This is a genomic window from Limobrevibacterium gyesilva (assembly GCF_025989185.1).
In the GTDB taxonomy this organism is placed as follows: domain Bacteria; phylum Pseudomonadota; class Alphaproteobacteria; order Acetobacterales; family Acetobacteraceae; genus Limobrevibacterium; species Limobrevibacterium gyesilva.
Genome location: NZ_JAPDNT010000002.1, coordinates 115,344 through 230,686, shown reverse-complemented (window position 1 = coordinate 230,686; position 115,343 = coordinate 115,344). Strand labels below are relative to the sequence as shown.

The 115,343-nt window shown below is 68.8% G+C and carries 91 protein-coding genes, 1 tRNA gene and 1 pseudogene (2 of these 93 cut by a window edge); 50 read left to right on the top strand and 43 right to left on the bottom strand.

Annotated elements, in window-relative coordinates; translation table 11 throughout:
• Together OL599_RS04980 and OL599_RS04975 are read left to right on the top strand one after the other, a co-directional pair.
• On the top strand, positions 1-138 hold the final stretch of the coding sequence (locus OL599_RS04980) for an ABC transporter permease (protein WP_264712543.1). The gene continues 678 nt to the left of window position 1, outside the view; the window shows 138 of its 816 coding nt (coding positions 679-816); its start codon lies beyond the left edge, outside the window; its stop codon occupies positions 136-138.
• A gap of 32 nt (positions 139-170) precedes the next feature.
• On the top strand, positions 171-1,544 hold the full coding sequence (locus OL599_RS04975) for an ABC transporter ATP-binding protein (protein WP_347403188.1): 1,374 nt from the start codon (positions 171-173) through the stop codon (positions 1,542-1,544).
• 35 nt (positions 1,545-1,579) lie between these two features.
• Here OL599_RS04975 and OL599_RS04970 read toward each other — a convergent pair whose 3' ends face one another.
• A complete protein-coding gene (locus OL599_RS04970; protein ID WP_264712542.1) occupies positions 1,580-1,975 on the bottom strand; it encodes a PaaI family thioesterase in 396 nt (131 codons plus the stop codon).
• 177 nt (positions 1,976-2,152) lie between these two features.
• Between OL599_RS04970 and OL599_RS04965 the strand changes: the two genes are divergently transcribed.
• From OL599_RS04965 to soxA, 8 genes are all read left to right on the top strand, one after another.
• Complete coding sequence (locus tag OL599_RS04965; RefSeq protein WP_264712541.1) at positions 2,153-2,608, top strand: (2Fe-2S)-binding protein; 456 nt, start codon at positions 2,153-2,155, stop codon at positions 2,606-2,608.
• A 9-nt stretch (positions 2,609-2,617) separates the two neighbouring features.
• Complete coding sequence (locus OL599_RS04960) at positions 2,618-4,813, top strand: xanthine dehydrogenase family protein molybdopterin-binding subunit (RefSeq protein ID WP_264712540.1); 2,196 nt, start codon at positions 2,618-2,620, stop codon at positions 4,811-4,813.
• Positions 4,810-5,106, top strand: a complete 297-nt coding sequence (locus OL599_RS04955) for a c-type cytochrome (protein ID WP_264712539.1) — start codon at positions 4,810-4,812, stop codon at positions 5,104-5,106. The genes OL599_RS04960 and OL599_RS04955 overlap by 4 nt, the downstream gene beginning before the upstream one ends.
• A gap of 29 nt (positions 5,107-5,135) precedes the next feature.
• Positions 5,136-6,383 carry an NAD(P)/FAD-dependent oxidoreductase gene (locus OL599_RS04950; RefSeq protein ID WP_264712538.1) on the top strand — a complete coding sequence of 416 codons (1,248 nt, stop codon included), beginning with the start codon at positions 5,136-5,138 and terminating at the stop codon, positions 6,381-6,383.
• 109 nt (positions 6,384-6,492) lie between these two features.
• Positions 6,493-6,927 (top strand): sulfur oxidation c-type cytochrome SoxX, encoded by a 435-nt coding sequence (gene soxX / locus OL599_RS04945; protein ID WP_264712537.1) that lies wholly within the window; start codon positions 6,493-6,495, stop codon positions 6,925-6,927.
• Positions 6,924-7,394: a thiosulfate oxidation carrier protein SoxY gene (locus OL599_RS04940; RefSeq protein ID WP_264712536.1), complete on the top strand. Its 471-nt coding sequence runs from the start codon at positions 6,924-6,926 to the stop codon at positions 7,392-7,394. Before soxX ends, OL599_RS04940 begins: the two co-directional genes overlap by 4 nt.
• A 10-nt stretch (positions 7,395-7,404) precedes the next feature.
• On the top strand, positions 7,405-7,725 hold the full coding sequence (soxZ, locus tag OL599_RS04935; protein WP_264712534.1) for a thiosulfate oxidation carrier complex protein SoxZ: 321 nt from the start codon (positions 7,405-7,407) through the stop codon (positions 7,723-7,725).
• Complete coding sequence (gene soxA / locus OL599_RS04930; protein WP_264712533.1) at positions 7,722-8,480, top strand: sulfur oxidation c-type cytochrome SoxA; 759 nt, start codon at positions 7,722-7,724, stop codon at positions 8,478-8,480. The genes soxZ and soxA overlap by 4 nt, the downstream gene beginning before the upstream one ends.
• A 1-nt stretch (position 8,481) precedes the next feature.
• Here the strand turns inward: soxA and OL599_RS04925 are convergent, their stop codons facing one another.
• The 14 genes from OL599_RS04925 to tssH all read right to left on the bottom strand — a co-directional run bounded on the left by OL599_RS04925 (position 8,482) and on the right by tssH (position 26,620).
• Positions 8,482-9,585 carry an acyltransferase family protein gene (locus OL599_RS04925; RefSeq protein ID WP_264712532.1) on the bottom strand — a complete coding sequence of 368 codons (1,104 nt, stop codon included), beginning with the start codon at positions 9,583-9,585 and terminating at the stop codon, positions 8,482-8,484.
• Positions 9,586-9,667: 82 nt separating this feature from the next.
• The gene (locus tag OL599_RS04920) at positions 9,668-10,402 is read right to left on the bottom strand and encodes a PP2C family protein-serine/threonine phosphatase (RefSeq protein ID WP_264712531.1); all 735 of its coding nucleotides are present in this window, start codon (positions 10,400-10,402) and stop codon (positions 9,668-9,670) included.
• The gene (gene tagF, locus OL599_RS04915; RefSeq protein ID WP_264712530.1) at positions 10,399-11,025 is read right to left on the bottom strand and encodes a type VI secretion system-associated protein TagF; all 627 of its coding nucleotides are present in this window, start codon (positions 11,023-11,025) and stop codon (positions 10,399-10,401) included. The genes OL599_RS04920 and tagF overlap by 4 nt, the downstream gene beginning before the upstream one ends.
• On the bottom strand, positions 11,010-14,558 hold the full coding sequence (gene tssM, locus OL599_RS04910; protein ID WP_264712529.1) for a type VI secretion system membrane subunit TssM: 3,549 nt from the start codon (positions 14,556-14,558) through the stop codon (positions 11,010-11,012). Before tssM ends, tagF begins: the two co-directional genes overlap by 16 nt.
• A 15-nt stretch (positions 14,559-14,573) precedes the next feature.
• Positions 14,574-15,914: a type VI secretion system protein TssL, long form gene (gene tssL / locus OL599_RS04905; protein ID WP_264712528.1), complete on the bottom strand. Its 1,341-nt coding sequence runs from the start codon at positions 15,912-15,914 to the stop codon at positions 14,574-14,576.
• Between the two features lie 36 nt (positions 15,915-15,950).
• On the bottom strand, positions 15,951-17,279 hold the full coding sequence (tssK, locus tag OL599_RS04900; RefSeq protein ID WP_264712527.1) for a type VI secretion system baseplate subunit TssK: 1,329 nt from the start codon (positions 17,277-17,279) through the stop codon (positions 15,951-15,953).
• Between the two features lie 76 nt (positions 17,280-17,355).
• Entirely contained in the window at positions 17,356-17,826 is a 471-nt protein-coding gene (gene tssJ / locus OL599_RS04895) for a type VI secretion system lipoprotein TssJ (RefSeq protein ID WP_264712526.1), read from the bottom strand.
• Complete coding sequence (gene tagH, locus OL599_RS04890; RefSeq protein ID WP_264712525.1) at positions 17,823-19,331, bottom strand: type VI secretion system-associated FHA domain protein TagH; 1,509 nt, start codon at positions 19,329-19,331, stop codon at positions 17,823-17,825. Before tagH ends, tssJ begins: the two co-directional genes overlap by 4 nt.
• 3 nt (positions 19,332-19,334) lie before the next feature.
• Positions 19,335-19,625, bottom strand: a complete 291-nt coding sequence (locus OL599_RS04885; RefSeq protein ID WP_264712524.1) for a PAAR domain-containing protein — start codon at positions 19,623-19,625, stop codon at positions 19,335-19,337.
• A gap of 1 nt (position 19,626) precedes the next feature.
• Positions 19,627-20,220 carry a DUF6931 family protein gene (locus tag OL599_RS04880; protein WP_264712523.1) on the bottom strand — a complete coding sequence of 198 codons (594 nt, stop codon included), beginning with the start codon at positions 20,218-20,220 and terminating at the stop codon, positions 19,627-19,629.
• 9 nt (positions 20,221-20,229) lie between these two features.
• A complete protein-coding gene (locus tag OL599_RS04875; protein ID WP_264712522.1) occupies positions 20,230-22,323 on the bottom strand; it encodes a type VI secretion system Vgr family protein in 2,094 nt (697 codons plus the stop codon).
• A gap of 344 nt (positions 22,324-22,667) precedes the next feature.
• Positions 22,668-23,231 (bottom strand): hypothetical protein, encoded by a 564-nt coding sequence (locus OL599_RS04870; RefSeq protein ID WP_264712521.1) that lies wholly within the window; start codon positions 23,229-23,231, stop codon positions 22,668-22,670.
• Between the two features lie 236 nt (positions 23,232-23,467).
• Positions 23,468-23,947 (bottom strand): Hcp family type VI secretion system effector, encoded by a 480-nt coding sequence (locus tag OL599_RS04865; RefSeq protein ID WP_264712520.1) that lies wholly within the window; start codon positions 23,945-23,947, stop codon positions 23,468-23,470.
• A 36-nt stretch (positions 23,948-23,983) separates the two neighbouring features.
• Positions 23,984-26,620, bottom strand: a complete 2,637-nt coding sequence (tssH, locus tag OL599_RS04860) for a type VI secretion system ATPase TssH (RefSeq protein ID WP_264712519.1) — start codon at positions 26,618-26,620, stop codon at positions 23,984-23,986.
• Positions 26,621-26,768: 148 nt separating this feature from the next.
• On the opposite strand from tssH, the gene tssA reads away from it, so the two are divergent.
• The 11 genes from tssA to OL599_RS04805 all read left to right on the top strand — a co-directional run bounded on the left by tssA (position 26,769) and on the right by OL599_RS04805 (position 39,458).
• Positions 26,769-27,890, top strand: a complete 1,122-nt coding sequence (gene tssA / locus OL599_RS04855; protein ID WP_264712518.1) for a type VI secretion system protein TssA — start codon at positions 26,769-26,771, stop codon at positions 27,888-27,890.
• A 229-nt stretch (positions 27,891-28,119) separates the two neighbouring features.
• Positions 28,120-28,629: a type VI secretion system contractile sheath small subunit gene (tssB, locus tag OL599_RS04850; protein WP_264712517.1), complete on the top strand. Its 510-nt coding sequence runs from the start codon at positions 28,120-28,122 to the stop codon at positions 28,627-28,629.
• A gap of 3 nt (positions 28,630-28,632) precedes the next feature.
• Positions 28,633-30,123, top strand: a complete 1,491-nt coding sequence (gene tssC, locus OL599_RS04845) for a type VI secretion system contractile sheath large subunit (RefSeq protein ID WP_264712515.1) — start codon at positions 28,633-28,635, stop codon at positions 30,121-30,123.
• Positions 30,124-30,145: 22 nt separating this feature from the next.
• The gene (gene tssC, locus OL599_RS04840; protein WP_264712514.1) at positions 30,146-31,735 is read left to right on the top strand and encodes a type VI secretion system contractile sheath large subunit; all 1,590 of its coding nucleotides are present in this window, start codon (positions 30,146-30,148) and stop codon (positions 31,733-31,735) included.
• A 31-nt stretch (positions 31,736-31,766) separates the two neighbouring features.
• Positions 31,767-32,585, top strand: coding sequence for a type VI secretion system accessory protein TagJ (locus OL599_RS04835; RefSeq protein WP_264712513.1), 819 nt, complete (start codon positions 31,767-31,769; stop codon positions 32,583-32,585).
• A 10-nt stretch (positions 32,586-32,595) separates the two neighbouring features.
• The gene (tssE, locus tag OL599_RS04830) at positions 32,596-33,129 is read left to right on the top strand and encodes a type VI secretion system baseplate subunit TssE (protein WP_264712512.1); all 534 of its coding nucleotides are present in this window, start codon (positions 32,596-32,598) and stop codon (positions 33,127-33,129) included.
• Complete coding sequence (gene tssF / locus OL599_RS04825) at positions 33,122-34,945, top strand: type VI secretion system baseplate subunit TssF (RefSeq protein ID WP_264712511.1); 1,824 nt, start codon at positions 33,122-33,124, stop codon at positions 34,943-34,945. Before tssE ends, tssF begins: the two co-directional genes overlap by 8 nt.
• Positions 34,942-36,045: a type VI secretion system baseplate subunit TssG gene (gene tssG, locus OL599_RS04820; RefSeq protein WP_264712510.1), complete on the top strand. Its 1,104-nt coding sequence runs from the start codon at positions 34,942-34,944 to the stop codon at positions 36,043-36,045. The genes tssF and tssG overlap by 4 nt, the downstream gene beginning before the upstream one ends.
• On the top strand, positions 36,042-37,556 hold the full coding sequence (locus OL599_RS04815; protein WP_264712509.1) for a class I SAM-dependent methyltransferase: 1,515 nt from the start codon (positions 36,042-36,044) through the stop codon (positions 37,554-37,556). Before tssG ends, OL599_RS04815 begins: the two co-directional genes overlap by 4 nt.
• 112 nt (positions 37,557-37,668) lie before the next feature.
• Positions 37,669-38,277, top strand: a complete 609-nt coding sequence (locus OL599_RS04810) for an OmpA family protein (RefSeq protein ID WP_264712508.1) — start codon at positions 37,669-37,671, stop codon at positions 38,275-38,277.
• Between the two features lie 188 nt (positions 38,278-38,465).
• Positions 38,466-39,458 (top strand): hypothetical protein, encoded by a 993-nt coding sequence (locus OL599_RS04805; protein WP_264712507.1) that lies wholly within the window; start codon positions 38,466-38,468, stop codon positions 39,456-39,458.
• A 16-nt stretch (positions 39,459-39,474) separates the two neighbouring features.
• Here the strand turns inward: OL599_RS04805 and OL599_RS04800 are convergent, their stop codons facing one another.
• Positions 39,475-41,568, bottom strand: coding sequence for a serine/threonine-protein kinase (locus tag OL599_RS04800; protein WP_264712506.1), 2,094 nt, complete (start codon positions 41,566-41,568; stop codon positions 39,475-39,477).
• Between the two features lie 529 nt (positions 41,569-42,097).
• Between OL599_RS04800 and OL599_RS04795 the strand changes: the two genes are divergently transcribed.
• The 3 genes from OL599_RS04795 to OL599_RS04785 are packed head-to-tail and all read left to right on the top strand — an operon-like array spanning position 42,098 to position 58,775.
• The gene (locus OL599_RS04795) at positions 42,098-43,813 is read left to right on the top strand and encodes a ShlB/FhaC/HecB family hemolysin secretion/activation protein (protein ID WP_264712505.1); all 1,716 of its coding nucleotides are present in this window, start codon (positions 42,098-42,100) and stop codon (positions 43,811-43,813) included.
• Positions 43,814-43,848: 35 nt separating this feature from the next.
• Positions 43,849-55,719, top strand: coding sequence for a filamentous hemagglutinin N-terminal domain-containing protein (locus OL599_RS04790; RefSeq protein WP_264712504.1), 11,871 nt, complete (start codon positions 43,849-43,851; stop codon positions 55,717-55,719).
• A gap of 2 nt (positions 55,720-55,721) precedes the next feature.
• The gene (locus OL599_RS04785) at positions 55,722-58,775 is read left to right on the top strand and encodes a CHAT domain-containing protein (protein WP_264712503.1); all 3,054 of its coding nucleotides are present in this window, start codon (positions 55,722-55,724) and stop codon (positions 58,773-58,775) included.
• On the opposite strand, the gene OL599_RS04780 is transcribed toward OL599_RS04785, so the two are convergent.
• Positions 58,776-59,858, bottom strand: coding sequence for an ABC transporter ATP-binding protein (locus tag OL599_RS04780; protein ID WP_264712502.1), 1,083 nt, complete (start codon positions 59,856-59,858; stop codon positions 58,776-58,778). It abuts the gene before it with no gap.
• A 105-nt stretch (positions 59,859-59,963) separates the two neighbouring features.
• Between OL599_RS04780 and OL599_RS04775 the strand changes: the two genes are divergently transcribed.
• The 5 genes from OL599_RS04775 to OL599_RS04755 all read left to right on the top strand — a co-directional run bounded on the left by OL599_RS04775 (position 59,964) and on the right by OL599_RS04755 (position 64,577).
• Positions 59,964-61,463: a right-handed parallel beta-helix repeat-containing protein gene (locus OL599_RS04775; protein ID WP_264712501.1), complete on the top strand. Its 1,500-nt coding sequence runs from the start codon at positions 59,964-59,966 to the stop codon at positions 61,461-61,463.
• A gap of 96 nt (positions 61,464-61,559) precedes the next feature.
• Positions 61,560-62,384 (top strand): enoyl-CoA hydratase/isomerase family protein, encoded by an 825-nt coding sequence (locus OL599_RS04770; protein WP_264712500.1) that lies wholly within the window; start codon positions 61,560-61,562, stop codon positions 62,382-62,384.
• A gap of 2 nt (positions 62,385-62,386) precedes the next feature.
• Complete coding sequence (locus tag OL599_RS04765) at positions 62,387-62,542, top strand: hypothetical protein (RefSeq protein ID WP_264712499.1); 156 nt, start codon at positions 62,387-62,389, stop codon at positions 62,540-62,542.
• Positions 62,543-62,562: 20 nt separating this feature from the next.
• Positions 62,563-63,411 (top strand): enoyl-CoA hydratase family protein, encoded by an 849-nt coding sequence (locus tag OL599_RS04760; RefSeq protein WP_264712497.1) that lies wholly within the window; start codon positions 62,563-62,565, stop codon positions 63,409-63,411.
• On the top strand, positions 63,411-64,577 hold the full coding sequence (locus OL599_RS04755) for an acyl-CoA dehydrogenase family protein (RefSeq protein WP_264712496.1): 1,167 nt from the start codon (positions 63,411-63,413) through the stop codon (positions 64,575-64,577). The genes OL599_RS04760 and OL599_RS04755 overlap by 1 nt, the downstream gene beginning before the upstream one ends.
• A 45-nt stretch (positions 64,578-64,622) precedes the next feature.
• On the opposite strand, the gene OL599_RS04750 is transcribed toward OL599_RS04755, so the two are convergent.
• The 7 genes from OL599_RS04750 to cuyA all read right to left on the bottom strand — a co-directional run bounded on the left by OL599_RS04750 (position 64,623) and on the right by cuyA (position 75,171).
• On the bottom strand, positions 64,623-65,918 hold the full coding sequence (locus OL599_RS04750; protein WP_264712495.1) for a glycosyltransferase: 1,296 nt from the start codon (positions 65,916-65,918) through the stop codon (positions 64,623-64,625).
• Positions 65,919-65,938: 20 nt separating this feature from the next.
• Positions 65,939-68,842: a glycosyltransferase family 2 protein gene (locus tag OL599_RS04745; RefSeq protein WP_264712494.1), complete on the bottom strand. Its 2,904-nt coding sequence runs from the start codon at positions 68,840-68,842 to the stop codon at positions 65,939-65,941.
• 168 nt (positions 68,843-69,010) lie between these two features.
• Positions 69,011-70,000 carry a UDP-glucose 4-epimerase GalE gene (galE, locus tag OL599_RS04740; protein WP_264712493.1) on the bottom strand — a complete coding sequence of 330 codons (990 nt, stop codon included), beginning with the start codon at positions 69,998-70,000 and terminating at the stop codon, positions 69,011-69,013.
• A gap of 108 nt (positions 70,001-70,108) precedes the next feature.
• Positions 70,109-71,152 (bottom strand): hypothetical protein, encoded by a 1,044-nt coding sequence (locus OL599_RS04735; RefSeq protein ID WP_264712492.1) that lies wholly within the window; start codon positions 71,150-71,152, stop codon positions 70,109-70,111.
• Positions 71,153-71,159: 7 nt separating this feature from the next.
• Positions 71,160-73,319: a glycosyltransferase family protein gene (locus OL599_RS04730; RefSeq protein WP_264712491.1), complete on the bottom strand. Its 2,160-nt coding sequence runs from the start codon at positions 73,317-73,319 to the stop codon at positions 71,160-71,162.
• 77 nt (positions 73,320-73,396) lie between these two features.
• A complete protein-coding gene (locus tag OL599_RS04725; RefSeq protein WP_264712490.1) occupies positions 73,397-74,005 on the bottom strand; it encodes a GNAT family N-acetyltransferase in 609 nt (202 codons plus the stop codon).
• A 158-nt stretch (positions 74,006-74,163) separates the two neighbouring features.
• Entirely contained in the window at positions 74,164-75,171 is a 1,008-nt protein-coding gene (gene cuyA / locus OL599_RS04720) for a D-cysteate sulfo-lyase (RefSeq protein WP_264712489.1), read from the bottom strand.
• Positions 75,172-75,342: 171 nt separating this feature from the next.
• Here cuyA and msrP point away from each other — a divergent pair, with 171 nt between their 5' ends.
• The 3 genes from msrP to OL599_RS04705 are packed head-to-tail and all read left to right on the top strand — an operon-like array spanning position 75,343 to position 77,685.
• Positions 75,343-76,335 (top strand): protein-methionine-sulfoxide reductase catalytic subunit MsrP, encoded by a 993-nt coding sequence (gene msrP / locus OL599_RS04715; protein WP_264712488.1) that lies wholly within the window; start codon positions 75,343-75,345, stop codon positions 76,333-76,335.
• Positions 76,332-76,658, top strand: coding sequence for a hypothetical protein (locus OL599_RS04710; protein WP_264712487.1), 327 nt, complete (start codon positions 76,332-76,334; stop codon positions 76,656-76,658). The genes msrP and OL599_RS04710 overlap by 4 nt, the downstream gene beginning before the upstream one ends.
• A 55-nt stretch (positions 76,659-76,713) precedes the next feature.
• Positions 76,714-77,685, top strand: coding sequence for a zinc-binding dehydrogenase (locus tag OL599_RS04705; protein ID WP_264712486.1), 972 nt, complete (start codon positions 76,714-76,716; stop codon positions 77,683-77,685).
• 37 nt (positions 77,686-77,722) lie between these two features.
• Here OL599_RS04705 and OL599_RS04700 read toward each other — a convergent pair whose 3' ends face one another.
• Both OL599_RS04700 and OL599_RS04695 read right to left on the bottom strand, forming a co-directional pair.
• Positions 77,723-78,826 carry an LLM class flavin-dependent oxidoreductase gene (locus OL599_RS04700; RefSeq protein ID WP_264712485.1) on the bottom strand — a complete coding sequence of 368 codons (1,104 nt, stop codon included), beginning with the start codon at positions 78,824-78,826 and terminating at the stop codon, positions 77,723-77,725.
• An 87-nt stretch (positions 78,827-78,913) separates the two neighbouring features.
• Positions 78,914-79,267 carry a hypothetical protein gene (locus OL599_RS04695; protein WP_264712484.1) on the bottom strand — a complete coding sequence of 118 codons (354 nt, stop codon included), beginning with the start codon at positions 79,265-79,267 and terminating at the stop codon, positions 78,914-78,916.
• Positions 79,268-79,437: 170 nt separating this feature from the next.
• Between OL599_RS04695 and OL599_RS04690 the strand changes: the two genes are divergently transcribed.
• Positions 79,438-79,803 (top strand): hypothetical protein, encoded by a 366-nt coding sequence (locus OL599_RS04690; RefSeq protein ID WP_264712483.1) that lies wholly within the window; start codon positions 79,438-79,440, stop codon positions 79,801-79,803.
• A 30-nt stretch (positions 79,804-79,833) separates the two neighbouring features.
• Here the strand turns inward: OL599_RS04690 and OL599_RS04685 are convergent, their stop codons facing one another.
• The 6 genes from OL599_RS04685 to recG all read right to left on the bottom strand — a co-directional run bounded on the left by OL599_RS04685 (position 79,834) and on the right by recG (position 86,904).
• Positions 79,834-80,238: an NUDIX hydrolase gene (locus OL599_RS04685; RefSeq protein WP_456306678.1), complete on the bottom strand. Its 405-nt coding sequence runs from the start codon at positions 80,236-80,238 to the stop codon at positions 79,834-79,836.
• Between the two features lie 23 nt (positions 80,239-80,261).
• Positions 80,262-81,338 (bottom strand): DUF4340 domain-containing protein, encoded by a 1,077-nt coding sequence (locus OL599_RS04680; protein ID WP_264712481.1) that lies wholly within the window; start codon positions 81,336-81,338, stop codon positions 80,262-80,264.
• Entirely contained in the window at positions 81,335-83,230 is a 1,896-nt protein-coding gene (locus OL599_RS04675; protein ID WP_264712480.1) for a Gldg family protein, read from the bottom strand. The genes OL599_RS04680 and OL599_RS04675 overlap by 4 nt, the downstream gene beginning before the upstream one ends.
• Before the next feature lie 4 nt (positions 83,231-83,234).
• On the bottom strand, positions 83,235-83,966 hold the full coding sequence (locus OL599_RS04670; RefSeq protein WP_264712479.1) for an ABC transporter permease subunit: 732 nt from the start codon (positions 83,964-83,966) through the stop codon (positions 83,235-83,237).
• Position 83,967: 1 nt separating this feature from the next.
• Positions 83,968-84,690 (bottom strand): ABC transporter ATP-binding protein, encoded by a 723-nt coding sequence (locus OL599_RS04665; protein WP_264712478.1) that lies wholly within the window; start codon positions 84,688-84,690, stop codon positions 83,968-83,970.
• A gap of 123 nt (positions 84,691-84,813) precedes the next feature.
• On the bottom strand, positions 84,814-86,904 hold the full coding sequence (recG, locus tag OL599_RS04660) for an ATP-dependent DNA helicase RecG (protein WP_264712477.1): 2,091 nt from the start codon (positions 86,902-86,904) through the stop codon (positions 84,814-84,816).
• Between recG and OL599_RS04655 the strand changes: the two genes are divergently transcribed.
• The 3 genes from OL599_RS04655 (at position 86,903) to OL599_RS04645 (ending at position 92,306) form a co-directional block, all read left to right on the top strand.
• On the top strand, positions 86,903-87,229 hold the full coding sequence (locus tag OL599_RS04655) for an FAD assembly factor SdhE (RefSeq protein ID WP_264712743.1): 327 nt from the start codon (positions 86,903-86,905) through the stop codon (positions 87,227-87,229). The genes recG and OL599_RS04655 overlap by 2 nt on opposite strands.
• Entirely contained in the window at positions 87,226-90,657 is a 3,432-nt protein-coding gene (mfd, locus tag OL599_RS04650; protein WP_264712476.1) for a transcription-repair coupling factor, read from the top strand. The genes OL599_RS04655 and mfd overlap by 4 nt, the downstream gene beginning before the upstream one ends.
• A 176-nt stretch (positions 90,658-90,833) precedes the next feature.
• A complete protein-coding gene (locus OL599_RS04645) occupies positions 90,834-92,306 on the top strand; it encodes a radical SAM protein (RefSeq protein WP_264712475.1) in 1,473 nt (490 codons plus the stop codon).
• Here the strand turns inward: OL599_RS04645 and OL599_RS04640 are convergent.
• From OL599_RS04640 to OL599_RS04630, 3 genes are all read right to left on the bottom strand, one after another.
• Positions 92,266-92,664: a cytidine deaminase gene (locus OL599_RS04640; protein ID WP_264712474.1), complete on the bottom strand. Its 399-nt coding sequence runs from the start codon at positions 92,662-92,664 to the stop codon at positions 92,266-92,268. The genes OL599_RS04645 and OL599_RS04640 overlap by 41 nt on opposite strands.
• Before the next feature lie 26 nt (positions 92,665-92,690).
• A complete protein-coding gene (locus OL599_RS04635; protein WP_264712473.1) occupies positions 92,691-93,359 on the bottom strand; it encodes a DsbA family oxidoreductase in 669 nt (222 codons plus the stop codon).
• A gap of 201 nt (positions 93,360-93,560) precedes the next feature.
• Positions 93,561-94,475 carry a LysR family transcriptional regulator gene (locus OL599_RS04630; RefSeq protein WP_264712472.1) on the bottom strand — a complete coding sequence of 305 codons (915 nt, stop codon included), beginning with the start codon at positions 94,473-94,475 and terminating at the stop codon, positions 93,561-93,563.
• A gap of 135 nt (positions 94,476-94,610) precedes the next feature.
• Here OL599_RS04630 and OL599_RS04625 point away from each other — a divergent pair, with 135 nt between their 5' ends.
• The 3 genes from OL599_RS04625 to OL599_RS04615 all read left to right on the top strand — a co-directional run bounded on the left by OL599_RS04625 (position 94,611) and on the right by OL599_RS04615 (position 96,218).
• Entirely contained in the window at positions 94,611-95,276 is a 666-nt protein-coding gene (locus OL599_RS04625) for a peroxiredoxin-like family protein (protein WP_264712471.1), read from the top strand.
• Between the two features lie 129 nt (positions 95,277-95,405).
• Positions 95,406-95,810 carry a DUF2237 family protein gene (locus OL599_RS04620; protein WP_264712470.1) on the top strand — a complete coding sequence of 135 codons (405 nt, stop codon included), beginning with the start codon at positions 95,406-95,408 and terminating at the stop codon, positions 95,808-95,810.
• Between the two features lie 147 nt (positions 95,811-95,957).
• Entirely contained in the window at positions 95,958-96,218 is a 261-nt protein-coding gene (locus tag OL599_RS04615; protein WP_264712469.1) for a hypothetical protein, read from the top strand.
• A 10-nt stretch (positions 96,219-96,228) separates the two neighbouring features.
• Here OL599_RS04615 and OL599_RS04610 read toward each other — a convergent pair whose 3' ends face one another.
• Genes OL599_RS04610 through OL599_RS04600 form a run of 3 tightly spaced genes read right to left on the bottom strand, consistent with a single transcriptional unit; the run spans position 96,229 to position 98,184 of the window.
• Positions 96,229-97,521, bottom strand: a complete 1,293-nt coding sequence (locus OL599_RS04610) for an MFS transporter (protein WP_264712468.1) — start codon at positions 97,519-97,521, stop codon at positions 96,229-96,231.
• Positions 97,518-97,922 (bottom strand): PRC-barrel domain-containing protein, encoded by a 405-nt coding sequence (locus tag OL599_RS04605; protein WP_264712467.1) that lies wholly within the window; start codon positions 97,920-97,922, stop codon positions 97,518-97,520. Before OL599_RS04605 ends, OL599_RS04610 begins: the two co-directional genes overlap by 4 nt.
• Before the next feature lie 52 nt (positions 97,923-97,974).
• On the bottom strand, positions 97,975-98,184 hold the full coding sequence (locus OL599_RS04600; RefSeq protein ID WP_264712466.1) for a DUF350 domain-containing protein: 210 nt from the start codon (positions 98,182-98,184) through the stop codon (positions 97,975-97,977).
• A gap of 221 nt (positions 98,185-98,405) precedes the next feature.
• On the opposite strand from OL599_RS04600, the gene OL599_RS04595 reads away from it, so the two are divergent.
• Both OL599_RS04595 and OL599_RS04590 read left to right on the top strand, forming a co-directional pair.
• Complete coding sequence (locus OL599_RS04595) at positions 98,406-98,645, top strand: DUF3126 family protein (protein ID WP_264712465.1); 240 nt, start codon at positions 98,406-98,408, stop codon at positions 98,643-98,645.
• A 374-nt stretch (positions 98,646-99,019) separates the two neighbouring features.
• Positions 99,020-99,823: a response regulator transcription factor gene (locus OL599_RS04590; RefSeq protein WP_264712464.1), complete on the top strand. Its 804-nt coding sequence runs from the start codon at positions 99,020-99,022 to the stop codon at positions 99,821-99,823.
• Positions 99,824-100,543: 720 nt separating this feature from the next.
• Here the strand turns inward: OL599_RS04590 and OL599_RS04585 are convergent.
• Complete coding sequence (locus tag OL599_RS04585; protein WP_264712463.1) at positions 100,544-101,323, bottom strand: Crp/Fnr family transcriptional regulator; 780 nt, start codon at positions 101,321-101,323, stop codon at positions 100,544-100,546.
• A 655-nt stretch (positions 101,324-101,978) separates the two neighbouring features.
• Between OL599_RS04585 and OL599_RS04580 the strand changes: the two genes are divergently transcribed.
• The gene (locus OL599_RS04580; RefSeq protein ID WP_264712462.1) at positions 101,979-102,332 is read left to right on the top strand and encodes a hypothetical protein; all 354 of its coding nucleotides are present in this window, start codon (positions 101,979-101,981) and stop codon (positions 102,330-102,332) included.
• 148 nt (positions 102,333-102,480) lie between these two features.
• Here the strand turns inward: OL599_RS04580 and OL599_RS04575 are convergent, their stop codons facing one another.
• Complete coding sequence (locus OL599_RS04575) at positions 102,481-103,185, bottom strand: response regulator transcription factor (RefSeq protein WP_264712461.1); 705 nt, start codon at positions 103,183-103,185, stop codon at positions 102,481-102,483.
• A 430-nt stretch (positions 103,186-103,615) separates the two neighbouring features.
• Positions 103,616-104,224, bottom strand: a pseudogene (locus OL599_RS04570) (DUF1194 domain-containing protein); the annotation flags it as partial.
• 523 nt (positions 104,225-104,747) lie between these two features.
• Between OL599_RS04570 and OL599_RS04565 the strand changes: the two are divergent.
• Positions 104,748-105,731 carry a ketopantoate reductase family protein gene (locus OL599_RS04565; RefSeq protein WP_264712459.1) on the top strand — a complete coding sequence of 328 codons (984 nt, stop codon included), beginning with the start codon at positions 104,748-104,750 and terminating at the stop codon, positions 105,729-105,731.
• Between the two features lie 103 nt (positions 105,732-105,834).
• A complete protein-coding gene (locus OL599_RS04560) occupies positions 105,835-107,091 on the top strand; it encodes a methyl-accepting chemotaxis protein (RefSeq protein ID WP_264712458.1) in 1,257 nt (418 codons plus the stop codon).
• Positions 107,092-107,194: 103 nt separating this feature from the next.
• Here the strand turns inward: OL599_RS04560 and OL599_RS04555 are convergent.
• Positions 107,195-107,282, bottom strand: a tRNA-Ser gene (locus OL599_RS04555).
• Between the two features lie 99 nt (positions 107,283-107,381).
• The gene (locus tag OL599_RS04550) at positions 107,382-108,023 is read right to left on the bottom strand and encodes an FCD domain-containing protein (RefSeq protein WP_264712457.1); all 642 of its coding nucleotides are present in this window, start codon (positions 108,021-108,023) and stop codon (positions 107,382-107,384) included.
• Positions 108,024-108,328: 305 nt separating this feature from the next.
• Here OL599_RS04550 and OL599_RS04545 point away from each other — a divergent pair, with 305 nt between their 5' ends.
• The 6 genes from OL599_RS04545 to OL599_RS04520 form a co-directional block, all read left to right on the top strand.
• On the top strand, positions 108,329-109,540 hold the full coding sequence (locus OL599_RS04545; protein WP_264712456.1) for a CaiB/BaiF CoA transferase family protein: 1,212 nt from the start codon (positions 108,329-108,331) through the stop codon (positions 109,538-109,540).
• Between the two features lie 21 nt (positions 109,541-109,561).
• Positions 109,562-110,374 (top strand): enoyl-CoA hydratase, encoded by an 813-nt coding sequence (locus tag OL599_RS04540; RefSeq protein WP_264712455.1) that lies wholly within the window; start codon positions 109,562-109,564, stop codon positions 110,372-110,374.
• 94 nt (positions 110,375-110,468) lie between these two features.
• Positions 110,469-111,527 carry an ABC transporter substrate-binding protein gene (locus OL599_RS04535; protein WP_264712454.1) on the top strand — a complete coding sequence of 353 codons (1,059 nt, stop codon included), beginning with the start codon at positions 110,469-110,471 and terminating at the stop codon, positions 111,525-111,527.
• Between the two features lie 85 nt (positions 111,528-111,612).
• Entirely contained in the window at positions 111,613-113,367 is a 1,755-nt protein-coding gene (locus OL599_RS04530; protein WP_264712453.1) for an ABC transporter permease, read from the top strand.
• 1 nt (position 113,368) lies between these two features.
• Positions 113,369-114,442 carry an ABC transporter ATP-binding protein gene (locus OL599_RS04525; protein ID WP_264712452.1) on the top strand — a complete coding sequence of 358 codons (1,074 nt, stop codon included), beginning with the start codon at positions 113,369-113,371 and terminating at the stop codon, positions 114,440-114,442.
• Between the two features lie 183 nt (positions 114,443-114,625).
• A protein-coding gene (locus OL599_RS04520) for a cation-translocating P-type ATPase (protein ID WP_264712451.1) crosses the window boundary here: on the top strand, positions 114,626-115,343 show its start. 1,964 nt of this gene lie beyond the right edge of the window; 718 of the gene's 2,682 nt are visible here — the first part of the coding sequence; the start codon lies at positions 114,626-114,628; the stop codon falls past the right edge of the window.

Below are 115,343 nucleotides of genomic sequence, written 5' to 3'. Positions count from 1 at the left end.
CAGGCGCTGCTGCCGGGCAGCGAGTTCGCGCCGGACCTGCTGTCGGGCGTGGTATTCTGGGCCGCCACCGCGGGGTTGTTGGCGCTCGGCGTGAAGGTGTTCAACGGTCTGCGGACCGAATTCGCGGATTTCCTGTGAGCACGCCCGCAACATCCGCGGCCGGCGCCGCGATGGTCGCTGTCCCTGAGCCGGCTGTGGTGGATGACAGCGAGGTGTCGGTGCGCCTCGTCGGGATCTCGAAGAAATACCGCTTGTACAAATCGCGGGCGGAGCGGTTCTACGAGATGCTGCATCCGCTGAAGCGCAAATATCATCGCGAGCACTGGTCTCTGCGTGACATCAACCTGACGATCCGGCGAGGAACGACGGTCGGCATCGTCGGGCGCAACGGCTCGGGCAAATCGACGCTGCTGCAGATCATCTGCTCGGTGATCCATGCCACCACCGGCACCTGCGAGGTGCGCGGGCGCGTCGCCGCCCTGCTGGAGCTGGGCGCGGGTTTCAACCCGGAATTGACCGGACGCGAGAACGCAGTGACCAACGGCCTCATCATGGGCCTCAGCAGCCGCGAGATCGAGCAGCGGATCGAGGATATCCGGGTGTTCGCGGATATTGGCGAATATTTCGACCAGCCGGTGAAGACCTATTCGTCCGGCATGTTCATGCGCGTGGCCTTCGCGACCGCCGTGCACGTGGATCCCGACATCCTGATCATCGACGAGGCCATGGCGGTCGGCGATGTCAGCTTCCAGGAGAAGTGCTTCCGCAAGATCCGCGAGTTCAAAAGCCGTGGCACGACGATCCTGTACGTGACGCACGATCGCGCGTCGGTGACGTATTTCTGCGACGAAGCGGTGCTGCTCCACGATGGGGAGTTGATCGAGGTCGGCGCGCCGCAGCGGATTATCGACCTGTATTCGGAGATCCTCACCACCGGCAGGCTGGTGGGGCAGGCGGTCGCAGACGTACCCGGCGCGGCCCTGCCGGCGCCCGGGGCGCCCGCACGCACGTACCGGCCGGGATCTGACGTGACGGCTCCGGAAGTGGCCGCCTTCCTGGACGCCACCGGGTCCGAGGACCGTTGCGCCGCAAACCCGTTGTACAATGCCAACGAATACCGCTTCGGCAATGGCGGCGCGGGCATCATCGATTTCCTTGTGGTCGAGCGCGAACGCATCAATCCCGCGCATGTGCGCTCCGGCGACACTGTCGATATCTACCTGAAGATCCGCTTCGACCGCGACTACGTCGCGCCGCTGGTGGGCTTCACCATCACCAACGCCCAGGGCGTGGTCATCTTCGGCACCCACTCGCAGTGGCTGCACGGCGCCGCGCCCCCGGCCGCGGCGGGCGACGTGCGCTGCTACCGCTTTCGCGTGCGTCTCACGCTGAGCGTCGGCCCCTGCTTCATCGAGGTCGCCGTGGCCAGCGCACAAGGTGACGTTTCCGACGTGCGGTCGAAGATGATCCTGATCGAAGTTCTGCGCGACCAGATGATGATCGGCCTGGTCAATCTCGGCCCAACATTCGAGCCGATGACCTGACGGCCCCGGCTGCCCAGGGCGGCTAGTACCGGCGGCTACAGCACCATCTGCGTCTGTGTGACCTTGGCGACCAGCCGGCCATCGGCGGTGGAGATGCGCGTCTCCCAGACCTGCGTGCGCCGGCCGCGGTGAAGCGGCACCGTCTCGCCGGTCAGCGTGGTGCCCACCGGCGCCGGGGCGATGAAATTGGTCTTGCTCTCCAACGTGGCCGTCGCCTTGCCGTCCGGCAGGTTGATGATCGTCGCCACCGCCCCCAGCGTGTCCGCAAAGGCCATCAGCGCGCCGCCATGGATGGTGTCGTTGCCGTTGGACATGTCCGGGCGCACCTGCATCTCGGCCACCAGCCGCTCCGCTGTGGCCTCGATGAAGGTGATGCCGAGGAATTTCGGGAACGCCGGCAGCCGGGTCTGCAGGCGCTGCATCAGGTCCATGCCGTCTCTCCTTCGGAAATAGCCATCTTGTCCCGGGGTGGCCGTGGCACCAAGCCCCCGGCGATGGAGGTTGGGCTTGGCGGAAATTTGTTGTCGCCCGTCCCCTTGTGGCGGCAGAGTCATCGCCGACCTCCTCCGCAGGCACGAACAGTACAAAGAGTCGGGAGCGGTATCGCGATGATCAGCCTCGATATCAACGGCCGCGTGCATCAGGTTGATGCGGATCCTGATACGCCTCTGCTGTGGGTCCTGCGCGAATGGCTCGGCATGACCGGCACGAAATTCGGATGCGGCATTGCACAATGCGGCGCCTGTTCGGTGCTTCTGGACGGCCAGGTCATGCGTTCATGCTCGGTGCCCGCCGGCTCGGTGGGCACGGCGAAGATCACCACCATCGAGGGTCTGTCGCCGGACGGCAGCCACCCGGTCCAGCAAGCCTGGCTGCAGCACGATGTGCCGCAATGCGGCTATTGCCAGTCCGGCCAGATCATGGCCGCCGTCGCGCTGCTGCAGGAGAAGCCGAAGCCCACCGATGCCGACATCGACGAGGCGATGTCGAACATCTGCCGCTGCGGCACCTACAACCGCATCCGGGCCGCCATCCACACCGCCGCCGGCAACGGCCAGGGATAGGGCATCGCCATGAGCAGCACCATGCAGATGAACCGGCGCCGCTTCGTCGTCTCGGCATCCGCGGCGGGGGGCGGTCTCGCGCTGGGCTGGTTGGTGCCCTGGGGCGCAAGCCCGGCCATGGCGCAGGACGTGATGCACACGACGGCGCCCACCGGCGGCGGGGCCGAGGTGGGCGTCTGGACAGTCATCGCGCCCGACGACACCGTCACCGTCCGCATCGCCCGGTCGGAAATGGGGCAGGGGACGTTGACCGGCCTCGCCCAGCTCGTTGCCGACGAGCTCGATGCCGACTGGAGCAAGGTGCGCGCCGAATACGTCGCCCCGGAGGTCAACCTCGCCAACAAGCGGGTCTGGGGCGACATGTCGACCGGCGGCAGCCGCGGAATCCGCGCTTCCGTCGATTACGTGCGCAAGGGCGGGGCCACCGCGCGGGCCATGCTGATCGCCGCCGCGGCGCAGCGCTGGGGCGTGCCGGCGGGCGAATGCACCGCGGCGGACAGCGTCGTCACCCACACGCCGTCAGGCCGCAAACTTCGCTATGGCGAGCTGGCGGCGGCCGCGGCACAGCTTCCGCCGCCGGCCGATGTCGCGGTGAAGAAGCCCGCTGAGTGGAAGATCATCGGCAAGGGCGTGAAGCGCCTGGACACCGCCGACAAGCTGACGGGCAAGCAGGTCTTCGCCATCGACGTGATGCTGCCGGACATGCTGAGCGCGGCCATCGCGCAATGTCCGGTGTTCGGCGGCAAGCTGGTCCGCTTCGACGCCGACAAGGTCAAGGGAATGCCGGGCGTCCGCCAGGTCGTCACCGTCGACGAAGCGACCGTCGCGGTGGTCGCCGACAAATGGTGGCAGGCGAAGACGGCGCTGGCGGCGTTGTCCATTACCTGGGACGAAGGCCCGAACGCCAAGGTCTCCAGCGCCTCGATCGCGAGCTTCCTGCAGGAAGGGCTCGACGCCAAGGACGCCGCGCTCGGCCAGCGAAAAGGCGATGTGGCGGCGGCGCTGGCGGGCGCCGCGAAGACGGTCGAGGCGGTGTACGGCACGCCGTTCCTCAGCCATGCCACGATGGAGCCGATGAACTGCACGGCGCGGTTCACCGGCGACAAGGTCGAGATCTGGGTGCCGACGCAGAATGGCGACGCGTCACTGGCCGCGGCGGCGGAGGCGGCGGGGCTGCCGTTGTCGGCGGTGAAGGTGAACAAGCTGCATCTCGGCGGCGGGTTCGGCCGGCGCGGGCAGCAGGATTACGTGCGCCAGGCGGTGCTCATCGCCAAGCAGGTGCCCGGCCGCCCGGTCAAGCTGATCTGGTCGCGCGAAGAAGACACGCAGCACGATTTCTACCGGCCGGTCACGCAATGCAAGCTGACCGGCGGCCTGGATGCCGATGGCAACCTGGTCGCGCTGCATCTGCGCCTCTCCGGCCAGTCCATCCTGGCCTATCTCGCGCCCTCGCGCATGGTGGACGGCATCGACAAGAACATGTTCCAGGGCCTGCTCGAGGGGGAGCTGGGCTACATGGCCGTGCCGAATCTCCTGGTGGATCATGCCGTGCGCAACACGCATGTTCCCGTCGGCTTCTGGCGCGGCGTGAACGCGAACCAGAACGCCATCTATCTTGAGTGCTTCATCGACGAGCTGGCCCATGCCGCCGGCAAGGACCCGCTGGCGTTCCGCCGGTCGATCATGGGCCGGAATCCGAAGCACCTCGCCGTGCTGAACGCGGTGGCGGAAAAGGCGGGGTGGGGCACGCCGTTGCCTGCTGGCGTGCATCGCGGCATCTGCCAGTTCAACAGCTATGGCAGCTACACCGCCGCGGTCGCCGAGGTGTCGGTGTCCGATCAGGGTGCGTTGAAGATCCACCGCATGGTCGCGGCCACGGATTGTGGCCACGCGGTCAATCCCGCGCTGATCGCTGCCCAGGTGGAGGGCTCGTTCGGCTTCGGCCTCGGCCCCTTGCTCTACAGCGAGTGCACGATCGAGAACGGCCGTGTCGTGGAGGGCAATTTCGACACCTACCAAGTGGCGCGGATGGCGGACATGCCGCAGGTCGAAACCGTCGTCATGCCGTCCGGCGGGTTCTGGGGCGGCGTCGGCGAACCGACCATCGCCGTGGTCGGGCCGGCCGTGCTGAATGCCATCTTCGCTGCCACGGGCAAGCGAATCCGCACGCTGCCGCTGACGCATCACGACCTGAAGCGTACATGATCCGCTGGCGGGTTGTCCTGCTGCTGGCTGCCTGCGCCGCCGCCGCATCCGTAGGGGCGCGCGCCGAGGAGCCGCCGCTGGGGGCGACCAACTGTTCCGGCTGCCACGCGACCACCAACGCCTCGCTGACATCGGTGCCGCCGATTGTCGGACGGAATGCCGACGAGCTGGTGAAGATACTGGAAGCCTATCGCAGCGGGGAGCTTCCGGCGACCGTGATGGACCGGCTGATGAAGGGGTTCTCGCACGACGAAATCCGGGCGATCGCGATATGGTACGCGGGACGCCAATAAGGCACGCCAGCAACAGCGGGCGCCGGCGCGTGCTTGCCGGCACGGCGGCACTGCTGGCATTGCCGTTCCTGTCGTGCGGCGCGCGGGCCCAGGCCGCGGCGCAGGTGGTGGTGATCGGCGGCGGCTTCGGCGGTGCCAGTGTGGCGCGCGCGCTGCGCCGGGCGGATCCGCGCATCGCCGTCACGCTGGTCGAGCCGAACCCGGTGTTCACGGCCTGCCCGTTCAGCAATGTCGTCATCGCCGGGCTGCGCGACATTGGCGCCCAGCGCTTCGGCTATCAGGCCGTCGCCGCAACGGGCGTCGAGGTGGTGCAGCAGGCGGCGACGGCAGTGGACCCGGCGGCGCGCCGCGTGACATTGGGCAACGGCACGACCCTTTCGTACGACCGTCTGGTGATGTCGCCGGGCATCGACATCAACTGGAACGGGCTGCCCGGCTATGGCGAGCAGGCCGCCGAACGCATGCCGCATGCCTGGAAGGCGGGCGCGCAGACGCTGCTGCTGCGCCGCCAGCTCGAGGCGATGCCGGATGGCGGCGTCGTGGTGATGTCCGCGCCCGAGAATCCGTTTCGTTGCCCGCCTGGGCCGTACGAGCGGGCGAGCCTGATCGCCTGGTACCTGAAAACCCAGAAGCCGCGCTCCAAGCTGATCCTGCTGGATGCGAAGGACGTGTTCTCGAAGCAAAAGCTGTTCATGGCCGCCTGGGCGGAGCTGTATCCGGGGATGCTGGAATGGGTGTCGCTGTCCGATGGCGGCAAGGTCAACCGCGTCGATCCCGAGACCAACACGTTCGAGACCGATTTCGGGTCGCACAAGGCCGACGTCGCCAATGTCATCCCGCCGCAGCAGGCCGGGCGGATCGCGATGCTGGCCGGGGTGGCCGACCGCACGGGCTGGTGCCCGGTGGATGCCGTGACCTTCGAATCGCGGCTGCAGCCGGGCATCCATGTCATCGGCGATGCCGCCATCGCCGGCGCCATGCCGAAATCGGCCTTCGCCGCCGACGCCCAGGCGAAGATCTGTGCGCTGGCGGTGGCACGGTTGCTGGGCGGGGGCGTGCCGTCCGAGCCGCGGCTGATCAACACCTGCTATAGCCTCGTCGCGCCGGGCTACGGCATTTCGATCGCCGGCGTGTATCGCCCGGTGAACGGGCAGTTGACCGATATCGACGGAGCCGGCGGCACCAGCCCGCTCAACGCGCCGGCGCATGAGCGGGCCCTGGAGGCGGAATACGCCGATGCCTGGTTCAAGACGATCACGACCGAAATCTTCGGCTAGAGCAATATCGGCGCAGATGGAATCGCGCAGCGATTCCATGCCGATGAAATTGCTCGCGAGATATGCGCTAGAGCATGTTCGTCTGAGACGGACATGCCCTAGCGGGGTGATGATGCTGGGCGGGGCGCTCGCCATCGGGTCCGCTGCGGCGGCGCCCGTGCCGTTGCTGGCCTATAACGTCGCGGGCGACGGCATTGCGGCCCCGCTGACTGGCCAGCCGGGCGATGCCGTGCGCGGCCGGCAGGTGGTGGCGAACCGGCAGGTCGGCATGTGCCTGCTGTGCCACATGGCCCCGATCCCCGAGGAGCGGTTCCAGGGCAATATCGGCCCCGACCTGCGCGGCGTGGGCAGCCGGCTGACGCCGGCGCAGATCCGGCTTCGGGTGGTCGATGCCGCGCGGCTGAACCCGGACACGGTGATGCCGTCCTATTACGTCGTCGCGGGGCGAAACCGGGTGGGCGGCGCCTGGGCCGGGCGGCCGGTGCTGGATGCCGGGCAGATCGAGGACGTGGTCGCCTTCCTGGCCACCCTGCGCGCGCCATGACCGCCGATGCGCTTGCGCTGGGCCGCCGGCGCTTCCTGGTGACTTCGGTGGGCGCCGCGGGGATCGCGCTCATGCCGGCGCCCTGGCGCCCGGCGAGCGCAACGCCGGTGGAGGTGGCGGCGTTGATCAAGGATCTCGCCAGCGGGGCGCCGCTGCAACCCGGGAGGGTGAAGCTCGACTTGCCGTTGCTGGTAGAGAACGGAAATTCCGTGACCATGACCGTGGGTGTCGCCGAGGTGCTGCCGCCGGCGGAGCGGGTGCTGAGCCTGCATGTCTTCGCCGAGGGAAACCCGCTGCCGAATGTCGCGCATTTCCATTTCGGCCCGCGCAGCGGCCGGCCGCGCGTGTCCACCCGCATCCGCCTGGCGACGTCGCAGACGGTCATTGCGGTGGCGAAGCTGGCGGACGGATCGTGCTGGACCGACAGCGTCGAGCTGCTGGTCACCCTGGCCGCATGCCTGGAATAGGAGAGGGGGCATGGCGCGCACGCTGATCAATGTGCCCAGGCAGGTGAAGCGGGGCGAGGTCTTCGACATCAAGGTGCTGATCGCGCACCCCATGGAAAGCGGCCAGCGCCGCGACAACCTGGGCCGGATCATCCCGCGCGACATCATCAACAGCTTCGTCTGCACCTATAGCGGCGAGGAGGTGTTCCGCGCCGAGCTGTTCCCAGCGATCGCCGCGAACCCGTTCCTGTCCTTCTCGGCAGTGGCCGTGGATAGCGGCACGATCGAGCTGCGCTGGACCGACGACCACGGCAGCGTGCAGTCGGAAAGCGTGGCCATCACTGTCGAATGACCCGGGCTGGCATCCTGGCCGTGGTCGCGTTGCTGCTGCCGCTGGGCGCGCACGCGCAGGACAAGCGCTCCGGCTACGAGGATGCCAGTCCCGAGACCCGCGCCATGCAGGACGACGACACCGCCAATCCCGGCTTCCTGTGGGTGCAGCAGGGCGAGGCGATGTGGCGCGAGCGGGTGGGCAGCGCGGGCCGGAGCTGTGCGGAATGCCACGGCGCCGCGTCGTCCCTGCGGGGCGTGGCGGCGCGCTATCCCGCCTATGACGCCCGGCTCGGCCGTCCGCTGACACTGGAGCAGCGGATCAACCAGTGCCGCACCGAACGGCAGGGTGCGCCGGCACTGGTGCAGGAGAGCGACGCGCTGCTGGCGATCACGGCCTTCGTGGGGTTGCAGTCCCGCGGTTTGCCGGTGGCGGTGGTGGCCGACGGCCCGGTGCGCCCGTTCTTCGAGGTCGGGCGCGAGATCTACATGACGCGCCAAGGGCAGCTCAACCTGGCCTGCAGCCAGTGTCACGACGCGCTTGCAGGGAAGCTGCTCGCCGGCAGCCCCATCCCCCAGGGGCAGGCCAACGGCTATCCGCTGTACCGGCTGGAATGGCAGGGCATGGGCTCGCTGTTCCGGCGCATCCGCAACTGCATGGTGGGTGTCCGCGCCGAGCCGTTCGCACCGGACGCGCCGGAGCTGGTTGATCTTGAGCTTTATCTCGCCTGGCGCGCGAACGGGCTGAATGTCGAAACGCCCGCGGTGCGGCCCTGACCTACGGCATCGGAGCGGTGCCGGCCCTGGCGCCAAGGCCCGCGAAGCCGCGGCCCAGCGCGATGGCCGGCTGTTCCACGAATCGATGCATCACTGCGGCGGCTGCCAGCGCCACGGGCACCACCAACGCCAGCACGAGGCCAACGGGCAGCAGGTCGTGCAACGTGTGGGTGAGGACCATCAGCACCGGGATGTGCAGGAGGTACAGGCTGTAGGAGACGCGGCCAAGCCAGACCAGCGGCGGCGCCTCCAGCCATGCGCGCGCGGTGGTGGCACTGGTCGCGAGCACGATCAGCAGGGTCGCGCCGGGCGTGCAGACGAGATCGCGCGACGGCATCAGCAGCGCCAGGGCGGCAATCCACAGGGCGGCGCGGCGGCGAGGCGAGAGGCGCGCCGCCGTGGTCAGCACCGCCGCATGCCGGGCGACCAGGATGCCGGCCAGGAAGCAATTGGCGAAATGCAGCGTGGTCAGCACGGCCGCGACGACGGTCTCCCCATGAAATGGGATCATCGGCAGGCCACTCCGCCACATCGTGAGATCGACTGCGAACTGGAATGCCAGCATGCAGGGCACCAGGATCCGCACCGGCGCCCGGCCGATCAGGAACAGCAACGGAAACAGCAGCGACAGCCGCATTTCGTAGACCAGGCTCCACATCACCGGATTGAGCCTGGTCGACCCGGCGTCGCCGAGCATGAGCAGGTGCCGCAGGATGGATATGCCGTCCGGCGCGATGCCCCAGGGATCGCTGTTGAACCATGGGCTCAGCGCCGGAATGGGCTGCGGCGCGACCACCAGATAGAGCGCGGCCGACAGCAGGATGGACGCCGCAAAGGGCAGCCAGATGCGGCAGAAACGCCGGGCGTAATAGGCGATGTAGCCATGGCCGATGTCGCGCGTGAATCCCAGCGCCAGCACATAGCCGCTGAGCACGAAGAAGAAGATCACGGCCGGGCGCCCGCCGAAGATCGGCCGCAGCGGGGTAGCGGCGAGGACGCCTCGTATGGCTGCGGCCGTCGGCAGGTCGAGCGACAGCCAGCAATGATACAGCACCACCACGAGGGCGGCGATTCCGCGCAGGGAGTCCAGTGCCTTGATGCGCATGAACCGGCCCCTCCGCGGCGCCGCATCGAGTCGCCGGGAAAGCGTACGCCGTCAGGAACCGTTGCGTAAGCGGCGCAGTCGGTCAGGCTGCGGCAAGAACCTCGATCGCCACCGCGGTGACGTTGTCGCGCACGTTATGCGCGAGCGCGGCGTCAACCAGCCGCTCGCTGGGTTCGGCCTCGGCCGGGGTTGCCAGCAGGTGGGCGATCTCGGCCTCATCGAGCGTCTTGCACAGCCCGTCGCTGCACAGCAGGAAGCGGTCGCCGGGCGTCAGCCGGCTGGTGACCTTGTCCAGTTCCGCGATGTCGGACTCAGCGCCGACCGCACGGGTGATGACGTTGGCGCGCGGATGGTTCTCGGCGTCGGCGGCCGAGATGGCGCCGGCATCGACCAGTTCCTGCACTAGGCTGTGGTCCTTGGTGATCTGCATCATCTGGCCGTTGCGCAGCAGATAGCCGCGCGAATCGCCCGCCCACAGGCAGGCGAAATGGTCGTCCCGCGCAATCAGGATGACAACGGTCGAGGCGCTGATGTCGCGCGCGTCCCCGCTGGCTGCGGCGTCGCGCAGGGCTGCATGGGTTGCCTGCATGCGGTTGCGCACTTCCGCCAGGATCTCCCCGGCCGACAGGCCAACGGGGATCCCCTCCAGCGCGTCCACGATCATGCGCGAGGCGACCTCGCCGCGCGCATGGCCGCCGGCACCGTCCGCCACGGCCCACAGCCCGAGATCCGGGCGGTTCACGTAGGCGTCTTCGTTGTGCGTTCGCACGGTGCCCACATGTGTCGTGGCCCAGGAACGGAACCGATCCATGGTCATGACGCCTCCACGCATCCGTTGTGCGCCGGGTTGCCGTCAGGATCCCGGATCATGGTCGCGAACTGCGCGGGATCCGGCAAACCGCGCAGGCGGAGACTTGATGGTGGCACGAATGGGGAGCCGGCCGTCCACCACAACGCCGAATTGCTTTGGGACCCCGGCGCCAGGCCATCGGGCAGCGGTGCCGCGTCGAGGCGCGCGGTCAGCTCTTCCGGGGCGATGACATGCTCCAGCGCATCGAGCCCGGCCTGCTCGGCGGCATCCAGCCACAAGGTGCCCCGGCCGGCCAGATCGTGCGCCGAGGCGCCAGGGGCCAGCAGCGCCAGCGTCAGCGGGAAATGCCGTCCGGCGCGATCGATGCTGGGCATCCACAGGCCCAGCACGGCGAGGTCCCCGCAACTGCCGCCGGGCAGGGCGAAGCGCCAGATCGGCGCCTCCATCCAGGAGGGCAGCCAGTCCTCGCCCAGCGCCGCGCGGCTGGCAGCGATGGCGGCCTGCAGCCAGTCGTCCCAGGGGTCGGTGAAGCTGCGCGGCAGGCCGGCGCGCACGAAATCGCCGCGCGCCGGCAACTTGCCGTAGAAGCCGCAGAGCCCGACCGGGTTGCTGGCTACAGGTTCGGGCACCGGAAATCCTGCAGCATGCCGGGAATGAACGGGTTGAACACCGATCCCACGCGGATGTCGAACTCCGCCTCCCGCTCGCCCTGCTTGAACGCCAGCGTGAAGCGTTCCGGGCTGGGGCCCGGGCGCAGCGTGCCCTGGCCGAACAGCCGGAACAGCGCCCAGGGGCCGGAGGCCTGCAGCACCGGCGCGCTGCCGGTCGGCGGTGGGTCGAACACCAGGCGGACATTGTTCATGCCGTTCGGTCCGGGCCAGGTGATCTGCGTCGAGCGCGTCGGGCCGTTGGCGTAGGAGACGGTGACTCCGTCCATGTCGAGCGTCACCTGCCGCGCACCGTTGTCCAGGCGCACCGGGGTGATGTCGAACCGCACCGAGGGCGCGGTACCGCCGCTGGCGAAGAACAGGTCACGGATCACGGCCGCGCGCTGGAACTGGGCGAGGTCGCCCTGCGAGATGGGCGCCGGCACGCCGTCCACCGCCTTCGCCACCCACGTGCGCGGCGCCATGTCGACATAAGGCCGCAACTGCGTGTTGAAGAACCCGTCAAGCAGCCCGCCCGGCGCGAACAGCCGGGAGAAATCGCCCATCGGGATCTCGTTCTGCGCACCGGCCCGGAACGGGTAGCGGCCGTCGACCGCCTGCTTGCACAGCTGCGCCGGGCCGCCGCTGCCGTTGAATGCGGCCGCGGCCTGCTGCTTGGCGCCACCACCCCGCAAGGCGGTGCCGGCAACGGCGATCGTGCGCAGCCAGCGGGCCACCGGCATGGGTTGGCGGCCGGCTTCGGCCAGCAGCAGTTGCGCCGGGTCCTCGCCGGTGCCCACGGGCGGCGCGCCGCCGGATGCGGCCGAGGCCATCTTCTGCAGTTGCTGCTGCAGGTCGTTCATCAGCTTCAGCACGTTGTCGATCGGTGCGCCGGGACCACTGCCGAGGAAGTCGCGCACGGCCTGGTAGCGGTCGTCGATCTCCTTGCCCGGCGGCGGCGGCGGCGGGCCGGCATCGGCGCCGCCGACCAGGCTTTGCAGCCGCTGGGCGGCGCTGCTCGTGGCGGCCTGGGCCGCCGCCGTCGCTGCTGCCGCGGCAGCCTGGGCGGCGCCTTGTGCGCCGGGCGGCGGAGGCGGCGGCACCGACAGGGTGAGTTGCTTGGCGATACCGCCCAGCAGGTCGCGCATCGGCGATTGCGGTGAGGACAGGATGTACAAGTCCTGCACCGCCTGGGCGATGCTGCCGGATGGCTTGATGTTGAGGTCGTCCAGCAGCGCGTCCCACTGTGCGGCGTAGTCTTTCGTATAGAGGCCGATCACGTCGCGCTCGAGCCCGCGCAATTGCGGGCCGGCGGGGTCCAGCTCGGTCCGGGTGCCCAGCACCCAGCTCTCGGCAGCCACCTCCTTGGCGACGTTGGCCAGGGCCGGCAGCAGCACACGGTGGAAGCCCTCGACTGTGTAGAAGCCGGGGATCGGATCGGTGAGCGGCTTGCCCGAACCGCGGACGAACACGCGCGCGCCGGACGTGCCCGCAGCATCGCCGGGCCGCCACGGGGGGATACGCTGGGCGGCCGAGGACTGGCTGATGCGGGCATAGACACGCTGGGCCAACGGCACGCGGCTGAGCACGCGGCGCGCATCCTCGACCAGCGCGCCGTCCAGCGACACCGCCGGCAGCGGCTCGGCCAGAAGCGCGCCGAGATGCTGGGCGAGGTCGTCGCGCAACGGCGTCGCCGGAGCGCCGGGATAGCTGCGTTGCCAGTCCAGCGCCATCCAGGCGCGCACGAGGTCCTTATCGAGCGGCCCGGCGCCGCCGAGCATGAGATAGACGCGCGTGGCCTCGTACAGGAAGTCCGGCCGGTTCAACGCGCCGCGCATTTGCGCTTCCAGGCGCAGCACCAGCCGCGGCAACAGCACCCGCTCCAGCGCGTGGCGGTAGACGAGGCGCGATCCCGCCGACAATTTGTCCGCCTGCGACAGGCCGAGCCCGCCGGTCCGCGCATTGTCCTGTGCCTGGCGGGCGGCGCCGAAGGGCAGATCGCGCGCCTGGTCCAGCAGCGGCACGATCGGCGGCAGCTCGGCGTCGCGCACGGGATCGAGCGGCAGGCTGCTGGCGGTCTGCGTATAGGCGGTGATCGCCTTGTCGGCTTCGGCGATCGCCGCCTCGTTCGCGCTGCGGCTGTGCCACAGCGCGCCGCCGATGCCGAGCGTCGCCAGCGCCAGCAGGGCGAAGGCGCCGCTGCGCATCAGCACGCGCCGGCGTCTGGCGGCTGGCGGGGCGGAGACCAGCATGGCCTCGCCGAACACCACGTCTTTCAGCAGGCGCCCCAGGAAATAGCTGCGACCCTGTTCCGGGCGCAGGCTGGGCGCACGGCGCTGGTCCACGCCGAAGGCCCGGGCGAGCGCGCCGGTCAGCCGGTCGATCGGCGTGCCTTCCTGCGTGCCGGATGTCATGTACACGCCGCGCAGGAACGGCGCCGGATCGAGGCGCGAGCCGCCGAACGCCTCCTGCAGGAACTCCGCCAGCGGCTGCTCCAGGCTGGCGACCTGGGCGGGGAAGCCGGCGATCATCGCCCGGCGCTCCGGGCTGCGCTCGGCCTGCAGGCGGTCGAGCAGCCGGGTGTTGAGGCGCTCGATCAGCAGGCGGAATTCGGCGGTGAAGGCGGCGACCGGGCCGGCCTCGCCCTGCGAGAGCGGGAAGGTCGTCCCCCACACCTGGGCGCGCTTCTCGCGGTCCAGGTCGTCGAAGAATTCGGTAAACCCGGCGAGCAGATCGGCCTTGGTCAGCAGCGCATAGACCGGCACCCGCACGCCGAGGCGCTCGCTGAGTTCCTTGATCCGCTTGCGGATGGCGCGCGCGTGGGCAAGGCGCTCGGACTGTGGCGCCTGGGCGATGTCGGACAGCGCGATCGCGACCAGCACGCCGTTCAGCGGCTGACGCTCGCGGGTACGCTTCAGCAGGTCGAGGAAGCCCTCCCAGCCCGCGCGATCCACCGCTTCGTCGGAATCGCGGGTGGTGTAGCGCCCGGCGGTGTCGATCAGGACCGCGTCCTCGGTGAACCACCATTCGCACATGCGCGTGCCGCCGACGCCGGCGACCGCGGCTTGCCCCATTTCAGCGGCGAGCGGGAATTTCAGCCCGGCATTCAGCAGCGCCGTGGTCTTGCCCGCGCCCGGCGGGCCGATGATGACGTACCAGGGCTGCTCATACAGCCAGCCGCTGGTGCCGCGGGCCTTCTTCAGCAGCGCCAGCGCCCGAGTGAGCTTGTCGCCCAGCGCCGCCACTTCTTCGGCTGAGGCGGCCGCGGACGGATCCTGGCTGGCCTCGGCCACGCCGCGCTCCAGTGCCGTCTCGCGCTTGCTGCGGCGCAGATGCAGCCAGAGATTCACGCCGAACCAGACCAGCAGCATCGCGAGAATGATCGCAAGCCGCACGATCCACGATTCCAGCGCGTCCAGCAGCGGGCCGAAATACCAGACCAGCACCGCCAGCAAGGCCACACCGATGAAGGTGAGGAACCAGCGCGACGCGAAGAAACCGATCACTGCCTTCATCGTTCTTCTCGTCCCTCAACCCTGTCGCCGCAGCATCACTTCAATGCGCCGGTTTTCTTCCCGGCCCTCCGGCGTCGCGTTCGTTGCCAGCGGCTCGCCGTCGGCGCGGCCCTCGGCGGTGATGCGCGACGGATCCTTCAGCCCCTGTGCGATCACCGCCTTCGCCGCGTTCGCGCGCGCCGCCGACAGGTGATAGTTCGATGGGAACTTCACCGAATTGATCGGCTGGTTGTCGGTATGCCCGGTGACCAGGACGCTGCCTTGCTCGTCGTTCAATGCAGCGGCGATGCGCTGCAGCAGCGGGACGAAGCGGGGTTCCAGCGTGGCGCTGCCGGACCCGAACATGCCGCGGCCCTTGATGCGCACCAGCGGTGTGGCCTCCGTGCCGACAACGGTCACCAGGCCCTGGTCGATTTCGGGTTTCAGGAAGGTGCGCAGCTTGTCGAGCGTGCCGGGCTCGGGCGGTGCCGGTGGTGCGGGCGGGGGCTGCACCGGGGCCACGCGCGCGATCTGTGGCATCAACGCAGGCGGCGTTGCCAGCATGCGCGCGAACAGCGCGTCCGAGGCGCCGTTCAGCGACGTCGAGAAATACGCGAACAGCGCCGCGATCACCGCCAGCGCCAGGACGCCGCCGACCCAGATCGGCACCGACCCGCGCGACGGCTTGTAGGGCGCCTGTACGCCCTGCCAGTGGATGGACAGGTCGGGCTCGGCGGCCTGGCGCTGGCGGACGATCAGCGCGTAGAGGTCCTCGCGGATCTTGTCGAGCTCGCCCATGCCGCGCGGCGACAGGCGGTAGCGGCCCTGCAGGCCGAGCGACAGGCACAGATACATCAGCTCCAGCACCGGCAGGAACGTGCCGGGACTCTGCTTCATCTGGCCGAGCAGGTCGAAGAAGCGCTCGCCGCTGCGCACTTCCTGGTGGAAGGTCGACACCAGCGAATTCACCGCCCAGGCGCCCTGGCTGCCCCAGGGCGTGTTCAGCACCACGTCGTCCAGGCTGGCGCACAGGGCGTAATGCGCCGGGCGCAGCTGCTCCATCGGGATCTGCGCGGTGCGTGCCGCCTGCTCGAAATGGCGCAGCTCGCGCACGGAGCGTTCGCGCAGATCGCCGGAATCAGGCTGGCTCAGCGTGTTTCGCAGCCGCGCCAGCAATTGCAGCAGCGGCGCCGCCGCCGCCGTCAGCGGCGAGAGTCCGAGCTCGATGGTCTCGGCGCCGCCGGTGACCGGCGCCGCCGTGGCGGGCGGCGGCGCCGAGGGCGTCGGGGCAGGTGCTGCAGGCCGACGTCCCCCCGGAGCCGGGCGGATGACCGTCCGGTCGCTGTCATCGGGCTCCGAGAAAGGATTGTCGCTCATCTGTCCGGATCCTTTATCGGCTGGCGCATCCGTGGCTTAGCCCCGGATCGCCCACAATTCCATCTGCAGGTTCGGGAACTCTCCCGACACATGAATCGCGAACCCGCCCGAGGACTGCATCTGCTGCCAATGCGGGCTGTTGCGATCGAGTTCGAAGTAGGAAGCGCCGGCGTAGAACGGAATCTGCCGTGGCGCCACCGGCAGCGGCCGCACGGCAATGCCCGGCAGCGCGACATTCACCAGCTCGCGGATCTGTTCCACCGCGCCGATCTTCACCTGCGACGGGAACAGCCGGCGCAGGTTCTCGGTCGGCATGTCCGCGCGCACCGACAGCACGAAGTTGGAGCCGCGAAGAATCCCGCGATCGGTGATCGGGCCGACGCGGACGCCGTACTGCCGCTCCTGCAGCGGCACCGCGATGGCGGTCTGCTCGATGACGGCGGACAGGGACCGGCGCAGATCGGCCACCACTGGCGCGTAGCTGCGCTGCAGGTCGTCGTGGCGATAGGCGGGATAGGTGTTGGGGCGGCGGGTGGTTTCGGTGAAGGTGGCGAACTCGCCGGCCATCTGCACCAGGGTGGAATACAGGTCCTCGGGGTGGACATTGCCGGAATCCGCCCAGTGCGACAGCAGCTTCTGCCAGCGGTTGACGGATTGCAGCAGCAGGAAATCGGCCACCTCGGCCACCCCCCGCGCACCCGGCGCCGTCAGCCGCGCGGCCAGCGCCTCGCCGCGCTGGTTCAGCATGCCCGACAGCTCGGTGATGAGGCCGGCGAGCGGCGGTGCCGCGGAGCACACGAGGCTGGGCGGCACCCAGCGCTCGTCCAGTGTCACCCGCTTGTCGGCGGCGACCTCGGTGACGCGGGCGACGCCCAGGCACAGATAGCCGGCGCGATCGTCGCTTTCCAGCATGTAGCGCAGCCGCAGCCGGCCGACCTGCAGGCCGGCCGGGGTCGGGCTGTCGGAATGCGTGTCGTAGGCTTCGAATTCGCGCAGTCCATAGCGGCCTTCCGTGTCGGCGCCAGTCACCACCTCGGCGGCGCCGGCCTGGCGGATGGGGGCGGCGAGATAGACCAGCGTGTTGCGCGCGCTGTCCGGCAGATCGAGCGGGGCGGGGTGGTCGGCCTCACCGGGAATGCTGAACGGCGTGCCGTCCTCGAACACGCCTGCCGCCGAGGCCAGCGCGAACCGGCCGGTGCCCAGCAGGTCGCGGTCGATGAGCATTTCCGTGATGCCCCAGGGATAGGGGCGCAGGGCGGCGGTGCGGCTGCGCAGCTGCGCTTCCTGCCAACGGTCCTGCTGCTGGAAGTGCTGGGCGCGCAGGAACATGCCTTCCTGCCAGACGACCCGGTTCGTCCATGTCATGCCAGCACCGTCCTCGACGAAAACACGGGCCTTACCCCCAGGCGCAAACCATCGATGCGTAATCGTAGCAGCATGGTCATGCCGCGGCGAGAGTGGCGGTAATGCCGGCCGTCTTCAGCATCAGGTTCACCGGGCCGGAGGATGGGGCCGGGGCGATCTGACGCCATTTCGCGCGGTCGATGTCGCGAAACAGCGCGATGGCGCCGATGAACTGCACGCCTTTCTTCAGCTCGCGCTCGATCTTGCGGGTTTCGCCGGGCGCGAGCACGAATTCCTCGGAGCCAAGGCCATCGGTGCCGAGGGTGGTGGCCTCGCGCTCGATCAGGGCGAACACGTCGGCGCGTTCGAACTTCGCCGTGGCGGCGAGCTGGAAGACACGCACGGCGACCGAGGCGGGTTTGCCGACCGGGTCAGGGTTCTGATCCGCGCCGCCCTGCATCGTGAGGTTCAGCACGGCGGGCGGTGGCGGTGCCCCGGCGCAGCCCGGAAGCGCCGCCGGCAATGTCAGCGCGGCTGGCAGGGTGAACAGCAGGCGGCGGGTGATCACGTGTCTTTCTCCTTCGCTGCGGCTTCGTCGAGCGCCTGTTCGTAGGCACGAGCGAACGCCTTGCCGAAGACGCTGTCGAAATCGTCGGTCAGCGCCTGGGTGGTGCTGGCGTGCAGCTTCTCGAATTCGTCCCAGGCGCGCCCCTTGCGGGCCCCCGGCAGGCTGATGCCGCCCTGCTGGTCGGCGGCGGCGCGCAAGGCGGCGGGGTCGAAGCGAGCCAGCAGCGCGCGCACGGCACTTTGCATCGCCACCATCGAGGCCAGCTCGTGCAGGCGGATGTCGCGCAGCGCATCGGCCACTGCGGCCGCGGGCGCCATGTCCGAACGGCGGCCGGCGCCCAGCAGGGCCGCCAGCGCATCGTCGTCGCCGGTGGAGAACTTCAGCGGGTTGTTGCCGCGCGCACGGATCATCGTCTGCTCGATGCGGAACTCGCCCTTGATCGCGGCACGCGCGATCAGAACCCGGCGCAGCCCGCCGACAAGCGCGCGGAAAGCGGCGCCGAGCGCCTCCATCTTGGCTGCGGCGTCGCCGACTTCGACATCGGGCATCTCCACGCCGCGCAGGAACGCCGCCATCAGGCCGGCATGCTGCGGCGCCGCAGGGGCGGCTGTCGGAACCGGAGTCGCGGTCGGTGCCGGTGCCGCGACAGGCACGGCCGGTGGCAACGGTGTCGGCTCGTCGAAAGGCGAGGGGGCGTCGAAATCGACCGGGGGGCCTGCGGCCGGTGGCGTGGGCGGGGCCGCGATCGGCGGCGGAGCCAGCGGCGGCGGCATCGGGGGGGCGATGACAGGGGCGGCGGGTTGCGGCGGTGGAGCGGCAGGCCCGATGCCAAGATCCCAGTCATCCGGGATCAGCGCCGCCGCCGGGCGGGGCGGTTGGAACGCATCGGAAAAGGCGGGCGTATGGTCCGGCTGCGTCGGCGCCCCCAACGGCATGTCGAGGCCCGGCGCCAATGGGTCGAAATCCGGTGGCAGCGCCACCGGCGCGGGGCCGATGCCGCCGCCGAACGGGTCGCCGCCAGGGCCGTGCAGGGGCTCCTCGTGGAACGGGTTGCCGGTGCGCGGCGGAGCAGGGGCCTTGAACGGGTCGTCGCCGAACGGATCACCAAGCGTGTCGCGCGGCCCGCCCGCCCGTCCGGGCGCCTGGCCGAACGCGCTTGGCTGGCCGAAGCCGCCGGCCTGCATGGGCTCCTCTTCGATGCGGACCTCGATCTCGTAGGCGCCGAGGCGCAGCCGGTCGCCGTCGCGCAGGTCGCGCGGCGTGCCCTGGCCGACCGGATCGAGATCGCGGTTGAGGAAGGTGCCGTTGGTGCTGGTATCCGCGAGTTGCCATTGGCCGGACCGGAAGGCCAGCATGCAATGCCGCTTGGACAAATGCCGCTCAGGGTCGGGCAGCACCCAGTCGTTGTCGGCGCCGCGGCCGATGCTGAACTCGCCGCCGCGCACGGTGCGCGTCTCCGGCGGCACGGCGTCGGGACAGCGCAGGACATTAAGGGTGAGCGTCATGGTTCAGCCGATCAGCACCAGCGGGCACCCGAGGATGATGGTGCCGCCATGTGCGGTGGTATCGCCCATGCGCGCCGCCGGACGACCACCCGCGAGCACCGTGAACGAGCCCAGCGCGATCACGTCGGGTGGGCCGACGCAGACGGCCATGTCGCCGACGCAGGCCTGCGGCATCCCACCGGTAAGCACGGTCACGGCGCCAGGCGGCAGGATGGGGCCGCCGACATGCGGAACGATGCCGGTGACCATCGGGCAGACATGCATGTCGGTGATGCGGGCAGCGGGCTGTCCCATCTCAAGGTTCCTCCGGTCCGATATGCCCCGGTCCACCGCCGGCGATGTCGCGGGCGCTTTGCAGGAACTTCGTCAGGCGGTCGGCGTGGCGCTCCGGGTGGATGCGCACGGCCGCCAAGGCAACGGCACCGGCCACCGCGCGGCCGGCGGCGTCTGGCGGTGGGGGAACGACCGGCTGGCCGAGTGGCGACATCGACTCGCCACTCCAGAACGCAGCCACGGCGGCCCATGCCTCGGGCGTGGTGAAGCCGGCCTCCTGGGCCAGCGCGAAGGCGGCGCGGCGGTTCTCGTCGGTGGGCTTGCGAACCCACTGCTCGGCTGCCTGGACCAGGCCGCGCTCGGCCGCGGGCTGGTCGGCGGGCGCGGTGTGCCGGGTGCACATGCACGCCCACCACACCGCCTCGCGCTTCGGCAGGGCGTGCGCGGCCCATTTCGAGGCATCGGCCAGCAGCCCCTTCGCCTCCAGCGCCACGAAGGCCGCGGCGGCGTCCTCGCACCCGGCCAGCAAAGCCGATGTCGGCGCCGGCAGGTCGAGCCGCGCCAGCACGTCGTCGATCCTGGCTGCCTGCATCTTCATGAGTTGCATCTGTGCCATGGCGGCCGGTCAGTTCAGCATCACCAGGCCACCCTTGAGCGTCAGCATGGCATTGCCTTTGACAGTGGTCATGAGGCCCTCCACGCTGGTCATGGTATCGCCTTTGATGGTTATCATCATCCCCTTCAGCGTGATGCCGGACGGGTCGATCGTCAGCGTGGACGGGCCGCATTTCAGCGTGATCGACTGCAGCGCCTCGATCGTCACCGCACCCGTGTCCGCCTTCATCGTGATATTGCCCAGCGAGGCCTGGGTGCTGATGTTGCCCGTCGACGCCTTGGTCGTGATGTTTCCGGTCTTCGACAGCAGCGCGTAGTCGCTATTGGCGGTGAAGCCCATCTTGCCCTGGGTGGTCGTCACCGTAAGGTCGCCGGTGCTGACCGTCAGTTCGTCGTTCTTGTCCTTCACCGTCACCGAACGGCCCTTGCCGATGGTGACGGTCTCGGACTTGCCGATGTCGATGGTCTCGTCGTTCTTGACGGTGACGATGCGGCAGTTCTGAACGTCCAGCGTCTGGTTGTTCTCGACCTCGGTGAAATAGTCCTTCTGCGCGTGCAGGAAGACCAGCTCGCTGCCTTTCTTGTCGTCGAACGAGAACTCGGAATACTGCTCGCCGGTGCCGCGGTCCGCCGAGGTGGCCGAGCGCGAGCGCATGCCGCTCTTGGTCCAGGTGTCGCGGTTGCTCAGGTCGAACACCGGCATCGCAACGCCGTTGTAGAAGCAGCCGACCACCACCGGCCGGTCGGGGTCGCCATCCATGAACGACACCGCCACCTCGGTCCCGACCCGCGGCATATGGTGCCAGCCCCAGTTATCGCCGGCGACCGTGCCGCTCCAGGGCTGGATCACGCGCACCCAGCAGCTGTCCTGCAGCGGCTTCGCGTCGGACCGGTGGTCCCAGTAGAAGCGGATCTGCACCCGGCTGTATTTGTCGGTGAAGATCTCACTGTCATCGGGGCCGATCACCAGGGCGGTATGGATGCCGGCCATGCGCGGGCGCGGCACCGTCAGCGGCTGGCGCCAGGTGGCGCGGGCCGGGAAGGCGGTGAAGCTGTTCGCGTAATGCGCGCCCCCGCCGCCGGAGCGGTCGGTGTCGTCGGTCGCGGTGTGGATGACGCTGCGTACGACGAAGACGCCGGTGTCCACGCCGGTTGGCGCCCGCTGCACGGTGAACTTGCCGCCGGCCGTGAAATGCGGCTGCGCGCCGGTACCTTCCATCAGGGTGGCGCCGGCTTCGGCAGCCTCCATGCGGTAGCGGGCCCGCGTCTTCACGACGTCGGCCTTCAGCGACAGGGCCGGCCAGGTGAAGAAATCGCGCTTTGTGGCGCCGCCGGTCTTCAGGACCGTCGTCTCTTCCGCCTTCACCAGCGTGTTCGGCGTCTCAGGGTCGTAGTCCAGCAACGAAACCTTGCCGAGCGCCGTGCTGTCGCAGCGGCGCCATCCCAGGATCGCCTCCCACCCGGTGCCGCTGGCAGTGTCGATTTTCATTGCCGCGGCGCTAGTAATATCCTTGAAGACGTTTTTGTCGTTGGCAATGACCAGCGTATGGTCGCTTGATGCATGCTTGAAGAAATAGAAACAGCCTTCTTCTTCCAGCAGCCGCGAGACGAAGTCGAAATCGGTCTCGTTGAACTGTGTGATCGTCTCGCGCACCGGCGGCGCGCCGGTGATATTCCATTCGACTGCGGTATGTCCCGCTTCCTCGAAGATCGCCTTGACGACATCGATCGCCGATTTGTTCTGCCAGATCCGGCAATCCGTGGTCTGATGCAGGAACCACAACCGCGGCACCACTTCGGCGGTATAGGTCCACGCGCCACCCGGTGCCGCCTGTCCTGCCGTACCCTGCGCGCCGAAGCTGCGGACGATGCCGTGGAAATGGCGGGGCGTCAGGCCCTCGGCCTCGTCGAATTCGAGGGTGACGCAAACCGGCTGGAACAGCATCTTGTCCGGGTCGATCCGCGCCCCTGCCGAGGTCATCTCCAGGTTGAGCGTGAACGGCTCGCTGATCGCCTCGGTCATGCGCAGCCCGACCGGCACCATCGCGTCCACGCCGCCCGGGCTCGTCATCGTCAACAGGCGCTTCGCGGCGGATCCCGACATGCACTCCCACTCCCCAGCCGCGAGACTATCCGACGTCAGGCGGGCGGCAACAAGTAGACAGATGGGTAGCAGATATTTGCCGCGGCCGCCCGATTGCCGTCGGAGTGACGGTCAGGCGAAATTCCGGAAACTGCGGATGAAGTAGTCATAGCCTGGTTCGCCGCGCTGTAGCCGGTGACCGCGGGACTGCAATGTACCACGTTGCGGCGCAGGACATGGAACCCACGTTCGGCCGCTTGAGTCGGCATGTCCTGACCCGGTACGGCCGGAGCTCATGCCACGTCAGGTGACGGCGAACGGGTCGCGACAAGCAGGCTTGATCTTACGGCACGCGGCGGTTGCCTTCAGCGCATCCCGAGCACCACCATCAGCTTGTTGCCCCTCTTGGACGGGCAGTTTCCCGCCTTTTGCTTGGTCGCCCAGCCGGCGTCCCGCAGCTTGTTGCAGACAACGGCGACATCCTTGGGTGTCGTGAGCAGGTTGTGCCCGAAATAAGCGCCGGAGATGCGCCCGATGCGGGACAGTGCCCCGCCAGCCTTCAGGACGCGCATGACAAGATCCGAACAGTTCTTGCGATAGAGCTGGTAATGGGCGCCCTGCTTATCGCGGGCTTGGTGCCAGACCCTTCGCATCGCGGCAACGTCCAGGCCATAGACGTTGTAGACCACGTGCGGCTCCGAGTCCTCCGCGTCCACATCCTTGTAGAGCCCGTTCATCGGCTCGGCGCCTGCCTTGGGATTCACCAGATCGGCACCGCCGCCGGGCCACCAGCTGACATAGTTGTCATTGAAGTGCTGGCCGGCGATTCCGTACCTGGTCTCCAGCGCCGATGGCATGACGTAGTGCGGGGACTCGGGATCGATCGACATCTCAAAACGCTGCCCAACCGCGTAGTTGCCGATATACATCGCGGCATGCCCGATATGGCCATCGGCCGGGTACCATATGTAAACGCTTCCGCTGACTGGCCCGTCTGTTGGCATCGCAACCTCCTGGTTGGCAGTCTATGGCCCTGTTGTTGAACAAGCCGTACGTCCCGGACACAGCCCGAGCCATCTTCAGCTTGGCGGATGATCTCCCGCTTGCCGTACAGATGGGCGGCTGCATCGGCGCGGCCTGTGTTCGCCGATGCAGCCTGCTCCGCCTACTTCGTCCGCTTGGTCATGTCGTAGGTCACGATCTCCGGCGTGGCGACGCCCGCGGCATCGTACGACGTGTATTTCAGGTCGAACTTCGCGAAGTTCAGCGACAGCGACTCAGACGGGTTATCGCCGCCGCTGCTCATGCTGTAGCCGCTGACCGCCGTGTCGAACAGCGTCAACATCATGAAATCCTCGACGCCGCCATCCGGCTTGGTGCGGGTGAAGGCGATCTCGGCCTTCGTGTTCATCTTGCCGAACAAGGCTTCCTGCACCAGCTTCGGCGTAGCCTTGTCCGCCGCCTTTGTGATGGTCACTTCGCTGACGCTGACCTCGCTCGCCTCGCGCTTGGAAGTGGCGCCCCCGCTCGGCATGTTGATGCCCCGGCCCATGCCCCATTGCAGGCTGTCGAGCTGGATCCATTTGGTTTTCGTGTCGGTGGTCGACTCGCCCTCGATCGATCCGTATTTCAAGAAGATACTCATCAGCGCACTCCCTCGCGTGGATAGCGGACTAAAGACTCAAGCAAGCTCGTAGCGGAACGACCCGGACGGATCGATCCTGACGGACATCCGCGTCACCGCGGCGCCCTCAGCCAGTCGCGCCAGTACTTCAGCCGAAAGCTCCGGCAGCAGGGTGCGCGAAAGGATGTTCTCGATATTGCGTGCCCCCGACGAGCTCTCGGTGCAGCGCGCGGCGATGGTTTCGACCAGCGACGGATCGTAGTCGAACTCGGCACGATAGGCTTCCTTCACCCGCCGCCGGATGCGGTTGAGCTGCAGCACGACGATCTGCTTGATGATCTCTTCCGACAGCGGGAAATACGGCACCAGCGTCACCCGGCCCAGGAAGGCCGGCTTGAAGTATTTCATCAGCTCCGGGCGCAGCGCGTCGGCCAGGCCGGCCGCGTCGGGCGCCGTCTCGGGATCGGCGAACAGCTTGGCGATCACGTCGGTGCCGGCGTTCGACGTCATGATGATGACGGTGTTCTTGAAGTCGATGTCGCGACCCTCGCCGTCCTTCATGTTACCCTTGTCGAACACCTGGAAGAAGATGTCCTGCACGCCGGGATGGGCCTTCTCCATCTCGTCGAGCAACACCACGGAGTAGGGGCGCCGGCGCACCGCTTCGGTCAGGATGCCGCCCTCGCCATAGCCGACATAGCCGGGCGGGCTGCCCATCAGCAGGCTGACCTTATGTTCTTCCTTGAACTCGGTCATGTTGATGACGGTCATGTTCTGCTCGCCGCCATACAGCAGGTCGGCCAAGGTCAGCGCCGTCTCGGTCTTGCCGACGCCGGACGTGCCCACCATCAGGAACACGCCGATCGGCTTGCGCGGGTCGGTCAGCTTGGCGCGCGAGGTGCGGATGGCCTGGGCCACCGCTTCCAGCGCGTGCGGCTGGCCGACGATGCGCTGCTCCATGGCCTCGCGCATGTTCAGCACAGTACGGATCTCGTCGGACTGCATCCGCCCGGCGGGAATGCCGGTCCAGCTCTCCACGATCTCGGCGACCGCCTGGCCGTCCACCACCGGGTAGATCAGCGGCTGCTCGCCTTGCAGCGCATGCAGCCGGGTGGTGGCGTCGGCGAGGCGGGCGCGCAGGGCGTCCTTGTCCTCGGTCCCGGCCGGGTCCTCGATCGCGGCCCGGGTGGCGCTGACCTTAGCGGCCAGCTCCTTCTCCTGCGTCCACCGCGCCTCCAGCGCCTCGAGGTCCGCGACGGCCTTGGCGCGCTCGTCCAGGAGCTCGCCCTTGCGCACGCCATGGTCAGCGCCGCTGGCCATCTCGCGGTCCAGGATCTCCACCTCGGTGTCGATCAGGGCAATCCTGCGCCGGCGGTCCTCGATCGGGGCGGGCACCGCGGCCTGGCTCATGGACACGCGCGCACAGGCCGTGTCGATCAGCGACACCGCCTTGTCCGGCAACTGTCGGCTTGGGATGTAGCGGGCGGAAAGACGGACGGCCTCGCTGACCGCCTCATCCAGGATGCGGATGCCGTGATGCTTCTCCAGCGTGCCGACCAGGCCGCGGATCATGGCGATGGCCAGCGGCTCGCTCGGCTCGTCGATCTTCACGGTCTGGAAGCGGCGGGTGAGGGCGGCGTCCTTCTCGAAGTATTTCTTGTACTCGGCCCAGGTGGTGGCCGCGATGGTGCGCAGCTCGCCGCGCGCCAATGCCGGCTTCAGCAGGTTGGCGGCGTCGTTCTGCCCGGCCGACCCGCCGGCGCCGATCAGCGTATGCGCCTCGTCGATGAACAGGATGATCGGCTTGGGGCTGGCCTTGGTTTCCTCGATCACCGATTTCAACCGGTTCTCGAACTCGCCCTTCACCCCGGCGCCGGCCTGCAGCAAGCCGAGGTCGAGCGTGCGCACGGTAACGTCCTTCAGCGCCGGCGGCACATCGCCTTCGGCGATGCGCAAGGCGAAACCCTCAACCACCGCGGTCTTTCCCACGCCGGCCTCGCCGGTCAGGATCGGGTTGTTCTGGCGGCGGCGGGTGAGGATGTCGATGACCTGGCGAATCTCGGTGTCACGGCCCAGGATCGGGTCGATCTTGCCGGCCCGCGCTCGCGCCGTCAGGTCGATGGTGAACTGGTCGAGCGCGCCGGAGCCGGCCGGCCGGGGCATGCCGTCCTCGCCGACTGGGGCCGGGCCCTCGCTGGCGGTGGTGGCGTGCGCGGCCTCGGCGCTCTTGGCGGTGATCGCCATGAAGTCCCGCTTCAGCGCGTCCGCCGGAATCTTCATGAGCTGCCCGGACGCCTCCCGCGCATGGCGCGACAGGGTTTCGTCGGCCAGCAGCGCCCAGAGCAGGTGGCCGGAGCGTGCGCGCGTCTGCCCATGCTCGACCGAGGCGAACAGCCAGGCCTGCTTCGCCAGCTCGACGATCTCCGGCGACAGGCTCGGGGCGCGCGAGTTGCCGGTCTTCATCCGGTCGAGCGCACGATTCAGATCCGATATCAATTTTCCGTGATCAGCGTCATAATGGCGCAGAATGGCGGCGATGTCGGTGTCGGTTCCGTCGGCCAGCTTCAGCAGCCAGTGCTCGACCTCGACATTGTAATGACTGCGCGACAAGGTCAGCCCGGCGGCTCCCTCGAGCGCGCGCCGGCAGGGGTCGTTGAGGCGCGCGATAAGGGCCTTCAGATCGATTGCCGCCATTACGATTTCCTACCAAGAGAGTGCCCCGATCGCAACGACCGGGGCTTCCCTGCATCAAGCTGCCGCTAGAGTATTGCGTCATCGTATGCGATGTCTACGGGCATGGCGGGCGCGGCGCGGGCCGCGCGGCGCAGGATGGAGCTCAATCATGCAGGATTGGCCTGACGGATTTGACCTGGACGCGATGTTGTCGCCGATCCCCGGCGACACCCCGGTCGGCACCGACTTGCGCGAAGACTTCTCGGCCCAGTCGCCTTATTATCGGTTGCGGGACTTGCGTGCCGAGGCGCGCGCGCTGGAGCGTGCGATCGACGCCGGCGACCCGAACGCGACCGAGGCCGAGGTGGCGCCGAAATGGCGCCAGATCCGTGACCTCGCGTCCCGGGTCCTGACCGAGACAGCCAAGGATCTTGAAGTCGCCGCCTGGTACACGGAAGCGCTGGTGCGCAGCGACGGGCTGCGCGGACTGGCGGCGGGCGCGGCACTGATCGCCGGGCTGACGGAGACGTTCTGGGACAATAATCTTTATCCTGTTCCGGACGAGGACGGCATCGTTACCAGAGTGGCGCCGGTTACCGGCCTGAACGGCGAGGGCGGCGACGGCACGCTGATCCAGCCGCTGCGCAAGCTGCCGCTGTTCCCGCGGCCAGACGGATCGGTGCTCAGCTACTGGCAATATGAGCAGTCGGCAGAGCTGGAGGGCATCGGCGACTCGACGCGGCGCCAGCAGCGCCTGGATGCCGGCGTGATGGCGTTCGACGATGTCGAGAAAGAGGCACGGGCCGCCGGCGCGGCCCGGTTCGGGACCTTGCGTGCCCAGGCGGAGGAGGCTTCGGCGCGCTGGCGGGCCATGGGCGACGTGCTGGACGCAAGGGCCGGCATGGACAGCCCGCCGACCAGCCGGGTGCGCGACCTGGTAGACCAGATCCTGGCGGCGGCCAGACGCTACGCGCCGCAGCAGGAAGAAGCCCCCGAAGCGGCAGAGACGCAGCCGGTGCCGGGGGAAGCGGCGCCGGGCGACGCTGGCGTTTCGGTCGCCGGCGGCTCGGCCGGGCGCGCGGTCACGCGCGACGACATGCTGCGTGAACTCGAACGCATCGCCGAGTATTTCCGCCGCACGGAGCCGCATTCGCCGCTCGCGGACACGCTGAACGAAGCGGTGCGCCGTGGCCGCATGACCTGGCCGGAGCTGCTTGCCGAGCTGGTGCCCGATGTTGCCACGCGGCATTCGATCCTCACCGGGCTGGGCATCAAGCCCGGCGACGAATGACGTGGTTTGCGCGCCGGTGGCAGCAACCTCGCGGAAAACTTCCACTGGCAGAGCTTTCGCCCGGTAAAGCTTCGGTTGACCATGTTCGGTCCGTCCGCATAACTTACCGGCCTCGCAGGACGTGGGCGGGGCAGAGTCTTTCCGACCGTGCAGAGGCAGACCGCACCGGTCCGGGAGGGCCGTGCCGCGGCCGGTCTTTGCTTTTCTTCGACAGAGGGAGAGTCTGGCCATGAGCGGTAGTATCCACGACAAGCTCAATCGCGTGCGCAAGCCGCGGGTGCACATCACGTACGAGGTCGAGACGGAAGGTGCGCAGATCGAACGGGAGCTGCCGTTCGTCGTCGGCGTGCTTGGGGACTTCTCCGGCGACCCCACGCAGCCGCTGCGCCCGATGTCGGAGCGCAAGTTCGTCCAGATCGACCGTGACAACTTCAACGACGTCATGGCGCGAATGACTCCGGGCGTGAAGATGAAGGTCGACAACACCCTGGCCGGCGACGGCAGCCAGATGTCGGTGGATCTGAAGTTCAACTCCATGGACGATTTCGAGCCGGCTCGCGTGGCGGCACAGGTGCCGGCGCTGAAGGCGCTGATCGAGACCCGCAACAAGCTGCGCGATCTGATGAGCAAGGCCGACCGGTCGGACGAGCTGGAAAACCTGCTCGAACAGGTGCTGAAGAACGAGAGCGAGCTGAAGGCGCTGTCCAGCCAGCTTGGGCTGGACAAGCAGGAGGGCTGATCCATGTCCGAAGCAAAATCCTCGGCCGATGCCGCCGCTGCCGTCACGACGGAAGGCGTAAACCTGCTCGACCAGGTGATGGCGGCGACCAAGCAGACCGAGCCCGATCGCGCGCAAGACCTGGTGAAGACTCTGGTCGAGCAGGCGCTGAGCGGGACCGTCACGTTCGACAAGAACCTGACGCGCACCTTCGACCGCGCCATCGCCGCGATCGACCGCAAGCTGTCCACGCAGCTCAATGCGATCATGCACCATGAAAAATTCACCAAGCTGGAGGGCACCTGGCGCGGGCTCAATCATCTGGTGATGAACAGCGAGACCGGCACCGGCCTGAAGATCCGCATGCTGAACGCCAGCAAGCGCGACCTGACGCGCGACCTGACCAAGGCAGTGGAATTCGACCAGAGCCAGCTGTTCAAGAAGATTTACGAGAACGAGTTCGGCACCCCCGGCGGCGAGCCGTATGGCGCGCTGATCGGCGACTACGAGTGGACCAACCACCCCGACGACGTCGAGACACTGCGGCTGATCTCCAACGTGGCCGCGGGGGCGTTCGCGCCGTTCGTCTCCGGGGTCGGGGCGCAGATGTTCGGCTTCGACGACTGGACCGAGCTGAACAAGCCGCGCGACATCGCCAAGATCTTCGACACCCAGGAATATGCGAAATGGCGCAGCTTCCGCGATAGCGAGGATTCGCGCTTCGTCTCGCTGGTGATGCCGCGGGTGATCGCGCGCCTGCCCTATGGCGCCGCCACCAAGCCGATCGAGGAGTTCGGCTACGAGGAAGCGCCGTATGACGAGAACGGCGCGGCCAAGCCGATGGGCCATCATGACTACTGCTGGATGAACGCCGCCTATGCGATGGGCGTGCGGCTGACCGACGCTTTTGCCAAATACGGGTTCTGCACCGCGATCCGAGGCGCCGAAGGCGGCGGCAAGGTGGAAAACCTTCCCACCCACATCTTCACGTCCGACGACGGCGACATGGACGCCAAGGTGCCGACCGAGGTGCTGATCCCCGACCGGCGCGAGTTCGAGCTTTCGAACCAGGGCTTTCTGCCGCTGTGCTATTATAAAAACAGTGACAGTGCGGTGTTCTTCAGCGGCGCGACCGCCCAGAAGGCGAAGAAATACGACCGCCCGGAGGCCACCGCTAACGCGGCGATCTCGTCGCGTCTGCCGTATGTGATGGCGACCAGCCGGTTTGCGCATTATCTGAAGGTCATGGCGCGCGACAAGATCGGCAGCTTCATGGAACCTGGCGAATGCGAGCAGTGGCTGAACCGCTGGATCAGCAACTACGTCAACTCCAACGAGAACGCCGGCCAGGATGCCAAGGCGCGCTTCCCGCTGCGGGAGGCGAAAGTGGAAGTGAAAGAGATCCCGGGCAAGCCCGGCTCCTACAACGCGGTGGCCTATCTGCGGCCGTGGCTGCAAATGGAGGAACTCACCACCAGCCTGCGCATGGTGGCGAGGATTCCGCAGAAGGCCTGATCATGCGCGCGGGTTCGCGCGGGTGAGCAGCAGCACGGGGGAGGCGGCGGAGCAGGCCGCCACCCCACCGGCCGCCGTGCCGGAGGCGGTCCCGGAAGCCGCGCCGGCGGCGCCGCCATTGCGCGACGCCGTATTGTCCGGCCGGTTCTTCGGTGCGGCGCATGGGCAAATCGCCGAAGCGCTCGCCGGCTTCATCGCCGGCGCCGAGGCGCGTCCGCTCGCGTCCTGGTTCGGCCCCACCGCGGCGGCGCGGCTGGCGGCCGACCGGGATGCACTGCGTGGGGCCATCGATCGCGACATCGCCGCCATCGACGCGTCGATCTCCGCCCAGCTCGACGCGGTGCTCCACGCCGACCGGCTGTCCCGGTTGGAGGGCAGTTGGCGCGGCCTCGCCTGGCTGGTGGACGGCATCGAGCCCGCGGCGCGGGTGAAGGTGCGGATCCTCAACGTGTCCTGGAGCGAGATCTGCCGCGACCTCGAACGCGCCGCCGAGTTCGACCAGAGCCACCTGTTCCGCCGCATCTATGAGGACGAGTTCGGCACGCCGGGCGGCGAGCCATTCGGCATGGTCGTGGTGGACCACGAGGTGCGCCACCGGCGCATGCCCGGTTACGCCACCGACGACGTGGCGGCGCTCTCCCTGCTTGCCGGAGTGGCGGCGGCGGCCTTTGCGCCCATGGTGCTCGCGGCCTCGCCGACCCTGCTGGAGGTCGGGGGGTTCGACGAGCTTGCGACGGTGCATGACCCGGCGGCCAGCTTCCGCGGGACCGAGCATGCCCGCTGGCGTGGGCTGTCATCACGCGAGGACATGCGGTTTCTCGCCCTGACTTTGCCGCGGGTGCTGGCGCGCTCGCCCTGGCCCGACGATCCGGCGCGCGCCGACGGGTTCCGCTACTGCGAATACGCGCCCGACGTCGCCTCGCGGGTATGGACCACGGCTGGCTACGCCTTCGCCTTCGCCGTCGTGCGCGCCTACGCCAATCACGGCTGGCCGGCCGACGTGCGTGGCACCGAGACGGACCAACGCAATGGCGGCCTGGTGGACGAGTTGCCGGCCGAGGCGTTCTCTCCTGAGCCGCGCTCCGTCTGGGTGCGCCCGTCGCTGGATGTGGTGCTCACCGATCGGCAGGAGCGCTCGCTGGTGGAAGCCGGCCTGATGCCGCTCTCGGCGCTGCCCTTCGGCGAGCAGGCGATGTTCGGTGCGGTCCGCAGCCTGCAGGCGCCGGCGCAGTTCAACGGCGCCAACGCCGCCGCGGCGAACGCCAATGCCCGCATTTCCGCGCAGCTGAACTCGATGCTGTGCGTCTCGCGCTTCGCCCATTACCTGAAGATGAAAGGCCGCGAGATGGTCGGCTCGTTCCAGCGCGCCGAGGACATCGAATCCCGGCTGCAAGCGTGGCTCAGCAGCTACGTCAATGCCGGCACCGGGGCGTCGCAGGACGCATTGGCGCGTTTTCCGCTGGTTTCGGCGCGGGTTCTGGTGAAGGAACGGGCAGGGAAGCCCGGGGTGTTCGGCTGCGTCATCCATCTGCAGCCGCAGTTCCAGCTCGACGACGTGTCCGCGACATTCCGCCTGGTAACCGATATCGTGGCCCCCGGCGCCAAGGCCTAGACGTGCAGTAGTGAGACAGGGAGAACAGACCATGCCAAGAACCAGTGAGGCCGTGGGACAGTCGGCGGGCGAGCTGTATCGCGCCGGCCGGCTCGCCCAGGCGGTCGAGGCCGCCACGGCGGCGGTGCGCAAGGCGCCCACCGACCTCGCGGCGCGCATGATGCTGGCGGAGATGCTGCTGTTCGCCGGCAATCTCGAGCGGGCCGACGTGATCCTGGACGCGGCCGCCCAGGTGGAGCCGGCGACCGCAGTGGTGGTGTCCGAGTTCCGCCAGCTGCTGCGCGCCGAGGTGGCGCGGCGGCAACTGCGCCGCGATGGGCGCGTGCCGGAGTTCCTGGGTGAACCCACGCAGGCGCAGAAGGCGATCCTGGTGGCGCTGATCGCGCAGCGCGAAGGCAACCATGCCGAAGCGGCGCGCGCCGTGGCGGCGGCCGAGGAGATCCGCCCGCATGTGCGCGGACGGGCCGGCGACCTGGCTTTCGACGATTTCCGCGACGCCGACGATATCTGCGCCGGCTTCTTCGAGGTGCTGACCACGACCGGCAAGTATTTCTGGGTTCCGATCGAGCGCGTGGCCGGTATCGAATTCCATCCCCCCAAGCGCCCGCGCGACCTGTTCTGGCGCCGCGCCAGCATGTCGGTGACCGATGGCCCGGACGGCGACGTCTACATCCCCTGCATCTACGGCTCGGACGATGCGGACCTGCCCGACGAGCTGCGTCTCGGCCGCGCCACCGACTGGCGGCAGGATGATACGGGGCCGGTGCGCGGGGTGGGGCAGCGCATGTTCCTGGTCGGCGAGGACGCGATCGGGATCATGGAGCTGACCACCCTCAGCTTCGGGGCTTGAGCATTCCCCGATGAGTGGACGGACCTTCCGTGACGGCCGCGGCATCGACAACGGCCGCGGCCCGGGGCCACGGGCGCAGCTGCCGCTGCTCGACCGCCTGATCGACGATGCGCCGGACCAGGAGCGCGATCCGCCGATGTCCGGCACGGAAGCGATGGCGATCCTGCGACGCTCGGTCCGCCGCGATCTGGAAGCGCTGCTGAATGCCCGCCGGCGCTGGAAGTCGTGGCCGACATCCCTGGGCGAGCTCGATGTCTCCGCCGTCAGCTTCGGCATTCCCGACTACACCTCCGGCACGTTCAACGACGAGAAGCGGCGCGAGGCGCTGCGGGCCGAGATCGAGGACATCATCCGCCGCTTCGAGCCACGCTTCGTGAGCGTGCGGGTGTCGCTGATCGAAGGCGAGGACCGGCTGGAATCGACATTACGCCTGCGCATCGAGGCACTGCTGCATGCCGAGCCGGCGCCCGACCCGATGACCTTCGACACGATGATGGACCCCACCACCGCCGATGTGGTCGTGAAGGCACGCGACAATGTCTGATTCGCTGCTGCCCTACTACAACCGCGAACTGGTCGCGATCCGCCGCCTGGCCGCCGAGTTCGCCGAGTCGCATCCGAAGATCGCCGGCCGCCTGCGCCTGTCGGCCGACGCGGTGGACGATCCGCACGTGGCCCGCCTGCTGGAAGGCGTGGCCTTCCTGGCCGCCCGCGTGCACCGGCGGCTCGACGACGAGTTCCCCGAACTGACGGATGCGCTGCTGGGCGTGCTGTATCCGCACTACCTGGCGCCGGTCCCGTCCTGTGCCGTCGTGCAGTTCCAGTGCCAGCCGGATCTCCAGGGCGCCTATCAGGTCGCTTCGGGGGTGGCGCTGGAGACCGAGCCGGTGCGCGGCGAGACCTGCCGGTTCCGCACCGCCTATCCGCTGACGCTGTGGCCGCTTGAGATCGAGTTCGTGCGCCTGTCCGGCCTGCCGCTGGCAGCCCCGGTGAACGCCGAGGCGAACGGCGCCGCGGCGGTGCTGCGCATCGCGCTGAAATGCGCCTCGCCCACCGGCAGCTTCGCCCAGCTTGGCGTGGACCGCCTGCGCTTCTTCCTGCGCGGGGCCGGGAACCTGGCCTTGCCGCTATACGAGCTGCTCTGCGCGCACGCGGTCTCGGTGGCCTACGCTGACGGGCCGGCCGACCCGGCGCCGGTGATCGTGCCGGCCACCGCCATCCACCCCGTCGGCTTCGAGCCGGAGGAAGCGCTGCTGCCCTGGCCGGCGCGCAGCTTCTCCGGCTTCCGGCTGCTCACCGAGTATTTCGCCTTCCCCGAGAAATTCCTGTTTCTCGACTTCGCCCAGATGGACGCCAAGACCCTGGTCTCCGGCGGCAACCGGATGGAGATCTTCGTCTATCTCGACCGCGCCGTGCCGGAGCTGGAGCGCGCCCTCGGTGCCGATGCGCTCGCCCTGGGGTGCACGCCGGCGGTGAACCTGTTCGCCCAGCGCTGCGAACCGGTGCCGCTGACCGGCACCGAGATCGAATACCGCGTGGTGCCTGACTCCCGCCGCCCGGCCGCCATGGAGGTCTGGGGCATCGAGCGCGTGCGCGAAACCCAGCCGGACGGCTCGTCGCGCCCATGGCGGCCGTTCTACCGGCTGACGCATGGCGATCCCCTGGCCGGCGAACCCGGTGGCTTCTTCAGCGTCGTGCGGCGCGACACCACGCCGCCCTTGACCGGCAGCGAAGTCTATCTCGCGCCGCACGACCCCGCCTTCGACGCCGAGGCAACGAGCGACCCGACGCTGTCGATCGACGCGTTGTGCCTGAACCGCGACCTGCCGGCGGAATTGCCGTTCGGCGGCGGCCACCCGCGGCTGCGCCTGGTGGAAGGCGAGGCGGCAGTGACGCGGGTGGTGCCGATGACCGCGCCCACGCCCACGCTGCGCCCGCCGCTGCACGAGCAGGGCTTCTGGCGGCTGGTCTCGCATCTTTCGCTCGGCCATCTCTCGGTCGCGGGCGGCGAAGACGGGGCGTTGGCGCTGAAGGAGATCCTCCGGCTCTACGACCTGCGGGATTCAGCGGAGACGCGTGCGGCGATCGAGGCACTGCAGGCGGTCAACGCCCGCCCCGGCACGGCGCGCGTGCCCAATGCCCGCGTCGGCGCTTTCTGCCGCGGCCTTGACGTCACGCTCGAATTCGACGCCCGCTCCTGGCAAGTCGGCGGGCTGTACCTGCTGGCGTCGGTGCTCGACCGGTTCCTCGCATTGCACGCCACGGTGAATTCCTTCGTCCGCACCAGCGTCACCCTGCGCGGACGGCCCGGGCGGATGGCGGCCTGGCCGGCGCGGGCCGGGGCGCGCGTGCTGCTGTGACGGCGCGCTCGGCGCTGGCCCGGCTGCTGCGCGAGCCTCGGCGCTTCCGCTTCGACGCGGCGGTGCGGGTGCTGATGCACGCGGCGCGGCGTGCCGATCCGGCCGACGCCGCGCGCTTCCGTTCGCAGCCCGGCCTGGCCTTCCCGCCCGCCGACATCGTGGCGATCCGGCCGGATGTGCCGGCGCAGGCGGACGCGCCGCCGAAGCCTCCCGAACTCACGGTCGGGCTGATGGGCCTGACGGGATCGTCCGGCGTCCTGCCGCGCTATTACACCGAAGTGCTGAGCCTGACGCTGCGCGATCGCTCGCAGTCGCTGCATCGCTTCCTCGACATGCTGTCGCACCGCATGGTCGCGTTGTTCGCGCGCGCCGGCATCAAGTATCGCCTGCACCGTGCGGCGGATGCCGCCGTCCTGTCCAATCCACCGGCGCCGGACGCGGTCGGCGCGGCGTTGCTGGCGCTGACCGGCTACGGCACGCCGCACATGGCCGGGCGCCTGGCCGCCGGCACCGATCCGCTGCTGCATTATGCCGGCCTGTTCGCCGCCCGGCCGCGCTCCGCCGACCGGTTGGCCGCCCTGGTGTCCGACTGGCTGGGCCGGACCGTGGAGGTCGAACAATTCGCCGGCGCCTGGCTGCCGATCCCGCCGGACCAACGCTCGCGCATGCCGAAGGGGCGGCTTCCGGGCCAGTTCAACCGGCTGGGTGTGGATGCGGCGATCGGCACGCGCGCGTGGGACGTCCAGGCGCGCATCGTGCTGCGCGTTGGCCCGCTGGACCGCGCCGCCTTCGAAGCGCTGCTGCCCGACCGCCCGGCGCTGCGCCGGCTGGTGTCGCTGGTCCGCGCTTTCGTGGGGTTCGAGACCGCGTTCGCGGTCAACCCCGTGCTGGCGGCGGCCGCGGTCCCGGAGTTGCGGCTGGACGCTGCCGCCGACCCGCCGCCGCGGCTGGGCTGGAACACCTGGTTGCCGACCTCCGGCGGCCCGCGCCGGCGCGACGCGGCCGAGGCGATCTTCGAGGCGGAGATCGTCGAGGCCACCGATCCGGGAATGACTCCGCTTCGACCAACGATTTTCCAGAACACAGGACTTGCGGCATGACCGGCTGGGGCAGTGGCTATGTAACCGACATCGAGTACATGCCCGGCTACTACAAGCAGCAATCGCCCGCGCAGCTCGCGGTCGCCTGCCTGATGGGCGGCGTGGCCTGCGATGTGCCGGACCGGTTCGACGACCTGTCCTATATCGAGCTCGGCTGCGGCCTGGGCTATGGCGCAATGGTGCTGGCGGCGAGCAATCCCGGCTGGCGCGTCACCGCCGTCGACTTCAATCCCGCGCATATCGCCGCGGCGCGCGCGCTGGCCAACGAGGCCGGGCTCGCCAACATCACCTTCCTCGAGGCGGACCTGGCGACGCTCGCCGAGGACCCTGCCATTTCCGCCATTCCCGACGCCGATGTGGTCAGCCTGCACGGCGTCTGGAGCTGGGTGCCCCAGTCCGTGCGCGACGGCATTGTCCGCGTGCTGCGCGCCAAGGTCCGCCCGGGCGGGCTCGTGCATGTCAGCTACAACGCGCTGCCAGGCTGGCAGGGCGTGATCGGCATGCAGCGCCTGGTGCGCGAGGCCGGGCTGCGCATGGCCGGGCGCAGCGACCGGCAGGCGATCGCGGGCATGCAGGTGCTCGAAGCACTGAACGACGCCCAGGCGCGGCACTTGCGCAATTCGCCGTTCGTGCAGGGGCTGATCGAGCAGCTGAAGCGCTCGCCGGTCGAATATCTTGCGCATGAATACATGAACGAGTCCTGGAGTCCCTGCTTCCACGCCGACGTGGCGGCAGCGATGCGCGGCGCCAAGCTCGACTGGGTGGCCTCGGCCCAGCTGCCCGAGAACTTCAATGCGCTGACGCTCACCGAGGAGCAGCGCGCCGTCGCCGACCGGTTCGACGATCCGGTGATGCGCGAGCTGATCAAGGACACCTGCCTCGAGCGCGGGCTGCGCCACGACGTGTTCGTGCGCGGCGCACGCCGCATCGATGCCACCGCGCGCGATGCGGTGCTGCGGCGGGTCGTGTTGGCGCTGACGGTGCCACGGGCGGATTTCCGTTTCGAGTTGGAAATGCCGGCGGGGAAGGCCGAGCTTGGCCGCGAGTACTATGGCGCCGTGGCCGATGCGCTCGCGCAAGCGCCGCGCAGCGTTGCCGAGTTGATGGCGCTGCCAGGGCGTACCGGCGCAGCCGAGAATCCCGCCGAGCTGATCGCCATGCTTGTCGGCACCGACCAGGCCGCGATCGTTGCGCGCCCGGGGGCGAGTGTGGCGGCGGCGGCGCAGCGCTTCAATGCCGTCACCGCGCGAAGACTCGTCACGGTGGACAAGATCGGTCTGGCGGGCGCGATGGCCAGCGCCCGCCTGGGTGCCGGCCTGCGCTGTCCGCTGCTCGATCTCTACGTACTCGACCGCCAGCTTGCCGCCGGCGACGCGGCGCTCGATCCGGCCGAGCTGACGCTCGCGCTGGGCCCGATGCTCGATGCGCAGGAGCAGGACAAGCTCCGTGGCGCGATTGCGCAATCGATCGAGCAGCGTGCGCCGATCTGGCGCTCGGCTGGCGCCATCTGATGCCGGACCGGGTTGGATTGTTACGACACGCGAGCCTCTGGAGCGGGGCGGCGAGGTCGTGCTATGACACATGCTATGTCCCGGTCACCCCCGGGAGCAGGGAGGTTTGGTCATGCGCTGGTCGTTCTTCGTCGCCGCGGCTGCGACTTTGCTTTGTTTCGGCTCCCCGTCGTACGCACAACAGGGCCCGAGTGCCGACCAGATCATCAAGTCGCTGAAGCCGTCAGGGCCGCTGAGCAGCGGCACGCGCGGCATCCGCCCGGTTTCTCCCGGAGCGCCGGCGGCACCGGCGCCGGATGCCAACACCCAGCCGGCCGCAGCCGGTGCCCCGGCGCAGGCGAAGCCCGCCGCCCAGGCGATGCAGGCCAAGCCGCCGTCGGTGAACCTGACGGTGCAGTTCCGCACCGGCTCGTCCGAGCTGACGCCGCAGGCGATGCACACGCTGGACGAGCTGGGCCGCGCCCTCACCAGCCCGGCCCTGGCCGCATACCGCTTCCGGATCGAAGGTCACACCGATACCGTGGGCACGCCGGAACTGAACAAGACGCTGTCGGACGCACGCGCCGCCGCGGTTGCGCAATACCTCGAGAGCAGGTTCGGCGTCGGCGCGGCACGGCTGGAGACGGTCGGAATGGGCGACACCGCGCTGCTGGTCGCGACCCCGCCGCAGACCCCCGAGCCGCGCAACCGCCGGGTGCAGGTGATCAATATCGGCACATGACCGGCGCGGCGTCATAGGACCCGCCGGGGCCGGGCGAGATGCCCAGGCGCGACAATGCGGGTCCTGGAGATGCTGATCGCGACGATACGGATTCGACGATCGTTCTGCGTGCCAAGGTCCGCCCCGCGCCCGGGCATGTAACACCGGTCCGGCGGCGTGGCCGAGTTTGGGGTGGCATTGCCGCCGCCGTGGCGCTGGCAGTGGCCCTCGGCGGCGCGTGGCTGGCCCTGCGTCCCCAGCCGGCGGGACTTTCGCCGCCGGGCCAGGTGGCGGTCGTTCCACCGCTGCCGCAGCCCGGTCCCCGAGCGGGCGCGCCCGCATTCGCCATTCGCGACGCTTCGGAAGCGGAGATCCTGGAGAACCGTGACGGCGGGCTGGTGATCTTCCGCTTCCGCCCCAACCCGCGCATTCTTGTGCTGGACTTCGCCGACCTGTCCGAGCAGGGGCGCATGCTCAATCGCGTGGCGGCCCTGGTGGAGAAGGCCGGCCTGCCGCGCGACCGGCTGCTGGACGACACCGAACTGGACGCCGCGATACGCGCGCATGGCGACCGACCGGAGACATATTACTACGGCCACGACTACAGCGCGGCGGCGCTGGCGCGCTTCTTCGCGCTCGCCGAGCGCGATCGCGTGGCGCTGACGCCGCAGGAACAGATGCTGCGCCTGTTGCTGGCGCAGGAAGGCTATCTGCAGCCGGGCGCGCTGGGAGGCATCATCTCCATTCCGCGCGCGGGCGCGGACCCGTTCGTGGATCTCGGTGCGCGCGCGACCATCCTGCATCACGAGCTGTCGCACGGTGAGTATTTCAGCAATCCCGCCTATGCCGCCTATGCCAGGGCGTTCTGGAGCGGCGTGCTGACCGAGGCGGAGCGCGCCGCGTTCATCCGCTATCTCGCGCACGAGGACTACGACCCGTCTCAGGAAGATCTGATGATCAACGAGATGCAGGCGTACCTGATGCACACGCCGGACCGCCGCTTCTTCGACCCGGGGACGCTGGGCCTCCCTGTGGGGGCAGTGAACCGGCTGCAGGCGACGTTTCTGCTGGGGATGCCGGCCGGCTGGCTGCGCGACGGCACCAGCGTTCCGCCGCCCGTCGAAGCGGCGTCGGCACCGGCCCCTGCCTCGCTGCCGGCGTCGCCGCCACCGGCCAAGGCGCGCGGCGCCCCGGCGCGATAGCCACAGACGCCGGCTCCTATTTGGCCGCGGTTTCCAGCAGCATGGCCTGGCCGGCCAGACGAACGCCACGCGCCTGCGCCTGCTCCAGTGCCGCCTTCAGGTCGCGGAAATAGGTGGCGCCGGTATCGTCCGCCGGCCGCACCGTCGAGAACAGCGGTGCCGAAGACGCGATGGCGACGATCATGTCGGTGCCGAACGGTTCGTCCACCGCCCAGCTGCCGTCGCCGGTTTTCGGGTCGGGCTCGCCGATGACCGCGGAGGCGCCGGGCCGGTAGACCCGCGACGGACCCATCACCTTCCAGCCATTGCCGGTCATGACCCGCACGGACGCCCCGTCATCGGCCACCAGATGCGTCATGGAGCCGTCGCTGGAAAGGTAGTCGACCTGCAGGTAGGCGGGGAAATCCGGCATGGTGAACTGCAGCACGATCTTGTCGTTGCGGTGCAGCCGGCTGACGTTGCCCTTCAATGCCAGGGCCAGCGTGGCGCCGGGGTGGCCGTCGTTGTCGGCGATCGGTCGCAGCACGTCCAATGCGGGGCAGTACGGGCCATCGAACGTCTTGACCCGCCAGGTCAGTGCCGTTGCCGGGGCCGCCTCCGCGATGGCGCGGCGCAGCGCTGCTTCCGGCGCGCCGCCGCCGCTCAGCCCGTCGAGCAGGATGCGGCCAGGATCGGGCAAGTGCGGTGTGGCGATCGTGCAGGCGACATTGCGAACGGCCGCCCGCAGCGACGCCAGGGAGAATTGCTGCACCGGCGCAGGCGGCACGGGAGGGGGCGGCACCGGTTGGAGTGGTGCGGGTGGAACAGGCGCGGGCGCCGGCACGGGTTGCGGCATGGGCGGCGGCGCCGGCGGGGATGGAACCGGCGGTGACGGCACAGGTATCGGGGCTGGCGCCGGAGCAGGCGGTGGTGCCGGTGCGGGCGTCGGTGTCGGCGTCGGCTGAGGTGCGGGCACCTGTGTCGGTGTCGGGACAGGTGCCGGCTGCGGCGCCGGCGTCGGCGCGGGTGGCGCGGGGGGCGGCGCCGGCGGTGCAGGAACCGCGGGGGGAGTGGCCTGCACCTGCTGCTCCGGCATCGTGCCAGGTTGCAACAGGTACCAGCCGACGCCGCCCAGCAGCGCCAGGCCGATCACGCCGCCGCCGGCGATCAGCGGCAGCCGGCTGCCGCCGGGCGTTGCAGGGGCGGCCGGCCTGGCCGGCGGAGAGGCAGGCGCTGGCGCCGGGCCCGTCTGCTGAACCCCCGTCGGCCTGACCATGGTGGCATCGGTATCGTCGGCGGAGGCAGTGCTCGCGGGCTGCTCGAATGCCGCGCGCAGCGCCCGCGCGAAGGCCTCGGCGTCGGCGTAGCGTTGCTCCGGGCGCTTGGCCATCGCCTTTGCCACAACGGCATCCAGCGCCGATGGCGCGGTGACCGAAAGATCGGACGGGCGGGGCGGCTCCGTGTTCAGCGCCTTGTGCATGATCGCCGACATGCTGCCCTCGAACGGGCGTTCGCCGGTCAGCAGCTGGTACAGCAGAACCCCGGAGGAATAGATGTCGGTCCGGGCGTCGACGGTCTGGCCCATGAACTGCTCGGGCGACATGTAGGCAGGCGTGCCCAGCACGGTCCCGGCCTGCGTCATGCTGCTGCTCTCGATCCGGGCGATGCCGAAATCGGCGATCTTCACCTGGCCGCCGCTGGTGATCATCACGTTGGCGGGCTTGATGTCGCGATGGACCACGCCGCGCTCGTGGCTGAACTGCAGGCCGGCGAGCAGTTGTTCCATCACCCGGACGATCTCGGTCGGGGCGAAGCGCTCCTGCTTGTCCAGCACGCCCTTCAGCGACTGGCCGTCGATGAACTCCATGACGATGTAGGCGAGCTCAGCGGTTTCGCCGTAGTCGAACACGCCGACGATGTTCGGATGGTTCAGCCGGCCGGCGGCCTGAGCCTCCCGCTTGAAGCGGGCAAGCTCCTCCTGCGCCTCCGGATCCGCGGCATCGGGCAGGCGCACGGTCTTGATCGCCACCTTGCGCGAGATCATGGGGTCCCAGCCTTCGTAGACGGTCCCCATCGCGCCGCGGCCGAGTGTACCGCGGAGCTCGTACTTGCCGAGCTTCGACTCCTCCATGACGTATCCTTTGAGTGCGCGCCGGAACGGTCTTATAGACTGCCCGCGGCGACAGAGAAATGCACAGGATCGATGACGGCCCACCGGATCGGCGCCTGGCATGTCGGCCGGCCGGGTCGTGAAGACCGGCGGTGCAATTCGCCCGACGGCAAACGACATTCCGTGGTTCCGGCCGCGGCGGCGATGTTATTGGAGACGTGATGATGCTTGCGGCCGGCGGGCATTGCCTGGGCACGCGATGGTGACGGCACGGATCTCCCCAGCGTTGTCTGGGTATTGTCCGATACGGCGAAGTAATGCACCCTTCGTCTATATTCGCACTGCAGGAATTTTACAAAATTTTGCCGGAAGACATCATTTGCCGGCTTTCGTTGTTGTGCAGATGCATTGACTTCCGGAGGCGGGCAGGCCACGCTCGGCATCGGTAGACGGCCGGGTGGGGGCAGAATTCGTGCGTTGTCGGAAGGAACGAAGCCAGCGTCCCGCCTGGCACGTCATGTTCTCGCGGATGCAGGCGCTTTGGCCTGTCATGGCCCTGGCGACGACTGTCGCGGCCGCCATCCCCGCATCCGCGCAGGAGCCGCCCAGGCCGGTCCTGCTGCCCGAAGGCTCGCCCATCCCCCGCATCATGCCGCCCCAGCAGCCCAGCGTAAGCCCGGGCGCGCTGGTGCCGCCGCCGACCGGGCCGGCCGGGCCGGTGCCGGAAGTGCCCGTGACCATCCGCAGTGTCGCGATCGAAGGCGCGACACAGTACCCGACCGCGGAGCTGATGCGGCTCGCCGACGGACTCGTCGGCGAAGCCGTGCCGCTCCCCAGGGTCGATGCCGCACGCCAGGCGATCCTCCGCCGGTACCGTGACGACGGCTTCGTCCTCACCGCCGTTTCGGCGGCGCTGGATGCCAATGGCAACCTCCGCTTCCGGGTGACGGAAGGGCGCATCGCAGACGTGAAGCTCGACGGCGATATCGGGCCGGCCGGAACCCAGGTGCTGCGCTTCCTCAATCGGCTCACCGAAGAGAAGGTCATCGATTCGCGCACGCTGGAGCGCTATTTGCTGCTGGCGCAGGACGTTCCGGGAGTGGCCCTGCGCGCGATCCTGAAACCGTCCACCGACGAGCCGGGGGCCCTGACCCTGGTGGCCCAGGTCAGCCGCCGTCCGGTGACTGGCCTGTTCACGTCGGACAACCGCGCCTTCAACCTCACCGGGCCGGAGCAGGGGCTCGGCGTCGTCGATTTCAACAGCTTCACCGAATACGGCGAACGCACCCAGGTGTCGTTGTATCGCACCTATAACAACACCCAGCTGTTCGGGCAGGTATCGACGGAGGTGTTCCTCGGCGCCAGCGGGCTGAAGCTGCGGGTGTATGGCGGCGCCGGCAGTTCCGACCCGTCCGGCAGCCTGCGGGCGATCGGCTATCAGGGGCAGACCACCGTGTTCGGCGGTGAACTCGCTTATCCGCTGATCCGCTCCCGTCAGCAGACGCTGAACTTGTACGGCACGTTCGACGCGCTGGAGTCGATCGTCAATCAGAACACCGGCGTCAACGGCAGTTCGGCACGGGTCACCTTCGATTCGCTGCGGGTGGTGCGCGGGGGTGTCGGATATGCGCTGTCTGACCTGTGGCTAGGCGACGAGCGGCCGGCCGTGAACGCGGTTTCGGTGCGCGTCTCGCGCGGATTGCCGTGGTTCGGCGCATCGCCGAACGGGGCGGCCCTGAATGCCCGGCTGGGCGAGCGGGTCGATTTCCTGAAGGCGTCTTTCGACATCACCCGCACCCAGAACCTGTTCCAGCCCTGGAACGGCGCCGGCCTCGCGCTCATGGGCATCCTGTCGGGACAGGTCAGCCCGAATGTCCTGCCGCCGGCAGAGAAATTCTTCCTGGGCGGCAGCCGCATCACCCGTGGCTTCTATTCCGGCCAGGTCACCGGCGACAATGCGCTGGCTGCAACGGTCGAGCTCCAGCTGAATACGGCCGTGAACACGCAGCTGCTGGGCTACGGCGCGGACGTGTCGCTGCAATTCTACGGTTTCTACGACTGGGGCGAGACCTGGGAGAACCAGAAGAGCGATCCCAACCGCCGGTTGCAATCGTTCGGCGGCGGCGTGCGCATGATGCTGACACCCTACACCGAGGTCGATCTTGAAGGCGTAAGACGGCTGACCGTCTACCCGAACGGCAGCTCGACCGGAATTTCGGCGCTGCCGAACACCGCATTCTACTGGCGGGTCCTGACCCGCTTCTGAAACGACGGCGCCAGAACGGCGCGGAGGAACGGCATATGGCGAAGGCACGGGCAGGGCGGGGGGTGAGGCTGGTCGGCACCGTCAGGCGCAATCGCACCGCGCTGCTCGTCTCCACGGCGTTGCAGGCATCGGTGCTGCTGGTCCTGGCGATGCCGGCGCAGGCGCAGGCCCCCAACGCGCGTCCGCAGGGCGGCGTGGTCAGCGCCGGCGCGGCCACGATCAGCCAGACCACGAACAACACGCTGGTGACGCAGGGCTCCCAGCGCGCCGCCGTGGACTGGCAGAGCTTCGACGTCGGCAGCAGCCACAGCGTGACGTTCCAGCAGCCCAACGCCGGCGCAGTGATCCTGAACCGCGTCAATACGCCCAATCCGTCGCAGATCGCCGGCCGCATCACCGCCAACGGCCAGGTGATCATCGAGAACCGCTCCGGTGTCGTGTTCGCCAACGGCGCGCAGATCGAGGCGCACAGCCTGGTGGTGACCGCGGCCGGCATCACCAACGACAAGTTCATGACCGGGAACATGTCGTTCGACATTCCCGCCCGCCCGAACGCCCAGATCGTCAACCGCGGCCGGATCACCGTGAAGCAGACGGGGTTGGCGGCGCTGGTCGCGCCCAGCGTCGTCAATGCCGGCGTGATCGAAGCGAAGCTCGGCCACGTCGTGCTGGCCGGGGCCTCCACCCACACGGTCGACCTGTACGGCGACGGCCTGCTCTCGGTCGACGTCACCAGCCAGGTCAAACAGGCTCCGGTCGGGGCCGACGGCAAGCCGGTGGAAGCGCTGGTGACCAATATCGGCACCATCGCCGCGCAGGGCGGCACCGTTCTGCTCACGGCGCAGGCGGCGGACGGCATCGTCTCCCATCTCGTCGAGGCCGGCGGGCGCATCTCCGCCGACACCGTCGGCACGCAGGCCGGGTTGGTGCGGATCGAGGGTGTGGGCGGCTCGATCACCATCGAGGGGGCGGTGTCCGCTGCCGGGCGAGCGCCGGGCACCAAGGGCGGTCAGATCGAACTCGCCGCAACCGGCACCGTGACGGTGGCCTCCAGCGCCCGGGTCTCCGCATCCGGCCGGGCCGGCGGCGGCAATGTGGCCGTCGGGACCACGCTGGCCCGCACCGCCGGCGGCGCCACAGTAACGCCGGCGATGACGGCGCAGCACACGGTGGTGCAGAAGGGCGCGAAGATCACCGCCGACGCGACCAAGCGCGGGGATGGCGGCCGGGTGACGGTGCTGTCCACCCGCCAGACCACGATGGCCGGAACGATCTCGGCCCGCGCCGGCAAGCAGGGCGGCAATGGCGGGTTCGTCGAGGTGTCCGGCGACCAGGGTTATGCGCTGACCGGGGCAATCAATGTCTCGGCAGCCAAGGGTGCGGCAGGCACGATCCTGATCGACCCGCAGGACCTGACGATCAAGAAAAATGGGCATGATGACAGCCTGGTCACTGTCACGGGCACGACCGACGCGACGCTGGATGTGGGCAACAATGGCGGAAGCCCCACCGCAGTCAGCGCCACGATCGATCCGGGTGTGTTCAACACGCTGATCGGGAACGTCACGCTGCAGGCGTCGCGCGACCTGACCGTTGCCTCCGCGTTCTCGTCGCCGGCGGCCAACCTGGCACTGGAGGCAGGCCGCAACCTCACCGTCAACGCACCGATCACGCTGACGGGCACCGGCACGATCACGCTCGCCGCGGCCGTAGCGACGCCGGCGTTCACGGCGGCCGCAGGCTATGACGCGGCCGGCGGCCCGAACGGGGTGCTCACCATCGCGGCGGCTGGCGGGCTGTCCGCGTCGTCGGGGAGTGTCGCGCTTTCGTCCGGCGCCGGCGGCGTCGCGATCAACGGCACCATCTCGGCTGCGAATCTGCAGGTGAACGTGTCGGCCGGCGGACTCCTGTCCGTGGGCGCGGCGGTGCACGCGACGACGGCGAATTTGAACGCTGGCCGGATCGCGATTCCAGCGAAGGTCTCGGGCACGTCGATTTCGGCGAACACCATCGGCGGCGGGACGATCGACATCACCGGCACCGTGGCAGCGACGGGAACGCTGTCGTTGACGGCGGGCACCAACATCACCGCCTCCGGGGTATTGTCGGCCGGCACGCTGACCGGCAGCGGCGCGACCGCCGCGATGAACGGCAACAACACGATCACGACGCTGGGCGCCTTCACCACCACCGGCAACATGGCGCTGACCACCGGCCCGACATTGACGGTGCTCGGCACGGTCTCGGTTGGCGGCGTGGCGGCGCCGAACGTGGGCAACACGGGGACATTGGGGCTGACCGTCACCGGCGGCGACCTGGTCCTGGGCCAGGCCGGTGGCGCCGCGGGTGTGCTGAACGCGGGCACATTGCTGCTGGCGGCCACCGGCGCGATCCGTCAGCCGAACGGGGCGATCGGGGCGAATTCGCTACGCATTGGCACGGCCGCCTCGGTGTCGCTGCCGAGCGCGTCGAACCTGATCGCGGCGCTGGGTCCGGTGACGACGTCGGGCGATTTCAGCCTGACCGACGCGATCAGCCTGGTGGTGCAGGCGCCGATCGTGATGACGGGGGCGGGGCAGTCGCTGACCTTGCGGTCGGGCGACGTGCTGTCGGTTGCCGCGACCAGCGGCCTCGCGGTGGACGGCGACATCGTGCTGCAGGCGCAGCCGCCGCTGGCCGGGGCGGGCATGGGCTCGCTGGACCTGCAGGCGGCGGTGACGTCGAACCACGGCAACGTGTTCCTGCTGGCCGGCGCGCCTGGGGTGAACGCGAACGCGCCGGTGGCGACGGGGGCCGGCAAGCTGCTGAGCATCGTCGGCGACGTGCTGACCCATGCGGCGCCGGCGACCAACACGCTGAACGCGACGGCGACGGGCACGCTGGAGATCGCGCCGTTCAGCAACACCGGCACGGTGACGCTGGGCGCCGGCGCCGGCCTGTCGCTGGCCTCGCTGACGGGGGTGACGGCGGGCACGCTGCGGGTGGGCGCGGCGACGGCGCCGGGGGCTTCGTCCGCGGGCACGACGGCGGCGGCGATCACGGTGTCCGGGTTCGACGCGGCGGGCCTGACGGTGCTGGAACTGGACACCTCCGGCGCGGTGACGCAGACCGGGGCGCTGACCAATGTGGCGCGGCTGACCGGCCAGGCCGGATCGGTGGCGCTGGCCATGGCCGGCAACACGGTGGGCACTCTGGGCGGGTTCGCCGTCACCGGCGATTTCGTGCTGGCCAGCAACCAGGACCTGACGGTGCTGGGCACGGTGCAGGCGGGTGCCGCCGCGACGATCGGACTGGCGGCGAACGGGGCGCTCACGATCGGTCAGGCGGGCACGGCGGGCGTGCTGAATGCGGGCACGGTGGCGCTGGTGGCGTCGGGGGCGATCAGCGAGCCGAACGGCAGCATTGTCGCCACGGCGCTGAGCGGGCCGAACGCGGGCACGACGTTCACGCAGGCGAGTTCGGCGACGCTGGACGGATCGAACACGATCTCGGTGCTGGGCGCGTTCACCACGGCCGGCGATTTCGCGCTGCGCAATACCCAGGGCCTGACGGTGCTGGGCACGGTGTCGGCGGGCGGCGTCTCCGCGCCGAATCCGGCCAACACCGCGAGCCTCGGGCTGACGGTGAATGGCGACCTCGCGATCGGCCAGGCGGGCACGGCGGGCGTGCTGAATGCGGGCACGGTGGCGCTGGTGGCGTCGGGCACGATCACCGAGCCGAACGGCAGCATCCGCGCCAACCTGCTGACCGGGCCGAACGCGGCGGCGGCATTCATGCAGGCGGCGTCAGCCACGTTGAACGGCGCGAACGCCATCGGCGCGCTCGGCTCGTTCGTGACCGCGGGCAATTTCGCCCTGACCGACAGCCAGGGCCTGGCCATCCTGGGCACGGTGTCGGCCGGCGGCGTGGCGGCACCGAACCCGGCCAACACGGCGAGCCTCGGGCTGACGGTGAACGGCGATCTGGCCATCGGCCAGGCGGGCACGGCAGGTGTGCTGAATGCCGGCACGGTGGTGCTGGTGGCTTCGGGCACGATCAGCGAGCCGAACGGCAGCATCCACGCCAACCTGCTGACCGGACCGAACGCGGCGGCGGCATTCACGCAGGCGGCGTCAGCGGCGCTGAACGGCGCGAACGCGATCGGCACGCTCGGCTCGTTCGTGACCGCGGGCAATTTCGCCCTGACCGACACCCAGGGCCTGACGGTGCTGGGCACGGTGTCGGCGGGCGGTGTGGCGGCACCGAACGCCGCCAATACCGCGAGCCTCGGGCTGACGGTGAATGGCGACCTCGCGATCGGCCAGGCGGGCACGGCAGGCGTGCTGAATGCCGGCACGGTGGCGCTGGTGGCTTCGGGGGCGATCACCGAGCCGAACGGCAGCATCCGCGCCAACCTGCTGACCGGGCCGACGACGGGCGCGGCATTCACGCAGGCGGCATCGGCCACGTTGAACGGCACGAACGCCGTCGGTGCGCTCGGTTCGTTCGTGACCACGGGCAATTTTGCCCTGACCGACAGCCAGGGCCTGACCATCCTGGGCACGGTGTCGGCCGGCGGCGTGGCGGCGCCGAACGCGGCCAACACGGCGAGCCTCGGGCTGACGGTGAACGGCGATCTCGTGATCGGGCAGGCGGGCACGGCGGGCGTGCTGAATGCCGGCACGGTGGCGCTGGTGGCTTCGGGCACGATCAGTGAGCCGAATGGCAGCATCCACGCCAACCTGCTGACCGGCCCGACGACGGGGGCGGCATTCACGCAGGCGGCGTCAGCCACGTTGAACGGCGCGAACGCCATCGGCACGCTCGGTTCGTTCGTGACCACGGGCAATTTCGCCCTGACCGACAGCCAGGGCTTGGCCATCCTGGGCACGGTCTCGGCGGGCGGTGTGGCGGCACCGAACGCGGCCAACACGGCGAGCCTCGGGCTGACGGTGAACGGCGATCTCGCGATCGGCCAGGCGGGCACGGCGGGCGTGCTGAATGCCGGCACGGTGGCGCTGGTGGCCTCCGGCGCGATCAGCGAGCCGAACGGCAGCATCAACGCCAACCTGCTGACCGGACCGAACGCGGCGGCGGCATTCACGCAGGCGGCGTCGGCCACGTTGAATGGCGCGAACGCCATCGGCGCGCTCGGCTCGTTCGTCACCGCGGGCAATTTCGGGCTGACCGACAGCCAGGGCCTGGCCATCCTGGGCACGGTGTCGGCCGGCGGCGTGGCGGCGCCGAATCCGGCGAACACCGCGAGCCTCGGGCTGACGGTGAACGGCGATCTGGCGATCGGGCAGGCGGGCACGGCGGGCGTGCTGAATGCCGGCACGGTGGCGCTGGTGGCCTCCGGCGCGATCAGCGAGCCGAACGGCAGCATCCACGCCAACCTGCTGACCGGACCGAACGCGGCGGCGGCATTCACGCAGGCGGCGTCGGCCACATTGAACGGCACGAACGCGATCGCCACACTCGGCTCGTTCGTGACCGCGGGCAATTTCGCGCTGACCGACAGCCAGGGCCTGGCCATCCTGGGCACGGTGTCGGCCGGCGGCGTGGCGGCGCCGAATCCGGCGAACACCGCGAGCCTCGGGCTGACGGTGAACGGCGATCTCGTGATCGGGCAGGCGGGCACGGCGGGCGTGCTGAATGCCGGGACGGTGGCGCTGGTGGCCTCCGGCGCGATCAGCGAGCCGAACGGCAGCATCAACGCCAACCTGCTGACCGGCCCGAACGCGGCAGCGGCATTCACGCGGGCGGCGTCGGCCATGTTGAACGGCAGCAACGCCATCGGCGCGCTCGGCTCGTTCGCCACCAACGGCAATTTCGCCCTGACCGACAGCCAGGGCCTGGCCATCCTGGGCACGGTCTCGGCGGGCGGCGTGGCGGCACCGAACGCGGCCAACACGGCGAGCCTCGGCCTGACGGTGAACGGCGATCTCGCGATCGGGCAGGCGGGCACGGCGGGCGTGCTGAATGCCGGCACGGTGGCGCTGGTGGCCTCCGGCGCGATCACCGAGCCGAACGGCAGCATCAACGCCAATCTGCTGACCGGCCCGACGACGGGGGCTGCATTCGTCCAGGCGGCTTCAGCGGCGCTGAACGGCGCGAACGCCATTGGCGTGCTCGGCTCGTTCGTGACCGCTGGCAATTTCGCCCTGACCGACAACCAGGGCCTGACCATCCTGGGCACGGTGTCAGCCGGGGGCGTGGCGGCGCCGAACGTGGGCAACACCGGGACATTGGGGCTGACCGTTACCGGCGGCGACCTGGTCCTGGGCCAGGCCGGTGGCGCCGCGGGTGTGCTGAACGCGGGCACATTGCTGCTGGCGGCCACCGGCGCGATCCGTCAGCCGAACGGGGCGATCGGGGCGAATTCGCTACGCATTGGCACGGCCGCCTCGGTGTCGCTGCCGAGCGCGTCGAACCTGATCGCGGCGCTGGGCCCGGTGACGACGTCGGGCGATTTCAGCCTGACCGACGCGATCAGCCTGGTGGTGCAGGCGCCGATCGTGATGACGGGGGCGGGGCAGTCGCTGACCTTGCGGTCGGGCGACGTGCTGTCGGTTGCCGCGACCAGCGGCCTCGCGGTGGACGGCGACATCGTGCTGCAGGCGCAGCCGCCGCTGGCCGGGGCGGGCACGGGCTCGCTGGACCTGCAGGCGGCGGTGACGTCGAACCACGGCAACGTGTTCCTGCTGGCCGGCGCGCCTGGGGTGAACGCGAACGCGCCGGTGGCGACGGGGGCCGGCAAGCTGCTGAGCATCGTCGGCGACGTGCTGACCCATGCAGCGCCGGCGACCAACACGCTGAACGCGACGGCGACGGGCACGCTGGAGATCGCGCCGTTCAGCAACACCGGCACGGTGACGCTGGGCGCCGGCTCCGGCCTGTCGCTGGCCTCGCTGACGGGGGTGACGGCGGGCACGCTGCGGGTGGGCGCGGCGACGGCGCCGGGGGCTTCGTCCGCGACCACGACGGCGGCGGCGATCACGGTGTCCGGGTTCGACGCGGCGGGGCTGACGCTGCTGGAACTGGACACCTCCGGCGCGGTGACGCAGACCGGGGCGCTGACCAATGTGGCGCGGCTGACCGGCCAGGCCGGATCGGTGGCGCTGGCCATGGCCGGCAACACGGTGGGCACTCTGGGCGGGTTCGCCGTCACCGGCGATTTCGTGCTGGCCAGCGACCAGGACCTGACGGTGCTGGGCACGGTGCAGGCGGGTGCCGCCGCGACGATCGGGCTGGTGGCGAACGGGGCGCTGGCGATCGGTCAGGCGGGCACGGCCGGGGTGCTGCACGCGGGCACGGTGTCGCTGGTGGCGTCGGGGGCGATCAGCGAGCCGAACGGCAGCATCCACGCCAACCTGCTGATCGGGCCGACGACGGGCGCGGCATTCGCGCAGGCGAGTTCGGCGACGTTGGACGGATCGAACACGATCTCGGTGCTGGGCGCGTTCACCACGGCCGGCGATTTCGCGCTGCGCAACACCCAGGGCCTGACGGTGCTGGGCACGGTGTCGGCGGGCGGCGTCTCCGCGCCGAGCGTGGCCAACACGGCGAGCCTCGGGCTGACGGTGAACGGCGATCTGGCGATCGGCCAGGCGGGCACGGCGGGCGTGCTGAATGCGGGCACGGTGGCGCTGGTGGCTTCGGGCACGATCAGCGAGCCGAACGGCAGCATCCACGCCAACCTGCTGACCGGCCCGAACGCGGCAGCGTCATTCACGCAGGCGACGTCGGCCACGTTGAACGGCACGAACGCCATCGGCGCGCTCGGCTCGTTCGTGACCGCGGGTAATTTCGCCCTGACCGACAGCCAGGGCCTGACCATCCTGGGCACGGTGTCGGCCGGCGGCGTCACCGCGCCGAACCCGGCCAACACCGCGAGCCTTGGGCTGACGGTGAACGGCGACCTCGCCATCGGCCAGGCGGGCACAGCAGGTGTGCTGAATGCCGGCACGGTGGCGTTGGTGGCTTCGGGCATGATCAGTGAGCCGAACGGCAGCATCCACGCCAACCTGCTGACCGGCCCGAACGCGGCGGCGGCATTCACGCAGGCGGCGTCAGCGGCGCTGAACGGCGCGAACGCGATCGGCACGCTCGGCTCGTTCGTGACCGCGGGCAATTTCGCCCTGACCGACAGCCAGGGCCTGACGGTGCTGGGCACGGTGTCGGCGGGCGGCGTCTCCGCGCCGAACGCCGCCAATACCGCGAGCCTCGGGCTGACGGTGAATGGCGACCTCGCGATCGGCCAGGCGGGCACGGCGGGCGTGCTGAATGCCGGCACGGTGGCGCTGGTGGCTTCGGGCACGATCAGTGAGCCGAATGGCAGCATCAACGCCAACCTGCTGACCGGCCCGACGACGGGGGCGGCGTTCGCATCGGCGGCGTCAGCCACGTTGAACGGCGCGAACGCCATCGGCGCGCTCGGCTCGTTCGTGACCGCGGGCAACTTCGCCCTGACCGACAGCCAGGGCCTGACCATCCTGGGCACGGTGTCGGCCGGCGGCGTGGCAGCACCGAACCCGGCCAACACCGCGGGCCTCGGGCTGACGGTGAATGGCGACCTCGCGATCGGCCAACCCGGCACGGCGGGTTCGCTCAATGCCGGCACCATCGTGTTGATGGCATCGGGCGCGATCAGCGAGCCGAACGGCAGCATCCACGCCAACCTGCTGACCGGCCCGACGACGGGAGCGGCGTTCGCATCGGCGGCATCAGCCACGTTGAACGGCGCGAACGCCATCGGCGCGCTCGGCTCGTTCGTGACCGCGGGCAATTTCGCCCTGACCGACAGCCAGGGCCTGACCATTCTGGGCACGGTCTCGGCCGGCGGCGTGACGGCGCCGAACCCGGCGAACACCGCGAGCCTCGGGCTGACGGTGAACGGCGACCTCGCGATCGGCCAGGCGGGCACGGCGGGCGTGCTGAATGCCGGCACGGTGGCGCTGGTGGTGTCCGGCGCGATCAGCGAGCCGAACGGCAGCATCAACGCCAACCTGCTGACCGGCCCGACGGCCGGAGCCGCGTTCGCCAGCGCCACATCCGCCACGTTGAACGGCGCGAACGCCATCGGCGCGCTCGGTTCGTTCGTGACCACGGGCAATTTCGCCCTGACCGACAGCCAGGGCCTGACCATCCTGGGCACGGTGTCGGCCGGCGGCGTGGCGGCGCCGAACCCGGCGAACACCGCGAGCCTCGGGCTGACGGTGAACGGCGACCTCGCCATTGGGCAGGCGGGCACGGCGGGCGTGCTGAATGCCGGCACGGTGGCGCTGGTGGCGTCCGGCGCCATCACCGAGCCGAACGGCAGCATCCACGCCAACCTGCTGACCGGGCCGGCGACGGGAGCAGCATTCGCCCAGGCGGCGTCAGCCACGTTGAACGGCGCGAACGCCATCGGCGCGCTCGGCTCGTTCGTGACCGCGGGCAATTTTGCCCTGACCGACAGCCAGGGCCTGACCATCCTGGGCACGGTGTCGGCGGGCGGCGTGGCCGCGCCAAACCCGGCCAACACCGCGAGCCTCGGCCTGACGGTGGACGGCGACCTTGCGATCGGGCAGGCGGGCACGGCGGGTTCGCTCAATGCCGGCACCATCGTGCTGATGGCGTCGGGTGCGATCACCGAACCGAACGGGACGATCAACGCCAACCTGCTCACTGGCCCATCCCCCGGCGCCACCTTCACCAGCGCCGCATCGGCTACGCTGAACGGCAGCAATGCGATTGCTGGCCTCGGCGCCTTCGTCGCCGCCGGCGACTTCATGCTGGCAGACAGCCGTGGGCTGACGATCCTGGGCGGCGTCTTCGCCGGTGGCGTGCCTGCGCCGAACCCCGCGAATACCGCGAGCCTCGGGTTGACGGTGAATGGCGACCTAACGATCGGCCAGGCCGGCACCGCCGGGGCGCTCACCGCCGGCACGGTGGCGCTGGTGGCGTCGGGCGATATCACCGAACCGAACGGAACGATCGCGGCCAACGTGCTGACCGGCCCCGCTGGGGGAGCGGCCTTCACCAGCGCGAACTCGGCCACCCTCGACAGTGCCACGAACAGGATTTCCCTGCTCGGCCCGTTCAACGTCGCGGCAGGCGATTTCATCCTGCAGAACGGGGTGGATCTCACGATCGGCGGGCCGGTCGTGGCCGCCGGCAATGTCGCGATCACCGAGCATGGCGCACTCGCGGTCAACGGGTCTGTGCAGGCCGGCAACGGCATCGCCATCACCGGCGACCGCGCCATCGCACAGAACTCAGGCACGATCTCGGGTGCAGGTACCGGGGTGACGCTCACGGCGCTCGCCGGCGACATCACCCAGGCGGTCGGCGCAACGATCGCCGCCACCGGCAGTGGCAACGTCGCTGTCACCGCCTCGGCCGGCATCGGTTTCGGCGGCAGCATCATCGCCCAGGGCGGTACCGTCGCGCTGGCGGCGCAGGGCGGCGCGATCACCGAGACGGTCGGCGCCACGCCAACCGGAATCGTCAGCGCCAACACGCTGACGGGGGCGGCGACGGGAACGGTGGCATTCGACAACAGCACCGGCAACGCGGTGACGACGCTCGGCCCCTTCGCCGCTGGCGGCAGCTTCACGCTGGTCAACCAGCAGGACCTGGCGCTGGCCGGCGCGATCACGGCGGGATCGGGCATCATGCTGAGCAGCGCGGGTTCGGTTTCTCAGGACGCGGGGTCCAGCCTCGGCACAACCGGCGCCATTCGAATCAGCGCCCTTGGCGCATTCCGGCAGGCGGCCAGCGGCGACATCACCGCAGGCGGCGCGGCCGGATTGATCGACATCGCCACCACCACCGGCATCTCCGCTGGCGGCGCGCTGAACGCTACCGGTGCCGGCGGCCGTGTACAGCTGGCGACGCACGGGTCGATCGATCAGACGAGTGCCCCGGGCGCGGGCGGCAACACCGGCCGGCTCAATGCGACACGGCTCGACATCGCCGCCGGCGACAGCGTGGCGTTGGACAGCGTGGCCGGCGGCGGCAACCATATCGGCACGCTCGATGCGGCAAGCGCCGCGGCCGGCGACCTCACGCTCAGCAACGCCCAGGACCTCGTCATCGTCGGCCCGGCGAGGGCTGGTGGCGGCATCGCCATTTCGGCCGCCGGCGACCTCACGGTCGCGGCCGGAACGTTGATCCTCGGTGGCACTGCCGCGAGCCTGACGGCCGGCCTCAACCTGACGCAGGCCGCGGGCGGCCTCGTCGCTGCGCCGAACGTCACCATCACGGCACCGGGCACCATCGCCGTCGCCGGCACGTTGCAGGGCACCAAGATCGTGATCAGTGGCCCCGGCGGCTCCCTGTCCGGCCAGGTCACGCTCGCAAACGGTGCCGCATTCGCGACGGGATCGGCCGGCCAGTTCGTGGGCCAGCAGGTTTTCGCCCACTTGCCGACAAGCGGCACCGCCACGGCCGGGACGTATATCAGCACGGTCGGCCTCACCCAGATCGGCAATGCCTCGGTGACCGGATTGCACGGCGTCGGCTCGCCGACCTTCCGCATCGACACCAGCGGCAACGTTGCCTTCGATCGTGCCGGCGGGCTGACCGCGCGCACGACGACGCTGATCCTGAACATCCTCGGCGCCGGCGCGGTCACCGGACAGGTGTTCATCCAGGGGCTCTACGTGAACTATCCCGTTGGCACGGCCGGCAGCATCGACCTGGTCGGAAGCGTGGGGGATGTCGGCGGCCAGCCCGCGGCCCAGGTCAGCTTCATCGCGCCGATGCAGAACGCGAACTTCCGTTTCAACTCCTGCCCGATCGGATCGACCAACTGCATCGTGCTGTCGGTCCTGGGCGTGCCCATCACCAACCCGACCCAGGACGTCGATATCCGCACCCTGCGCGACCAGCAGGACGACCCCGACATCCTGCTGCCCAACGTCTCCGACAAGGACTACTGAGCATGCGGTTGCACTTGTCAGGCGCCCTCGCATTTCTGTTCGCGCTCGCGGGATGCACGCCGCCGCCGCCCTCGGCCTATGTCGGCGGAGGCACGGCACAAAGCGTCGCCCAGGTCTCGATCGGCAACAACTCGGTCGGCGAAGCCTGCACGCAGCAGGCGGATGCCAGCCAGGGCGCAGACATCTTCTGCGGCACCTGGGTGCAGCCCAGCGCGCGCGTGCGGGCAGGCGGGGCCGCGTCGGCCGCCACGCTGCGCCAGCTTGCCACCACCAGTCCCTGGCGCACCGCGCTCGACCTCCGCTTCGCGTGCGGGGACGCGGCAGCGACGACCATCCTGGGCGGCGAGCAGGCGCTGGTGATGCAATGCACGCGGCGTGTCGGTGGCTGGCCGCACGTGGCCATGGTGGCGCTGGTCGGCGGCAATGCCTGGTACGCCGACGGCGTGCTGCCGGTGCTGCCGGCCATGGAACGTTCGATCGGCGTGCTGTCCGGCCGAATGAAGGCGGACGCGGTGCCGCCGACCTCCGCGGCCGACGCATTGCTGGCCGACCGCCTCGCCGCCAAGGCCTTCGGCTCCAGCGACATCGGCCTGTACGAGCAGCTGATCGAGGCCGGCACGCGCGCCAACCTGGCCGACGACCCCGTGCGCGCCGAAGGCGCGTACCGCCAGGCGCTGGCAGTGCAGGAGAAGGCGCTGGGCCGCGACAACCCGAACACTGCGACCCCGATCACGTTCCTGGCGCTGCAGCTCTCCAATCAGGGCCGCTACAGCGAGGCCGACCTGCTGTTCTCGCGCGCCCAGCCGCTCGTCGTTGCCGCCGCCGACCCGGTGGCGGCCGCGCGCCTGCTGCACTACCGCGGCCTGCACGCGCTGAACCAGGGTCACTATGCCGAGGCGCTGGCGCTGCTCACCCAGGCCGAGACGAGCTATGCCCGCGTCGTGCCGCCCGAATCGCTGCGGGCGCGGCCCAGCACCGGCGGGTCGCGGTTCGCGCGGGCCGGCACCGCCGCCCTGGCCGACCTGATGCCGAATCAGCAATTGCTGACCGACCCGGCGGCCCGATCGGCGCTGTTCGGGCTGGTCGAGGTGCGGCGCTACCGCAGCGTGGCCCTGCGCCTGCTGGGCCGCGACGCGGAGAGCGACGATGCGTTGCGTTCAGCCAACGACCTTGCCCGCGCCAACGGCCTGTCGCAACCGCTGCTGACGGCGCGGCTGTTCCGCACCGGCGCGATGACCGCCGCGTCGCAAGGCCGGCCCGACGCGGCGGTCGACGAGCTCGCACGTTCGACGCAGGCGTTCAGCCGTGCCCTGCCGGATTCGAAGCCGCTCGCCAACACCCAGCTGCTGCGCGCCCGGCTGCTGGCGCACACCGGCGACGACACCGCGGCGCTGGCACAATGCCGCGCCGGCGTGCAGTTGCTGACCACCCTGAAATCCGGCACCGACCCCGACCTGATCGCCGGTTGCCTGGATGTCTATGCCGCCGCGGCCGCGCAAGCGAAAGAGGGTGGCCAGGCGCTGCTCGCCGAGATGTTCGCGGCGTCGCAGGTGGCACAGGGCGGCATCACCAGCCAGCAGATCGCCCAGGCCACGGCGCGGCTGGGGGAGAACGCCAGGGACCCGCGCGTGGCCCAGGCGATCCGTACGCGCCAGGACGCCAGTGCCACTCTTGCCGACCTGTTCCGCCAGAAGGACGACCTGCTGCAGGGGCAGACCAGCGGCAGCAACGCGAAGGCGCCCGACACCACCGAGATCGACAAGAAGATCGCCGACGCGCAGGTCGCGCTGGCCGATGCCGATGCGGCGTTGCAGGCGGCCTCGCCCAATTACGGCCAGCTGGTGCAGCAGGCAGTGCCGGCATCGGCCGTGCAAGCGGCGCTGCGCCCGGACGAGGCGTTCGCCGCGATGACGCTGACCGCCGATGGCGGCTGGGTGTTCATGGTGCGATCGGACCGGCTGGCGGTGGCGCGCATCGACGGCGGCCTGCCGCGCATGGCGCAACTGGTCAAACGCATCCGCGCCTCGATCGAGAACGAGAACGGAGAGCCGCCGCGCTTCGATACCAGAGCCGCGCACGAGCTGTATGTGGCGACCCTGGGCGGGGTCGCCGGCGCCCTGGAGGGTGCCACGTCGCTCACCGTCGCGCCCGCGGGGCCGCTGCTGTCGCTTCCGTTCGAGGTTCTGCTCACCGCCGATGCCAGTTCCGACGACCTCACGCGCGCGCCGTGGCTGCTGCGGAAATACACGCTGGCCCATGTGCCGTCGGCCAGCAACTTCGTCTCGCTGCGCAAGGTCGCCGCCGGATCGCGCGGCACCCGCACCTGGTTCGGCTTCGGCGATTTCCGCCCGGTCACGCTGGCGCAGGCGCAGCGCAGCTTCCAGGGGCAGGCCTGCGGCGACAGCGCCCGGCTGTTCGCCACGCTGCCGCCGCTGCCGTTTGCCCGGCGCGAGCTTGAGGCGGCGCGGCTGCTGCTGGGGGCCGCCCCGTCCGACGAGCTGCTGGGCAACGACTTCACGGCCAAGGCGGTGCAGAAGGCGCAGTTGAAGAACTATCGGGTGCTGCAATTCGCCACCCACGCGCTGCTGCCGGCCGAGCTGCGATGCCAGGCCGAACCGGCCATCGTCACCTCCGCGCCCGACGGTGCGCCGGACGCATCCGGCGCATTGCTGACCGCCTCGCAGGTGGCGGGGCTCGATCTGGATGCGGACCTCGTGATCCTGTCGGCGTGCAACTCCGGCGGCCCGGGCGGAACGACGGCGGGCGAGAGCCTGTCCGGCCTCGCGCGCAGCTTCTTCTATGCCGGCGCGCGGGCGCTGATGGTGACGCATTGGGCGGTGAACGACCAGACCGCGGCGTATCTGGTCGCCGACACGCTGCGGCGCCTGCGCGAGAACCCGGCCATGGGCATCGCCGCGGCGCTGCGCGACGCACAGCTTGGCATGCTCGACGATGCCGGGCACGGGCTCAACGCGGCGGTGGCGCATCCGTTCTATTGGGCCCCGTTCGCCCTGATCGGCGAGGGCGGCCGGCGGGCGGGTGGTGCGGCCTCCTGATCAGGCAGCCACGCCTGGGAAGACCAGGGTGTCCGCGACGCGCCAGGCCAGGGTGACATCGTCGCCTTCGCGCGGCGTCGGCAGGCCGGGCAGGGTGGGCTGCTCGACCGCCAGCACGGCGCCCTCCGCCTCGACCTCGCAGGACAGCATGTCCCCGACATAGGTCACGCGCCGGATGCGGCCGGCGCAGCCGTTCCAATCGGCGCCGCGCGGCTGAGTGGCGATCTCGATGCGGTGCGGGCGCACCATCACCGTCACCGGACCCACGGCGACAGACGCGCGGGCACGAACCCGCAGCGCGCCCAGCGCGATCAGGCCGTCAGCCGCGCACACGGCTTCCAGACGATTGGTGCGGCCGACGAAATCGGCGACGAACGGCGTGCGTGGCTGCTCGTAGATCTCGAACGGCGTGCCGAGCTGCTCCAGCAGTCCCGCGCGCATCACCGCAATGCGGTCGCACATGGCAAGAGCCTCGGTCTGATCGTGCGTGACGAACACGGTGGTCATGCCCAGGCGGCGCTGGATGTCGCGGATTTCCGTGCGCATCTCCTCGCGCAGCTTGGCGTCGAGGTTGGACAGCGGTTCGTCCAGCAGCAGGATGCTCGGCTCGATCACCAGCGCCCGCGCCAGCGCCACCCGCTGCTGCTGTCCGCCGGAGAGTTCCCGCGGCCTGCGCTGCGCCAGCGCGCCCAGCCGCACCAGGTCGAGGGCGCGCGCCACCCGCGCCGTGACCTCGCCGCGCGACAGTCCGCGCATCTCCAGACCGAAAGCGACGTTCCCGGCCACATCCATATGCGGAAACAACGCATAGTTCTGGAACACGATGCCCATGTCACGCTTGTGCGAGGGCAGGGCGGTGACGTCGCGCCCAGCCACGACTATCCGCCCGGCGCTGGCTGGCGTCAGCCCGGCGATCATGCGCAGCGTGGTGGTCTTGCCGCAGCCGGAGGGGCCCAGCAGCCCCAGCAATTCGCCGGGCGCCACCTGCAGCGACAGCGACGCCACCGCCGCGGGGCCGTCGCCGAAGCGCTTGGCGAGATCCTCGACGACCAGATGCATCCCGGCCATCTGCGTCGTGCTCATGCGAAATCCCCCCGATGGACGGCCCAGGGTGACGAACCTCCAGGCTTCCGGCAAGGCCGGGCTCGGGCTTCCGGCGCCTTGCTGATGATGCGCTAGACTGAAGCCATGACGCAGCCCCCGGACACGCCGCATTGCCGCCCCCGATCGCAACCGCGTCCGTGGCTGTGGCTGCTGGCCGCCTTCGTCGTGGCGGCGACCCTCGATCTTGCCGTGATCGGATTTGTGCTCGGCAGGCTGGACCGCACGCCGCGGGAATGGGCGGCATTCCTGGCCCCGCACGCCGATCGCGGCGGCTCCATGCCGGCCCGCGTCGCCGCCTGGACGGTGCGCTATCTCGACTGGGCCGACAGGATCGATGCGCCGCCTGCCACCGCGTTGCCGGACTGGATCGGCGCATCGCCGGCCCGGTCTTGGCAGGTGGGCGGCGGGAGGGTGCGCGACGTCGGATCCACCGCGGCATTGGCCGCTGCGGTCAATTCGGCCGATCCCGGCGATGTGATCCTGCTGCGCCCCGGCGCGTACCGCCTGGACGACATCAGATTGCGCGTTGCGCGCGCCGGAACCGCGGAGGCGCCGATCACGCTGCGGGCCGACCGCCTGGGCGCGGTGGTGATCGAGTCCGCTGTGGACGAGGCCATCAAGGTCTCGGCGCCTTACTGGCGGTTCGAGAATCTGGTGATCCGCGGCGTGTGCAGCGCCGATTCCGTCTGCGAGCACGCCTTCCACGTCGTCGGCGACGCGCATCACACGATCATCCGCAACAGCCGCCTGCAGGACTTCAATGCGCAGGTGAAGATCAACGCCGAGAGCGGCATGTTCCCCGACGAGGGCATCATCGAATGGAGCACGCTCGCCAACACGCATGTGCGCGACACCGGGAATCCCGTGACGCCGATCGACCTCGTGGCCGCCAAAGGGTGGCGGATCAGCGACAACCTGATTGCTGATTTCGTCAAGGCGCAGGGGAACAGCGTGTCGTACGGCGCTTTCGCCAAGGGTGCCGCCGAGGACAGCGTATTCGAACGCAATGTCGTGCTGTGCGAATTCCGGCTGCGCGGCTTCGCCGGCCAGCGCATCGGCCTGTCCTTCGGCGGCGGCGGCTCGCCACCGGACATCCGGCGCGACAGCGGCCGCTCGGGCATCGAGCACCAGGGCGGAGCGATCCGCGACAACCTGATCGCCTTCTGCAGCGACGACGGAGTCTACCTCAACCGTGCCGCGCGAGCGCGGGTCGAGCACAATACCCTGATCGACACAGCCGGCATCGACGCTCGCTTCGTGCATTCGTCAGCCGAAATCAGCGCAAACGTCGTGGACGGCGTGATCCGCCAGCGCGACCAGGCGCAGGTGCAGGCAGACGCCAACCGTTCGACCCGCTTGCTGCTTCTGTTCCTGGGACTGCACCCGCAGCGTGGCCTGTTCGCCGATCCCGCCGCACTCGATCTGGCGTGGCGGGACGCAGTGCCGCGTCAGACTGCACCCGCCGGGCGGCGCGACCTGTGCGGGGCGGAGCGGCCCGGGCAGCCAGCGGCCGGTGCGTTCGAGGACTTCGCCGCCTGCCTGCGACGGGCGCCTGCTCCGCCCCAGGCATCCGGCGGCGGTTGAATGTGGGCGGGAATTGGGCAAGCATGCGCGACCCAGGAAGAAGCATCCGGACGCGTCCCCACGAGGGCGCGATCAATCGGGCAAAGGGAAGCCACGATGACAGACCCCAGGCGAGCCGACCGCTATGTCGGCTACGAGCGGCTGAAATTCGACTATCCCCACCCGCGCGTGCTGCGCATCACCATGTCGAACCCGGCCAGGCTGAATGCCGCCGATCAGCAGATGCATGGTGAGCTCGGCCGGATCTGGAAGGACGCCGACGCCGACCCCGACATCTCCGCCGTGATCCTGACCGGCGAGGGGAAGAACTTCAGCGCCGGCGGCGATTTCGACATGATCAAGGGAATCATCGACGACTTCCACACCCGCGCCGCCAACTGGAAGGAAGCGCGCGATCTCGTCTACAACATCATCAACTGCAACAAGCCGATCGTCTCCGCCATGCGCGGCGTCGCCGTGGGCGCCGGCCTGGTGGCCGGGTTGCTGGCCGACGTGTCGATCGCGACCAACGACGCGCGCATCATCGACGGGCATACGCGCCTGGGCGTCGCCGCCGGCGACCATGCCGCCATCATCTGGCCGCTGCTGTGCGGCATGGCGAAGGCGAAATACTACCTGCTGACATGCGATCCGCTGAACGGCGCCGAAGCCGAACGCATCGGCCTGATCTCGCTGAGCGTCGAGGACAGCGAGCTGGAGGCGAAGGCGCTGGCGGTGGCGACACGGCTGGCAGAGGGCGCGCCGCACGCGATCCGCTGGACGAAATATGCGCTGAACAACTGGCTGCGCCTGGCCGGCCCCACCTTCGATGCATCCCTGGCGCTGGAGTTCCTGGGCTTCACCGCGCCGGACGTGAAGGAAGGCCTCGCGGCGCATCTGGAGAAGCGGGCCCCCGCATTCAGGCCGGAAAGCAAGCTGTAGGCATGGAACCGGCCCCGGCTCCCACCCGCCTGGAGGCCGTTCAGACTCCTGGCGGCAGCTTCTATATTGAGCAATACGAGGTGGTGCGCATCACCTGGATCGATGAAGGGGCGAACGACATCCAGCGGCTGCTGCACAGCCGCGCGATGGACGCCTGAACAACACGGAGTTTTCGGACATGGCGCTGTCGCACGATAAAGGCCGCATCAATTTTGCCACATGGAAGCCCACGCACTTCGTGTGGTCGCTGCATGGCAAGGTCGCCACGATCACGCTCAACCGCCCGGAGCGGAAGAACCCGCTGACCTTTGAAAGCTACGCCGAGCTGCGGGACCTGTTCCGAGAACTGCAATATGCGGACGCGGTGAAAGCGGTGGTCATCACCGGCTCGGGCGGCAATTTCTGCTCGGGCGGCGACGTGCACGAGATCATCGGTCCCCTGGTGCGCATGCAGGAAGCCGGCGACATGCAGGGCCTGCTGGATTTCACCCGCATGACCGGCGACGTGGTCAAGGCGATGCGCGCCTGCCCGCAGCCCATCATCTCCGCCATTGACGGCGTCTGCGCCGGCGCCGGCGCCATCCTGGCCATGGCGTCGGATCTGCGCCTGGGCACCCCGTCGAGCAAGGTCGCCTTCCTGTTCGCGCGGGTGGGCCTGGCCGGCGCGGACATGGGCGCGTGCAACATCCTGCCCCGCATCATCGGCGCCGGCCGCGCGGCCGAACTGTTCTACACCGGGCGGGCGATGGACGGGGTCGAAGCCGAGCGCTGGGGGTTCTACAACCGCCTGTGCACGTCGGACGCCGTGCTGACCGAGGCGCAGGCCCTGGCCGCACAGATCGCCGACGGCCCGACCTTCGCGCACGCCATGACCAAGCGCTGCATCCACCAGGAATGGAGCATGTCCGTCGATGATGCGGTGGAAGCCGAAGCGCAGGCCCAGGCGATCTGCATGCAGACCAAGGATTTCGGCCGCGCCTACTACGCGTTCGCCGAGAAGAAGAAGCCGATTTTCGCAGGCAACTGATGTCCGACACCTCGTTTCTCGACTGGCCGTTCCTCGACGACACCCATCGCGCCTTTGCCCGCAGGCTGGAGGCCTGGGCCGCCGAACATATCGGCACGGACGTGCACCCGCACACGGATGTGGACGGCGAATGCCGCACTCTCGTGCGCAAGCTGGGCGAAGGCGGCTGGCTCGCCGCCGCCGTGCCGGAGCAGGGCGAGCAGGCGTTGGATGTGCGCACGCTGTGCCTGACGCGCGAGATCCTCGCACGCCATTCCGGCCTCGCGGATTTCGTCTTTGCCATGCAGGGCCTCGGCACCGGCTCGGTCACGCTGTTCGGCACCCCGGAGATGCGCGCACGCATCCTGCCGCCGGTGCGCGCCGGCGAGCGCATCGCCGCCTTCGCGCTGAGCGAGCCGGATGCCGGATCGGATGTCGCCGCCCTGTCCACCACCGCCACGCGCGTGGCCGGCGGCTGGCGGTTGGACGGCGAGAAGACCTGGATCTCCAACGGCGGCATCGCCGGTCACTATGTGGTGTTCGCCCGCAGCGGCGAGGCGCCCGGCGCACGCGGGCTTTCCGCCTTCGTGGTGGAAGCGGACACGCCCGGCCTCGCGATAGCCGAGCGGATCGAGGTCATCGCGCCGCATCCGCTGGCAACGCTGAAATTCGAGAACTGCGTCGTGCCCGACAGCCATTTGCTCGGGCAGCCGGGGGAGGGGTTCAAGGTGGCGATGGCCACGTTGGACATCTTCCGCCCCACCGTCGGCGCCGCCGCCCTGGGCTTCGCCCGCCGGGCGATGGACGAGGCGCTGCACCGCGCGGCGACGCGCCAGATGTTCGGCCGGCCGCTCGCGGATCAGCAGATGACCCAGGCGAAGCTCGCCGACATGGCGGTGGCGATCGACACCAGCGCCCTGCTGGTCTACCGCGCCGCCTGGACGCGCGACGTGCAGCGCCGGCGGATCACACGCGAAGCCGCGATGGCGAAGCTGCACGCCACCGAGACCGCCCAGCGCGTGATCGATGACGCCGTGCAGATCTTCGGCGGCCTCGGCGTGAAGACCGGCGTGAAGGTGGAGGAACTGTATCGCGAGATCCGCGCGCTGAGGATCTACGAGGGCGCCACCGAGGTGCAGAAGCTGATCATCGCTCGCCAGATGCTGGCGGAGTTGCGCAACCAATGATCCGAACCTGAAGTCCGCAGCGCGAACTTCAGGTTTCCGCCGGTCCTAGGCCGCCTGATCTGCGGCGGGCCTGCCGGCGAGCAGCCGGTCATAGATCGCCACGTGCTTCGCGGCGGTCACCTGCGGCGGGTCCGGCTGCTGCATGGTCCTGGTGATGGCGGTCAGCTTCTTGCGGTCCTTGGCCAGGCCACGCAGCAACGCCGCCAGCGCCGCGGCGCTGCCCACCGGGAAATGGAAACCGTCCTGGCCCGGCCGCACCTTCTCGGCCATGCCGCCGATATTGCTGCAGATGATCGGCCGCTTGTTGCGCAGGCATTCCTGGATCACCACCGGCGAGTTCTCCCACCAGATCGAGGGAACCAGCACCGCATCCGCCATGCGCATCAGCCGGTCCACGCGCTGGTTGTCGTAGGCGCCATGGAACCGCACGTTGCGGCCCGCCTTGTCCAGCCGGGTCAGGAAGTCCGTCTGGAACTCCTCCGGCTGGCTGGAATAGTCGCCGTGGATGTCGAACCGGATGTTCGTCACCCCCTCATCCTCCAGGATGGCTGCCGCTTCCAGCAGCACGTGAATGCCCTTCAGGAACGAAATCTGGCCAAAATATCCGATGTCGAGGGTGTCCGCTTCGTCCTCGTTCGTGTCGTCCTTGACCGTGCTGTCCCCGGCGTTGTCGACGGGTGCTATGACGTTCTCGATCACCGACATCTTCGCGGCCGGAAGTCCCCAGGCGACATAGCGCTCGGCGAGGAACTGGCTGGGCGAGATGAAGTGGTCGACGAGATCGAAGAAGCGCATGACATAGGCCTTGCGCAGGAAGAAATCCGCCCTGTTGATCTCGGGGAAGCACTTGTTGCAGTCACGCAGCGTCGCCTCGTAGCAGAGGTTCTTCTTCTGCTTCGTCACCATCTGGCCGTAATGGTTGCAGATCGCCTGGAACTCATGCAGCGTCAGCACGATCCGGCTGTCGGGCAGGATGCGCTTGATGTGCAGGAAGGTCTCCACGCCGAAATTGACGTAATGGTGGAAGTGCAGGATGTCCGGCACTACGTCGCGAAGCACCGCCTCCAGCTCGCGCGGATAGGTCTTGTCGAGATTGGAAAACTTGAACCAGTCGAAGCTGGACGAGGCATACAGGAACTGCCGGTCGCCGAAGGGCTGGGTGATGGCGCTGCCCAGCCGGGCGCCGGGCTCGCGCACGCAGCCCATGAACCAGACGTCCCAGCCAGGCTGCGCCGCCAGCGCTTCATACAGCCGCCAGGCCGCGATCTCGGCGCCGCCCTTGGAGATGGCGGGATGGCTGTGAGTCGCGACCAGAACCTTGGTCGGCGCGGCAGGCACCATGCTGCGCGGCATTGCCGAAGTCATGCGGGTTGCTTGTCCTTCACTGTGACGCTGGTGCGGCGCTCGGGCGCGTCCGGTGCGGAGATATCGGCAGGCGAGGGGAGCGGTTGCGGGGCGATCGCGGCCCGCTGCGCCTGGCGCGCGCGGATCTGCGCGCCCCAGCGGCCATCATGCGTCCAGGCATTGTACAGCGTCAGGTTCATGCGCCAGCGCTGCTCGGAGCCGGCCTGCGACTGCCGCTCCAGATGGAACATGGTCACGTCCAGATCGACCGCGCATTCCAGCCCGATCTCGGCGAGCTTCATGCACAGATCGGAATCCTCGAAATCCCCGATCGCGAAGCTTTCGTCGAACCCGCCGAGTTCGCGCACCACGCGGCGCTCCAGCACCATGCAGGCGCCGGTGATGGCATCGCAACGCCGCAGCCCGCGCTGCGCCGGCGGCCGCCACCCCTTGCGCTCGTGCAACGGGAACAGCCAGTTCCCGAACTCCGGCAGCGGCTCGAAGATCATGCCCATGTGCTGCACGGACCGGTCCTCGAACAGCAGCAGCGGACCGACGGCGCCGAGCGACGGATTGTCCTGCAAGCGGGCAACCAGGCGCTCCATCCAGTCGTCGCTGTCGGGGAACACGTCGGAGTTCAGGAAGCAAAGGTACCGCCCGCGGGCCAGGGCCACGCCGACATTGTTCGCTGGCGCGTAGCCGACATTGCGGGGCAGCAGCACCAGGCGGAACGGGATCTTGAAGCGCGCATGGATCGAGGCCGCCAGCACCTCGGCTTCACGCTGCCTGGGCGGATCGTCGAGAACATAGATGATCTCGTGCGCGATGCCCGCCTCGTGGCGCGACAGGAAGGCGAACTGGTATTCCATGAAGTCCAGCCGGCCATACAGCGGAACGATCACGGACAGGACCGGCGCCTCCGGCTGCGGCCCGAAATCGATCACCTCGTGGTCGCTCGGGTCGCGCAACCGCTCGCGGTTCAGGCTCGCCACGCTGGGGCCGATGACATTGTCATAGACGCGCGCAAGCTCGTCGTAGCGAACATCGAAGCGATCGAGCAGGAAGCGCATGGCCGGCATACCCTGCAGCTTGGGCTCGGTGATGCCGCGATAGCCGATCTCGCCGCGCGCCGTCTCGATCTCCAGATAGCTGGTCTCGCCCGGCTGGAACACGTTCGGCACGTACAGCATGAAGCCGTTGCGCAGCTCCTGGAAGCCGTGCTGCGCGCCCACGCTGTTCAGCACGTCCGGCCGGTCGATCCGCACGAATTGCTCGGGCCGCAGCATCGCCGAATGGCTGCCGGACTGCAGCCGCATCGCCTTGACCACGCCGGGCTTCGCGAGCATCCAGCCGATCAGCGCAACCCCGTTGGGCGGGCAGAAGATGGTCTCGTCGATCTCGACGAACACGCGGTCATGCAGTCCGCCCAGCGTGCTCGTCCCGCTATAGCCGCGTCGTCCCGCCAGGGCGGTGATGGCGGCCTTGGACGGGTTGGCCCGCAGCTGCCCGACCACGCGCCGCAGTGGCACGGCCAGCTCGGCGTCGCGCAGCGACGCGGCATTGGCCGCGGGTGACAAGGTCCAGCTGGATCCCTCAGAGGAGATGCTCAGCGAGACAAGGTCGCCGATGGGACGGCCCGGCCCCTCCAGATAGACAACGGCGCCGACGCCTTTGCCGCCCAGGTCCTCACGCAGGAGGGTGGAGAGCAGCGCGGGCCCTGCGACCTGCCCCTGCTCGAAATAGGCGATTGCCTCGACTTTCCCATCAAGCGACGCATGCTCCGGCGTGACCCAGCCGGAAAACATCCAGCCATGCGCCGGGGTGAGGAAACCGTAGAAGTCGATGCTCCCCAGGCCGGCCGGGGCGGGCAGCTCCGCCGATGCAGCAAGCCGGGCGGGCTCATGCGGTGGCGCCGCCGCAGCGCCGGGGCCGGGAACCGGCAGCGGCGTCGGCGCGGCGGGCGGCTCGGCGCGATACCCGAACGCCACCACATGCGCGAAGGCATCGCGGCTGATCCCGGCCTCGATATCGGCGCGCGCCGTCGGATGGTTGGCGAGGTGACGGCGCAGGTCGATGCCCCGCGACGGCTGGCGCAACGCGAAGACGCCGGCCTTGAGGAACGCGATGAACCCCGATACATGCGCGCCTGCGCGAACCGACGCGGCAATGTCCGGGTTCTGCGCGAGGTAGAAGTCTTCGGAGAATTCCGGCCGCGGATCGTGCCGCCTGGCGTCGGGGCTGGCGAGGTAATGGTGCAGGGCGCAGGCATAATCGCGGCGCTCGAGCGCGGCGCGGGCATCCTCGTACTGCTCTACGTACCAGACCGGGTCGAAATACACGGCAGTGGTCGCGTCCATCCGGTCGAACCAGACGCGGCGCAGGAAATGGACGAATGGTCCGGCTTCCTCGATCGCCCCCATGCCTTCGCCGTCGCGCGCGATGAAGGCGCGATAGGTCGCGGGATCGAACAGCAGATGCGCAATCCGCTGCTCGCGGCCACCGGACTTGATGTAGTGATCATACCGATTGAAGCATTGGTGCTCGACCAGGACCTGATCCGTCAGGTCCGGCGAATACAGGGCGTAAACATCATCGTCATACAACCAGTGCGGCGAGCGGTTGACGTAGCCGATCCTGCAATAATGCTCATAGCCGGACATCACGAATCCGGCGGCGATTTCATCGGCCACGTCCGGGTATCGTTGCAGATACCATTTCTCGTCGAAATACATGTTCGGCGAATGGCCGAGGCTGCGGCCATGATCGAGATAATGCTGCCGGACCGCCTCGAACGACTCGCCCTGGATCTGGTCGAGTGCATCCGGATAGGCGCGCAGATACCACGCGTGGTCGAACATGCACCACGACGGGCTTGTCCGCGCCTGCTGTGCGAGGATCTGCTCCAAGTCCTCGGTTGTCATTCACCCGGCTCCGACCGACGGTTAATAATTCAAGCCTAATATCACCAATAACAGCGTCGAAGAACCGGGTATCATTGAGTTGTTTCGCTCATGATACCGCGACTTTCGCGGGTGCGGCAGTGTAGCCGGAACCTGTGCTCGCGCAACACGAAACTCCGCCGCGCGGGGCTATGTTGCGTAGCCGTGCGGATGCGCCTCGCGCCAGCGCAGCGCCGTGCGGACGATCGCATCCAGCTCCTGGAACCGCGGCGTCCAACCGGTCTCGCGGGCGATGCGCGCGGAGGCAGCCACCAGCGCCGCCGGGTCGCCCGGCCGGCGCCCCGCCAGGCGCACCGGCACCGGGCGGCCGGTGACACGCTCCACTGCGCGGATCACCTCCAGCACCGAGTGCCCGTGCGAGCTGCCGAGATTGTAGGTCACGCTGCCGCCGTCCAGCCGGTCCAGCGCCAGCAGATGCGCATCGGCGAGGTCCGTCACATGGATGTAGTCGCGGATGCAGGTGCCGTCCGGCGTGTCGTAATCGGTGCCGAACACGGCGATCTCCGGCCGCCGCCCGAGGGCCGCGTCGATCACCAGGGGGATCAGATGCGTCTCCGGCCGGTGGTCCTCGCCCAGGCGGCCATCGGGGTCGGCGCCCGCGGCATTGAAATAGCGCAACACCGCGCTGCGCAGGCCATGGATGCGGTCGGCCCAGAGCAGCGCCCGCTCCAGCATCCACTTGCTCTCGCCATAGGGCGAACCCGGATCGATCCGCGCGGCTTCGTCGATGGGGATGCGCTCGGGGTGGCCGAACAGCGCCGCCGTCGAGGACAGCACGAAGCGGGTCACGCCGTGGCGGATGCAGGCATCGATCAGGCGCAGGCCGTTGCCGCTGTTCTCGGCCAGATAGTGCATCGGCTCGCGCATGCTGTCGCCGACGAGCGACAGCGAAGCGAAGTGGAACACGGCGTCCCAGCGCCCCCCGGCGAGCATCGCGTCGATCGCGCCGGCATCGGCAAGGTCCGCCTGCACGAAGCCGGCGCCAGGCAGCACCGCGCCCCGATGGCCGGTGCGCAGGTTGTCGAACACCACGACGTCGTCGCCCCGCGCAAGCAGGGCGGCCACCAGATGGCTGCCGACGAATCCGGCGCCACCGGTGACAAGGAAGCGACGCGGCATGGGCACGGTCTCCGTCTTGCGAGTGTCGGATCTACAGGCGTCAGGTATCGTGAGCGGCAGCGGCGCGCAACGCCGATCCGATCACGTCATGATCATTGCGCCTGGGGGTCAGCCTGCGAGAAGCGCGGGCATTTCGCGCTGCAGCCAGGCATGCAGGCAGTCGCCGGTGACGGCGAAGGGGTCGTCGAACGCGGCCTGCAGATCCGGCCGCGCCCGCCACAGCAGTCGCACCGGGCGCGGCACCGGCGCGCCCGACGCAAACCGGCCGTAGCGCCACGGCCATTCCGCCGCCGCGATGAAACCGTTGGCGGCCACGGCGCGCTTGTACCAGTTGACCACCTCGTAGACCTCGACATTGTCCCGCCCGTAGCGCTCGGTCATGGTGTCGCCGACGCCGCCGATCTTGGTGAAATGGTAGAATTTCAGCGCCGCGCCGTTCACCAGCAGCGCGCCGTCGGCGCCGAAAGCCAGGCTCCGCCGGCTCAGGTTCCAGCTCGCGACGTTGCAGCCGGGGTCGCGCTCCACATGCACGCCGTCGAACAGCCCCGGCACCAGGTCGCAGTATTTCTGGTCGGTGAACAGCCCGGCCTCGACATCGTCATAGCACGCCTGCCGGGTCACCGCCGACCACCACGCGGCGAAGGCGCGTCCGTTGTCGTCGTTGCGCACGGCGACGAAGCCGAGATTGTAGGTGCCGTATTTCAGCGACGTCAGCTCGTTGTCCGCCATGGCAGGCAGCCCGTCATTCGCTGCGAGCTGGTGCGGCGTCAGCACGATGGAGGCGTCGTCCAGCCGCCGCTCGATCCCGCTCAGCGGATGGAATACGGCGATATCGGGATCCAGATAGACCACCTTGTCCGCACCCCGCCGCAGCAGCATTTCGAGCATCGCGCCCTTCACGGCGGTGCAGGCCTCCACCAGGTCATGCTTGAACATCCAGGCGCGGAAGCGCGGGATATCCAGCGCGTCGGCCCGCATCACCGCGTCGAACGGCGCGAGAGCGGCATGCAGGTCCAGGTCCGGCGGCGGCTCGTCCACCACCAGCGCCCACAGCGTCCAGTCCGGATGCGCGGCCCGCAGGGTCTGCGCCAGCACGCGGGCGCGCGACAGGTAGCCGAAGGTGAAGCTGGTGAAACAGACGGTGCCGGCCATGTGTGCGTCAGCCAGATCCGGCGAGCGGTGAACGAAAATACGTGGCCAGCCGCGCCAGCGTCACTTCCAGCATGCGTGCCTCGCCGGCATCGAGCGTCGCGTCGCCGCTGGTCCACTCCCACGCGTCCTCGGCGCCATGCCATCCCGACAGCCGGCGCGCATCGCCCGGCGGAACGATCGCCCCATCCAGCATGAGGCGGCCGACGGCGACGCCGAGGCGACGCTGGTCGCGCGCGGCGGAGGAGAGCTGCGCCGGCACCACGCTGCGCGACACGAGGCGGATGATCCCCGCCTGCGCCGGCAGCGCGAACCGCCACCCATCGCCGTCGCGTGCCGGCAGGATCACCGCGTCACCGGCAATGACGCGCAACGCCGGGTCGGGCGTGGCCAACCGGTCCGGATCGGGGCCGTCCGGCGCGTCCAGGGCGACCGTGGCGGTGGTGCCGCAGGCGAGCAGCCGTGCGGGACGGAGGGCTGCGGCCGCACGCTGCTCCGCATAGCGCACGGCATGCAGATCAAGGAAGAAGCGCAGCAGCGCGGCGTCATCGCGCAGCACCACGCCGCGGTCATGCCGGCGCACGGCGTCGGCCACATTGCCGGCGCACGCCAGCGCCACCACATCGGCTCCTGCCGCAAAGGCCTCGTGAGTCACGTAGGAGAACGTCTCCGGCCACGGCGACAGCACCAGCACGAGGTCGATCTGCAGCGCCGCCAGCGCCGCGACCATGGCGAAACGGTCGTCACGATCCACCTGGGCGGGAACGCCGATGAGTCCGTCCATGGGCTGCAGCGTCTCGGCAATGGACAGGTGGTAGAAGCGATAGGCATCAAGGGTCCGCGCCTGCTCCACCAGCGTGCGGAACAGGGGCCAGCCCTTGTGCGCCATCGGGAACCCGACGAAGGCGACGCGGACCGGCAGGTGCTGCCCGCTCGCTGGCGCTTCGGCGTCGCCCTCCTGCAGCACGAGGTTGGCGTGCACGCGGGCCGAAAGATGCGGCAGTCCGGCCGAGCGCAGCCACAGCTGCAATGCTGCGGGCGACGGCGCCAGCACATGGAACGGCACCGCATCGAACAGTGCCCGCAATTCGGCGCGATAGCCCGCCCGTTCGCCGCCATACACGCAGATCCGGCAGGCCATGCTGTCCTCGGGCGGGGCGCCACAGAACAGCGCGTCGTCGCGCAGCAGGTTGTAGCCTTCGCACAGCGAGGCATAGTCGTGCAGCCAGAAGAAGCTATGCCGTGCCTGCAGCGCGGCGGCGACGGCGGCCAGCACGCGCCAGCGATGCCCGAACACGGAATGGACGGTGAAGATCCGCGCCGGCGCCGCCGTGTCTGGCAGCAGCGCCAACGCCGCCGCCACGGCCTCGCCAGTGGCCAGGCCGAGGAACCGGCCGTCGAGCACCACCTGCAGCAGGGCCGGCTCGTCGCCGCCGGGGTCCAGAGTCAGCCGGGCGATCGCAGGCGAAAGGTGCAGGTAGGCGAAGCGGTCGCCGTTGAACAGCGCCTGCTCGTCGGCGATCAGGATCTGGACGCCGCCGGTGACGTCGATGTAGCGGTCATGACTGGCCGAGACCACCAGCCCGTTGGCGCCGACGCAGCGTGCGGCGATGGCCGCATGCAGGTCCGGCGCCTCCAGCCGGTCGGCGTCAGCCGGGGCATCGTAGCCAAGCGGGCGCGCACTCGGCGGCGTCGCGGCCTCCACGACCGCCCGCAGCGCGCCGCCGGACCGGCGCGGCTGGCGCCCTTCGGCCCGGCCGTGGGTGACGTAATGCTGCAGCGGATCGATTCCCGCCGCGGCGATGTCGGGATTGGCGGCAAGATAGTACCGCGTATCGAACCAGCTGTTCGGGTTGCGCCCCTCGCGCCAGCCATGCGCGTGGAAATGCGTGACCGGATCGAGCGCCAGGCGGCCGATATCAGGATAGATCGCGCGGTAATAGGCCACGTCCACATGCGGGGCGATCGTTGCGGCGCCCGGGTCGGCATAGTGCTCGGACCGCGCTCTGGCCGCATCCTGTTCCGGCGGCGCCGTGTCGCCGGGCGTGGTCGCCGCGACCGGGGCGAGCGTGAACCGGGAATGGATGATCGCCGGATCGCTCCGGGCCGTTATGTCCGATGCCAGGCCGGTCGAGCTACCGGCCGGCTTGCTGCGCGAAATGGCGTCCATGCGTCAGCGGCCGTGCTACGCGAACGCCAGCGGCTTGGCAATTCATTCCATGGCCGACCGCCGCCGGCTTGGGGAGCTCAACCGATTTCGGCGGGCACGCCCAGCCGCGCGGCCATTCCGCGTAGGGCCGCGGCGTCGGGCCGGCGCATGATTTCGGCTGCGGCCGCGGGGGCCATGCGGTCGAGCACGCGGCGCAACGCCACCACGTCGTGCATCTGCCCGAACACCTGGCAGGCCTCGCGGTGCCAGCCGATCATGACGAAGCCGAGGCCGGCATGCAGCGCCAGCGCCGCATCGCTGTCGGCGCGGACATAGGCCACCACCTGCCGCAGCCTTGCCGCCTTGCAGGCCACCAGCAGGTCGCGCAGCAGAGCCCATCCGACGCCCTGGCCACGAAACTCCGGCAGAATCCACACCGCACTGCGCGCGCAGTGCCCGAAGCCGTCGCCGGACAGGTATTCCGTCACATGGGCGAACCCGACCAGGGCGCGGCCGCGGCAGGCGACCAGGAACGGGGTGCCGCGCGGCAGCAGCCGCCGGAACCGCCGGGCGGCGGCATCGGCGTCGGTCGCATCGTCGAACACGCCCTCGCCGTTGCGGATGCAGGCTTCATAAAGGCCGGCGATCGCCGCGGCATCGGCGGCGCGGGCGGGGCGGACGACGATATCGTGGATGTCGATCGGCATGAATGGCGTCCGTGCTCGCATTGGTCTTGAGCCAGACTACGCCGTGCCGAGGGCCGCGCATGTGAGCTGGACCACAGGTTCCAGCGAACTTCGCGTGATCGCCGCCGCGATCCGTCGTCCGGGCGCCGGCCGCGGCTGGCCGGCGCCCGGACATGCGGTCAGGCGGCCGTCTTGGTCAGGAAGTCGCGATAGCCGAACAGCCCCACCTGGCCGCCGGTATGCACGAATACGACGTTCTCGTCCTTGCCGAACTGGTTCTTGCGGATCAGGTCGATCAGGCCGGCCATGCCCTTCCCGGAATAGACCGGGTCGAGGAAAATGCCCTCCAGCCGCGCCAGCATCCGCACTGCCTCGGCCATGCCCTCGGTCGGGATGCCATAGCCGGCGCCGACATAGTCGCAATTTGCCTCGACCGCCTCGCGGCGGATGCCGCCCTTCAGCCCCAGCTTCTCGGCGGTCGCCTCGGCCAGCTTGTGGACATTGGCCTCCTGGCGGTCCCTCGGCAGCCGCACGCCGATGCCGAGCACGCGGATGCCCGAATTCAACGCCTCGAACCCGGCCACCAACCCGGCCTGCGTGCCGGCGCTGCCGGTGGCGTGCACGACCCGGTCGATGCGCAGGCCCTTTTCATTGGCCTGGGTCAGCAGTTCCAGCGCCACATTGGCGTAGCCCAGCGCGCCGGTGGCGTTGGAGCCACCGCCAGGGATCAGATAGGGCTTGGCGCCGGCGGCCTTCAGCCGCTCGCCCACGTCCTCGATGGCCTTCTGCATGTCGGTGCCGCCATCGCGGTACTCGATATCGATGCCCAGGATGCGGTCCATCAGCACGTTGCCGCTCTCGAGGTAGTCGGGATCGTTGGTCTGGACCCGGCGCTCCAGCACCGCCGTGCATTTCAGGCCGAGCTTCGCCGCCACCGCGGCGGTCTGGCGGACATGGTTGGACTGCACCGCCCCCTGGGTGACGATGTGGTCGGCGCCCTGCGCCAGCGCCTCGCCCATCAGGAACTCGAGCTTGCGATTCTTGTTGCCGCCGGTGGCCACCCCGGTGCAATCGTCGCGCTTGATCCAGAGCTGTGGCCCACCCAGCGCCTTGGTCAGGTTGGGCATGAACTCGAGCGGCGTGGGCGCGTGGCACAGCTGCACGCGGGGGAAGCGGGCAAGATGCATGGGGGTCTTTCCTGGATTTGAGTCTGTAACGCCGAGGCGTCTCGTCTGTTTCCGCCATAAAGGGCGGCAAATCAATCCCGGCCGTTGCCCAGGCCGGCCCTGGCGGCGCAAAATGGCATCTGCCGGCGGAGTACCTACGTATCGGGTACGAACGCAGGGAGGGAACGGGACATGTTCATTCACAGGCGACGCGGTTGGGAGATCCCGGAGCGGCTGGCGACACCGGAGGCCCTCGTCCTGGGCCGTCGCGCGCTGGCGGGCAAGGCCGCCGCCGGGCTGGGTGTGATCGCGGCAGGGCTCGCCGCCACGCCCGCCGAGGCCCAATGGAGTATTTTCGGCGGCGGCAAACCGGCGCCGCAGCCGCCGCGAAAGGCGCTGGAGGCCGCGCGCAATCCGAAATACGACGGCGGCCGGCCGCTGTCGCCGGAAGAGGACGCCACCACCTACAACAACTACTACGAGTTCGGCAGCTCCAAGTCCGTCTACGGCGCCGCCAAGGCGCTGCCGGTGGAGCCCTGGAGCATCGCCATCACGGGCATGGTCAAGACACCGCGCAGCATCGCCTTCGAGGACCTGATGAAGCAGGTCACCCTTGAGGAACGTGTCTATCGCCACCGCTGCGTCGAGGCCTGGGCGATGACCGTGCCCTGGGTCGGCTTCCCGCTGGCCGAGCTGGTGCGCATCGCCGAGCCGCAATCCGACGCGAAGTACCTGGTGTTCACCACGCTCGCCGATCCCAAGACCATGCCCGGCCTGCATCAGAGCTGGTATCCCTGGCCCTATATCGAGGGCGTGACCATCGAAGAGGCGAACAACGAGCTCGCCTTCCTGTCGGTGGGCATGTACGGCAAGGTGCTGCCGCCGCAGAACGGCGCGCCGATCCGGCTGACGCTGCCGTGGAAATACGGGTTCAAGTCGGCCAAGTCGATCGTCAAGGTCGAGTTCACCGACAAGCGCCCGCATTCGTTCTGGGAGCAGCTTCAGGACAGCGAATACGGCTTCTGGGCCAACGTGAACCCCGCCGTGCCGCATCCGCGCTGGAGCCAGGCGCAGGAACGCCTGCTGGGGAGCAACGAAATGGTGCCGACCCAGATCTGGAACGGCTACGGCCCGTTCGTCGCCGGCCTGTACGCCAACCTGAAGAACGAGCGGCTGTTCGCTTGAGCGCCACGGGCCCCATCGCCGCACGCATACTGGCGGTGATGGCGGCCGCCTGCCTCGTCGGCGCGTTCGCGCTGGCGATCCTGCTGCCGCCTTTGCTGACACTGACCCGGCTGATCTCCAGCATCGACCATTCCATGCTGCTGGCGCTGCAGGATGCCGTGCGCGCGCATCTGGGCGACTGGACCTGGCGCGTGCTGTTCCTGCCGGTGCTGCTGCGGCCCTGCTGGCTGGTGCCGCTGGCGCTCGGGGTGATCCTGGGCGGGGTGGCAATGAGCATCGATTCCGGCCGCGGCCTGCCGGGCTCGCAGCGCTGGTGGAATTGACCGGCTTTCGCGCCTGCGCCATCACACCACACGTGCAATACGGGGGGAGGGCGCCATGAGGGCGGCGGTCGTGACGGAAGACGGGCTGGCGGTGCGCGAGGTGGCGGTGCCCACCCCGAAGCCGAACGAAGTGCTGGTGCGCGTGCGCGCCGCCGGCCTCAACCGGGCCGAGTTGCAGATGGCCTCCGGGCACCGGCACGGCGCGCTGGGCGGAATCGGCGCCGTCGTCGGCCTGGAATGGGCGGGCGAGGTGGTCGAGGTGGGTGCCGACGTGCCGGACTTGCGCCCCGGCCAGCGGGTGATGTGCTCGGGCAGCGGCGGCTACGCCGAGTACGCCGTGACCGACTGGGGCCGTGTCAGCCCGATCCCCGCCAACAACATGAGCTACGAACAGGCCGCCACCCTGCCGATCGCGCTGCAGACCATGCACAACGCGCTGCTGACCAACGGCCGGTTGCAGCCGGGCGACGGCGTGCTGATCCAGGGCGCCAGTACCGGCGTCGGCCTCATGGGGCTGCAGATCGCCCGGCTGATGGGGGCAGGGGTGGTCATGGGCTCCTCCACCAATCCTGAGCGGCGCAAGCGCCTGACCGAGTTCGGCGCCGATGTCGCGATCGACACCACCGACCCGGCATGGCCGGAGGCGGTGCAGGCCGCCACCGGCGGCAAGGGGGCCGACCTCATCATCGACCAGGTCTCGGCCAGCGTCGCCAATGCCAACATGAAGGCTGCCGCCATCCTCGGCAGGATCGTCAATGTCGGCCGCCTCGGCGGCGCGAAGGGCGAATTCGACTTCGACCTGCACGCGCTGAAGCGCATCGCCTATATCGGCGTCACCTTCCGCACCCGCACGCTCGACGAGGTGCGCGAGATCACCCGCCGCATGCGGGCCGACCTCTGGGATGCCGTCACCGCCGGCAAACTGCGCCTGCCGATCGACCGGATCTTCCCGCTGGAGGAGGCGGCGGCGGCGCAGGCGCATATGCGCGCCAACGCCCATTTCGGGAAGATCGTGCTGGCGATGTAGGCAAGGGGGGCGGCGTCGCGCCGCCGCCCCCGGCTGCTCAGGCCACCGCCTTGACCGCGCCCGGCCGCAGATGGGCCACGCGCGGCTTCACCTCCTCCTGGATCAGGCGCAGCGAGTTGTGCCAGGCCTGCGGGTCGTGGACATAGTCGAAGCCGAACACCAGCAACTGCCCGAAGCCGCCGACCTCGTGGTACACCTGCTCGATCTTCTCGGCGACGGTCCTGGGCGAGCCCACCAGCCAGTTGTGGCGGGCGCAGTACTCGACGGTAACGTCGGAATCGGCCACCTCCGGATCGTGCTTCAGGTAGTCCTTGAAGCCGAAATTCGCCAGCAGCGGCAGGAAATACTCGCCCATCATCCGGCCCATCATGCTGCCGACCGACAGGCGCCACGCCTCCTCGTCCGTGTCGGCCACGAAGATCTCCCGCACCAGGCGCCAGTCGGCCCGGCTCGGGGTGCGCCCGGTCCTGGCCGCGCCGGCCTCGACCGAAGCCCAGTGGCTGCCGACATAGGCCGGGTTGAGGTTGAGGCTCATGGGAATGAAGCCCCGCTCACCCGCGAGCTTCAGCGTATCCGAGTTCTTCGACAGCCCGGCGACCCCGATGGGGGGATGCGGCGTCTGCAGCGGCTTGAGATGGGGCTTCAGGAACCCGAACATCGCCTCCGGCTTGGACACCTGCCAATGCTTGCCGGCGTAGTCCCACGGCCCGTCCTCGGTCCACATCCTGAGGATGATATCGAGCGCCTCGCGCGTCATCTCGCGGTTGACCCCGGACATGCCATCGACATGGAACATCGCCCAGTCGCTGGGCAGGCCGCTGGCCGCCACGCCGAAATTCAGCCGCCCGCCGGACAGGTGGTCGAGCATCGCGGCACGGTTGGCGAGCTCGGCGGGGTGGTGATACGGCAGCAGGAAGCCGCCAGGGCCGATGCGGATGCGCCTGGTCTGCAGCAGCGCCTGGGCGACCAGAAGATCCGGCGCGGGGTGCGGTTCCCAGGGGGCCGTGTGATGCTCCCCGATCCAGGTCTCGGTGAACCCGAGGTCATCGAGCCAGCGCAGCGTCTGCAGGTCCCAGTCGTGGCCTTCCTTGAGGTCCCGCTCCGGCGGATGCGACGGCATCGTGAAGTAGCCGAATTCCATGGCCGTTTCCCTTTTCGCTATGCCGTGGGGTCGTTGCCCAACGTCCGAAGCATAGCCAGGGATGATGGTCGCGCAGCACCGCCCGGGTCAGCCTCCCGGCGGTTTGATCGGCAGGCTCGCCGGGATGAGTTGCGTGAGATCCGGCTGCACGACCGTCATCCAATAGGCCGCGGCACAGCCGACCTCGGGCGGCAGGAACGGAAGCTTCTCGTGCAGCCACGCAACGATCGTGGCCCCAGCCGGCAACGATGCCTGTGCCGATGCGGCGGCCCCGGCGAGGCGCGGATTCGACGCCAGCTTCAGGGCCTGGAACCTGAGCTGGATGAGGCTTTGCAGCCGCTTGTCCAACGCCGCGCAGGCGCTGTCGGTCTGTTCGTGCATTCGGGGGTACGCGATCCCGCCGGCGCCGGCGAGCACGAGGGCGAGCAGCAACAGCTTCATGGCGCCTCCGCCAAGCCTCTCATGGTGCATGATTTCCCCACCGGCACCGGCACGATGGTGTGGGCGGCAACATCCTTCGCTATGAACGGTAAAATGCGGACGCGGCGGTTGCGCCTGGAACCGTACAATGCTGTATGTCGCCAGTCGGAGGCAGACCGGGGATCGTGCGCGTGGACGTGACTGGACATCTGGATTTGTGTGGGCCCGAACTGGTCGAGGGCTGGATCTTCTGGCACCGGGAGCCGGCACGGAAGCTGGAGTTGCAGGTGTTCATGGACAACCAACTGGTGGGCGCCTGCATGGCGGACCTGTTCCGCCAGGACCTGCGTGATGCCGGGCTTGGCGACGGTCATTGCGCCTTCAGCTTCCGCATCCCCGAGGGTACGACCATTCGCGATTTCGGCTCCACCAGGCTGCGCCTAACTGGCTCGGTGCTGTACCTGTTGCCGGACAACCACACCACGTTTGCACCCGCTATCCAGCCGTCTGCGATTGCGCAGGTGGCGCCGCAGACGACCTGGGGAAGGGTGCGCTAGCCGCCTCCTGACGCCTGACGTCGATTGGGCTCAGCACCCCACCAGCCCGCGTGCGATGGCGATCACGCGGCGGGCTTCGGACCACAGCGCGAAATCATCGAACCGGTCGAACGTCGCCCAGGCCACTTCAGTGATGTCGTCGCCGGCCACCGGCTCGCCACCCCGCCACTCCGCGGCGAAATCGATGATGGTGTAGTGGTAGCGCACCCGCCCGTCGTCGTCGCGATGGATGCTGTCGACATTCGCTGCCAGATGCAGCGGGCCGACATCCAGCCCGGTCTCTTCCAGCAGTTCCCGGCGCGCGGCATCCTCAGCGGTCTCGCCGAGTTCCTGCGCGCCCCCAGGCAGGCTCCAGGCGCCGACATTCGGCGGCCTGCCACGCCGCACCAGCAGCACTTCGCCAGGCCGCAACACGACCACGCCGATGCCGACCATGGGTCGCGGCGGATATTCCCGGCTCATTGCACCGCAGGCTTCGCCGCGTCGTCCGCGGGCGGGCTCCCGGGCTGTGGCGTGGCAGCGGCCGGCGCCGGCTCGGACGCCTTCAGGTCGTCCAGCGTCGGCACGAACGCCTTTTCCTTCCACGACCCGACCTGATAGGTCCAGCCAGCCACGCGCGCCTGCAAGGCTTCGGCCTCGGCCTTCGCCTTGTCCTCGCCGGTGGCCGCGAACTGCGCCCAGATGTCCTTGTCGGCCTTGAACACGGTCACTGTAACCTTCAGGCCGTCGGTCGTGGTCATCACGGCGGTGCCGATCTTCTCGCCGGACTGCTGCGCCGCCGGCTTCACGTCCGTCAACGTCAGCGCTTCAAGCCCACGGCCGATGTCCTCCAGCCGGTATTCGTCGAGCTTCGGATGCTCCGCCGGCGATTTCAGCGTCAGCTTGTCGCCGTCGCGGCCGAATTCCAGCGTCGCATCGCCGCGCTTCACCTCGATAGTGGCGATCCTGGCGTGGTCGATATTGGCGATGTCCCGGTCGAACCAAAGCTGCGGGTCCGCGTCCACCGGCAGCCGGCCCTCGGCCAGCCAGGACCCGGCCTCGCCGGGGCGGCGGACGTAGATGGACTCGGGCACGTTGCCCTGGGTGCGCACCCGGCGATGGCCGACGATCAGCTCGGCGATCGGCTTGCCGTTGCTGTCCAGCACGCGCAGCAGGTTCGAATTGGACGTGGGGGGCTGTGCATCCTCGACGCCGAGCCGGCTGTACTGTGCGGGGTCGGACGTGCGCGGCTCGGTGATACGCAGCTCGGTCAGCCCGGTCAGCAGTTCGCGCAGCTTGTCGGCCTGCACCGGGAAGCCGCCGCGATCGGCCAGCCCCCATTTGCCGTTCTCCTGCGCGATCACCATGGTCTTGCCCTGGTGCGTCACCTCGATGCGCCTGGCATCCTGCAGCTTCGCCGCCAGCCCGGGGAACACCAGCGAGCCGGGCGCAACCTCCATCTGGCCCACCGGCGTGGTGCGCAGGCCGAACTGCCAGCCGGCCGCCAGCGCCGCCGCGGCGACGGCCGCCAGGATGAGCGTGTTGCGCGGCTTCATGCCCGGGCCCTCGCGCGTTTCTGCCGCCGGACAAATCCCAGCACGATCGCCAGCACCGCCAGGATCGCCGGAACCATGGCGATGTTGAACAGGCGCAGCTCGTTCTGCAGCCGCGAGATGTCGCGGCGCAGCTCAAGCTGCACGTTGCGCAGCTTCACCCGCGTCTGCGTGATCTCCTTGCGCAGGTCGTCGATGGTTGCGCGCTGCTGCTCGGTGATCACTGCGGCCGCACCCGCCTCGCCGCGGCCGGTGCGCAGCTCCGTCAGCTTCTTCTGCGTATCGGTCAGATGCGTCTGCAACTGCTGCTCTGTCTGGCGGAAGCGGGCCTCGGCGTCGCGCTGCATCCCCTCGACCAGATCGAACGGCCGCAGGGAGGAGCCGCGGCTGCGCAGCCCGATCAGCGCGTCTCCGCCGGCAAGCGTGCCGACCAGGTTGGCGACGAACGGGCCGTTGTCGCTGAACGGCGCCGCGTCCTGCTGGCCGAAGAACTCCTGCACGCGTACCCAGTAGCGGTCGGCGAGGATGTCGGAATCCGCGACCACCACCATGTTCGCCGGCCCGTCCGTCTGCGCCTTGAACGCGGGGAAGTTGTCCGGCCGCTTGGCGTCCTTCGGCAGGTCAGGCGGCCCGGTGAAGGCCGACTTCAGCACGCCGCGCACGCGCGCCGCGATCACCCGCGGCCCTCCCTCCGGCTTGAACTCGGCGAGGATCTTGGCGGGATCGGGGAAGTTCTTGACCTTGTCGACCGCAAGCGTGCCGGACTTGTCGCTGGAGCTCAGCAGCGGCGTGAAGCTGATGTCCGCATCCGGCTTCTTCGCGATGAAGCCAGGCGAGGCGACGGTCACCTGGGTCAGGTCGGCGGTGGCGGGGTCGTCGTGCGACACGCCGTTGCGGATGTTGAACCAGGCCACGTAATCGACCGCCTGCACGCGGTCGCCGGGGCTCGCGCGCACGCGCCACGCGCCGTTCAGGTCGCCCACCACCGTCTTCGGATCGAACGTGATGCCCCAGGCGTCGAACAGCTTGGCGAGATTGCTGGAGGTGTCGCTCGGCGGCTGGCCGGTCGGGCTGGGGGCGGCGGCCTGGGCCTCGCTGTGCGGGTCCACCATCACCATCAGCCGGCCGCCGCGCATGACGAACTGGTCGATGGCGTACAGCGCGTTGTCCGACAGGTTCTGCGCCTGGGCGACCAGCAGCACCTGGATGTCCGGGTCGATCACCTGCGCATCCGTCTGCACGTTCTTCACCGCGAAGGTCTGGCGCAGTTGCAGCATCGACACCCACGGCGCACCCGCGCCCTGGCCACGCATCATCATCATGCGCGGGTCGCCATCCAGCGGCAGCGACGACATCACGCCGACCACCGGGCGCTTCGGGTTCGACAATTCGTAGATCAGCCGCGTCAGGTCGTATTCCAGGAAGCGTTCGCGCTCCGGCTGGAAGAAGGCGATCGTCCGCTCGTCGTCCAGCAGGTTGCTGGCGGCGAGGCCGAAATAGACCTGCTCGCCGGACTGATCGATGGGCACGCCCTGCAGCCCGTAAGCCAGGGCGCGGTCCTCGGTGTCGCTGAACGGCTCGGGGTCGTAGAACTCCAGCTTCACCTTCCCTTGGGAAACGCCGGCGTATTCGCGCAGCATCTCCTGCACGCGGTCGGCATAGGCGCCGTAGACGGGAATGCGGCTGCCCAGCGCGCGCGAATAATAGAGCCGCAGCGTCACCGGCTCCTTCAGGTCGGCCAGGATCTTCCGCGTGCCGTTGGACAGCGTGTACAGCCGCTGCTGCGTCAGATCGAGCTTCGCGCCGGCCAGCCGCGTGTCGGCCAGCATGTTGACGCCCACCAGCATGGCCGCGACGGCCACCACGCCCAGAACCGAGAACCAGAGACGACGCATTGCCTTAGTCCGCCTTGCGATGCTCGACGATCACCGTGTTCAGGAACAGCCAGAACCCGATGAAGGACGCGAAGAAGATGAGGTCGCGCAGCGAGATCACGCCGCGGGTGAAGGACTGGAACCGCTCGGCCACCGACAGCCGGCGCGCAACATCGGCCAGCACCGGAGCATTGCGCGACAGGAAGTCGGTCACCAGCGGATAGGACGCGACGGCGAAGATGAAGCACACCGCCACCGCCAGCACGAACGCGATCACCTGGTTCTTGGTCAGCGCCGACAGCGCGGCCCCGATCGACAGGAACGACCCCGCCACCAGCAGCGAGCCGAGATAGCCGGTGGCGATCACGCCGTTGTCGGGCCGGCCCAGGATGTTCACGGTGATGACGAACGGAAAGGTCAGCAGCAGCGCGATGGCGCAGAACGCCCAGGCCGCCAGGAACTTCCCCACCACCGCCTGGGCCTGGGTGATCGGCAGGGTCAACAGCAGCTCGATCGTGCCGAGCCGCCGCTCCTCCGCCCACAGCCGCATGGTGATCGCCGGCACCAGCAGCAGGAACACCCACGGGATGAAGTTGAAGAACGGCGCCAGGTCGGCCTGGTTGCGGTCGAAGAAATTGCCGAGGTTGAAGGTCAGAACACCCTGCAACGCCAGGAAGATGACGATGAACACCACCGCCACCGGGGTGGCGAAATACCCGCCGAGCTCCCGGCGGGCCACGATCAGCGTGTTGCGCATGTCAGGCTGCTTTCGGCTGGGTGAGGGCGCGGAACACGTCGTCCAGCTTGCCGGAGGGATGGCGCTTCGCCAGCTCGGCGGGCGTCGCGTCGGCGACCACGCGGCCATTGGCGATGACGATGGCGCGCGAGCACACGGCATCGACCTCTTCGAGGATATGCGTGCTGATGACGATGGCCTTGCTGGGCGCCATGCGCGCGATCAGCGTGCGCACCTCATGCTTCTGGTTGGGATCGAGCCCGTCGGTCGGCTCGTCCAGCACCAGCACCGGCGGGTCGTGCAGCAGCGCCTGCGCGAGCCCCACCCGGCGCTTGAAGCCCTTCGACAGCGTCTCCACCGGCTGCATGCGCACCCCGGCCAGCGTGGTCAGGCCGATCGCGTGGTCCACCCGGTCGGCCAGCTCGCCGCCGGAATAGCCGCGGATGCGGGCGACGAATTTCAGGAACGACAGCACGGTCATTTCGGGATAGGTGGGCGCGCCCTCGGGCAGGAAGCCCAGCATTTTGCGCGCCGCCACCGCATCCGCCTGCACGTCGTGCCCGCAGATGCTGGCGCGCCCGGCGGTGGGGGTCATGAATCCTGCGAGCATGCGCATGGTGGTCGACTTGCCGGCGCCGTTCGGGCCCAGGAAGCCCAGCACCTCGCCGCGCGCGACCTTGAACGACACGTCGTCGACCGCGGTGAACGCGCCGAACCGCTTGGTCAGCCCCGCGATTTCGATCAAAGGGGATTCAGTCTGGCCTGTCACGGTGTCTCCCCCGGCATTCACGTCAGGGTGGCCGGAATAACGTAACTGCCGAACAATGCAACCCGGGGCGGCCGTGTATGGGGGCGCAATGAACGGAGTTTAACCCGAGTGCAAGGTGCGGAACGCCACCGTCCGGTCGAACAGCCGCAGCAGCAGCCGCACCGCCCGCCCGCGTTCGCCGGTCAGCCGCGGGTCCTTCTGCAGCAGCAGCTCGGCGTCGCGGCCGGCCATGCGCAGCAGGCCCTCGTGCTCGATCGGATCGGCGATCCGCCAGCCCGGCAGCCCGGACTGGCGGGTGCCCAGCAGGTCGCCGCCACCGCGCAGGCGGAAATCCTCGTCGGCGATGCGGAACCCGTCATCGGTGTCGCGCAGCAGGGTCAGCCGGCGCCGCGCCGTTTCCTGCAGGCCGTCATCGTGCAGCAGCAGGCAGAAGCTGACGGCGGCGCCCCGGCCCACCCGCCCGCGCAGCTGGTGCAGCTGCGCCAGGCCGAAGCGCTCGGCGTGCTCCACCACCATCACGCTGGCCTCGGGCACGTCCACCCCCACTTCGATCACCGTGGTCGCGACCAGGATGCGGGTGCGGCCCGCGGCGAAATCGGCCAGGGCGGCCTCGCGCACGGCGCTGTCCTGCCGCCCATGCGCCAGCCCGACGGCGGCGCCGAAGCGGGCATGCAGGGTGGCGAACCTCTCCTCGGCGGCAGCGAGATCGATCTCCTCGCTCTCGCTGACCATCGGGCATACCCAGTAGACGCGGGCCCCTTCATCGAGCTTGCGGGCGATGGCATCGACCACGTCCGGCAGGGTGGCGAGCGAGTGCAGGGTGGTCTTCACCGGCGTCCGCCCGGCCGGCTTGCCGGTCAGGCGGCTGACCTGCATCTCGCCCCAATGGGTCAGCAGCAGCGTGCGCGGGATGGGGGTGGCGGTCATCACCAGCACGTCCGTCACCAGGCCTTTCTTGCCCAGCAGCAGCCGCTGGTCCACGCCGAAGCGGTGCTGCTCGTCGATCACCGCGAGCCCGAGGTCCTTGAACGCAACGCCCTGCTGAACCAGCGCATGGGTGCCGACCACGATCGGCAGCGAGCCGTCGGCCAGCCCCTCCAGGATGCGGGCGCGCGCCTTGCCGGTGACAGACCCGGTCAGCAGCGCCGCCGGCACCGGCGAGAGCCGCTCCAGCGTGCGCAGATGCTGGCGCGCCAGGATTTCCGTGGGCGCCATGATCGCCGCCTGCGCCCCGGCCTCCACCGCGCGCAGCATCGCGAGAATTGCCACCAGCGTCTTGCCCGCACCCACATCGCCCTGCAGCAGCCGCAGCATGCGCCGAGGTGCCGCGAGATCGGCATCGATCTCGGCCAGCACGTCGCGCTGAGTGGGCGTCAGCTTGTGGCCGAACGCGGCCAGGGCCTTCCGGCGCAGGCGGTCGTCGCCCGCGAGCGCGCGCCCGGGCCGGTCGCGCACGCGCCGGCGCACCACGGCCAGCGCCACCTGTCCGGCCAGCAGCTCGTCATAGGCCAGGCGCTTGCGCAGGGCCGGGGAGGGGGGCTCGGCCGGCATCTGCAGCGCCCGCAGCGCGGCGGTGAACCCGGGCCACCGCTCGCGTTTCAGCAACGCCGCATCGTGCCATTCGGGCAAGGCCGGCAGGCGGGACAGCGCGTCGACCACGGGGCGGCGCAGATGCCAGGCGAACAGCCCGGCGGTGAGCGGCCACACCGGCTCCACCGCCGGGAATTGCGCCGGCTGGCCGGCGGGGGCGATGTGGTCGGGGTGGACCATCTGCCCGCGGTCGTCGAATTTCCCGGATATCAGCACCTTCGCCCCCACCGGCAGCCGGGCGGCAGGAAACCGCTGGAAGAACACCAGATCGGCAAAGCCGGTGCCGTCGGTGACCGACACCTTGGTCGGCTGGCGCGCCGTCGCCGGCGGTTCGATCCGCACCACCTGCACCTCCAGCGTCGCCAGCTTGCCGGGCAGGGCGGCGCGGATGGTCGTCCGCTCCCGCCGGTCGATGTATGATTCCGGCAGGTGGAACAGCAGGTCGATGACGCGCTCCCCGCCCGCCGCGCGCGCGATCAGCTTGGCCACGGCCTCGCCGACGCCACGCAGGCTGGTCAGGGGTGCGAAAAGCGGGACGAGCGGATCGGGTTCCACGGGCTGACACTGATTGGGGGCACCGCTATATGACACCCCGCTCATGTCAGACAGTGTTTCCCCATCGGATACGCGGCGGCGCAGGCTGCTGTTTCGCGCCACCCACCGCGGCACGCACGAGAACGATCTGCTGATCGGCGGCTACGTCGCCGCGCGCCTGCACGACCTGACCGAGGCGGACATGGATGCGCTCGAAGAAGTCATGGAATTGCCGGATGCCGACCTGGCGGACTGGCTGACCGGCCGCCGCCCGATTCCCGCCGAGGTCGATTCGCCGATGCTGCGGGCCATCAAGGATGCCGCCGGAAACGACGTTGCCGTAAAAGACGGGGCCGGAAAGAACCGGCCCGGAAGGGCCGTTCACGAATGAGTGCTGTCACCGTCTTTGGCGCCCCCGAGGGCTGGGACGCCGTCCTGCTTGCCCGCCGTGCCGCCGAGCATGACGGCCCGCTGCTGCATGCCACCCGCGACGACGCCCGCATGGCCCGGCTGGCCGAGGCGCTGTCCTTCTTCGCCCCGGACATCGAAGTGCTGCGCGTCCCGGCCTGGGACTGCCTTCCCTATGACCGCGTGTCGCCGAACCCCGAACTGGTTTCCGAGCGCATCGCCACGCTCACGCGCCTGCTGGAGAAATCCGCCGGCAAGCGCATCGTCCTGACCACCGTGAACGCGCTGGTGCAACGCGTCCCGCCGCGCCACGTCTTCCAGGGCAGCAGCCGCGCGCTCGCCGTCGGCGGCACCGTGCAGCCCGAGGATCTTGCCCGTTTCCTCGAAGCCAACGGCTACGGCCGTGCCGGCACCGTGATGGAGCCCGGCGAATACGCGGTCCGCGGCGGCATCATCGACATCTTCCCCGCCGGCGCCGCCGACCCCGTGCGCCTGGACCTGTTCGGCGACACCATCGAGACCATCCGCAGCTTCGACCCCGCCACCCAGCGCAGTGCGGCGACCCTCGACCGCTTCGTGCTGCGCCCGGTGTCCGAGGTGTTCCTGGACAAGGCGAGCATCGCCCGCTTCCGCACCGGCTGGCGCGAGCTGTTCGGCGCTAAATCGGCCGAGGACCCGCTCTACCTCTCCATCTCCGAAGGCCGCCGCCACCCCGGCATGGAGCACTGGGTGCCGCTGTTCCACGACACGATGGAGACGCTGGCCGACTATCTTCCCGGCGCCTCCGTCAGCCTGGACCACCAGGCCGAGGAGGTGCTGACCGCCCGGCTGGAAATGGTCGCCGACCACTACGCCGCCCGCAAGGCGGTGCCGCGCGACGGCGAGACCCCATACCGGCCGCTGCCGCCGGAGAAGCTGTACCTGGACCGCGCCGGCTGGGACGCGATGCTGTCCCGTGGCCCGCTGTTCGCGTTCAGCCCCTTCGGCCGGCCCGACGACACGCCGGGCATCGATGGCGGTGGCCGGCCCGGCCCGGTCTTCGTCCAGTCCGGCGGCGGCGCCGGTACAAATGTCTTCGACCAGTTGCGCGCCCAGGCCGAACGCTGGAAAGGCGAGGGCCGCCGCCTGGTGGTCGCCGCCTGGACCCGCGGCTCGCGCGAGCGGCTGGCCAACCTGCTGCGCGAGCACGGCTTCCAGGCCGACACGGCCGAGGACTGGGCGAATGCCCAGAAGCTGCCGGCCGCGCTGGTCACGCTGGGGATCGAGCGCGGCTTCGTCGCCGATCGCGTCGCCCTCGTCAGCGAGCAGGATCTGCTGGGCGATCGGATCAGCCGCCCGCCGCGCCGGCGCAAGCGGGCCGACCAGTTCATCGCCGAGGCGACCGAGATCGCCGAGGGCGACCTGGTCGTGCACCAGGACCACGGCATCGGCCGCTATGACGGGCTGATGACGCTGACCGTCACCGGCGCGCCGCATGACTGCCTGCGGCTGCTGTACGACGGCGACGACAAGCTGTTCCTGCCGGTCGAGAACATCGAGATGCTGTCGCGCTTCGGCAGCGAGACCGCCGGCGTGTCGCTGGACAAGCTCGGCGGCACCGGCTGGCAGGCGCGCAAGGCGCGGATGAAGAGCCGCATCCGCGACATGGCCAGCGAGCTCATCCGCGTCGCCGCCGCCCGCAAGCTGCACGAGGCCGAGGTGATGGCGCCGCCGGAAGGCGCCTGGGACGAGTTCTGCGCCCGCTTCCCCTTCGCCGAGACCGAGGACCAGGCCCGCGCCATCGCCGACGTGCTGGAGGACCTGGCCAGCGGCCGGCCGATGGACCGGCTGATCTGCGGCGACGTGGGCTTCGGCAAGACCGAGGTGGCCCTGCGCGCCGCCTTCGTCGCCGCCATGTCCGGCGGCCAGGTCGCGGTGGTGGTGCCTACCACGCTGCTGGCCCGCCAGCATTTCCGCGTGTTCTCCGCCCGCTTCGCCGGCCTGCCGGTGAAGGTGGCCCAGCTCTCGCGCATGGTCTCCGCCAAGGAAGCCGCCGAGGTCCGCAAGGGCCTCGCCGACGGCTCCATCAACGTCGTCGTCGGCACCCACGCGCTGCTGTCGAAAGCCGTGACCTTCGCCGGGCTGAGCCTGCTCGTCGTCGACGAGGAGCAGCATTTCGGCGTCTCCCACAAGGAGAAGCTGAAGGCCATGCGCGCCGACATGCACGTGCTGACGCTGACCGCCACCCCGATTCCGCGCACCCTGCAGCTTGCGCTGACCGGCGTGCGCGAGATGAGCATCATCGCCACCCCGCCGGTCGATCGCCTCGCCGTGCGCACCTTCATCATGCCGTTTGACGCGGTGGTGATCCGCGAGGCCTTGCAGCGCGAGCGCTTCCGCGGCGGCCAGGTGTTCTGCGTGGTTCCGCGCATCGAGGATCTCGGCCGCATGGCCGAGCGCCTCGCCGAGATCGTGCCGGAAGCCCGCACCGTGCAGGCGCACGGGCGCCTGGCGCCCACCGAGCTCGAACGCGTCATGACCGAGTTCGGCGACGGCAAGTTCGACATCCTCCTGTCCACCAACATCGTGGAAAGCGGGCTCGACATGCCCGCGGTGAACACGCTGGTGATCCACCGCGCCGACATGTTCGGTCTCGGCCAGCTCTACCAGCTGCGCGGGCGCGTCGGCCGCGGCAAGCAGCGCGGCTACGCCTACCTGACCTGGCCGCCCAACCACCGGCTGTCGGTGGCTGCCGAGAAGCGGCTGACGGTGATGCAGACGCTGGACGCCCTGGGCGCCGGCTTCACGCTGGCCAGCCACGACCTCGACATCCGCGGCGCCGGCAACCTGCTGGGCGACGAGCAGAGCGGCCATATCCGCGAGGTCGGCATCGAGCTCTACCAGCAGATGCTGGAGGACGCGGTGGCGGAAATGCGCGCCGAGAAGGGCCGCCGCCGCGCCGACGACCGCGACTGGACCCCGAATATCGGCCTCGGCCTGCCGGTGCTGATCCCCGAGACCTATGTGCGCGACCTGCCGGTGCGCCTCGGGCTCTATCGCCGCATCGGCGCGCTCACCTCCGATGCCGAGACCGAGGCGATGGCGGCCGAGCTGGTGGACCGCTTCGGCCCACTGCCGGACGAGGTGGAAAACCTGCTGCAGGTGGTGTCCCTGAAACGCGCCTGCCGTGAGGCCGGGGTGGAGAAGCTGGAAGCCGGCCCGAAAGGCATGGTGCTGGGCTTCCACGGCAACGCCTTCCGCAATCCCGCCGGGCTGGTGTCCTGGCTCTCCAGCAAGGGCGGCCTGGTGAAGCTGCGCCCGGACCACAAACTGGCGATCGTGCGCGAGATGAACGTGGCTGAGCGGATGCGCATGGCGCGCGACATGGTCGAGAACCTGAACCGGATCGCCGGGCAGGCCAAGGCAGCCTGACGAAAAGCAAAGACGCTGTTCTCGAGCCCCTTCGATCGGGCCGCTTGCGGCCTGTATTCGGATTGTTGATTTGTGTTACAGTTTTTGATGTTGATAGAAAGTTCCAGTATCAAGAGGTAGAGAGCCGGCGCCGACACAGCAACAATTTGCGAGGAACGATGACGTCCGTCGGCGCCATGTTGAGCCATCTTCGCTCGCAGCTCGGTTCGAAGTTCTCCCTGTCCTCGCAATCGTCTTTGACTGGGTCGCCTGTCCACGCCAGCGCTGCGGCCGAGGTCGCGTGGCTGGCGCCGCTGATCCCCGTGACGCCCGGCAAGCGGGACTTCCTGCGGCAGGTCGATGCGTTCCAGCAGGGACGGATCGACGAGCTGGCGGCGGCCTACGACAATCGTGCGCTCGCCAGGCTGGTTCTTCTCAAGGTCGGCAACCTGCTGGTTTCGCAGCACGGTTTCCATCACCGCCATACCCAGCTGGCCGGCCGGCCCACGCAGATCATGCTCGACCCGTCGAACACCTGTCAGCTTCAATGCCCGGGATGCGTTCACAGCAGCAATGCGACGGCCGGCTACGGGCCTCCGGGAGACGGCAGGATCTTTTTCGAATGGCCGAAAGGCGTGATGCCGCCGGGAACATTCGACCGGATCATGTCGGACTACGCGCCATTTGCCTTTGCCGCGGTCATGTACAATTACGGCGAGCCGCTGATCAACAAGCAGTTTCCGGACATGGTGCGCCGGGCAAAGGCCCTGGGGCTGTATACCTGGACGTCCTCGAACCTGTCGCTGTCGTTCGATGTCGACGGCGTGGTCGGCTCGGACCTCGATCTGCTGACGATGTCCATCGACGGCACATCGCAAGAGACGTTGCAGCACTACCGGCGGCGCGGGAAATACGATTTGTGCCTCGCCAATATGCGCGCGCTCGTGGCAGCCAAGCGGCGCCTTGGCGGCGGCCCGCATCTCGTCTGGCAGTTCCTGACATTCGCGCACAACAGCCACGAAATCGAGACCGCGCTGGCGCTGGCGCAGGAAATCGGGGTGGACGAACTGAATGTCGTCACGCCGCTCGACATGACCTGGGACGATCCGACCGTTCCGATCCACAAGTCGGAGCGCGCCGGGCGATATGTTTTCAATGAAGATCGCCATCTGACCAGCCCGGCTGCCGCCGCCGGTCTCGCTATCGACGAAGCCGTGTGCGACGGGCTGCTGTCGGAAAGGTGGGTCGATCGGATGGACCGGCTTGGCATCCAGGAGGAGCCGTCCCGGGCCGGGCGCGCGACCTGCGACTGGCTCTATCAGAACGTCACGTTCGATTCAGCGGACCGCGTCATGCCGTGCTGCATGGCGCCGACCACCACGCAGCACCTGCACTTCGCGACTCTGGGGGCTGCAGATGGTGACGTGACCAACAGCGACGAATTCCGCCGCGCCCGGCTGGCCTTCGTCGATCGCGCCGCCTATGACGCGGACGCCCCATCGCATCCTGGGCGGGAGCCCCATTGCGCGAACTGCAAGGCCACGCCGACGCTCAACTTCCCGGTGAATCCGCACGTTGCCATGCAGCTGCAATGCCTGGATCAAGGGCGGGTTTTCGATGCAGCCGCAATCAACAGCCTGACCGGCTCGACGCCGGCTGGCCCAGCCTGAACGCGTACGGCAACAGTTCGCGCAGCGTGTAGCTGCGGCTGCCATGGACGTGCAGCTGGGTATCGGCAGTGCCGAACTCGGCGATCACCTGCAGGCAGGCGCCGCACGGCATCAGCGAAGCCTGCGTGGCACTGGCCTCGGCGTCCACGCACGCGACGGCGATGCAGGCGATGCGCCGGTGCCCGGCGGCGACGGCGGTGAAAATGGCGATGCGCTCGGCGCAGACGGTCAATCCATAGGAAGCGTTCTCGACATTGCAGCCCGAAAACACCGTGCCGCCGGCCAGCACCGCGGCGCCGACGCGGAAACGCGAATAGGGGGAATAGGACGCCTCGGCGGCCGCGCGCGCGGCCTGCAACAGGGATTGCGCATCCATCGGCGGCGTCAGCCGTCTTCGGCTTCGACGACCGCCACATCCAGCAGGCGCGCGATCACCTCGGATTCCTGCGCGCCGGCGATGGCGTGCCGGCCGCCGATGACGAAGCACGGCACGCCGTTGATGCCCAGCCGGTGCGCCCGCAGGTTCTCCGCATGTACGGTGTCGATTTCGTCGTCGCCCAGAAGGAACTCCTGCGCCTCCGTCCCGCTCAGCCCGCAGGCCATCGCCACGTCGGTCAGCACATACAGGTCGCCGATGTCGCGCCCGTCGGTGAAATGGGCGGTGAACAGCGCCTCGACCATCTCGGTGGCCACGCCGAACGCGGCGGCGTAGCGCACCAGGCGGTGCGCATCGACCGAGGAGGGGGTGCGGCGGATGCGGTCGAAGCGGAACAGCATGCCCTCGGTCCGGCCGATCTCGGTAATGGACGCATACAGCCGGCGCGCCCGGTCCTCGCCGCCGAACTTGCGGATGATGTAGTCGGTGCGCGACATGCCGGCACGCGGCATGTCGGGGTTGAGCAGGAACGGCCGCCAGGTGATGTCGAACAGCAGGTCCGGCCGCCGCCGGAGCGTCCGCAACAGCCGCCGCAGACCGAGATAGCACCAGGGGCAGACGAGATCGTGCACGACCTCGATGGACAAACGGGCTTTCGGCGGCGCCAGGACGTTCATGACCGCGCAGTATCGCGGCAGACGCCGGAAGGGCGCAAGTGTCGCATGGTAGCGGAATATTGGTATTTCGTATAAATCATATTCTATAATTCTCGTAAAATATCTCATTTTCCTTACAGATAAATATATCTAAAAGCGAATACGTGATGAAATAATTATTTGGCAATATTAATATATTATATAATTATCATGGAAGCGTCTTTAGCCCTCGCCATAGGCAGAAATCACAGGGTCAAGACGGAATTCGTCCACCAGGAAATCGATCACAGCCCGGGTGCGTGGCGCCAGGAACCGTCGTGACGGATACACCACCGAAATCGCCCGGCGCCGCGGCTGCCATGCCTTCAGCACCGCCTTCAGCCGGCCGGCGCGCACCTCGTCGCGCAGCATCCAGGTGGGCAGCAGCGCCACGCCCAGCCCGGCCAGCGCGGCTTCCAGCACCGCCTCGATGCTGTTCGACCGCAGCCGCCCATTGATCTGCACCGGCACGGTTCCGTCCGGCCCATCGAACTGCCAGGTCTCCGGCGCGGCGATGCGGGTGAATATGATGCATTCATGCGCGGTGAGGTCCGCGGGATGCTGCGGTTCGCCGCGTCTGGCGAGATAGGCCGGGGCTGCCACCGCAATGGACGCCGTGGACCCCACCCGTCGCGCCACCAGCGAGGCGTCGGTCACCGCGCCCACCCGGATCGAGAGGTCCAGCCCCATCTGCACCATGTCCACCACGTCGTCAGCCAGCATCAGGTCCACCGACAACTCAGGATAGCGGCCCAGCAGCGAGCCGATGCGCGGAGCGATGTAGAGCCGCCCGAACACCGCGGGGCTTCCGAGATGGACCATGCCGGCGGGCGCGCTGCGGCGGCGGCCGATCGCGGCCTCGGTCTCCTCCACCGCCTCGAGCACCAGGCGCGCATGGGCGAGCAGGGCGGTGCCGTCCTCGGTCAGGCGAAGGCTGCGCGTGCTGCGCTGGAGCAGGCGTGCGCCCAGATGGTCCTCCAGCGCCGCGATCTGGCGGGAGATCGCCGGCTGCGTGGCCCCGACCTCGCGGGCGACGGCGGAGAAGCTGCCGGTCTCGGCGATGCGGACGAAGGTGCGGAACGCGGCCAGCAGGTCCATGTCTTCCCCTACGGCGAAAACAAGGGGATTTCAAACTTCAGCGTATCAATGTCATCATGAGAGCACACATTAACCTCGCCACGGCCATGAGCGATATAGAAGCGCAGACGTGAGAAGTGGTGGGAGGAGGAAGCGATGGAGAGCCTGGCCAAGCAGCTCGACACTTTCCTGGAAGCGCTGCTGGAACGTGTCGACCCCGCTACGGCCGCGGTGCTGGAGCGCGCCGAGAATGCCCGCGCCAAGATGGTGTTGGTGAAGACCGCGGTGGGGAAGGGCGACGTGGCGCCTGATTTCACGCTGCCGGACCAGCACGGCAACAAGGTTTCCCTGCACGAGGCGCTGACGCACGGCCCGGTGGTGCTGACATTCTTCCGCGGCGGCTGGTGCCCGTTCTGCAGCCTGGCGCTGCGGGCCATCGACCGCATCCTGCCGGAGCTGACGCGCGCAGGGGCCTCATTGCTGGCGGTTTCGCCGCAGTCGGCGCCGGCAACGCTGTCGACCGTGGAACGCAACACGCTGCACTTCCCGGTGCTGTCCGACAGGGACAACGAGGTCGCGCGCCGCTATGGCCTGGTCTGGGAACTCGACCCGGACATGCGCGCCCTTTATCAGCGCCTGGGCCACGACCTGCCGCGGATCAACGGCGTGGACAGCTGGGAGTTGCCGATCGCCGCCGGCTATGTGATCGGCCGAGACGGCCGGGTGGCGCTGGCGCATGTCGATCCCCGCACCACCAGCCGCCTGGAGCCCAAGGACGCGCTGGAGGCGGTGTGCCAGCTGCAAGTGCAGCCGGCGAAGTGACGCAAGGCGATAGCGGCGGGAACGGACTCGCATCGCGATTCCATGCCGATGAAATTGCGCGCGAATTATCAGTCGAACGCGGAGGGTGGGACGGCGCGCGCCGTCTGACGCGAAGCGGAAGGGAACACGATGCCGTTTGACGATACCGACGACCGATCCGGGCGCAGGCCTTCGCGCAACGTGCTGGGCGGGGCGTTGCTGCCTTGCTCGGCGGCGCCGATAACCGGCTTCTTCCGCAACGGCTGCTGCGACACCAGCGCGGAGGACATCGGCAGCCACACCGTGTGCGCGGTGATGACCGCGGGCTTTCTGGCGTTCAGCCGCGCCTGCGGCAACGACCTGTCCACCCCGATGCCGCAATACGGGTTTCCGGGCCTGGCACCCGGCGACCAATGGTGCCTGTGCGCGCCGCGCTGGCAGGAGGCCCTGGAGGCCGGCTATGCGCCGGACGTGGTGCTGGCGGCCACCCATGAGGGCGCGCTGCGCTACTGCGACCTCGAAGACCTGAAACGTCACGCCGCCGACATACAATAGGCACGCTGCCCGAATATCGCCAAAATCGAAACGATTCCTTAACCGCACATGCCCTATGTCGCGGCGAGACTGCGTGTCTTGGCCGCGCCCCGATATTTTTCGGATCTGCCGGAGCCTGCGCGCCACCCAGCGAGGAGACCGGTGCAAATGGATCGCTTGCGGATGCTGCCTGCCTTTCTTCCTGTCCTGATACGGGACCGCCGCGGCTTCACGCGGCTGGAAGTCAGCCTGCTGACGGTGCTGCTGTGCGGCCTGGCCATCAACGGGGCCGCCACCCTCGGCGGCGGCCTGCGGCACACATCGAGCGAGATCCGCGGGACGCCGATGCAGGACGACGCCTCGCTCGCGATCGAGGCCCCCGGCGCCGATGCGCCGGCGCGCGCTACCGAGGTCCGGCACAACAGCTGAGCGGCCGATCTCAGCCCTGGTGCGTGGGGGGTGCGGCCTCCCGGGTTTCCGGCATCGCCGCCAGCACCAGCAGGACCGCGAGCATGCCGATCCCGCCAAGCACGCCGAACGCCGAGGCCTTGCCCCACAAATCGGCGATGGCGCCGGCGAGCGTCGTGCTGAGCGCCGCCCCCGAGGCGGTCACCAGGCCCAGCAAGCCCAGGCACAGGCTGTAGTGCCCGGTTCTGCGCGTTATGTCGGCGGCGACAAGCGGCACCATCACGCCGAACACGGCACCGCCGACGCCTTCCAGCGCCTGGACGGCCACCAGCGCCGAGGGCGCTCCCACCACCGCGAACAGCGCACCGCGTAGCGGCAGCGCGAGGAAGCCGAGCAGCAGCAGCCTGCGCCGGCCGAACTGCTCGGCGGCGCGGCCGACCGCCGGCGACAGCAGCGCCACGACAATCTGCGGCACCATGATGAACGCGGCGATGACCAACGTGGCGCCTTTGCCGGCACGGTGGGTCACCTCGCCGGCGGCGACCGGAAGAATCGCCGCGGAGGACAGGTGGAACAGCAGCACACAGGCGGCGAAGACGAGCAGGCGCCGGTCGCGCAACAGCGCCAGCACCCGGGGGGACGGGCCGGCGCGATCAGGAATGGCCCCAAGCGCCTGACCGGCCCCAGCAACGGTGTCTGTTCCATCGTCGTCTGCCGGGTTGTTGGCCGCTGCCTCGGCGTTCGGCGCATCGGCGGCCGGGCCCGTGGCCCGCAGCGCCCACAGCGCCGGCAGCGCCAGGCAGGCGGTCAGCAGGAACACCGCCCGCTCGGAGAGCAGACTGCCGGTGGCCCCCATCGCCGCCGCCCCGAGGGCGCTGCCGATAGAGGCGAACCGGACATTGCGGCCGAGCCGGACGCCCAGCCCGGCATGACCCACGAGTGCCAGGCTGACGGCCGCGATCGCCGGCGCCAGCACGCAGCCGGCGAAGGCATGCAATATCAGCGCACCCAGGACCGGCAGCCGCAGCGGCGAGGCGGCCAGGACCAGCGCCGTTGCGGCGATGGCAAGGATCGCGCCGGCCAGCACGCGACGCCGTCGCGGCGTCAGGTCCACCAGGGCGCCGCCGGGAACCTGGCCGGCCATGGATGCCACCGTCTCGGCACTGAGCACCACGCCGATCTGCGTCTGGGTCCAGGCGTTCAGGGTCAGGTAGACCGGCACGAAGGCGCCGAAGCCCGTCTGCACCGCGGCCACGAACAGGTTCAGCCAGTCGAGGCCGCGCTCGCGGTGCGCGTCCGGCGGAACCACGACCGCGGCGCTCAACGGTGCGGCGGCCCGATGACCGTATCCACGCCTTCCTCGCCGCCGCGGTATTCGGGGGCGGCGGCGATCACCGCGTCGTCGAGATCGACGGCGAAGCGGGGCTCGCCGCCGTCGCGCACCAGCCGCAGCCGCGCCCAGTCGATAGCGACGCGGCGGGTGCCGACGCCCATGAAACCGCCGAAATCGATGACCGCCGCCACCGGACGGAGCCGCTTGTCCACCAGCACATCGACGAGCTGGCCGATCTCGTCGCCGCCGGGATCGACCACGCGGCGCCCCAGCGCGGTGTTCGCCTCCTTTGCCGGGATGCGCTGCAGTTCGACCGTTGGCGGGGGCTGTGCGGTGGCCAGCGGCACCGTGAGCAGCACTGCGAGCAGGACGGCGACCGGCGGAACATGCATGGCGGCACTCCCTTCGATAACGCCGCCTGCCAGCGGCGGGCCTGTTGGCCCGTCAGGTCAGGCAGGCGACATCCAGCAATCCGAGGACGACGGAGCCCGCGGCCAGCACTGTCGCCGTCGCCTTGTCCCCACCGGCCAATGCCGCGGCCGTGTTGCCGTCGCGGATCAGCCGCCATTCGTCAACCGGTGTGATCCATGTGTACAGCACCAGGCTGCCGCCGAAATAGCCGAGAAACGCGGGGAGTTTGGCGAGGCTGGTCATGGATCAGGCCGGGTCATTGGGGCCGCATTTGCTGGGGCGGGGTCGCTGCTGCGATTTGCCATTACGGGAGTGTAGCGTCCTTGCCCGTCGGCCGCCATTTTGCGGCCCCTGTTGCGAAAGGCTGGGCCGCTTGCGGGGTGGCTTCAACCGCGGCGGCGATGGGTCTAGTTTCACCGGCCCCGGACCGCGCGCGGCCGGCCATATCAGAGCGAGGATACAGCGTGAAACCAACTGACATCGCGCGTGTGCAGGCCTATCTGCGGACGACACTTGGCAACAACCGGATCCGCATCGAGGTCCCGCGCAAGGCGGGGGCGTCGGTCGAGGTGATGATCGGCGACGAATTCCTGGGCACCCTGCACCGCGACGACGAGGACGGCGAGGTGTCGTTCTCGCTGCACATCACCATCCTCGACGAGGACCTTCCGAAGCTCGCGAGCCCGGCCGGCAAAAGCCGATAGGCAGCCCGCGCGGCGGCCGGTGGGCGCGACCGCCGGCCGCCGCGAGGCGCGGCCAGGATGGCCGGCGGAGGCCGGATCCGCCTGCGCAAGCATGCGAGCCGGTTGGCTCGCGGATCAGGCAATTTTCATGTTTTCGAGTCTGGGTCCCGCGCCATGATCGAGCGCTGCGCGGTTGTGTGAACTATTATTCAATCGCAATCAATATTCTGTGACATACCCGTATATTCCATGATGTGGCTTAACATTGGTTAACGCGCGCCATTGGCGAACATGCGCGTAATCCTTGCGGGACCAGCGGCACGGCGGGTGCACCATCCGTCGCGATGCGGTCGATTGACGCAAGGCCCAGACACGGGCGCACGGGAGTGACAACGATGACGTGCAGCAAGCATATCCTGATCGCAACGGATGACAACGGTTTGGCCGCCAGCATCGTGACAGTTCTGGCCGCAGACGATGCATTCCAGTCGACAACGGTCACAAGTATTACTGAGCTCTATAGCTGTATATTTGCGGATGACGCTCGATTTGGTGCGCTTCTTCTTGACACAGCGACCGCCGGCGAGCGCGAATGTGAAGTCGTGTCCTACCTCCGCCGGGAGCGCGTCGACATTCCCATCATCCTGCTCGGCACCGTCAGGGACGAGCGCGGCGCGGTCAGCGGGCTGGAGGCCGGTGCGAACGACTATATCGCGAAGCCGGTCCGGCTGTTGGAGTTGAAGGCGCGGCTGCGTGCCCAGCTGCGCATGCACGAGACCAACGAGAATGCGTTGCTTGCTGTCGGGCCCTATGAATTCCGGCCGGCGTTGCAGGAACTGTTCGATCCCACGGGGGCGCGCCGCATCCGGCTGACGAAGAAGGAGGCGGAGCTGCTGGCGTTTCTCTGCCGCGCCCACTCCACCCCGGTCGATTGCGGCACCTTGCTGCGGGAGGTGTGGGGCTACAGTCAGCGCGCCCGGACCAACACGGTGGGGACACATATCTATCGCCTCCGCCGCAAGATCGAGGCCGATCCTCTGCGGACGCCGATCCTGTTGCGTGACAAGGGCGGCTACCGGCTCAATGCCGGCTGGACGAGCGGCGGCGATGACGGGTTGGCGGCGGATGCTCCGGCACCGTTGCTCGCGGCCGCGCATGCGCGGGTGCGGGGACGGCAGCCGAGCCTGATCCCCGCATAGGCTGCACGGCGCCGAGCGCCCAACGCGCCGGCATGGCGGCACGCTGCCGCCATGCCGGCCGTGCCGCGTGCAGCACAGCACGATCAGTTCAGGGAAATTGCCGGCCGGCCGAGGTCGGAAGCCGGTCTGCCCGTGCGCGCGCATGAGTCCGCGGCCCCGTGACCTGCGCCCATCCCTCTCTGCCGATTGGCAGCTGCGACGCGCATGCGACGATGCACAAGGCCCAGAACACGTATGACTGCGACAGCAGGTACAGCCCGAACAATATCGCCGTCGAGACCAGGCAACCAATGCACACAGCGACGATCCTGAGCAGTACCATGCGTATGACATTCCTCGTCACGGGATGCACGTCCATCGCTTCCCGAATGCCTCTCTGGTCGACAATAAGCAAACACATCGCGCCCAGCGTGACGTTAACATTTGTTGCGGGCGAATGAACGATTCCGTCACCCGATGATGTAGCCAATACAAAACGAAATCGCCGCGCTATCGCTTCCGTTGCACACGCGCGTGTCATACCAGCGGCCATGAAGAATGGCCGCTGGTATGAGTCGTTATTTTGCGCGCGGCCGCCCACCAACTCGGCGCGCGATACCAACGGCCCTTGACAATGGAAGGGTCATCGTCAAGGGCCGTTGGTATCGGCTGCGGCGGCCATGATCCAAACGCTTCGGGCATGCGCCCCGGGCGGCACGCGGCGGGGCGGGCGATGTCGGGCTATGGCAGGCCGGCGCCGCTTGTCGCGTGCGCCTGGCGCTCTCGCGCCTCGGGGCCTGACAGGTCGAAGCCCACGATATGCCCAAGCGCCGCAGGATCAAGCACTTCCAGCCGGTGGCGGCTGAACTGGAGTACGTTTTGCTCTCGCAATGACCGCAGCGTCCGGCTGACATGGACATGCGTGAGGCCCAGCGCCAGACCGATATGCGTGAGCGTCAATGGCAGCGAGACGGCGTCGCCAGGCCGCTGCGGCAGCCGGTGATGCACGCGCTGAAACAATTCCACCAGGAAGTGCGAAACCCGGTCGCGCGCCGAACGGGCGCCGATGTTCACGGCGTGATCGTTGGCGCGCGTCTCGCGGCCGGCGAGCATGTCCACCATTCGCGCGGCGAATGGCAGGCTGCGCGCCATGTGTTCGCGAATGCGGTCGGCGGGGAGGGCGCAGATGCGGCTGGCGGTCAGGCATTGCGCCGAGTGGCGCATGATCTGGTCCGCGCCGCCCTTGAAGCCGATCATCTCGCCGGGCAACGCGAAATCCCGGACATGCTGCTCGCCGCTATCCAGTGACGTGTACTGCATCACCCAGCCACTGATGACGATGAAGTAGTTCCTGGAGCGTTCGCCCTGCCGATAGAGTTCCGCGCCGGCGGGATAATCGCGGGCGGCGTGCTTGATCATGGCCAGCGCATCGACCTCCGCCGAAGGCAACGCACCGCAAAAGCCGAGCCGGCGCGCGCCGCAGGAACCGCAGTTCTCGGAGCGTGGCAGGGCGATCAGCATCCTGGCCCTTTCGCTGGTTTCTTGCCAATCGCCCCCCAGGAACGGAGATCGATTGCAAGGAATTGTTAAGCAAACATACGAAAATTTGCCAATAAATTTGTTAGATTTTCATCAATTATCGGCCAATTCAACAGTAACGTTCCCGTTATGGAATTGACATGCGCAGGCCCGGGCCGCGCTGCACCGAGGCAGGCGCCGGCGATGGAGAATGCCACGCATGCCGAAACTTGGCGTGGCGCGTCTTCCACGGGCCGCATCCCCGATTTCTGCCCCTGTCGCGACACCGATGCGCCCAGGAACGCCACCGACCCTGGCCGGACGCCGCGCGAGCCGGAACACAGGGCGGTGCGAATATTGGCGCGTAGCCTTATCCGGTGACGGGTCGATAGTCATGCCGGCGCCAGCGGAAGGTGGAAAAACATACATCCCGGGAACATCTTTTCTCCGCACTTGCGGGCAATTCTCGAAAGAATGATCCCGTTGCTTCAAATGCTAGCCTTGAACCCATACACAGTTGTCTTCACATCCCCGTGATTGCGCATGAACTCGTCGCCGTGCCGATCCGGGGGCGAGGTCAGGATTGCCTCTTTCCAGGCACAATTTTGGCTTTATATTCCAAGACGCTATTAGGTGACCTGCCTTGGGGGGAAGACCGTTGCAGTACGCCTTCGCTGGAAGTGACGTCCGGCTGCGCGGCTTGCAGACGCAGCACATCGCGGCACTCCGCAGCCTGACCGGCACGCTTGTCGGCACATGGGACTGCGAGATTGACACCTGCGATGAGGGCATTCACTGCGCATATCTCGTCGCACGAGACTGGGCCGACGGGAATGCGGCCGCCTTCGTCGTATCGTGGAAGGAAGGGCAGTTCATCCTGGCCGACCGCCGCCAGACATCGGATTTCGGCAATACCGGTGCGGCGGCGGCACCGATACGCTACTATTGGAACACGATCACCGATGTCGTGGGCCATATCGCCGACACCATCGGGGTGCGCGCGCCGCGATAGCAGCGGCGCGGTGCCAGCCGTGATGCGCGCAAGGCGGGCATCCACGCAGCCGCCTGCCACTGCTGCGCGAATACTTCGGTCGAGCCGAGCCGCTCGCAGCATCTCATGCCCGGCCAGTGGACGGGCCGGATCGGCAAGCCGCCGCGGGCTAATGGTTCTGGCGGAGGCGGTAGGCGCAGGCGTCGTCCATCAGTGAGACATGCTCGATCGACAGGAACGGCTCGATCTTGCGGCGCAGGCGCGAGATATGCGTTTCGGCCGTGTGGCTGAGCGCGCTGGTGTTGCGGCCCCAGACGCGTTGCAGCAGCGCCTGGCGCCCAACCGGCTCGCCGCCGGCCTGGTGCAGTTGCCGCAGCAGCGCGGCCTCTTTCACGGTCAGATGGATCTGCTGGTCCTGCACGGGGTGATAGAGCGAGCGTGCGCTCGGGCGGAAATGGTAGGGACCGATGCCGAGCACCGCGTTGTCGCTCATCTCGTAGTCGCGGATCTGCGCCCGCAGCCTGGCCTTCAACTCGCCGAAATGGACCGGCTTCACGATGCAATCATTGGCGCCGGAATCCAGGCTGTGCACCACGCTGTCTTCATCCGGCGTAGACCGGATCATGACGATCGGAAGCTGCACCCCTGACCGTCGCAGCCGCAGGCACGTCGCGCACGCGTCGTCGCCAAGCGATGTCTCGCCGAGGATGATCGCATCGAAGCGGGCGTTTCGTGCCATGACCCTGGCCAGAACATCGACGCCGCTGCCGATCTCGACGGATGTGAAGGTGCCGTCGCTTTCCAGTTCGGTTGCGAGAGCGTTGCGGAATGACCGGTCGTCTTCAACGACAAGGATGTTCTTTGGCTCCGTCATTTGCCTTTCATCCCCTTGCACATGATTGGATTGCGGCACGTTTGTGGGCAGTTCACGCGGTGACCGGACCTGGTCACGCCGTATCGGCGAAAGACAACGAGTCTGAGCGCGGAGGCAGCGTCTCGGCCGCCGCCGGAAGACCCTTGCGGAACCCCGGCGAGGGGGCGCCACGGTGGATCGCCGTCGCCGCGATGCGGGGGCTGCCGCTCGATCGGGCCGACGAGACCACACGCCCCATCGTCGGAAGCTCCATGCCTGTGCGCAGGTCATTACGAACACGGAGGCGGTGTCGGCGCGTTGATCTTTATTAACCGGTCGCAGTTCTGTTAACGGCGTATTGACGCTTTCGCCTCGGGCGCGATTTGCACCGGTCGGCAACCGTGGCGGCGCCCGCAGGAGCCGCCACGTCGTGCCGCCGAATGCGCCGGTGTCAGCGCTGCCGGCGACGGCGGACGGTGCCAAGGCCGATCAGCCCCGCACCGAGCAGCGCCAGCGAAGCCGGCTCGGGCACCGCGACTTCGCGGCCGATCTTGCGCACCAGCGCGTCCTGGAAGTCTGCGAACGAAGCGGCACTCTCCGAAAACGATCCGGCGCCGCGAACGAAATTGCAGTTGGCGTCAGGGCCGATGCCGAGGCAATTGACCTGCTCGATGCCGTTGGCAATCGCGCTGTTGGCGGCGGTGACCTGATTGACGCCGGTATTGCCTTCGCCGTCCGTCGAGACGTCGATGACCTGCCGGTTGGAGGTGATGGCGTTCGTCTGGATGCTGTTGCTGAGGAAGGTGATCGCGTCGCCAATGGCGGTGCTGCCGCCGAGCTGGCTCATGCCGGAGAGGGCAGAGATGATCGAGGCGAGGCTGCCCGGCGTGACGATCGTCATCGGCAGCACGCTCTGGACCGTTGAGGAGAACTGAACGATCTGGATCGCGACGCTGCCATCCTGCGGCATGACGGACGCGTTCTGGAGGACGTTGATGTAGCCGTTCTTCTGCAGGTTGAACTGCGCGGTGCTCATGCTTCCCGACCCGTCGATCGCCAGGCCGAGTTCGAGCACGGGCGCTGCGTGTGACGGCGCGGCCCATGCCAGGATTGCCGAGGCGATCGCCCCGACAAGAATTCTCTTATGCATCGTTTTCGCTCCAGCGTTGTGAACAAGGAACGGGTCGTTCCCGACACGGTGCTGAGCAAGCCGGATGCCAGAATGAAAATCCGGGGAATTCAAGGAGAAGGCGTTCGTGAATTCGTAACCCGCCGGATATCTGTAAAAAATTCTGACTCTGTACTTAAAAATGGCTGAGAAATTGGCCGTCTTTCGCGTGATAACACTGGCGTGAGTTTACGGTCTTTCCGATGCGGCTGCGCTCATGGCCGAATTTCGCCTCACGAACCCGTAAGTTCACTTGTATTTTATCATCGACTGGCCTCGTGTGGCGAGCTTGGCCGCGGGCAGTTGTCACGACGCCTGTCGGCGGCCCCGGTCGGTTGCCGGGACGTGGCGTTGTGGGGCAGACTCAATGCGCTGACCGGCATCGTGGGCCTGTCGCACGGAAGGGGACGGGCTCTTGAGGATTTGCGTTTTCGGCGCCGGCGCCATCGGCGGATATCTGGCGGGATTCCTGGCGCGCTCGGGCGCCGATGTTTCGGTGGTGGCGCGCGGCGCCCATCTGGAGGCGATCCGCCGCAACGGGCTGACGGTGGAAATGCCCGACGAGAGCTTCACCACCCGCCCGCGCGCCAGCGACGATCCCGCAGCCCTCGGTCCGCAGGATGCGGTGATCGTCACGGTCAAGGCGCCGTCGTTGCCGTCTGTGGCCGGCGCCATCGCGCCGCTGCTCGGGCCCGACACGCCGGTGGCCTTCCTCACCAACGGCATCCCCTGGTGGTACTTCATGGGGCATGGCGGCCAATTCGACGGCCGGCGCCTGGGGCTGCTCGACCCCGGCGACGCGCTGTGGAACGCCGTGGGGCCCGCGCGCGTCGTCGGCGGCATTGCCTGGCCGGCAAGCGCGGTGCCGGCGCCGGGCGTGGTGCGGATGGTCGGCGGCGCAACCCGCGGTTGCGTCATCGGCACGCCCGACGGACGTGACACGCCGGGCCTCGCGGCGCTGGCTGGAGCTTATGAAGCCGCCGGCCTTCCACTGACCGTGACCCCGCGCATCCGCGACGTGATCTGGGAGAAGCTGGCCTTCAACCTCAGCGCCGGGCCGATGTGCGTGCTCACCGCGTCGCCGGTGCGCGCTACGCACGAGGAGCAGGCCTGCATCGACGCCTCCCGCCGCGTGGTGGCCGAGGCCGACGCGCTGATCCGCGCCATGGGCTGCTCGGTGAACCTGGATGTGGAGCGGATCGTCGCCACCAACATGAAGCTGGGCCACCGCCCCAGCATCCTGCAGGACCTCACCGCGGGCCGGCCGATGGAGGTCGACGCGCTCTATACCGTGCCGCTCGAGCTCGCGCGCATGTCCGGCGTCGCCATGCCGACGCTGGAGCTGCTGGTGGCGCTGATCAAGGTGCGTGCCCGCGCGGCGGGGCTGTACGGGGCGTAGGGAAGGGGCGCCCGCCGGGCCGCACGCGCTGGGCGGGCGTGAACCATTCGTTCAGGGCTGGCGCGCATCCTGGTGGTCCATTCCACTGCCGGGACCTGCCCTGATGAAGCGTCTGCTCACCCTCTCCTTGTCCTGGCGCCTGCAGGCGCCCGTCGCGGTCATGCTGCTGGGCCTCGTGGTGACGCTGGCGGCGGCGCTGCATGTCCAGCACCAGGGCATGATCGGCAACCACGTGGCGATCCGGCTCGGGCTGCTCGGCCTGGTCTTTGCCGTCGTTGCCGGCGGTCTTTCGGTGGTGCTCGGCCGCTCGGTCGCTCGCCCGCTCGCGCGGCTGGCGCAGGCGATGGGCGGGATCGCGCGAGGCGACCTCTCGGCCGAGCTGCCCGAGGCCGCCCGGCGCGACGAGATCGGCCGGATGGCGCAGGCGGTGCTGGTGTTCAAACGCGCGGCCGAGGAGAAGCAGGCGCTGGAAAGCTCGCAACGCGATGCCACGTTGGCCGCGGAGGCAACACGCCGCGCCGCCATGCAGGGTGTGGCCGAGCGGCTGCAGGAGCGGGTAGGGGGCATGGCCGGCGCGCTGTCGCAGGCCGCGGAGGCGCTGCGCGGCAGCGCCATGACCATGCGCGAGGCCGCCGGCATCGCCGATGGCTGTACGGCGGACGCCACCGGCACGGTGGAACAGACCACCGGCAACGTCGAGGTGGTGGCCGCAGCGGCCGGCCAGCTCGCCGCCTCGATCTCCGAGATCAGCCGCCAGGTGGGCCATTCCGCGCAGATCGCCGGGCGCGCGGTCGAAGATGCGCGGCGCACCGACGCGATCGTGCAGACGCTGGCGCAAGGGGCGGCCAAGATCGGCGACGTGGTGGGCCTCATTACCGACATCGCCGGCCAGACCAATCTGCTGGCCCTGAACGCCACCATCGAAGCCGCGCGCGCCGGCGAGGCGGGCAAGGGGTTCGCCGTGGTCGCTTCCGAAGTGAAGTCGCTGGCCACGCAGACGGCCCGGGCCACCGAGGAGATCGGCGCCCAGATCGCCGCCATCCAGGCCGCCACGAAGGAGGCCGTGTCGGCCATCGGCACCATCGGCAGCACCATCGAAGAGATGAGCGGCATCGTCGGCGGCATCGCCGCGGCGGTGGAGCAGCAGGGCGCGGCGACGCAGGAGATCTCGCGCAACGTGCAGGAGGCAGCGGGCGGAACACGTGTGGTCAGCGACCACATCGCGCGCACCCGCGCGGCGGTGGAGGAAACCGGAGAGGCGGCGGAGCAGGTGCTGGGCGCGGCATCCGGCCTGACCGACCACGCCACACGGCTGACGACGGAGGTGGCGCGCCTCAGCCAGGAATTGCGTGCGGCATGAGCGGCTCGCCGGTGGCGGCTGTCATCCGCTGGATGTGATAGCGCCACAACACACCCGGCAATGCTGTCGATCGTCCGTTATGGAGTTCGGTGAATTGGGGGGATGGCGGATGGGGTGGGATTCGAACCCACGAACCCTTGCGGGTTGGCGGTTTTCAAGACCGCTGCCTTAAACCACTCGGCCACCCATCCTTGCCGGGAAGGCGTTATGCCACTCAGTGACCTGGGGCAAGACCTCCGCCGTACTCAGGAAATGATAGCGCACATTCTCCGGCCACGCCGTCGCCGGCGTCACATGGCCCCCGACTCGTCCGGGGCCGTGTAGTCGATGGCGCTGAGGAAGCGTGCGCGACCGGAGCGTGTGTGTTCCTCGGCACGCCGGCGGGCCTGTTCGGGGTCGCCGGCGAGGATGGCGTCCAGCACCCGGCGGTGCTCGGCGTTCGCCTCCGCCATCGTCGCCTGCCGGTCGAACGAACGGCGGCGCAGCAGCAGCAGCTTGCGCGTGTACTCGGCGTAGACCGCTTCCAGTTGCCGATTTCCGGCGAAGGCCAGGATGCTTTCGTGGAAGCGCACATTGAGGGCGAAGAACGCCTCGCGGTCCATCGCGGCGCCGGCGCGATCCATGCCGTCGACCAGGTCACGCAGCTCGATCGCCTGGGCGGCCGTCACGGCGGCGGCGACGCGCGAGGCGGCGAAGCCGAACAGAACGGCGTTGAGGTCGTAGATCTCCATCGCCTCGTCGATGGTGAGCGTCCGGACGAAGGCGCCGCGGTTCATGATCACGGTGACGAGCCCCTTGCGCTCCAGCGCCCGCGCGGCCTCCCGCACCGGCCCGCGGCTGACACCCAGGCGCCGGGCCAGAGTCACCTCGTTCAACCGTTCGCCGGAGCGCAGATGACCCTGGGAGATCAACTCCTCAAGCTCCGCTTGCACGCGCCTGCCCAGCGGCGTTGAATGTGTCGATGCCGGATCGTCGTCCGGAATTGTAGATGGCTTGGTCACCTGGATATCGCCTGAAAATCCTTGAAATTCTTCCTGGATGTCATGCTGTGGCGCGATTGGAATGCTAACGGCACTTTCAACTGTTTACAATCCTGATGCGCTCTGCCTAGTCTTGCCTTCAGGGTTCGGAAGCGAAACAGGAAGGCGGCGATGAAAGCCTGCGTCATTTGTCGATATGCGCCCGGCGCGACCGGGGATGACGGCGTCCCGTCATCGTCCAGCCAGGCGGTGCTCTCATGAACGACGCCGCGGCGCACATCCACCCGGACAGTCTCGACGCGCTGCCGCTCAAGGGAATCCGCGTCCTTGACCTCACCTTGGCGCGGGCCGGTCCCACCTGCGTGCGCCATCTCGCCGACTGGGGCGCCGATGTCATCCGCATCGAGCCGCCGGCCAGCGGCGACGGCGAGATCACCGGCAACCGCGACGGGTTCGATTTCCAGAATCTGCACCGCAACAAGCGGGCCATGCAGCTCGACCTGAAATCCGCGGAAGGCAAGCAGATCTTCATGGCGCTCGCAGAGCGCGCCGACGTCGTCGTCGAGAACATGCGCGCCGCGGTGAAATACCGCCTGGGCGTGGATTTCGAGAGCGTGCGGCGAGTGAATCCGCGCATCGTCTACGCCTCGATCTCCGGCTTCGGCCAGGACGGGCCATACGGGCATCGCGCCGGGGTCGACCAGATCGCCCAGGGCATGGGTGGGCTGATGAGCATTACCGGGCTTCCCGGCCAGGGCCCGGTCCGTGTCGGCATCCCCATCGCCGACCTCACAGCGGGCAATCTGCTGGCTCTCGGCGTGATGATGGCGTTGTTCCGGCGCGAGCGGACCGGGCAGGGGGGCTGGGTCCAGACCAGCCTGCTCGAAGCCATGGTGTTCATGCTGGATTTCCAGGCCTCGCGCTGGCTGCTGGCCGGCGAGATCGCGGGGCAGGCGGGCAACGACCATCCGACCTCGATCCCGACCGGCGTGTACCCCACCGCCGATCGGCCGATCGTGATGGCGGCGTCCTCGGCACGCATGTGGGAGCGGTTCTGCAACGCCATCGGCAAGCCGGAATGGACCACGCAGGGCGACTGGGGCACCGGCGATGGCCGGTCGCGCCACCGCGCCGAAATCAACCGCGCCATCGCCGAAGTGACCATCCAGCAGCCGAGCCAGCACTGGATCGAGGTGTTCGACGCCGCCGGGATTCCGTGCGGCCCGATCAACACCATCGACCAGGTGTTCGCGGATCCGCAGGTGCAGCATCTCGGCCTGGCCCGCGCGACGGAGCATGCCCGCCTGGGTCCGCAGCGCGTCGTCGGCACCCCGATCAACCTCAGCGGCGTGGAAGACACGATCCGGCGGCCGACGCCGGATGCCGGCGAGCACACGGACGCCGTGCTGGCCGAGCTCGGCTACGGCGCCGAGGCCATCGCGGCGCTGCGCGCCAAGCGCGTCGTCTGACAACAGCGGGAGCGGCTGACCATGGATGGGGCTACGCATATCACGCTGCCGACCGGCAAGATTCTCGCCCGCACGCAGGACGGCATCGGCTGGCTGACGTTTAACCAGCCGGAAAAGCGCAATGCGATCTCGCGGGAGATGTGGGACGCGGTGACACTGGCGGCCGAACACTTTGCTGCTGACGATGGCGTGCGGGTCGTGGTGATGCACGGCGCCGGCGGCAAGGCGTTCGCCTCGGGCGCGGACATCAGCGAGTTCGAGAAGATCCGCGCCGACGCAACCGCGGAGGTCGAGTACTCGCGCCGGTCGAGCGCCGCCCGTCAGCGGCTGGAGGCACTGGGCAAACCGCTGATCGCCATGGTCCAGGGCTTCTGCGTCGGCGGCGGCTGCGCGACCGCGTTGGTGGCCGACATGCGCATCGCCTCCTCCGACAGCCGCTTCGGCATTCCCGCCGCACGGCTCGGCGTCTCCTACGCCTATGAAAGCCTGCAGCGTCTGGTTGCCCTGGTCGGCCCCGCTATCGCCAAGGAGATCATGTTCACGGGCCGGCTGCTCACGGCTGCCGAGGCGCTGTCCTTCGGCCTGGTGAACCGCGTCGTCGAGCCGGCGGAGCTGGAAGTGGCGGTGATGGAACTGGCGCAAGGCATGGCGCGCAATGCGCCGCTGTCGATCCGCGCCTCGAAGGAAGCGATCGAGCAGATTGCGGGCGATCCGGACAAGCGCGACCGCGCGCGGGTCGAGACGCTAAACCGCGCCTGCTTCGACAGTGCGGACTACGCGGAAGGGCGCGGGGCTTTCATGGAGAAGCGGCCGCCGCGATTTTCCGGACGTTGACAGAGACTGGACTGCGGCCATCCGCACCGGTTCCGGCGGCGGCCGACAAGCAGCAGAAAATGCGCACGACAAGATTGCGGGGAGGCATGCGAGAATGACGAAGATCACGAAACGCCAACTGTTCACCGGCGCCGCCGGGTTCGCGATCGGCGGCACCGCCATGCGGCAGGCCGCCGCCCAGGCGTTGCCGCCGCACGAGGCGGAACTCTACGCGGCGGCGAAGCGGGAAGGGGAGCTGACCTGGTATTCCGGTCAGCTCAGCGCCGAATCCTCCGAGGCGGTCGGCGCCGCGTTCACCCGCCAGTATCCGGGCGTGAAGGTGAACGTGGTCCGCAGCACCTCGCAGGTCGCCTTCCAGCGCCTGTCGCAGGACGTGCGTGCGGGCGTGGCGCAATGCGACGTCTTCAGTTCGACCGATATCAGCCATTCGACCTTCCTGAAGCGGGAAGGCATGTACATGCAGTACCGGCCGAAGAACATCGACGGCGTGCTCGAGGCCGTGCGCAATCTCGACCCCGACGACTACTTCCACATCTCGTATCTCGGCCTCTACCTGATGGCCTACAACACGGCCAAGGTCCCGGCCGCCGATGCGCCGAAGTCCTGGAAGGACGCGATCGACGGCAAATGGAAGAACCAGGTCGCCATCGGCCATCCGGGCTACAGCGGCGCCATCGGCACGCTGTGTGTCCTGCTGCGCAAGCTCTATGGCTGGGACTATTTCAAGACGCTGGAGCGCAGCCGGCCGCAGATCGGCCGCTCCAGCCAGGATCCGGTCACCATGCTGAATGCCGGCGAGCGCACGGTCGGCCTGGGCGTGCCGATCGGAACGACCCTGTACAGCATGTCGCGCGGCAATCCGATCGAGCTGATCTACCCGACCGACGGCACGCTGCTGGTGCCCTCGCCGAGCGGCATTCCCAAGAACGCGCCGCACCCGAATGCAGCGAAATTGTTCATGGAGTTCGCGGCCGCGCCCGGCTTCTCGAAGGCGGCCGGGGAGTTCTTCAACTTGCCGCTGCGCTCGGACGTGCCGTCGCCGGCCGGCTCCAGGCCGATCGACCAGATCAAGCTGGTCCAGCCGACCACCGAGGAGATCGAAACCGGCGTGCCCGAGATCAAGGAATTGTGGCGCGACACGTTTGGTGTCTGACCATCGCCCGGCCGGACCCACGGGCTCCATGCGCGGAGCCCGCGGGATCGCGGTCACACCGTCTCCACAAAGCGGGCGCTGAACCATGACCGAAAACGCTGCTGCTCCGGTGCCGGCTCTGGCCGCTTCCCGTGGGCAACGCAGGGCCGGCGCGCTCGCCCGGCTGCGCATGATCGAGCCGGCAACGCTGATCTGGGTGGCGCTGATCGTCGTCCTGTTGTTTCTCGTCGCGGGGCCGATGCTGAAGCTGCTTGCCGTCAGCTTCGAGCGGCTGGGCAGCGGCACGTTCACTTTCAACAACTATCTCCAGGCCTATGGGCGCGCCCGCTATCTCGAAGCCCTCGGCAACTCGCTGGTTCTCGGCGTGGCATCCTCGGCGCTCGCGGTGCTGTTCGCGGTGCCGATGGCCTGGGCGGTGTCGCGCACGGACATGCCGGGAAAGGCGCTGGTGTGGTTCGTGGTGATGGGGGCCTTCGTGGTGCCGCCCTATCTCGGCGCCATCGGCTGGATCCTGCTGGCGGGGCCGAACTCCGGCGTCATCAACACGGTCTGGCACTGGATCAGCGGCACCGACAGCGCTCTGGTCAATATCTACAGCTTCCCCGGCCTTGCCTTCGTCATCGCGCTGCACTCGTTCCCGCTGATCTTCATCTTCGTGAAGTCGGCACTCGACCTGGTGTCCTCGGAGATGGAGGACGCCGCCAACATCCTCGGCGCCGGCACCGCCGCTGCCACCCGCAAGATCACGCTGCCGCTGGTCTGGCCGTCGATCCTGGGCGGCATCATCCTCGTTTTCCTGGAGACGGTGGCGCTGTTCGGCACGCCGGCAATCATCGGCATTCCCGCGCGGATCAACGTCGTCACGACGCAGCTCTGGCAGTTCTTCGAATATCCCGTGCGCGTGGAAGTGGCGGCGGCCTACGCCATGCCGTTGCTGCTCATCACGATGGCGCTGATCGGCAGCCAGAAGCTGATGCTGGCGCGCAAAGGCTATGTATCGCAAACCGGCAAGGGCGGCGAGCGCCGGCCGATCCGCCTGGGCGCCTGGCGCTGGGCGCTGTTCGGATGGTGCGGGCTGGTCGGGGCACTCGCGGTGGCGATGCCGCTGCTGGTGCTGCTGCAGGCATCGTTCGCCAAGGCCTGGGGGCGCGGCCTCAGCTTCGACAACCTGACGCTGAACAACTACACCTTCCTGATCTTCCGCCACGAGATGGCGCTGATCTCGATCTGGAACACGCTGTGGTATTCGGCCGCCGCGGCGACGCTCGCGGTGCTGATCGCGCTGCTCGTGGCCTATATCGTCAACCGGCGGCTGGTGCCGTTCGGCGGCGTGCTGTCGTTCCTCGCCATGGCGCCGTTCGTCATCCCCGGCATCGTCATGGCGATCGGCTTCTACGCCGCCTATGCGGCGCCGCCGGTGGCGCTCTACGGCACCGCCGCCATCCTCATCCTGGCATTCACCGCGCGCTTTCTGCCGATCGCCTTCGCCAGCTCCACCGCGGCCCTGCGCGCCGTGCATCCGGAAATGGAAGAGGCCGCGCGCATTCTCGGCAGCGGCCGGCTGCGCACGATCGCGCAGATCACTGCGCCGCTGGTGCGCAAAAGCCTGATCGGCGGCTGGCTGATCGTGTTCATCGTCGCCTCGCGCGAGTTGTCCGCCGCGATCTTCCTGGTCGGGCCGAAGACGCGGACCATGGCGGTGCTGCTCTACGACCTCAGCGAGGCCGGCAATTTCGAGCAGCTCGCTGCCTTCGGGGGCATCCTGCTCACCATCACCATGGTGCTCGTCGGCATCGGCATGAAGCTGGCCGGGCGCGATTTCATGCTGCGGAGAATGTGACATGTCCCGCCTGCGTCTGCGCGGCCTGACCAAGACCTTCGGTGCCACCACCGTCGTCGACGGCGTCGACCTCACATTGGAGGAGGGCGAGTTCGTCTCGCTGCTCGGGCCGTCCGGCTGCGGCAAGACGACAACCCTGCGCATGATCGCGGGCTTCGTCGCGCCCACGGCGGGCAGCATCGAGATGGACGGACAGGAACTGTCGTCACCGGCGGGCGTGGTGCCGCCGGAGCGGCGTCGGATGTCGATGATCTTCCAGAGCTACGCGATCTGGCCGAACATGACGGTGGCCGAGAACGTCGCCTTCGGCCTCAAGCTGCGCAAGCTGCCCGCGGACGAGCTGCGGCAGCGCGTGCGCGAGATCCTGGGCATCGTGCAGATGGGCCATCTGGCGGAGCGCTATCCCGCCGAACTGTCAGGTGGCCAGCAGCAGCGCGTGGCGCTGGCGCGCGCCATCGTGGTCAAGCCATCGGTGCTGCTGCTGGACGAACCGCTGTCCAATCTCGACGCCAATCTGCGCGAGGAGATGCGCTTCGAGATCCGGCGCCTGCACGACGAGTTCCGCTTCACCACCGTCTACGTCACCCACGACCAGGCCGAGGCCATGGCGACGTCGGACCGGATCGCGGTGATGCATGCCGGGCGGATCGAGCAGCTGGACGTGCCGCATCTGCTCTACACCCGGCCGCGCACGCGCTTCGTCGCCGGCTTCATCGGGCGTACCAACCTGCTGCAGGCGCGGCTCGAAGGCGGCGAGGTCGGGTTCACGGGCTTCGCCTTCAATGCGGCGCAGATCGGCATTGCCGCCGAGGGCGCGCCGCGCGACGTGCTGTTCTCGGTGCGCCCGCAAGGCATGTGCCTGCATAACGTGCCCCCCGCAGACGCGTCACAACGCCCGATGCTCGCGGCGGATGTGATCGGCCGGACGTATCTTGGCGAATGCTGGGACTATATGGTGGCGCCACGTGGCAGCGCCTTGCAACTGCGCGTGGCCGCGCCGCCATTGCAGGTGCACGATGTGGGCGAGAGCGTGTGGCTCGAATTCGATCCGCGGCAGATGGCCCTGGTCGGCTGACGCTGTATTCGACGCACGCGACGGTCTCAAGGCGGCGGCACGGCGGAAGGCCGGTAGGATCGCGCTCCATGGCGCGTTGAGCACGGCCAGCGCCGCGTCAACAGGCGCGCCCCTCCAGCCGGCCGGCCGGATCGAGACCGGCACCGGTTATGATGCGCTGGCTCAACCCCCTGGAGCATCCCGATGGCGGTTGAGGAAACGCCGTCGGTAGCGCCCACGTGGCACACTCTGGACGCGGACGCCGTGGCAGCGCGGCTCGGGTCCGACCCGGCCCGTGGGCTGCCGGCCCGCGAAGTGGGGGCGCGCCAGGCTCGGTACGGACCGAACGCGATCCGCGAGAAGGCGCGGCGCAGCAAGCTGCGTATGCTGCTCGCGCAGGTCACCGACTTCATGATCCTGTTGCTGATCGCCGCCGCCGTGATCTCCGGCATGCTCGGCAACCTGGAGGATACGCTCGTCATCCTCGGTATCGTGGTGCTCAACGCGGCCGTGAGTTTCGCGCAGGAACTCCGCGCCGAGCGTGCGATGGAGGCGTTGAAGCGCATGGCGGCGGCCACTGCCACGGTGGTCCGCGACGGCCAACCGCAGGCCGTGCCTGCCGAAGCCCTTGTGCCCGGCGACGTCGTGCTGCTGGAGGCCGGCAATGCCGTGCCGGCCGATCTCCGGCTGGTCGAGGCCGTCGACCTCAAATTGGGCGAGGCCGCGCTTACCGGCGAGTCGTTGCCGGCGGAGAAGCTGGCCGGCCCGCTCGCAGATCCCGGCCTGCCGCTTGGCGACCGCCACAACATGGCGTTCAAGGGGACGGCGGTGATGTACGGCCGCGGCCGCGGGGTTGCCGTTGCCACCGGCATGCAAACCGAACTGGGCCGGATCGCCGGCATGCTGGAGAGCGTCGGCGAAA

Bases quoted from the DNA above. Each gene is read 5' to 3' on its own strand.
- OL599_RS04975 (WP_347403188.1), top strand. From the start codon at position 171: ATGGTCGCTGTCCCTGAGCCGGCTGTGGTGGATGACAGCGAGGTGTCG.
- OL599_RS04970 (WP_264712542.1), bottom strand. From the start codon at position 1,975: ATGGACCTGATGCAGCGCCTGCAGACCCGGCTGCCGGCGTTCCCGAAA.
- OL599_RS04965 (WP_264712541.1), top strand. From the start codon at position 2,153: ATGATCAGCCTCGATATCAACGGCCGCGTGCATCAGGTTGATGCGGAT.
- OL599_RS04960 (WP_264712540.1), top strand. From the start codon at position 2,618: ATGAGCAGCACCATGCAGATGAACCGGCGCCGCTTCGTCGTCTCGGCA.
- OL599_RS04955 (WP_264712539.1), top strand. From the start codon at position 4,810: ATGATCCGCTGGCGGGTTGTCCTGCTGCTGGCTGCCTGCGCCGCCGCC.
- soxX (WP_264712537.1), top strand. From the start codon at position 6,493: ATGATGCTGGGCGGGGCGCTCGCCATCGGGTCCGCTGCGGCGGCGCCC.
- OL599_RS04940 (WP_264712536.1), top strand. From the start codon at position 6,924: ATGACCGCCGATGCGCTTGCGCTGGGCCGCCGGCGCTTCCTGGTGACT.
- soxZ (WP_264712534.1), top strand. From the start codon at position 7,405: ATGGCGCGCACGCTGATCAATGTGCCCAGGCAGGTGAAGCGGGGCGAG.
- soxA (WP_264712533.1), top strand. From the start codon at position 7,722: ATGACCCGGGCTGGCATCCTGGCCGTGGTCGCGTTGCTGCTGCCGCTG.
- OL599_RS04925 (WP_264712532.1), bottom strand. From the start codon at position 9,585: ATGCGCATCAAGGCACTGGACTCCCTGCGCGGAATCGCCGCCCTCGTG.
- OL599_RS04920 (WP_264712531.1), bottom strand. From the start codon at position 10,402: ATGACCATGGATCGGTTCCGTTCCTGGGCCACGACACATGTGGGCACC.
- tssM (WP_264712529.1), bottom strand. From the start codon at position 14,558: ATGAAGGCAGTGATCGGTTTCTTCGCGTCGCGCTGGTTCCTCACCTTC.
- tssL (WP_264712528.1), bottom strand. From the start codon at position 15,914: ATGAGCGACAATCCTTTCTCGGAGCCCGATGACAGCGACCGGACGGTC.
- tssK (WP_264712527.1), bottom strand. From the start codon at position 17,279: ATGACATGGACGAACCGGGTCGTCTGGCAGGAAGGCATGTTCCTGCGC.
- tagH (WP_264712525.1), bottom strand. From the start codon at position 19,331: ATGACGCTCACCCTTAATGTCCTGCGCTGTCCCGACGCCGTGCCGCCG.
- OL599_RS04885 (WP_264712524.1), bottom strand. From the start codon at position 19,625: ATGGGACAGCCCGCTGCCCGCATCACCGACATGCATGTCTGCCCGATG.
- OL599_RS04880 (WP_264712523.1), bottom strand. From the start codon at position 20,220: ATGGCACAGATGCAACTCATGAAGATGCAGGCAGCCAGGATCGACGAC.
- OL599_RS04875 (WP_264712522.1), bottom strand. From the start codon at position 22,323: ATGTCGGGATCCGCCGCGAAGCGCCTGTTGACGATGACGAGCCCGGGC.
- OL599_RS04870 (WP_264712521.1), bottom strand. From the start codon at position 23,231: ATGTATATCGGCAACTACGCGGTTGGGCAGCGTTTTGAGATGTCGATC.
- OL599_RS04865 (WP_264712520.1), bottom strand. From the start codon at position 23,947: ATGAGTATCTTCTTGAAATACGGATCGATCGAGGGCGAGTCGACCACC.
- tssH (WP_264712519.1), bottom strand. From the start codon at position 26,620: ATGGCGGCAATCGATCTGAAGGCCCTTATCGCGCGCCTCAACGACCCC.
- tssA (WP_264712518.1), top strand. From the start codon at position 26,769: ATGCAGGATTGGCCTGACGGATTTGACCTGGACGCGATGTTGTCGCCG.
- tssB (WP_264712517.1), top strand. From the start codon at position 28,120: ATGAGCGGTAGTATCCACGACAAGCTCAATCGCGTGCGCAAGCCGCGG.
- tssC (WP_264712515.1), top strand. From the start codon at position 28,633: ATGTCCGAAGCAAAATCCTCGGCCGATGCCGCCGCTGCCGTCACGACG.
- OL599_RS04835 (WP_264712513.1), top strand. From the start codon at position 31,767: ATGCCAAGAACCAGTGAGGCCGTGGGACAGTCGGCGGGCGAGCTGTAT.
- tssE (WP_264712512.1), top strand. From the start codon at position 32,596: ATGAGTGGACGGACCTTCCGTGACGGCCGCGGCATCGACAACGGCCGC.
- tssF (WP_264712511.1), top strand. From the start codon at position 33,122: ATGTCTGATTCGCTGCTGCCCTACTACAACCGCGAACTGGTCGCGATC.
- OL599_RS04815 (WP_264712509.1), top strand. From the start codon at position 36,042: ATGACCGGCTGGGGCAGTGGCTATGTAACCGACATCGAGTACATGCCC.
- OL599_RS04810 (WP_264712508.1), top strand. From the start codon at position 37,669: ATGCGCTGGTCGTTCTTCGTCGCCGCGGCTGCGACTTTGCTTTGTTTC.
- OL599_RS04800 (WP_264712506.1), bottom strand. From the start codon at position 41,568: ATGGAGGAGTCGAAGCTCGGCAAGTACGAGCTCCGCGGTACACTCGGC.
- OL599_RS04795 (WP_264712505.1), top strand. From the start codon at position 42,098: ATGGCCCTGGCGACGACTGTCGCGGCCGCCATCCCCGCATCCGCGCAG.
- OL599_RS04790 (WP_264712504.1), top strand. From the start codon at position 43,849: ATGGCGAAGGCACGGGCAGGGCGGGGGGTGAGGCTGGTCGGCACCGTC.
- OL599_RS04785 (WP_264712503.1), top strand. From the start codon at position 55,722: ATGCGGTTGCACTTGTCAGGCGCCCTCGCATTTCTGTTCGCGCTCGCG.
- OL599_RS04780 (WP_264712502.1), bottom strand. From the start codon at position 59,858: ATGAGCACGACGCAGATGGCCGGGATGCATCTGGTCGTCGAGGATCTC.
- OL599_RS04775 (WP_264712501.1), top strand. From the start codon at position 59,964: ATGACGCAGCCCCCGGACACGCCGCATTGCCGCCCCCGATCGCAACCG.
- OL599_RS04770 (WP_264712500.1), top strand. From the start codon at position 61,560: ATGACAGACCCCAGGCGAGCCGACCGCTATGTCGGCTACGAGCGGCTG.
- OL599_RS04765 (WP_264712499.1), top strand. From the start codon at position 62,387: ATGGAACCGGCCCCGGCTCCCACCCGCCTGGAGGCCGTTCAGACTCCT.
- OL599_RS04760 (WP_264712497.1), top strand. From the start codon at position 62,563: ATGGCGCTGTCGCACGATAAAGGCCGCATCAATTTTGCCACATGGAAG.
- OL599_RS04755 (WP_264712496.1), top strand. From the start codon at position 63,411: ATGTCCGACACCTCGTTTCTCGACTGGCCGTTCCTCGACGACACCCAT.
- OL599_RS04750 (WP_264712495.1), bottom strand. From the start codon at position 65,918: ATGGTGCCTGCCGCGCCGACCAAGGTTCTGGTCGCGACTCACAGCCAT.
- OL599_RS04745 (WP_264712494.1), bottom strand. From the start codon at position 68,842: ATGACAACCGAGGACTTGGAGCAGATCCTCGCACAGCAGGCGCGGACA.
- galE (WP_264712493.1), bottom strand. From the start codon at position 70,000: ATGCCGCGTCGCTTCCTTGTCACCGGTGGCGCCGGATTCGTCGGCAGC.
- OL599_RS04735 (WP_264712492.1), bottom strand. From the start codon at position 71,152: ATGGCCGGCACCGTCTGTTTCACCAGCTTCACCTTCGGCTACCTGTCG.
- OL599_RS04730 (WP_264712491.1), bottom strand. From the start codon at position 73,319: ATGGACGCCATTTCGCGCAGCAAGCCGGCCGGTAGCTCGACCGGCCTG.
- OL599_RS04725 (WP_264712490.1), bottom strand. From the start codon at position 74,005: ATGCCGATCGACATCCACGATATCGTCGTCCGCCCCGCCCGCGCCGCC.
- cuyA (WP_264712489.1), bottom strand. From the start codon at position 75,171: ATGCATCTTGCCCGCTTCCCCCGCGTGCAGCTGTGCCACGCGCCCACG.
- msrP (WP_264712488.1), top strand. From the start codon at position 75,343: ATGTTCATTCACAGGCGACGCGGTTGGGAGATCCCGGAGCGGCTGGCG.
- OL599_RS04705 (WP_264712486.1), top strand. From the start codon at position 76,714: ATGAGGGCGGCGGTCGTGACGGAAGACGGGCTGGCGGTGCGCGAGGTG.
- OL599_RS04700 (WP_264712485.1), bottom strand. From the start codon at position 78,826: ATGGAATTCGGCTACTTCACGATGCCGTCGCATCCGCCGGAGCGGGAC.
- OL599_RS04695 (WP_264712484.1), bottom strand. From the start codon at position 79,267: ATGAAGCTGTTGCTGCTCGCCCTCGTGCTCGCCGGCGCCGGCGGGATC.
- OL599_RS04685 (WP_456306678.1), bottom strand. From the start codon at position 80,238: ATGGTCGGCATCGGCGTGGTCGTGTTGCGGCCTGGCGAAGTGCTGCTG.
- OL599_RS04680 (WP_264712481.1), bottom strand. From the start codon at position 81,338: ATGAAGCCGCGCAACACGCTCATCCTGGCGGCCGTCGCCGCGGCGGCG.
- OL599_RS04675 (WP_264712480.1), bottom strand. From the start codon at position 83,230: ATGCGTCGTCTCTGGTTCTCGGTTCTGGGCGTGGTGGCCGTCGCGGCC.
- OL599_RS04670 (WP_264712479.1), bottom strand. From the start codon at position 83,966: ATGCGCAACACGCTGATCGTGGCCCGCCGGGAGCTCGGCGGGTATTTC.
- OL599_RS04655 (WP_264712743.1), top strand. From the start codon at position 86,903: ATGTCAGACAGTGTTTCCCCATCGGATACGCGGCGGCGCAGGCTGCTG.
- recG (WP_264712477.1), bottom strand. From the start codon at position 86,904: ATGAGCGGGGTGTCATATAGCGGTGCCCCCAATCAGTGTCAGCCCGTG.
- mfd (WP_264712476.1), top strand. From the start codon at position 87,226: ATGAGTGCTGTCACCGTCTTTGGCGCCCCCGAGGGCTGGGACGCCGTC.
- OL599_RS04645 (WP_264712475.1), top strand. From the start codon at position 90,834: ATGTTGAGCCATCTTCGCTCGCAGCTCGGTTCGAAGTTCTCCCTGTCC.
- OL599_RS04635 (WP_264712473.1), bottom strand. From the start codon at position 93,359: ATGAACGTCCTGGCGCCGCCGAAAGCCCGTTTGTCCATCGAGGTCGTG.
- OL599_RS04630 (WP_264712472.1), bottom strand. From the start codon at position 94,475: ATGGACCTGCTGGCCGCGTTCCGCACCTTCGTCCGCATCGCCGAGACC.
- OL599_RS04625 (WP_264712471.1), top strand. From the start codon at position 94,611: ATGGAGAGCCTGGCCAAGCAGCTCGACACTTTCCTGGAAGCGCTGCTG.
- OL599_RS04620 (WP_264712470.1), top strand. From the start codon at position 95,406: ATGCCGTTTGACGATACCGACGACCGATCCGGGCGCAGGCCTTCGCGC.
- OL599_RS04615 (WP_264712469.1), top strand. From the start codon at position 95,958: ATGGATCGCTTGCGGATGCTGCCTGCCTTTCTTCCTGTCCTGATACGG.
- OL599_RS04605 (WP_264712467.1), bottom strand. From the start codon at position 97,922: ATGCATGTTCCGCCGGTCGCCGTCCTGCTCGCAGTGCTGCTCACGGTG.
- OL599_RS04600 (WP_264712466.1), bottom strand. From the start codon at position 98,184: ATGACCAGCCTCGCCAAACTCCCCGCGTTTCTCGGCTATTTCGGCGGC.
- OL599_RS04590 (WP_264712464.1), top strand. From the start codon at position 99,020: ATGACGTGCAGCAAGCATATCCTGATCGCAACGGATGACAACGGTTTG.
- OL599_RS04585 (WP_264712463.1), bottom strand. From the start codon at position 101,323: ATGCTGATCGCCCTGCCACGCTCCGAGAACTGCGGTTCCTGCGGCGCG.
- OL599_RS04575 (WP_264712461.1), bottom strand. From the start codon at position 103,185: ATGACGGAGCCAAAGAACATCCTTGTCGTTGAAGACGACCGGTCATTC.
- OL599_RS04560 (WP_264712458.1), top strand. From the start codon at position 105,835: ATGAAGCGTCTGCTCACCCTCTCCTTGTCCTGGCGCCTGCAGGCGCCC.
- OL599_RS04545 (WP_264712456.1), top strand. From the start codon at position 108,329: ATGAACGACGCCGCGGCGCACATCCACCCGGACAGTCTCGACGCGCTG.
- OL599_RS04540 (WP_264712455.1), top strand. From the start codon at position 109,562: ATGGATGGGGCTACGCATATCACGCTGCCGACCGGCAAGATTCTCGCC.
- OL599_RS04535 (WP_264712454.1), top strand. From the start codon at position 110,469: ATGACGAAGATCACGAAACGCCAACTGTTCACCGGCGCCGCCGGGTTC.
- OL599_RS04530 (WP_264712453.1), top strand. From the start codon at position 111,613: ATGACCGAAAACGCTGCTGCTCCGGTGCCGGCTCTGGCCGCTTCCCGT.
- OL599_RS04525 (WP_264712452.1), top strand. From the start codon at position 113,369: ATGTCCCGCCTGCGTCTGCGCGGCCTGACCAAGACCTTCGGTGCCACC.